The sequence below is a fragment of the Halalkalibacter sp. HAAS-P014 genome, from assembly GCF_056619965.1.
This window is the reverse complement of the sequence record NZ_JBWQTV010000003.1, coordinates 1-115,343: the sequence shown is the minus strand read 5'-3', so window position 1 is coordinate 115,343 and position 115,343 is coordinate 1. Positions and strand designations below refer to the sequence as shown.

Sequence of the window (115,343 nt, the reverse complement as noted above, 5' to 3'; positions counted from 1 at the left end):
CCCCCTACTCTTTCTGCAGGTCCAAACCATTCGAATGAAACATACTCTTCTGCAAAAGTAAGATTAACACCTATTGCTTGTTCAAGAAATTCAACAGGTAAATATATTTCCTCTTTTTCATCATCCTCCACAATTAAATAGATATCTTCTGAAGGAATATGTTCACCGTTACGTTGCAACACAGGTACTTCGTCGATTAAGTAAAAATGATCTTCATTAATTGATAAATCTAAAGTCCTATGAACCGGATCAAATTGATAACTTCCGTCGACTATATTTGTAAAATCCTCTAATAAAAACCTCGCTTCATTTTCTTTTATTTCAATAGGTAATGTTTCTATATTTTCAGCTACGTTCTGATTTTCTTTTTCAGCTGTAGCTTCTTCATTCTCGTTTCCTCCTGATTGTCCTTGGCAACCACTTAACAAAACTAAAATAGCGAAAGTAAAAATGACTTTCTCGATTCTATTCATACCGTTCAACCTTTCCACAGCTAAATTCGTCACATATCGACTATTTTACTCTTGTATGTTCTCGTTGACAAGCTTACAAAATCACAAAAAAAAGCAAAAAAGTCGCTTCAGTTAACTTTTCATTACGTTACTTAACACGTAATAAAAGACAGAAGCAACTTTTTGAACAAACTATTAATAATTAATATTTTTATTTCGTTTTTATTTCGTCAGGGTCAACAAATTCAAACCCTTTTCCCTTTAACCCAAGAACAATTTCCTTTAATGCTTTCGCAGTCCATTTCCGATCATGCATTAATAAGTTCGCTCCTTCAGTTAACAGAGGAGTATTAATCATGATATCTACTAAAGCATCAGCATCTTGGTATTCCTTCTCCCAATCATAACCATAAGTCCAATTCATGGTGACCATACCTTCTTCCTGAACAACTTTTTCTGAATTCTCTGTATTAACACCAAAAGGAGCTCGATAAAACCGTGGCCTGACTCCGATTATTTGTTCTACTAAATCATTCAATTCAATAATCTCCCTTTTTTGTTCTTCTGCAGTAAGTTCACTCATATTAGGGTGGGTCATGGTATGGTTTCCAATCGCAAAACCTAATTCATGAATCTCTCTTAATTTCTCCTGATCCTCTTCTGTTTGCAAGAAGTGGCCGTTCACAAAGAATATAGCATCTACATCAAGCTCAGCTAGTGTTCTCGCCATTTGAACACTATAATGCTCAGGAGCATCATCAATCGTCAACAATACGACACGTTCATTTGCATCAGCAATTGGCTCTACCTTCCATGTTCTGTCATTAATAATATACTTAGGTTCACTTTGATCCGTTTGTATTACTTGTTCATTCTTCTCTTCATTTTCTACTTCTTCTATATTTCTTTGATCCATATGTTGGCTCTTAGCATTTTCTTCAATTACCTCTTCATTATTAGATACACTATTGATATCTTTTTCTACTTCTTCATTTTGACACCCGACTAACAGAAAAACTGATACAAATAACATAATAATACACTTCATTTGTTTACTCCCTTTCTACAAAACTGGATTCATCTATATATGAAAAAAAGTATAACTAATTTGATTCTCTCTCATACTAAAGATAATTATGAGAAAAAATAAGGAGTTTATGTAGATATGAAAAGTTGGATTGGCAGAAGGGTCATAAAAACAGGTGTTGCTGTTTTTATCACTGCCTTTATATGTCACCTTGTAAACCTGCCACCTACATTTGCAGTTATAACTGCCATTGTCACAACTGAACCAACAGCTGCTGATTCACTAAAAAAAGGAATGATTCGGTTACCTGCAGCAGCTTTGGGAGCAATTTTTGCAATTACAGCTGATTTTCTCTTTGGGCAAAATGCGCTTACCTATGCAATTGTAGCAATGCTCACCATCATAGTTTGTTCTAAACTAAAATTTGATACAGGTACACTGGTGGCAACCTTAACCGCTGTGGCAATGATTCCTGGAACGACTGACCACGCTCTATTTGACTTTTCAATTAGAATTTCCGGTACTTCTATAGGAATTATCGTTTCAACTTTCGTAAATTTCCTTATATTACCACCTAAATTCGGGCCTATTCTCGTCAAAAAGGTAGATACTTTATATGAACAAACAGCTAGAAATTTCTCTTCTATTTTTGATTCTCTTTTTTTAGATGACTCATTAGATCGTACTCGTTACTATCGCCAATTGCAGGAGGAGTTAGCACAAGCATACCAATTAACAAAGTTCCAACACGATGAATGGCAATACCGTCGTTCTTGTGAGTTTGAACGTCGTTCCTTTGGTTACCTCCAAAAAAAATTAGATTACTTACATCTAATTCTTTTTCATTTAGGGAAGATCTCTCATTTACGTGTAAATCAGTCTATAACTGAAGAGGAAAAAGGAATTATATCTAACGCAATTCACTCATTTTGCGACATTTACAAAGATCATTACCATCAAATGACAACAGATCATTTTACAAATATTGAGAAACTAAAACAATTAAGGACTCAACAAACAAAACAAGATACTTTTATTACTCGTTTCAGTCATGAGCTTGTATCACTACACGAAATTACCTTAGAACTTACTCAAATAACAGCAGATGAACGAAGATTCTCGATGCAAGAAAGAAGTTACCCTACTTACATATTTAAGAAGCAAGTTATCTATGACTAATGAAAGCGATAACTCTCTAGCGTAGAAACAATTTATAAGAGCAAATTAGTAAAACCTTTGATCTTAAGATAGAAAATATGCTAGGGTAGAACTTGTGTTTATAGAAAGGTTGATGATTATGAAAAAAATAACACCCGTCTTTACAATATCCGTTGCGATTGCCGTTGCATTTATTATTTGGGGAATTATAGCTCCGTCTAATTTAGAAACAGTGACGTCAAGCATCCAAAGTTATATAACGAATGAACTAGGATGGTTCTATCTTCTGGCAGCAACAGGCTTTTTGATCTTTTCCATTTATTTAATTTTTAGTCCATATGGAAAAATTAAATTAGGGAAACCTGATGATAAGCCTGAATATAACTATTTAACTTGGTTTGCCTTTTTGTTTACTGCAGGTATGGGAATTGGCTTAGTGTTTTGGGGTGTCGCTGAACCATTGTACCATTTCTTCGATCCACCCACTGCTGAACCTGGTTCAAACCAAGCCGCCGGGGAAGCGATGCGTTACGCCATCTTTCATTGGGGATTACACCCATGGGCAATCTACTCTGTTGTCGCATTAGCACTTGCCTATTTTAAATTTAGAAAAGAATCACCCGCAGTAATGAGCGCCGTCTTAAAACCACTACTTGGTGAACGAACCGAGGGAGGGCTTGGTACTGCAATTAACGTTCTCGTTGTATTTGCAACGATTTTTGGTGTAGCAACTTCCTTAGGATTTGGTGCAGCCCAAATTGCAGCAGGACTAGCATATTTAATCCCTGGTTTAGCGAATATGAATACTGTTCTTCTTCAACTACTGGTGATTTTAGCCGTTACAGTTTTATTTATGCTATCAGCACAAACTGGACTCAATAAAGGAATTCGTTATTTAAGTAAAACAAATGTATATCTTGCGATTGCCCTGATGGTTTTTATTTTGTTATTTGGTCCAACTAGCTACATAATGGGCGTTTTTACTCAGGGAATCGGGAGTTATATTCAAAATTTAGTGGGCATGAGCTTCCGATTAGATGTGTACAACCCTGAGACTACTTGGGTAGAAGGCTGGACAATCTTTTACTGGGCTTGGTGGATTGCATGGGCTCCATTTGTCGGTACGTTTATAGCTCGCGTCTCAAAAGGCCGTACAATTCGCGAGTTTGTAACAGGGGTTCTTCTCGTACCATCGTTATTTGGAGCCTTATGGTTTGCTGTTTTCGGTGGAACAGGAATACAACTGCAACGTGATGGAACAGCAGATATAATGGATACAATGTCTACATCGGGAATGGAAGTTGCCTTATTTGCTGTTCTTGAACAATTCCCACTCGGGCTTCTCTTATCGATTATAGCAGTATTTTTAATTTCGTCATTTTTTGTAACGTCTGCTGATTCTGCGACTTTTGTCCTAGGTATGCAAACGACTAATGGTCTGATTAACCCTCCTAATTCTGTTAAATTTGTATGGGGCTTAATTATCTCCGCTACTGCTGCTGTACTATTGTCAACAGAAAAAGGATTAGGTGCTTTGCAAACAGCATCCATTATCGCCGCATTGCCATTTACAATTATTATGATCTTGATGATATTCTCTTTAATGAAAGCTTTAAAAGAAGAAAAGCCAACACTTGCATCAGAGAAAGAAAGAATACGCCATGAGCGTTATGAGTTGAAAAAAGAAATTGAGAAACTAAAAGAAGAAAAGGCTCAATTAAAAAAAGAGAAGTCAAATTTAAAAAAGAAACAATAAAGATAAAACAGAGTGACTTGTAAAAGTAATCATGTCAAAAATCTAATTATCTCTAATCACCACCCTCATTTAGAGCAAATTAGACTAAGCATATTCTTTACAGGTCATTCTTTTTTGATTACAAACATCCTAAATATTTCTATTTGATTACATTTCAAATTCAACTCTCCTAAATGAAACAATGCGTGATAAAATGAAGTAACTTTATGAGGATTAGTAAAAAACTGTAATTTATTAATGAGGATGTGACTAGGTTTGGATAAGTATATCGAAATGATGATAATTGGATCAATTTTTTTATTAAGCTCTTGTTTCTCAACAACATCTTCGATAGAAAATCCTTTGCAACAGCCTGCTGATGAAACCATCACGGTTCTTTTTTCTGATTCTTCTAATATGCAGGATGAAAAGACGTATTACGATGCTCTGCTTGAGCTGTATCAACATTATCCTGATGAAACGTCTTCCTTTATTATTATTGATGCCACTGACCGAGATCTCGTACGCTATTTTGAAATTGAGCAATTTCCTACAATGATCGTGTTGACAGGTAATGAAGAAGACTTAAGAATGGAAGGAACGATACCAAAAGAAGAAATATTATCGCATTTATTCGAAATTTTCCGTATTGAGAATAAAGCACAAACAGATGATAGCACTGTCTAACGTAACATGTTTGAATACATAAAAAAGTTGCCTCAATTAAAGATTGAGGCAACTTTATATATTTTATTTTACGATATGAATTGGTGTACCAAGTGCAACTTCCGCTGCTTCCATCGTAATTTCACCTAGTGAAGGATGTGCATGAATTGTTAATGCGATATCCTCTGCTGTCATTCCTGTTTCGATTGCAAGACCAAGTTCTGCAATCATATCAGAAGCGTTAGGACCAGCAATTTGAGCGCCAATAACAAGACCATCGTCTTTACGCGTAACCAATTTCATAAAACCGTCAGTCTCATTAAGAGATAGCGCACGTCCATTAGCTGCAAATGGGAATTTAGAAGCAACAACATCGAATCCTGCTTCCTTAGCTTCTGCTTCTGTATATCCTACACTCGCTAGTTCAGGATCAGAGAACACCACAGCAGGAATAGCAAGGTAATCAACCTCAGACTTCTCACCAGCAATTGCTTCTGCAGCAATTTTACCTTCATAAGAAGCTTTATGAGCAAGAGGAGGTCCTTCAACAATATCTCCGATTGCATAAATATTAGATACACTTGAACGGCATTGCTTGTCAATTTTCACAAGACCACGCTCAGTTAGCTCAACACCAATTTGCTCAAGACCGATCTCTTGAGTATTTGGCTTACGTCCAACCGTAACTAAGCAATAATCTGCTTCAAATACTTCTTCAGTCCCTTTAACCTCAGCAGTAACCTTAACGCCGTTTTCAGTTTGCTCAACGCCTTTAGCCATTGCTTGCATTTTGAATTCTACGCCATTTTTCTTAAGACGACGTTCAACAAGCTTAGCCATTTGCTTCTCAAAGCCACCAAGAATTTGCTTACTTCCTTCTAGCACCACTATTTCAGTACCCATATTTGAGTAAGCACCTGCTAATTCAATACCGATGTACCCGCCACCGATAACAACCATTTTTTTAGGAACTTCTTTAAGAGCAAGAGCTCCTGTTGAGTTGATTACACGATCTGTGTACTTAAATCCAGGAATTTCAATTGGAGTTGAACCAGTTGCGATTATACAATTTTTAAAATTGTATGTTTGTGCACTTTTCTCGTCCATTACGCGAACAGAGTTTTCAGAAGCAAAATATGCTTCACCACGAACAATCTCCACTTTATTTCCTTTTAAAAGTCCTTCAACTCCTCCAGTCAATTTGCTAACAACTGAAGCTTTCCATTCTTGAACTTTCTCAAAGTTAATCGATACTTGCTCAGCGATGATCCCCATGTCTTCAGAATGCTTTGCATTATGATAACGGTGACCAGCAGCAATTAGAGCTTTTGATGGAATACAACCAACGTTTAAACAAACGCCACCCATTTCCCCTTTTTCTACGATTGTTACTTTTTGTCCAAGTTGTGCCGCACGAATCGCTGCAACATATCCCCCAGGACCCGAACCAATGACAAGTGTGTCTACTTCATTTGCGAAATCTCCTACAACCATGCTTTACCCCTCCATTAATAATAATTGTGGATCATTTAAAAGACGTTTCACGTGGTTAAGTGCATTCTGAGCTGTCACGCCATCAATAAGGCGGTGGTCATAACTAATTGAAAGTGCAAGAACAGGAGCAGCTACAATCTCACCATTTTTCACAACTGGCTTCTCTTCAATACGACCGATACCTAGGATAGCAACTTCTGGATGATTAATAACTGGTGTAAACCACAAACCACGAGCAGAACCTACATTAGAAATTGTGGCAGAACCACCCTTCATTTCCGCACCACTAAGTTTACCATCACGTGCTTTAACTGCCAACTCATTAATCTCATCAGCAAGTGCGAAAATAGATTTACGATCAGCATCTTTAACAACAGGTACGAACAAACCATGCTCTGTATCAGCTGCAATACCGATATTGAAGTAGTTTTTATAAACTATTTCATCGTTTGCATCATCAATCGAAGCATTAAGTGCTGGGTATTTACGTAGTGCTGCTGTAAGAGCTTTGACAACATAAGGTAAATACGTAAGCTTTGTTCCCTGGTCAGCAGCAATCGCTTTATATTCTTTACGATGTGCAACTAGCGCAGAAACTTCTACCTCATCCATGTGAGTCACATGTGGAGCTGTATGCTTAGAATTAACCATTGCTTTTGCAATAGCTTTACGAACACCTTTAAATGGAACGCGATGCTCTAATTCTCCAACTGGAATAGAAACAGGCTCAGTTTTTTGTGATGCAGCCTTTGGTGCTTCTTGTGCTTCCGTAGGCGCTTCTGTAGTTGTTTCTACTTTCGCTCCACCACTTAAGAATGCATCAATATCTTCTTTAAGAACACGGCCGTTTTTGCCAGAACCACTTACTTGTTGAATTGCTACACCTTTTTCACGAGCATATTTACGAACAGACGGCATTGCAATGACACGCGAATCTTTATCTATATCATCATTAGCTGTATCAGCTGCTGGCTCAGAGGATTTAGCCACTTCCTCTTCTTTTGCAGAGTCAGCTTCAGGAGCACTCTCTTCTTCATCTTCTTGAGGATTTGCATCTCCAGCATCAATTGTTAATAGCACATCACCAACGATACTAACTGTCCCTTCTTCTACTTTAACTTCAAGGACTTTCCCATCGACAGGAGATGGAATCTCAACAACCGCTTTATCATTCTGAACTTCAAGAAGAATATCATCTTCCTTAATTTCATCACCTGGCTTAACGAACCATTTTACAATTTCACCTTCATGAATTCCTTCACCGATATCAGGCAATTTAAATTTATATGCCACTTTGAAGTGCCTCCTTTAATTCAATTAAGAACAATTTAAACGAAAAGGAAAGAATTTATCTTTCCTTTTCATGCTTGTCAAATTTCTTAGAAATTAATAACTTTCTTAGCCGTTTCAATAATACCTTTATAGTCAGGTAACCAAACGTCTTCTGCTTGAGCAAATGGATAAACTGTGTCAGGTGCAGCCACACGAAGTACTGGTGCCTCTAAGCTTAGAATAGCACGTTCAGTAATTTCAGCTACAACGTTAGCACCAATCCCTGCTTGTTTTTGAGCTTCTTGAACAACAATGGCACGATTTGTCTTCTCAACTGAAGCAATAATCGTATCAATATCAATTGGACTAATAGTCATTAAGTCAATAACCTCGACATCAATCCCCTCTTTTTCAAGCTCTTCTGCAGCTTTTAAAGAAGAGTGAACCATTGCTCCATATGTAACAATAGTTAAATCTTTTCCCGCGCGTTTAATATCTGCTTTACCAAGTGGAATTGTATATTCCTCTTCCGGTACTTCTGCACGGAAAGAGCGATAAAGCTTCATATGCTCAAGATAGACAACTGGATCATTATCTCGAATCGCAGAGATCAGTAGACCTTTTGCATCATAAGGTGTTGAAGGAATAACCACTTTCAACCCAGGAGTTTGCGCAACAAGCCCCTCTAAACTATCAGCGTGCATCTCAGGAGTCTTTACTCCACCACCGAAAGGTGAGCGAACCGTAATCGGTGAAGTTAGTTTACCACCAGTACGATAACGCATACGGTTCATTTGGCCAGCAAGTGAATCAAATACTTCAAAAAGGAATCCAAAAAATTGAATTTCCATTATAGGGCGAAAACCCGTAAGTCCTAGACCAATTGCCAGTCCACCAATTCCTGATTCTGCAAGTGGTGTATCAAAAACGCGTTCTTCGCCAAATTCTTTTTGTAAGCCTTCAGTCGCACGGAATACCCCACCGTTTTGACCAACGTCTTCACCAAACACAAGAACATCTTCGTTATTCTTAAGCTCATTACGCATTGCATCCGTAATTGCTTGAATCATTGTCATTTGTGCCATAGGTTACTTCGACTCCTTTGCTGTGTATTCTTCCATTTGTTCACGAAGATTTTTTGGTAAATCTTCAAACATAAAACTAATTAGATCCGTAACTTTTTGTTTTGGTGCTGCATCAGCTTGTTTCATTGCTGCCTTAATATCTTCTTTCGCTTGTTCTACAATTTCATTTTCTTTTTCTTCTGTCCAAAGGCCTTTTTTCTCTAGGAATTTACGGAAGCGCACTAATGGATCTTTTTTCGTCCACTCATCATCAAGGTCCGAAGAACGGTAACGTGTAGGATCATCACCAGCCATTGTATGTGGGCCATAACGGTATGTCATTGTTTCAATTAACGTTGGACCTTCACCAGATAACGCACGATCACGGGCACCTTTAGTAGCCACATAAACAGCAAGAATGTCCATTCCGTCTACTTGAATTCCTTCGATACCAGCTGCAACAGCCTTTTGTGCAATTGTTTTAGCTGCTGATTGCTTTTCAACAGGTACAGAAATTGCAAAACGGTTGTTCTGTACAATAAAAACAGCAGGAGCGTTATAAGCACCAGCAAAGTTCATTCCTTCATAGAAGTCACCTTGAGAAGCACCACCATCACCTGTATATGTGATTGCAATATTATTTTTATTTTTACGCTTAAGTCCTAGCGCGACTCCAGCAGTTTGAATGATTTGTGCACCGATAATAATTTGAGGGAATAAGATGTTTAATCCATCAGGGAATTGACTTCCAGCAAAATGTCCACGTGACCATAAGAAAGCTTGGTGTAATGGCAAACCGTGGAAAACGATTTGTGGGATATCACGATACCCAGGTAAGATCCAATCCTCTTTATCAAGCGCAAATTGACTTCCTAACATTGAAGCCTCTTGTCCAGCAACAGGAGCATAGAATCCAAGACGTCCTTGACGATTTAAAGAGATAGCACGTTGATCCCAAATACGTGTATAGACCATACGTCTCATCATTTCTTGTAACTCTTCATCACTTAAACTAGGCATAGCAGCTTCATTAACAACTTCGCCTTCTTCATTTAAAATCTGGAAAGTTTCAAATTGGTTCTCAACTTGTTCTAACGTTTTTGTACTCACTACCTTCACCTCTTCCTTCCGATTAAAAATACTAATATTTTTGTGATAAGTTAATGTAATTAGTAATTGACAAATCTCTCCTTTAGGATGCCCAAACTCTACTCATCCATAACCTTTTCAGGAAAGTTTGAAACAATTTTTCATGCATGCTATTTAAGGTCACGTATGTACATAAAGATGATTGATCTATTGAGCTTACTTAGATAACATCTGTATTAGTCAATTTACTTTAAAAGTGATACAACATAACTTACAAAATTCAGTCTACCTCACTTTAATTAATCTCGTCAATCCTTTTGTTTATCTTATTCCGATTAATTTTTTAAATTATATCCTTTTCCACTCTCACTCGCTTGTTATATATCAAACCATCTTAATATTAGTACAGATATTATTTTCATCGTTATAAAGGTAAAAAGAGTAACAACAGAAGTAGATTATCGAACTTCAAACAAAAAAAGCTTAATGTACTATTCATACTGTACATTAAGCTCTGCTTTTTGATAGAACTCTCTTTTTAATTCATTATAGCGATTTGTAAATTGATTAAACTTTTCTTTATTTTCTACAACCTCTTCATACATTTCATTTACTTTATCAATTTGAGATTGAAGATCCTCCATATTTAGATCTTCCTTCTGTAACATTGTAAATAATGTTTTATCCAATTCTAAAGATATGTGATAGCTTTCATATAGTTGTTGATACTGTTCATACCGGTCTTCCATTGCAGAAAAAAGTTCCTTGAGCAATGATTCAAATTCTTCTCCTTCAAACTTCTCAATTTGATTTTCTACTTTACTAAATTCTTGAAAGCTTTCCTCAATACTTTCTTTTTCTAGCTTTAGCATGGTTTCTCTTGATTCAATTGAAGTGATTGCTTCCTCCGATAACTGAACAATTCTTTCAAAATTATTCATTCCAAGGGCAATTATTTCTTCAAAAAGTTCATTTTCTTTAATTTCCGCATTTTGTAGAGGTTCTTGTTGTTCTTCAAATGGCTTTTCAAGTTCAACAGCCGATTCTAACTTATGATAAACCGATTCGGCAGTGTTATCTCCACACCCTGTTAATAGTGCAACCATAACTATTAAAGTAGGTGCCCATCTTTTCAAACTTAACATATGCTTTTTTCCCCCTAATCTCTTTTACATTTATAATTCAATCACATGATTGTTTGAAGCTATTATATGAGTGGCTATTTTGTAATATGAGCCTGTCCATTAAATAAATATAATTTGATTTTTAAAATTAGGCAAACATCCAACCAACATCCTTCCATTTGCATATTGTAGTTAGTGAATCGCAGCCAATGCGATGCAATTACAAAAGGAGGTATGCTAAATGTATGGATACGGATATGGTGCAGGTCACGGTGCAGGTTTTGGATGTACTGACCCTTGTGGATATGGATACGGCGCGCCAGTAGTAGCAGGTGCAAGCTACGCACCAGGAGCTGGAAGAGGGTTCGCGTTAATCGTCGTTCTGTTCATCCTGCTTATTATCGTTGGGGCTTCTAAATTTGGCCACTGTTAATGACTATGAAGGGGTAAGGCTAATGGGCCTACTCCTTCTTTTTCTGTTAAATCACTTGATATTTCATTTATTTCTTCATAAAGTTAACATAAGCAAAAAAGGAGTGATACATAATGTTAACAATGAAAGATGTTGTCAGAGAAGGTGACCCGGTTTTAAGAAAAATTGCTAAGGAAGTCGACCTTCCGGCAAGTGATGAGGATAAAGAAACATTAAAAAAAATGCTCGATTTTGTTATTAACAGCCAAGACCAAGAAATTGCTGAAAAATATCAACTTCGACCAGGTGTAGGAATTGCCGCTCCACAAATCGGCATTTCTAAGCGCATGTTTGCCGTCCATGTGACTGATGAACAAGAACAGTTGTATAGTATGGGGTTGTTTAATCCCCGTATTGTTAGTCATTCTGTTGAAGAAACGCATTTAGAAGGTGGTGAAGGTTGTTTATCTGTAGATCGGGATATTCCAGGTATTGTCCCTCGTTATTCTCGGATTACGGTTAAAGGAACCAATTTAGAAGGAGAAGAAGTCACTTTACGATTACGTGGCTTAGTTTCAATCGTCTTTCAGCATGAATTAGATCATTTAAATGGGATTATGTTTTATGATCGAATCGAAAACTTTAAAGACAAGTTTAAAAAAGAATTGCCGAACCTACATTCATAAATATTCATAAAGAAATGGTCCCCTATAGTTAAAAAATAGTGAGGACCATTTTTTATATCCATTTATTACCTTGAACAACAAACTCCAATCCAACACATACTAGGAATATCTAACCTCACCAATGGACAAAAGTTTACTTTTACTTATAAAGGAGTGAACAACTATGTTGCGTAGATGGAGAAAAAGAATCGTAAAAGGCTGCAAAAACCTCTTACCGAAAAGCCGTTTAATTGAAGTTTAGGGTTATTAAAATTCGTTAATACTGAGGTGCTATATAACCGGATAATACCTCCAGTAAATAAATAACATGAAATGAGGAGACATTTGCTTTATAATGAAAATATAACCAATGGTAAGGAGAGGTAGTAACATGTTATTTAAAGTATTTTATCAAAAGAATTTTCATCAAGTACCTGTTCGGGAATTTACAGAAACAATTTTCGTCGAGGGTGAAACTGAAGCTGATGTACGTAAAAAATTAGTTTCTCGCCAATACAACATTGAATTTGTAACACCGGTAACTGGCGCTTACCTAGAGTTCGAACAACAAAATCAAGATTTCAAAGTGGAGACAATATAACATATGAAACAAGTAAAAAATAATCAAACTGCAGTATTTGCCTTAGGTGGGTTAGGCGAAATCGGAAAAAATACGTATGCGGTTCAATTTCAAGATGAAATTATTTTAATTGACGCAGGAATTAAATTTCCCGAGGACGAGCTTTTAGGGATTGATTATGTCATTCCTGATTATACGTATTTAGTGAAAAATGAAGACAAAATTAAAGGACTTTTCATCACACACGGTCATGAAGACCACATTGGCGGGATTCCTTATCTCTTAAGAGCCGTGAACATTCCTATTTATGGTGGGAAATTAGCTTTAGGATTATTAAGAGGAAAATTGGAGGAACATGGATTAATTCGAAAAACGAAATTGCATGAAATCCATGAAGATCAAATTATTAAGTTTACGAAAACATCAGTATCTTTTTTCCGAACCACACACAGCATCCCAGACTCTTATGGAATTGTTGTGAAGACTCCACCTGGAAATGTTGTGCATACAGGTGATTTTAAATTTGACTTTACTCCAGTTGGAGAACCGGCCAATTTAACAAAAATGGCGAAAATCGGTGAAGAAGGAGTACTATGTTTACTATCTGATAGTACAAATAGTGAAATTCCAGAATTCACCATGTCTGAGCGCAAAGTAGGAGAAAGCATTAGCAATATCTTTAGAAAAGTTGATGGTAGAATTATTTTTGCAACTTTTGCATCCAATATTCATCGTCTTCAACAAGTAGTTGAAGCAGCAGTCCATCACGGACGAAAAGTCGCTGTTTTCGGTAGAAGTATGGAATCAGCGCTAACGATCGGTCAAGAATTAGGCTATATCACGGCACCTAAAAATACATTCATTGAACCATCTCAACTTAATAAATTACCAGATAACCAAGTAACGATACTTTGTACAGGGAGTCAAGGTGAGCCGATGGCAGCTCTTTCTCGTATCGCTAATGGTACACACCGTCAAATCCAAATTATACCTGGGGATACGGTTGTCTTTTCTTCTTCTCCAATCCCAGGTAACACTTTGAGTGTTAGCAAAACAATTAATCAATTGTATCGAGCTGGAGCAGATGTTATTCACGGCTCCCTAAGTGACATTCACACGTCCGGTCATGGTGGACAAGAAGAGCAAAAACTTATGCTTCGCCTGATGAAGCCACAATATTTTATGCCCATTCATGGTGAATATCGTATGTTAAAAATGCATATAAAACTTGCTGAAGATTGTGGTGTCTCTAAAGAGAATAGCTTTATAATGGACAATGGTGATGTACTCGCACTTCATCCTGAAGAAGCTGGTGTCGTAGGAAAAGTCCCTTCTGGCTCCGTTTATGTTGATGGAAATGGTATAGGCGATATCGGAAACATTGTATTACGTGATCGACGCATTCTTTCAGAAGAAGGATTAGTCGTTGTTGTTGTTAGTTTAGATATGAAAGAGTTTAAAGTGACAGCTGGTCCGGACCTCATTTCACGTGGATTTGTTTATATGAGAGAGTCTAGCGATTTAATCAATGAAGCTCAGAAGCTCCTTGCATCTCACCTAGGCGATGTTATGGAACGCAAAACTACCCAATGGTCTGAAATAAAAAATGAAATCACTGACTTACTTGGGCCATTTTTATACGAGCGTACGAAACGTAAGCCAATGATTTTACCTATTATTATGGAAGTATAGGCAAAAGAGGATGGAATCCATCCTCTTTTTTGTATCATTAAAAGGGATTATCCCATTTAGAATAATCCCGAAGCAATATGTGGACTCGTTATATCTTTTAAATAGAACCTTTTATACGAAGAGTTTTTTCTCTCAAGTCGAATAACGAACGTATTCATTAATGGTCTAGATTATGAGACAGCTCCTTAGTCTTTTGCTTTTGCTTTTTTCTCTTTCTCTAAGTCAATTGACAATAAATATTGAATTAACGCATCTTGATCTTCTTTCGAAAACCCACTCTCTTTATCAACCCAGTGTTCATGACCTTCACCAGTAGAATGAGCTCCTTGTAGAGATTTTGATGCCTTATTAGCGTTTATTACTTGTTCCCTTAAATCACGATCTATTAATGCCAACAAACTATAATAAGGATCTGGATCTATTCCCTTTTCGAGCGTTCCTGCTAAACCTAACTGAGTATTCTTCTTTGGTCCAACAGCTACACCCCCATCATGTAAATAAGGAGGAGAATACTTCAACCCTACCAGTCCTTTTACTTTATATCCTCCATCATTGCCTTGAGCCAATGTTAGTTCTACTTGATCCTTTTCAAGATGGTTAGTAGGAATTTTTATCTTTTCCACATTTTTCGGAATTGGAATCGGTGTATCTAACGGATAAAACCACGGTTCCTCTAAAATCTTGACAGTATCCTCAAAAGCTTTTGCTCTTGAAGGTTCTGCTTTTACGATTGCATTAGGGATAACACGGTTATTTGTACGCGCCTCTCCGGCATGACAATTTATACAGCCAGCTCGATCAAACACTTCTCGCCCAGAAGCTTCAACAGTCGTATATGTGCTGATGTCTGACGGTGGTTTAAGCGCATTTTGATAGGCTGACAGAGCATTCAATTGTTCTAATACATAATGTCCTTCAGTTCCAATCACGGTTCCATTCGGTGTAAATAATGAAATATTTGGATAGGTAGGTGGTTGAAACATATCATTGAAACCAAATACGGTTTTATTATCGTCAACACGAGCTAATAAGTCACTCGGCTTTTCTTCTAATTCATTGCTATAACGATAATCTCGATTAGTTGCATTTTGCAACATTAAACCGATATATCGCTCCTTATCAATTTCAAATAACTCCTCACTCTGATCTGCTTGCGCAAGAAGATCTGAGTTTTGAGCATGGACATTATTATTTAATGACGTTAACCCTTTAAAGGGACCGACAGCAGCAAATCCATTCCACCCATATGGATGATCTTCCAATGTAAATGAATCTGGTATTTGTGAGGGGTTATTTTCAAAATCAACCGTTGAATCAAAATTCCCTTTAGGCCATTTAAGCAAAGCCTGATCAACTGCTTTTTCTAATTTTTCAGGATCTGGTAATGCGACATACTTTTCTTTTCCTAGCTCTTTTTCTTTTGCCCACTCCTGTTTGCTAATAAAAGATTTTATCTGATCTGCATCTACATCGGTATTTGTAAAGTACGCTGCGGAATTTGATGCCAATGCAACCATAAGTCCCGCGTTAAAATTGGCATTCGGCGCTCCTTCAATCACTTTACCGGTTTCACGATCAACTGTTGCATGGCAAGCTGCACACGAGATCCCCGCTTTTAAACGTCCATCACTAAATTTTATTGGCATTCCTAATGGGGCAAAAGCTCCTTTTGGAACATCCAACCCGGTTTCGATTACGTCTCCCTTTTTAAATTCTCGTCCCCCTATTGTAGCATCTTCAGCTAATTCCACTTTCAAATTATCAGTTCCTTCTCCCCTTGCTTCAAGAACTGCTTTTCCTATATTAATAACTGATAGTGGCCCATCCAATATACCTAAAACATCCGTAATGAATTCTTCATTATTAAACGTTTCTTCATAAAAAATATCTCTGCCTTGTTGAACAAAATCTTCGTCAACCTTTACAGCACCATTATGTAAGGAGAGTATTTCTTTCCCTTCTTCGCTATTATTAAGATCATTTGCCTCTTCAATAGACATAGACACTCCCCATATATCATAACCATACACATCATTCATTTCATGTTCGATTGGATGGTTAAGCGATAACTCTGGGGATGGGTTTACAGCATAACTTGGTTCCAAATAATTTAAACCACTATAAACGAGTATAGCAAATGCGACAATTCCTATTCCAATAAAAAAACGCCGTCTCATTTTTCCACCCTCCTATATTTTCACTTAACCTTACTATGAGCAATCATTCGATTCATATTCAATAGGATATTCCGTAGGAGATAGGTTTGATTTTCTGACAAAAAATAAAAAAGAGCTGTCTAATCACAGCTCTCTTCCTAAATCTTTAATTAAAAAGCCTCCCCCACGTTTGTGGCCCGACAATTCCATCTACAAGGATCCCTTCTCTTCTTTGAAAATTCCTCACTGCTTGCTCGGTAAGAGGGCCGTATAATCCGTCTACAGTTACATTCAGCGCTCTTTGAACTTGCTTTACATCCTCGCCTCTTAAAAATGGCGTTTGCAACGAGAGCAGGCGGCTATAGCCAACATTATTTGTTGCTTCCACTCTATCTAACGCTCTCCAAGTCTGAGGGCCAACAATCCCATCTACTGTGATTCTTTCCCTGCTCTGAAAATCGCGAACTCTCGCTTCGGTCTCAGGGCCAAAAATACCATCAGTTGTGGCACCAACCTTTTGTTGAACTTCTTGAACATCAGCACCTCGCATCATTGGAGATATTAGACGTAACATTCTTCTCGATTCTGTTCTAAACAATTCTTCACGCTCATCTGGTTCATCTGTTGGTGATCCATGATCTGGTTGCTCAATGTCACGTTCAAAATCACGAAGGGCTACCCTTGTTTGTGGGCCGACGATTCCATCTACCGTAATAGAAGCAGCTCGCTGGAAGCGCATAACAGCATCAGCTGTTTGTGGACCGAAAATTCCGTCAATCGGTCCAGGATGAAACCCTAGTTCTTCTAGGCGCTCTTGAAGTGCTCGAATATCGTCGCCTTGGTCGCCACGAGAAAGAATATTGCGCTGCCTAACACCAGCAACATAAGTAGGTGATTGAGCTGGCCGTGCTGACAATTGGCCACCTTCTTCTTGTAACCAAGTTCGAAAGCTTTGCATATTAATTGATGGACATGGTTTCCAGGAGTAACCTGGAAATTCGATATGTCCCCATACATTATCAACGGGAATATTTAATTCATCCATTAGGTATCTTGTCAAATCTACTGCTGCTCTCCTTTGAACATCAGGCAAAGACTGATTTCTAAAATCACCAACCATACAAACACCTACAGCAAACCCATTACTGTTTCCAACATGATAACTTACTACTTCTAAGTCATGACAAAGGCTAATCGAACCGTCACGATCAACAACATAGTGATAGCCAATTCCCGGCCAGCCTAATTCATTAACATGATAACGTGCGAAAGCTTCAGCACTTCCTGAAGTTGTAGCACTGTGATGGATTGCTATGTTTCGAATTGCACTTCTTGCTCTTCTTCTGTAAGACCTTGAACGATTTGATGCAAGCGAGTTTCTCTTATCAATAATATTCATGGAATATCACCTCAGTATATATATATATACCTAGAGGTAATCATAGGTGAATGCAACTAAAAAATAAAAAAGGCTGACACAAAGTCAGCCTTTTACTCATTACTCTTTAATTCCTAGTACGCGATTAACACGCTTTGTCAGCATTTTCATACCGCCTCCACCTGCTTGGAAATGACGTAATTGCCCTTCTTCATCAAATACATAATAAGCAGGTACATATTCATTTTCAAATGCATCAGTAAGTTTATGTTGATTATCGACAAAAATTGGTTGAGTAATCCCATGCTCTTCTGCTACTTTTGTAATCTCTTCAAGATCAAGATCTTTTTCAGAACGAGGCATATGAACTGCAACAACATTCAATTTATCCTTGTATAAATCACGGAATTCATTCACATTCGGCATCGCTTCTTTACATAATCCACAACTAATTGACCAGAAATGAAAAAGAGTTGGTTTATCACCGACAAGCTCACTCTTCTTTACTTCTCCATTTAACCAAGTTGTAGCACCTTCCAATTCAGGCATTTGAGAGCGTAGTTTTAAAGCCATTTTACATCCTCCTTTAATACTTTAATAAGTTCGTTCGGAAGAAAAAAGGTCTAACATAGCTGCTAGACCTTTTCCTTCTGCTATTACACTTTAAGTGTTTCTTGACCAGGTTTCCAGTTAGCTGGGCAAAGACCACCAGTTTGAAGAGCTTGAAGTACACGAAGAGTTTCGTCTACATCACGTCCAATGTTGTTATGGTTAACAACAGAGTACATTAGCTCGCCTTCAGGACTAATGATGAACAATCCACGAAGAGCTACCCCTTCTTCTTCAATAAGAACACCATACTCACGAGAAACTGTATGATTAGTATCTGCAGCTAATGGGTACTTAAGTTCACCTAGACCATTCTCATCACGAGAAGTGTTGATCCATGCTTTATGAGTGTGAACTGTATCAGTTGATACTCCAATTACTTCTGCATCTAAGTCTTCGAACTCATCATAACGATCACTTAAAGACGTAATCTCAGTTGGACATACGAAAGTAAAGTCCATTGGATAGAAATAAAGAACCGTCCACTTGTCGTTCTTCATATTCTCTTCTAGGCTTACCTTTGCAAATTCTTTGTTAGGCATTACTGCGTCCATTTCGAAACGTGGTGCTTGCTTTGCTACCATACGCTTGTCTGTCATATGTACAACCTCCTAAAATAAATTAAATTAAAATTTGATTACAGTCGTCATTATAAAAGAAGATTTATTACTAGTCAATATTATTTAATAATAAATATAATTAGCAATTTAATTCTTTTATAGTAAGCACAAAATGTAGTATACCCTACTTATGAGCATATAACCGACTGTATTCATTTAAAATTATAGCAGTCATTACCAATTAATGCGAATATTTTCAACTACAAACTTTTATTTGAGCATCAAACATTAGTGTGCTAACATCAAATTTTATGACCATTCACTTGTTTAAATTTGCGCTTAAATGGGAATAGTTTTTTGGATGGAATTTAGTAGACAGGAGAGGTTAGATGGAACAAGCACTAAATCAACTTACAGAAGGAACTTTCTTAGTCGGGATGATCACAATCGCTGGTCAAGTCGTGCTAGCTATACTAGCTTTTTTGATCGCACGAACGATCGGCAAGAAAATTATTAAAGGTAGTTTTTTGAAAATGGAGTCGCAAAAAGGCATAACCACGGGGCGTGTTAAAACACTTGAGAAATTATCAATAAATGCTTTTTCTTATGTTCTGATATTTGTATTTATTACGATCATAATTAGTATTTTCGGACTTGACGCAACGGGGCTTATCGCTGGTGCTGGTATCGTCGGACTAGCTATTGGTTTTGGAGCTCAAGGACTTGTGAGTGATGTTGTGACCGGCTTTTTCATTTTATTAGAAAAACAAATTGATGTTGGTGATTACATTACTGCAGGGGGTATAGATGGGATTGTTGAAGAAGTAGGGTTGCGCAATGTTCAAATTAGAGGGTTTGATGGCACTTTACACTTTATACCTAATAGAGGGATTACCAATGTTAGTAACCATTCGCGAGGCAATATGAGGGCTCTTGTCGATATGAGTATTTCATACGATGATAATATTGATGAAGCAATGGCCGTTCTTCAAGCTGCATGTGACAAAATCGCTATCGAAGATGAGACAATTAAAGAAGGTCCAAATGTTGTTGGTGTACAAGGGCTCGGAGATTCAGATGTGGTCATTCGCGTCATAGCAAAAACAGAAAATATGGAGCAATGGGCTGTAGAACGTAAGTTGCGAAAAGCTTTAAAAGAAGCGCTCGATGCAAACAATATTGAAATTCCTTTTCCGCATCAGGTCTATATAGAAAAAAAGGAAAATAACAAGTAGTTTTACCCATTTTAACGCTAAGAGGGTGTCGCAAAAGGTAAAAATATACCTTTTGCGACACCCCCTTTTTCTATTACGATTGATACCCTACTTTTTGTTCTACTTGTTCACAGATTTCTTGAGCAGTCATACCGTGAGCATTAATGACCGACCCTTTAATCGCAGCATCTTGGACACCCATTACATTTTGGTCTTGCCCGGTGATAACACAGCAGTCGCACCCATTGGCATCTTGCTCTTGTTTCAATGGTACAACATCATATCCCTTAGATTGTAATTCCTGTTGTACATCAGTAAGTGATTGCTCGACTCCGATTCTTGGCATATTGAATACCTCCACTTAAAATATGTTTTAATGCATTGCCATTATTAAGCTTCCCAAAATATTGATAACTATGCATGGTAAGTTAACCTTTCAATAATCCCATCACACACTATCTCGCCCTATAGAACCCTCAAAAAAATGCTAGTTAAAAAACATCAAAAGAGCCACCTTTTTAGATGGCTCTCTTAAACTTTATACCTCATTTAAATAATCTATAATTGTTTGTACAGCAAATGGGATCGCTTCTTCCTTAGGTTCTAAGCGAGCATCATGTAATCCATACCCACTATCTACACCAAGCCAAAACATAAAACCAGGAATTTCTTCTAAGAAGTATCCGAAATCTTCACCTGTCATAGCCTCATCACATATAACAAGGTTAACCGATTCCTTTTTATCAAGAAACTCTATGAACTCATTTGTAACTTGTTCATCATTGTAAACTTGACAATAATTAGCACCATAATCAATTGTAATGGCACATTCAAATCCTATTTCTATTCCTTTAACGAGAGACTCAATACGTTCTTTAATTCGTTTCATCGTTTCTATTGAACGAGTTCTGATAGTCCCCTCAATTATAGCAGAATCAGCAATAATATTTTGTTTAGTTCCACCTCTAATAACCCCTATTGTAACAACTCCAGCATCTAATGGGTTAACATTACGGGCGACAATCGTTTGTAATTGCGTAACTAGCTGGCTAGCAGCAACCACCATATCATTAGCTGTATGAGGGTAGGCAGCATGCCCCCCTTTTCCTTTTAACGATATGAAAAGCTCAGATGTATTAGCAAATAACATACCTGTTTTAGTAGCAATTGTGCCAACCTGATGTTCAGGTGCAATATGCAGAGCAATCATTTTATCAGGCTTCCATTCAAGAAACTCCTCAGATTCAAGCATTTGCTTAGCACCACCAGGTCCTTCCTCAGCTGGCTGAAAAACAAATAATTGATTGCAAGGAGGTTGATTGAAAGCAAAATGCGTTAAGACACCTAAAGCAATGGTCATATGAACATCATGCCCACAGGCATGCATTGACCCTTCATGAATTGATCGAAAATCAGTATATGACGTTTGCTCATCTATCGGTAACCCATCTATGTCAGCTCGATATCCAATTGTTTTAGTCGAATTAACACCTTTTACATAAATTAAAATCCCCGTTTTCCACGTTTTCATTATCAGATTATCTTGAGGTAGTTGTTGAATATATTGCAGAAGATAACGTTGTGTTTTCACCTCTTGATAACCTAATTCAGGAATTTGATGCAAATCTCTTCTTATTTTTATTAATTCATCAGCTGATAACATCGGTATCCACCTTCACGACTGTTTGTAACTTCTCTTCAAATGAATTTATAAACTGTTCGACCTCTTCATCTGTTAACGTTAATGGAGGCAACAAACGTATAATTGTCTGTTGAGTAACGTCAACCATAATACCTTCATTTAACAACTGTCGCTGAATTTCTTTTACGGATGCAGGATCAAGGTTCATTACAATACCGAGCATCATCCCTTTCCCTCGTACATCTGTAATAACATTTTGGTGCTTTTCTTGTAATTCTTTAATAGACTGATGAAGTTTTATTGCGACGCGAGTTCCCTCGTCCAACTGTCCCTTTTTGATTAAAACATTAATCACGGCATTACCCAATGCAGCACTTAAAGGCGCAGGGCCAAATGTTGTTCCATGATCACCCGGTTTAAATAAATGAGAGTGGCGATCTGCAACAATAATTCCACCTAACGGAAGGCCACCACCTATTCCTTTTGCAAATAAAATTACATCTGGTTCGATATCAGCATGCTGATAAGCAAAAAATTTCCCTGTACGACCAACACCCGTTTGAATTTCATCCATGCAACAGAGAACCTCATATTCCTTGCAGAGCTCAGAAATGTCACGAAGATAATCATCGCGTAAAGTCACAATCCCACCTGATCCTAAGATAGGTTCGACTATGATGGCAGCTGGTTTGTTAAATCGAAAAACCTCTCTAAGTGCATTTATATTATGTGGTTCGACTTCATATACAGGTATGTCCGTAACCGGGAAGTCTTGATGTACCCCTTTTTGCCTTGTTAACTTCAATGCTCCTAGTGTCCTTCCATGGAAACTCTTTTTGAGAACCACAATTCCACGACGTTCTTCTGCTTGTTCTTTTGACCATTTATGAATTAATTTCAGTGCAGCTTCAGTAGCCTCCGCCCCTGAATTAGCAAAAAACACTTTCCCTTTAATAGAATTTTCCAGTAATTGTTCGGCTAAAGTTATTGCCGGTTTATTATAAAAGTAATTAGAAATATGTAGAAATTTAGAAGCTTGTTCATTGAGAGCTTTCAATATTTCAGGATGAGAATGCCCTAAAATATTTACAGCTAATCCCGTGAACAGATCTAAGTATTTTTTACCATTTTCATCAAATAAATAATTACCCTCTCCTCGTTCAATCACAATAGGGAGGCGTCCATATGTAGACATCATAACTTGCTTGTCGCGCTCAATCCAATTTGACACTAATAGTTCCCCTTTCACTCTAAGTATGGAAAGAGCTTTGCTGAAGGGAATTTTCCCCAACAACAAAGCTGCTTGTCCACTTATTTATCTATCTTCATTCAAACGACGTAGTTCTTGCTTAATTTCAGTTTTCCCTTTTGTTTTCTCATCAATTTCTTTAATAACACGAGCTGGTGTTCCAGCAACAACAGTATTTGGTGGAACATCTTCTGTTACGATTGCTCCGGCAGCGACAACAGCGCCCTTTCCAACTGTTACACCTTCAAGAATAACGCAATTTGCACCTACAACGACATCATCTTCAACGATTACTGGCTTAGCAGAAGGTGGTTCTATTACTCCAGCTAGCACAGAACCAGCACCAATGTGACAATTTTTTCCTACGGTAGCACGGCCACCTAAGATAGCATTCATATCAATCATCGTACCTTCACCAATTACTGAACCGATATTAATGCTAGCACCCATCATAATTACAGCATTATCACCAATTTCAACTTGATCGCGAATAATTGCTCCTGGCTCAATTCTAGCTTTAATATTCTTCATATCAAGAAGTGGAATTGCTGAGTTACGACGGTCATTTTCAACAACAACGTCTTCAATCTTCGCTTCATTCTCTTTCAAAATCGGTTCGATTACACTCCACTCACCGAAAAGAACCCCTACAGATCCTGTTATAAATGCTTTTGTATCAGCACCGAAATTGATACCTTCCAAATCACCTTTAATATGTACTTTTACAGGCGTTTTCTTTTCACTATTAGAGATAAATTGAATAATTTCATTTGCATCCATCATTTTCATAACTATTCCTCCTACTTTTTAAACAATCTCTTCATTATGATAATGATTTACATAAAAAAATGCAATCACTATGACGGTTTTCATTTAATAAAAATTCGATATCTAGCCTAATAAGACCAATAATAGTGTCACAGTTAGGATGCTAATCAATGTAGTTACTAAAGTAACACTCGATACCAACCTCGGCTTCGCTTCAAATTGTACTGCATACATGACGATCGTTGCAGCTGATGGCATTGCTGAGGAGATTATGAGTACCTTTGCCATTAGTGGATCCATTGGCATAAGTAGTGTTATCCCAAATCCAATTATAGGAGAGATCACTAGCCTCAAAATCGTTGCATAGGTTACCTTCCCCCATTCGAAGTTCCCCCACTCAATTCTCGCTAACTGCATTCCTAGTATAATCATTACAGTTGGAATTGCCGCTTCAGCAATAATATCAATCGTTAGCATAAGGTTGCTAGGTATCGACATATTAAAGACCTTCATTAATACTCCAATTAAAACAGCATAAGTAGCTGGCATTTTTAATACTTCTTTTAAAGCTACACTAATGCCTGCCTTTCCCCTTGCCGAATAGTAGACTCCAAAACTATTCATAATGATCGACTGTAAAACTAAAAACATAACCGAATAAGCAAATGCCTCTTCTCCATAAGCAAACAAAATAATCGGGGTACCATAATTTCCAGCATTCATAAAAGCTGTTGATAAAATTAGACCACTTTCCATTGATTGATCATATTTTTTCACCTTTACATAGATTTTATTAACGACAATTAAACTAAATAAAAGTAATATTGCAAAAACAACCATGTAAAACGATTGAATATTCAATTCTGAACTATAAAAAGTTCGAAAAACTAAACAAGGTGTCAAAATAAAGATCGCAACTGTAGAAATAGGTTTTATATCTATTCTTTTCCACTTTTGAACAATGAATCCAATGGAAAAAACTAATAAAACAGGCAAAACAACTTGAATGAAAATATTCATATGTATCCTCTCCAACAATTCAACAATTAACTATACCATTCAATTATTATAACCTGCCTATTGGTTAGTTGGATAGATGAAAACACATTGTGGTAGCAACTTCGCCATAGCCACAACCTTTTATTTCCCTGGCAAGAATCTAGTTTAATATACAATTCTATAAAAATATCGACAAGATCAACTCGTTTGTTATGTATCAAATTAAATAAAATAACACTGTAATATAACAGCCTCTGCACAAAAGTACAGAGGCTGTTATATATTTTCAACATTATCATAACTTCTAACCTTGCTTTTGAAACTGTGCTTCTTCCGTTGAACCTTTCAAGGCCGTTGTTGATGATGTACCACCCGATACAACTTGAGAAATCTCATCAAAGTAACCAGTTCCTACTTCTCGTTGATGACGAGTAGCTGTATACCCCTTTCCTTCACTCGCAAATTCAGCTTGTTGCAACTCTGAATAAGCACCCATACCACGCTTTTTATAACCATGAGCGAGCTCAAACATACTGTGATTAAGCGCGTGAAAACCTGCAAGAGTAACGAATTGAAACTTATATCCCATTTTCCCAAGTTCGATTTGGTACGTCTCGATTGTTTCCTTATCAAGATTTGCCTCCCAATTAAACGACGGTGAGCAATTATAAGCAAGCATTTTACCTGGAAATTCAGCGTGGATAGCATCTGCAAACTGCCTTGCTTCTTCAAGTGATGGTTTGGATGTTTCACACCAAATTAAGTCTGCATATGGTGCATATGCAAGCCCTCTCGCAATTGCTTGATCGATTCCAGCATTTGTACGATAGAATCCCTCAGGTGTTCGTTCTCCTGTAATAAATGGATGATCTACAGGATCAATATCACTTGTTATTAAATCTGCAGCATCAGCATCTGTGCGAGCAACAATTATTGTTGATACACCACTTACATCAGCTGCAAGTCTTGCCGCAGTGAGGTTCCGAATTGCAGTTTGCGTCGGTATTAGAACCTTACCACCGAGGTGTCCACATTTTTTCTCCGATGCAAGTTGATCTTCAAAGTGAACACCCGAAGCTCCTGATTCAATCATTCCTTTCATTAATTCAAAGACATTCAGTTGTCCTCCAAACCCCGCTTCGGCATCAGCAACAATTGGAGCAAAGTAATCGATCTCCCCTTCTCCTTCCATATGCTGAATTTGATCAGCCCGTTGCAAAGCTTGATTAATTCGCTTAACTACACTCGGAACACTATTTGCCGGGTACAAACTTTGATCAGGATACATCTGTCCTGCTAAGTTGGCATCAGCTGCCACTTGCCAACCACTTAAGTATATCGCTTTTAACCCAGCTTTAACTTGTTGTACAGCCTGATTTCCAGTTAGTGCTCCTAGAGCATTTACGTAATCCTCTTCTTTTAGAAGCTTCCAGAGCTTCTCAGCTCCTTTTTTTGCCAGAGTATGCTCAATTTGCACCGAACCTCTAAGTCGAATTACATCTTCAGCTGAATACGGTCTCTCAATTCCATTCCATCTCACATCTTCATCCCATTTTTTCATTAATTGGTTAACTTCCATTTTTCTAGCTTCTGTATTCATTGTTCATCTCTCCTCTAATTTATTTAAGTAATTTATAACCCGGTAAAGTTAAGAATTCTTCAAAATGATCTTGTTCTATTAGTCTTGTAAATAATAGAGCTGCTTCAGCAAATCTTCCTCCTGTATACCTCTCATTTCCAAGTTCTGAATGAATTTTTTGTAATTCTTCCTTTTGAAATTGATTTACAAGTTCAAACGTTATATCTCTCCCGTCTACAAGCTTCCCTTTTGGGTGTCTAATCCATTGCCACACTTGTGCACGTGAAATTTCTGCCGTAGCTGCATCTTCCATTAAATTACGGATTGGCGCAGCTCCGTTTCCATTTAGCCAAGATTCAATATATTGAACCCCTACACTTATATTCATTCGAAGACCATCCTCTGTAATTGACCCATTTGGTACATCGATTAAATCAGCAGCACTTACGTTTACATCTTCTCTTTTTTTAGCAATCTGATTAGGTGTCGGCATGTAATGATTAAATACTTCTTTAGCAACTGATACAAGTGCTGGGTGCGCTACCCATGTACCATCGTGTCCATCTTTCGCTTCTCTTTCTTTATCTGCTCGAACCTTTTCAAATGCTTCTGTATTAGCCTTTTCATCATTTTTTACAGGTATTTGTGCAGCCATTCCTCCAATAGCTGGAGCACCTCTGCGATGACATGTCTTAATTGTTAAGAGTGAATAAGCTCTCATAAAAGGAGATGTCATAGTAACTTGACTTCGATCTGGCAAAATGACGTCGGGACGATTTCGAAAACGTTTAAGATAACTGAATATATAATCCCACCTACCACAATTTAATCCTGCAGAGTGGTCGCGAAGTTCATAAAGAATTTCATCCATCTCAAATGAAGCAAGAATCGTTTCAATAAGAACAGTAGCTTTTATGGTCCCTCTTGGGATGCCTAATTCATCTTGAGCGTAAATAAAAACATCATTCCATAATCTCGCCTCAAGATGACCCTCTAATTTCGGTAGGTAAAAGTAAGGTCCAGTATTTCTTTTTAATAATTCAGCTGCATTGTGAAATACATAAAGTCCAAAGTCAACTAAACTTGCAGATACTGCCTCCCCATCCATTTCAATGTTCTTTTCCTCAAGGTGCCAACCACGTGGCCGAATTACCAAAGTAGCAATATTCTCATTTAACTCATATCTCTTTTTATTATTTGGATTCTCAAAGCTAATTGTTCTACGGATCGCATCTTTTACATTTACTTGACCTTGAATCGTGTTAGTCCAAGTAGGCGCATTGGCATCTTCAAAATCCGCCATAAAAACATGCGCTCCAGAATTTAGTGCATTTATAACCATTTTTCGATCCACAGGACCTGTAATTTCAACTCTTCTATCTTGTAAATCGTTAGGAAGTGGAGCAATTTGCCATTCACTCTCGCGAATAAATCTTGTTGACTCAAGGAAGTTTGGCATAGTGCCTTGATCGATTTCTCCTTGACGTTTTTGCCTCCGGTTTAATAATTCTAATCGTCTCCCTTCAAACGTTCTACATAACCCTTCTAAAAAAGCTAGAGCCTCATCAGTTAAGATCTCTTTAGTTGCTTCATTTTGTTCACCTACTACAAGCAATCCTTGTTTTGTTTGTTGACTCATCTTTTTCCCCCTTCCACAAACTGTATTAATACAGTTTGTAACTTATGAATTTATAATATAACAGTATCTATTCGAACGCAACCATTTTTTTCTTATTTTCTGAATTTTCTTTTTGATTAGCTTTTTATGTATCCAAAACAAGTGGTTTTATTATAGCTTCAATCAAAGAAAGAGAGCTCAGCTTTGCAGCTGAACTCTCTTTCGTTTACACTTCTTCTATTTGATTTATCTTATTTTCATTTTCCATATAAATACTTCGACTCGGAAAAGCGATAGATACGTTCTCCTCGTCCAAAATTTTCAGTATTTCAAAGTTAATCTCTTCCTTAATCCTAAACCATTCTAACCAGGCGATCGTATTTGTAAAGAAGTATACATAAATATCCAGGCTAGAGTTATTAAAATTATCAAAGCGAACGATAATTAACTCTTGATCAACATCATCATGCGATCTAAGTAGTGCTTCAATCCTTCTTACACATCTTTCTAGTTTTGCTTTTGGAGTAGAATATGTTACTCCAACCGAGAAAGTTATACGACGTTTCCCCATTTGAGACCAGTTAGTTATTGGTTCATTGGCTAATGTAGAATTGGGGATCGTCACAATTGAATCAGCAAAAGTTCGTATCTTCGTACTTCTAAAACTTATATCTTCAACTGTCCCTTCAACTGATGGTGTTTGAATCCAATCTCCCTTAGAAAATGGTTTCTCCGTTATTATAATAATTCCACCAAAGAAATTACCAATCGTATCTTGAGCAGCTAGTGCAAAAGCTAGTCCACCAAGTCCTAACCCAGCGATAAAACCACTAATTTCGTACCCCCATTCACTAGCAATCACAACTATGACAAGTGCAACCACAGCGAAACGAAGTATTTTTGATAAGAAAGGCACGAGCATACTATCTTCATCAAGTTCAACATTTCGTGCTAACTTAATAAGCGCCATCGAGTATTCAGAAGTATAGTTGTAAACTCCCCAGCCGATTAGCATAATAATAATCGACCGATAAAGATGCTCAACGAACTCAGTGGTTGTAAAGTTAAAGGGTAAGTACATTAATGCCAAATATGTACCCAAAACAATCCAAAATACTCGTAATGGTTTTTCGAATGAAAGCAGTATATTTGTGAACAATTCTGATGGTGTTTTTTTTAAAGTCGCTAAAATAAGTTTAAATATATATTTCGTGAAAATTTTCCTAAATAATAAAAACACTGAAAAAATAGCAACTGCAATTCCAATATCGTATAATTCTATTCTGCTTAAAGATTGAACAAATGCATCCCATCTCCAATTATCTATCTCCACCTGAAATTCCCCCACCTTTTAAATAGTACTACTGCGACTGCAAAATATAGTTCTATATTTAATAAGACTGTATCTATCTTTGAGAAACTAAAAACCCAATCTTTCCCAATTCTCGTGTTTCTCTTTAATACACCAAGTATTTTATCATAAGGTGTTACAACATGGTACAAAAAGCAATTTCAACAAAATTGTTAGATTTATGGGAATTCCATAACAATTTGATAGTATTGAAGCATAATGAATACACTATATGATATAATTTTAAAACTAAATGTGATGAAAGGAGTGATTTTGATGAGTTTGAAGTCATCAATTTATAAAATGTTAAGAATTTGGAATGATATTGATGCAATAAGGAAAGGTCGGATAGCAAAACGCATTGGGCGACGTGTAGCAGGTCGTGCTTCTGGAAAAGCGTTAAGGAAGTTATTTAAATAACACGTAAGATCAGGCTACGAAAAAAGTGTTATTGCTTTTAATTCGCAGCCTCTTATAACTACTATTTATTAGTGATGGTGCTTTTTCTTCCCATCCCATTTTGGGATAAAGCCATCTTGTTCTAATTTAAAATAATGTTTATCAAACATCATCTTAATTTTCTCACCTTTCTCCTCAGAAAAAACCCGATATTCTACATATTTATCAATAATTTCTTTCTTTTTCTCAATTGTTTCCTTATGAAGTTTAGACATCTCTTCTTTTTGTTCCTCAGTCAGCTCAATTTCTATTGTTTTTTCTTCGGCATCCCCTTGAGCGAAAGTAGCTTGTGGAAAAGCCGAAGCGCCAACTATTGAGGTAGCAACCATTACAGATAAAACCCACTTTTTTCTCATACTACATTACCTCCTAAATCTTACTCTCAACCTAGAATGTGTAAATAAAGAAAATGTATCCATACATTTTCGCAAAGGAGGAAGAAAATCAGCTTAATCCAAAAAAAGGGCGACTCACTAGCAAGTCACCCTTTTAGCTCTTATTTATCTTTAAATGTGTCTTTACGATAACCGCTTTGAGATAGGTCGATGTTTTGACCATCATAATTTTCTACCTGACCATCAATCGTTCCTTCTACATACGCATCACTTACTTGTTCATGTGTTGTAGCAAGTCCCTGTTCAACTTCTTTGGAACTTTTATAATCTGATGGCTGATAAGCATTTTCGGCAACATCTGCTGATGATTTGTAAGAATTTTTCTCTTTTGAATTAGCCATTAGAACCCCTCCTTTTCTCATTTTATTATCTGTTTCATTTTATAAAATATAATGAGAAATGTTGGGGCGAGAACAAACTATTTATTATGTATAATTGTAGCCCTGCTATTTATTTGATTTTGCTATCATCCATCTGATAAACAGTCTTTCTTTTTCATCCATTTTTCTTGTTAATTTTTTTTCAACAGAGCGTCGCAAATTCGGATATTTTACATCTCTATTCATAACGTATACAAACCCTCCTATACGATTTCTAGAGAGTATATACCCAAAAAAATATTAGGTAAAACATGTTTTTTTAAAAAGTTTATTTTAACTAAGATAATCTGCTGCTTATTTTCTCTACATCACTTTTTATTTGTTGAAAGCTGACAATGAATGATGTACCTTCTGAGCTCGTATTTATATCTATATTGGCCGAATGTCTCGATGCTATACTATAACAAATTGCAAGTCCTAAGCCGGTACCCTTTTCTTTCGTTGTAAAAAAAGGTGTACCAACGTTATCCAATATTTCTTTCTTGATTCCTGGTCCATTGTCTTTTATCTCTAACATTACAGTTTCTTCTTTCGTATATGTTTTTATCAATAATTTCCCACCTGAATTCATCGCTTCTAATCCATTCAGACCAATATTTAATATTAATTGCCTTATCTCTTTTTCATCTAAGTAAAGAAGTGGACAGTTATTTAAATCTAGCTCAACATCTTTGTTGCCTAGGAGTGCTTCTGCTCTTAGTAAAGGATGCAATGTATTAATAATGGTATTAAGGTCCTTTTGCCTTCTGTCATTTGCTTTATCTTTTGCTAACGTCAGAAACTCTGTAATGATTCCATTGGCTCGATTTAACTCATCTATCATTAAATTTATATACTCTTCAGGTTGTGGGGTTTTATACTGATTTTTCGCTAATTGTAGAAACCCGAGAACTGTTGTCATAGGATTACGGATTTCATGAGCAATTCCAGCTGCCATCTCACCAACCAAGTTTAACCTATCTAGGCGTGACACCTCTTTTTCCAACTGAACTCGTTCTGTTACATCTGTGATCGTACTTATAATACATGGTTCTCCATTAATGGTTGCAGTTTCAGTCGATAGCAACCCTTGGCGAACTTCTCCATTTTTTGTTTTATATGTAATTTCTTCATTATAAATAAGTTTACATAAATCTAAAGGTGTCCGACCATCCCAAAAAGTATTAAGTGAAGTTGGATAAATTTCCAGCTCATTCGACATTAATTCCGAGAGTTCATTAACTTGATAACCTGTAAAGTCAACCCAACTTTGGTTTACATCGACATAGCATTTCGTATTTAACGACCGAATTGCCATTAAGTTGGGACTAAATTGAAAAATTTTACGAAAGCGTTCGTTCGAAACTTGAAGTTCTTGATTTGCCTTCACTAATTCCTTTGTTTTTTCGTTAATAATAGATTCCAAATTTTTATAATTTTCTTGAAGCTCGGAAGATCGCTCTTCTAATTGTTTGTTTTGTAATTCAAATTCCTTTTGTTTGCGATATATTTGAACAAAAGCTTCAACTTTGCTCTTTAGTATCATGGGATTAAACGGTTTAAATATATAATCTATTGCACCTGTTAAATAACCCGTCGATACATGTTCATTCGCTTTACTTAATGCCGTAATGAAAATAATCGGAGTATACTTTGAACTTTGCCTTTGTTTGATAATTTCTGCTGTTTCAAAACCGTTTAATCCAGGCATTTGAACATCTAGTAAAATCACTGCAAAATCATGCTGTAGTACATGCTTTAACGCTTCTTCTCCTGATCGAGCCGATACTAAAAAATAATGGTCAGAGTCCAACACAGCCTCTAAAGCCATTAAATTTTCCGGCCGATCGTCTACCATTAATATTGAAACCTTATCGCGATTAGACATATTTATACCTCTCTAATTAAATCAATCTATTTTCCGATAAATCTTTTGTTCAGAATTAACTTCTTGAAACAATCTCGCAGAATTGTATGTACTGATCGACTCCTTCGAACCAAGCCCTAAATAACCTTTTGAACTTAAACTATCATTGAACAGATCATACACTCTATTGGTAAGTTGTTTATTAAAATAAATAAGAACATTTCTACAAACAATTACTTGAAATTCATTAAATGAGTGATCAGTGGCTAAATTATGTTGAGCAAATATAATATTTTCTTTTAAATAAGGCTTTAACATAACTTGATTATCTTGCACTACGTAGTATTCTGAGAACTCTTTATGTCCACCTGCCTGTTGATAATTCTTCGTATACAATCGCATATGTTCTAATGCAACCTTGCCTTCTTTAGCCCGTTCGATTATCGATTCATCCATATCTGTTGCATATAATTTTGTTTTCTCATAGAGCCCTTCTTCATAGAGTACAATCGCCATAGAATACACTTCTTCTCCTGACGAACAGCCTGCATGCCAAATTCGAATAAAAGGCAATTCCCGAAGAACAGGAACAACCTCTTTTCTAAATGCTTGAAAGAAACTGGGATCTCGAAACATTTCTGTTACATTAATTGAAAAATCTCGTAACAATTGCTTCATTAATTCTGGTTGATACAGAACTTTTGCTTGAAATTCAGAAATCGTCTTAGCATTTTCGATTTGCGCTCTATGCCATATCCTTCTTCTAATCGAAGAATAAGCATAATTACGGAAATCGTAGCCATATGTCTTGAATATCCCTTCAAGTAGTAGGGCAATTTCAATTCGTTCAATTTCCTCATTTTCCACCTTTTGGTTATGAAACTCTGCAGAATAATGTAACAATAGTCTTTCACCATCTCTCTTGCTACTTATGAAGCCAAACTTTCATTAATGACAGTAATTGCTCCATATTAACAGGTTTGCTTATATAATCAGAAGCCCCTGCCTGAATACATTTCTCCTTATCATTTTTCATCGCTTTTGCAGTCAATGCTATAATCGGTAAATCGATCCATGTTTCGTTTCTTCGTATTGCTTGCATTGCTTCGTAGCCATTCATTTCTGGCATCATTATATCCATTAATACGATATCGATTTCCCGATTATCTTCTAATTCTTGAAGCGCCTCTTTACCATTTTCTGCAAAAACTACGTTCATGTTTTGCGACTCTAACGCAGATGTTAGCGCAAATACATTCCTCATATCATCATCAACAATAAGGACAGTTTTGCTTTCTAATTGCTCTTCCCGTAAGCTCTGCTCTACACTTATCTCTTTTATAACATTAATCTGTTCCATTTCTTCTTCTTTTTGGCCTTGCTCGGTGGTACTAGCAACTTCTTGTATAACCGTTTGCGCGAAGTCATTACCTCCAGTGAAATCAGGTAAATGCAAAGTAAAGATACTTCCTTCACCTTCAATACTTTTCACTTCTATGTATCCACCCAATAATTCAGACAGATCTTTACTGATTGACAATCCTAATCCTGTGCCACCATACTTACGGGTAATCGTGCCATCTTCTTGATAAAATGCCTCAAAGATACTTTCCTGCTTTTCTTCTGAAATACCAATCCCTGTATCAGCAACAACAAAGACCACTTTTATCCCTTCAGCTTCATTACCTTTCGTAACTCGAAGCACCACCTGACCGTTATCAGTGAATTTAAAGGCATTGGATAACAAGTTCTTTAATATTTGCTTTAGACGTTGGTCATCAGTAAAGAATAGTTCTGGAGTTGAATCATCAACAATTATACGGAAGTCCAGTCCTTTCTGTGTAGAGATCGGTAAAAACTGTCTCTCAACAAAAGCTTTCACGTCACTAATTAATACTTCTTCAGGATAAACATCAATTTTACCAGACTCAATTTTAGATAAGTCTAATATATCATTGATAAGCTCAAGCAAATCTTTTCCAGAAGAATAAATTGTCGATGCATGATCTGTTTGTTTTTTTGTTAGGTTTCCTTCAGCATTTTCTGCTAACATTTGAGATAAGATCAACATGCTATTTAAAGGCGTTCTTAGTTCATGAGACATATTTGCGAGGAATTCTGACTTATACCGGGATCCTAACTTAATATTTCTATTTTTTTCTTCTAAATCCTTTTTTATCAATTCCAGCTCTTGTTTTTTCTCATCCGCTTCTTTAAATTGCTCATGCAACTGTTCATTAATTAAGCGTAATTCCTCTTGTTGTTGCTGAAGTTCTTCAGATTGAGACTGCAATTCCTCGGATTGGGTTTGTGATTCTGTTAAAAGCTCTTGTATTCTCATATGATCTAAAATTCTAATGATACTAGACCCTGAAGAACGACTAGTTTGCTCAAGCATTCTAACCTCTAGTTTTGTAAAAGGTTCAAATTTTGCTAGCTCTACTACACCTACCACACCACCTTCAAATTCAATCGGAAGAAGAATCAATGATGTTGGTGTAGATTCACCTATTCCAGATGAAGTCGTAACGTAGTCGTCCGGCAAAGAATTAACCATCATTAGCTTATTATCAGAGGCACATTGTCCAACTAGCCCTTGTCCGAAATGAACTACCTCCGTACCAAGTTCTATTTCTTTATTTGCATAAGTTGCAATTTGGGTCAACATGTTTCCTTGCGTATTAATGTAGAGAACTCCATGTGTTGCTTTTACAAATTGTGCTATATTGATCAAAAATGTCTTCCCAAATTCTTGTAATTCTTGTACCCCTTGGAATTTCATTGTTAGTTCGGCAAATCGAGAATCGATCCAATTTTCCTCTTTTAATTCCTCTGCAACTTGCTTTTCTTGCCTTGAGACTTTTTTTAGTGATTCAACCAAATTATTATATGCATTTGCTATATCACCAATTTCATCATGTTTTTTCACATCAATCCTTGGCATTTTTTCAATTGATAGCACTGGAGCTTCTGCCATCACGTCACGCACACTATAAATACTCTTTGTAATGCCCCTTACAATTGAATATGTGATGATCGTAATAATAAAGACTGAAGCTGCAATCAATACAATTAGAAAGTTGATTGCATTTGCATAAGATTCTTCTGATTGAATAAGTCGTTCCGTAACTAATTGTTCAACTTCTGCTGCAAACAAATCGACCTCTAAAATCATCTCCTCTAATAACTCTTGATTTTCATTTAGAAGAAAGTTCCTTGCTACTTCACGTTCCCCTTCTAGTACAAGCATAATAGTTCTTTGAATCATATCATTATATGTATTACTCAAATGTCGTATTGAAGAAATCGTTTCCCTCATATCATCGTTAACATTTGGCAGCTGTAATAAGGAATCAAATACTATCTCTTTTTGTTTTTGTGATTCATTAATTTGTGCTGTTTTTAAAGTTATTTGATCTTGTGTGTCCACAAGAACCAACTCACGAATTTCTTTAGCAATCCTATACGATTCATGCTTTAACGTTTCAGCAAGATTTATCCTTTCATGATCCTCTGTCACAATATCTCTCATCGATGTAATCTGTTGATTTAAAGAATAAAAGACAGTCAGGCTCAATATCAGAATTACTGCAATAATTGTTCCTATGCCAATAAAAAGTTTCGTTTTTATCTTCATATCTATACCTTTCTATTAAGTTTTCCAATAAAGAGTAGTTTACTATATAAATAAGAGCAGTTCTACAAATTACATCTAAGTTAGGGGAAGTTTTTTTATAATTTAGAAATAGATAAAAAGGACTGTCTAAAAAGGTGTGATTTTGACCTTTTGGAACAGTCCCAAAGCATTGAGTGAAGTCGCTACATTCTTTAAAAGAGGAGTGGTTTTCTCCTCTCAAGGTGCGTGGCTAACACAGCCATGACCATCGAATTACTGTCTTCTGAGAAAACCTCTACCATATATATTTTCAAGCATTTTTTCTCGCTGTTGTTACTTTATTGGCTGTTGCTTTTTTCTTTCTTGTTGTTGGTTTTTTCGTTTTTGTCTTATCAAGCGATGCTTGTAACGCGGACATCAGATCCGTAACATTGGAAGGGGCCACTGGTTCTTTTTCTGTAGCTGTAACCGTTTGTTCTCCTGCTTTCTTCGCTTCTATTAATTCCATAAGCGCTGTACGATATTCATCTGTATATTTTTCTGGATCAAATGTTGTAGTTAATTGATCCACTAACATTAATGCTGTATCGAGTTCCTTTTGTTCAACTAATTGCTCTGCTGGAACATTTGGGACATCTTGAACACTTCGAACCTCATCCGGGAAATGGATGGTTTCCATTAACAGTGTATCTTTATAAACACGAACAACTGCTAACTGCTCTTTAGAGCGAATAATAATTTTGGCAATTCCAATTTTCTCCGAATCAACTAAAGCCTTTCTTAATAGGGAATAAGCCTTTGCTCCTCCATTATCTGGGGCTATGAAATAACTTTTTTCAAAATAGATCGGATCAATTTCTTCCAACTTTACAAAGTCAATAATTTCCACTGCTTTGTCTTCGTTTTCTTTTTTCAACTTTTCTAATTCTTCTTCATCTAACACAACAAATTTATTTTTTGCGTATTCGTACGCTTTGACAATATCTTCACTTCTTACCTCTTTATCACAACCAGGACAGACTTTTTGATAGCTAATTGGTGTATGACATTCTTTGTGCAATTGTCTTAATTTAATATCTTTATTTTCTGTTGCTGTATGAAGTTTAATCGGAATATTTACAAGCCCGAAGCTTATACTCCCCTTCCATACTGTATGCATTAACAACCACCTACTTTTTATTTTAATGTGTTATTTTCTGCCCAGGAATATGTATCATCTTTATAATTTTGTTACAGGCTAGAAACAAAGATTGTGGAAAGTAGGGAAAACTGTGAAACCAATGCTTTTAACTCCTGCAACGGATCTGCCAACTAGTAAAGAATGGAGATACGAAGTGAAGTATGATGGATTTCGCTGTCTTCTACACTGGGAAAATGAAACTCCACAGCTATTGAGTCGCACAGGAAATAACCTCAATCTTCAATTTCCTGAAGTTATCCGTTTCTGCGAGCAGATCTATCCAACCATAAAAGAATTCTTGCCAATCATTCTTGATGGAGAACTTGTTTATTTAATAAATGACCTTAAAAGTGAGTTCTCAAAAGTCCAACTACGAGGTCGTATGAGAAAAACAGAAGCCATCTTGGAGCATTCTACATTATTCCCTTGTCACTATCTTGCATTTGACATACTTCTCTATAAGGGGAAGAGCCAAACTGAACAGCCCCAGGTTAGACGAAAGCAAACATTGCTTTCGTTATTTGAACAATCTGGCCTTCCTTTGAAAGTTCAGCACAACGCCTATAAACGATTACAATATATTGATGAAGTTCATGATGGACCGAAGCTCTGGGAGCAAGTCTTTTTACATAATGGGGAGGGAATTGTCGCAAAGAAATATTCAAGTTATTGGGAAAGTGGTAAACGTACTCCAAATTGGATAAAAGTTAAAAATTGGCGATACGTCACTGTTATTTTAACGAAGTTTGATAAAAATAATGGGTATTATCACGGAGCTATTTATCAAGGAGAAACTCTTTTCGAAATCGTAACTTTTAAACACGGCATAAAGGAAGTTGAGCACCAAATACTACTGTCATTTTTTCAACAGAATGGTACAGAACAATCTGCAAATGTCTGGGAACTACCTCCCTCTATTTGTGTAAATATCGCATGTATTGACTTTGACGGGAAGCATCTTAGAGAACCAATTTTTGATTCCTTCCAATTTAATACCGATCCAGAACAATGTACATGGAAACGCATGCAAAAACAACTGTATCCTATTCCTGGATCAATTGAGATTACGAATCCAAACAAACCAATCTGGCCTGACATTGAGATAAACAAGGATGATTACCTGCTTTATTTACAAAAGGCTGCTCCCTTTATTTTGCCTTTTTTACAGGATCGGCTTCTTACGGTTATACGCTATCCACACGGATCAACTGGTGAACACTTTTATCAAAAGCATTGCCCAGACTATGCGCCTAGTTTTGTCACGACAGAAAAGGTTGACGACATCGAGTTTATTATTTGTAATGAAATTGAGACTCTCTTATGGCTAGGGAACCAACTGGCACTTGAGTTTCACATTCCTTTTCAAACGAGAAAAACAAATGAACCAACAGAGATTGTTTTTGATCTTGACCCACCTTCTGTAAAAGAATTTTCACTGGCGATTACTGCAGCCCAAAAAATGAAAATTATTTTTGATCAGTTTGAGCTTACTTCCTTTGTCAAAACTTCTGGTGGAAAAGGGCTACAAGTTTACATTCCTTTGCCTAAAGACCGCTTTTCTTATTCAGAAACACGTATCTTCACACAGTTTGTCTGTAAATTTTTAGTGGAACAGGAGCCTGATTTGTTTACAATTGAACGACTTAAGAAAAATCGCAATAACAAGCTCTACCTTGACTATATTCAACACGACACCGGAAAGACAATAATTGCGCCCTATTCTCCACGCGGCAGTGAGAAAGGACTTATTGCAACTCCACTAGTTTGGGATGAAGTAAATGAATCTTTAACACCTAACCTTTTCACAATTCCAGCTGTGTTAAGCCGAATACAAAAGCATGGAAATCCATTTCAATCTTTTCGTGATTCAACAAATGAACAACCTTTCACAAAGATTCTAGAGCAATTAAAAGAATTAATGTAATAACTTGAATACGTTCCAACTACTATAGACTCATCTTCGCAAACATAAAGAAGTTGTCTCAAAAAGGTCAAAGTCACACCTTTTGGGACAACCACTTAAAAATAAAACACATAACAAATAAAACATTCCGCTTCTTTATTTAACCCATGTTACAATATCCGCTAACTCTTTTCTTGTTTTTGGACGAGGGTCTTCTTTACGGTATCCAAACGCCACCATAACAGAAACATCAAAGTGTCCATCTTCTAATAAACCTTCTTCTTTCAGAAAACCATGAACTTTGTCACGATCAAACCCTTCAATTGGGCATGAATCAATACCAATTTGAGCAGCTGCTGTCATCATATTTCCTAATGCAATATAGGTCTGTTTACTGGACCAATCAATAATCGTTCTTTCGTTATCTAGTATGCCAAACTTTTCCTGAAATTGCTGATAACGTGCAGGCAATTCTTTCACGATTTCCTCAGGAGCTTTTTTGACTGTTCTGAAATGATTTTGAATATACTCAGAATCATATCTTACATCTATACTTGTTCTCGTAAGAATGATGACAAAGTGACTTGCTGTTTGTAACTGCCCTTGCGCTCCCCATGCAATCTCTTTTAACTTTTCTCTAAAGTTAGTGTTTTGTACAACAACAAATTTCCACGGCTCAAGTCCGATTGAACTAGGCGACAATCGTCCCGTATCTAAAATAAAGTTAAAATCGTCATCGGATATAATTCTGTTAGGATCAAAAACTTTTGTTGCATGTCTAAAATTAAAAGCATCTAAAACTTGTTTTTTTATTTGTTCTTTTTCAATCATGTACCTCTCTCCTAAATCTTAATATAAGGCAGGAAATATTAACCTTTTCAAGAACCTTTGTGGAAATTCTATCACATTTCAAATGCAGCAAACAAATAATCAACTTTACCTTTGACTTTAGATGTTTAAAATTCCACACTTACCTAGCTCAACTAGTTAGACCAATGCATATTGTGTATTAACCCCCCTTGAAAGGTGGTGTAGTAATGGGTTACTACGGTCCATGGTACGGTGGGTATAGTGGTTACTGTTATCCTCCACCTCGTCGTGGCTTTGGCTTCGGCTTTGCACTAATTGTGGTGCTGGTCATTTTGCTAATTATCCTTGGTGCAAGTTGGTACAAGTAATTCATAACTAATTAAAGCGCCTTTCTTCGGCGCTTTAATTAGTCATATTTATGCTTGCTGTGATTTATCCCAAGCTATTTTAAACGCTAAGCAAGAACCACTTAAAAAGAATATTGATCCAATTAACATCAAACCATTTGTTATCAGATTTAAATCATGATCCATGAACCTCATCCCTTTCAATTGCATTCGAAGGTATAGTATGTATTAATTCGAAAAACTGACTCAATAACCTAAAACCTTTATTTGGTGATATGGGATTTGTTATACTGATTACTCATAGACACCAAAAAAGGATTGATCACATGTTAGACAAGCTTAGAGCACATTTCGGAGATATCTTTGTCTTAAATTATAATGAAATAACAGATGATACAAACTTCTACTGGTTTAAGACGCCTGATAATCATACCGTAGGTTTTCCGATTAATCAGGTAGACCATAAAGAACTCGCACTTTTGAATATTTTTTTACAGCCACTAGAAAAACAATATACTCCCCTTCCACGTACACCTGAAGAAAAATATTGGTATTCAATAATATTTGATAATATAGAAGTCTCACCAAATAACAGCAAACCTTTTCGTCTTGTTCATTTTTTCATTGGAAATCAACTGCAGGAACGTGATGCATTTCATGAAGCGATTAAAAGCTTATTCCCGGCCAAAACAGTTATTCTTTGGGAAAATGATACTTCTGGAGTGATCATTGATTTAAGTCCAACTGAAACAGATACCATCGAAAATATATACGAATCGATCGTTGATACTATTACAAGTGATTTTTATGTTGAATTTACTTTGTATGTGGGACTTAATAATATAACTCTAACTCATGCAAAAGCTCGTTATGAATGGGAGAAATCATGCTTTTCAAAAGTAAATCAACAAGTAACGAAAAGAGTCTATAGAGGAGGAGAAATTCTCCCATACCTGCTACTTCAAGAAACTCGTAACGAAACATTACTAGACATGTCCGAAGCTATATTAAAGAACGTGCGTAATGAAAAAGAGTTACTTCAATCAGTTAAAGTATATTTGGACTGTAATATGAACATTTCACTCGCTGCAAAGAAGCTGTACCTACACCGTAATACACTTCAATATCGTGTGGAGAAATTTATAGAAAAAACAGGTGTTGACATTAAACACTTTAATAATGCTGTGGCCGTATATCTCACTTTATTAATAGAAAGAATTACGAAATAATGCACGTTGCACAACAACAGTGCATTATTTTTTATGCATATTTACGATATACGAAAACGCTTTCAAAAGGTAGACTTTAAATATACTTTAGAAGTAAGGGGAGATTTTAAATGGGAGAAATTCGCTTAGAAAATGTTTTTAAGATTTATGATGGTAATGTTACCGCTGTTAATGATTTTAATTTAGATATTAAAGATAAAGAATTTGTTGTTTTCGTTGGACCTTCAGGCTGTGGGAAGTCTACAACTTTAAGGATGATTGCAGGTCTAGAAGATATTTCAAAAGGAGACCTTTATATCGGAGGCCGCCGTGTAAATGATGTTGCTCCAAAAGACCGTGATATTGCAATGGTGTTTCAAAACTATGCGTTATATCCTCATATGAATGTATATGACAATATGGCGTTTGGTCTAAAATTAAGGAAATTCAAGAAAGAAGAAATCGATAAAAGAGTTAAAGAAGCAGCTAAGATCCTTGGTTTAACCGAAATGCTAGACCGTAAACCAAAAGCAATGTCAGGTGGACAGCGTCAACGTGTTGCGTTAGGACGTGCAATTGTCCGAGATCCACAAGTATTCCTAATGGATGAGCCTCTATCTAACTTAGATGCGAAACTGCGTGTTCAAATGCGTGCTGAAATTACAAAGCTTCACAAACGCTTGCAAACCACTACGATTTACGTTACACATGACCAAACTGAAGCGATGACAATGGCGTCTCGAATCGTCATCATGAAAGATGGAATTATTCAACAGGTAGGAACACCGAAAGAAGTATACGACAATCCCGAAAATACTTTTGTGGGTGGTTTTATCGGATCACCAGCAATGAACTTCTTTAATGGGACACTCTCTTCAGACGGTTTCTTTAGAATGGGAGACATACAAGTGAAAGTTCCAGATGGAAAGTTGAAAGTATTAAAAGATCAAAACTATTCAGATCAAAAGCTCATCCTTGGTGTTCGCCCTGAAGATATTCATGATGAACTACTGTTCTTAGAAGCATCTCCTAACTCAAAAATTACAGCAACTGTTGATGTAGCTGAATTATTAGGAGCTGAATCGTTTCTTTATTCTAAGGTAGAAGGTCAAGACTTTGTCGCCCGTATTGATGCTCGTTCCGATGTGAAAATGGGACAAAAAGTTGATTTAGCTTTTGATATGAATAAAGTGCACTTTTTTGATCCTGAGACTGAATTAAGAATCCGTTAAACATAACGTACTCCCCTCGTTACCTTATCGAGGGGAATTTTACATATACACTAATAGAATCCCACACATCTTTATGCCTGTAGCATAGATCGTACTCAGTAAGCTTATTCTGATTCTACTTCTGTATGCAATGCATTGAAAAAGGCAAGAATGCTTTTATAACAACTGCCAAAATCCCCTAATGCACCTTGCTTAGAACAATACACGTCAATAGCTGATTTTATCGGTGTAATTTTAAAAACCGTAACAACCATAATTGATGATGTTCTTTTTTTTTCTAATACGACTTCTCCACGTTCCTCATCAATATTTGTTATTTTCCAGTTTGAAAATTTATTATTATTAATGACTTTTCTAATCGTTTCAATCATTGTGTCACGGCTCTTTTTATAATAACGAGTCTTTAACCCAACTAATTTAGGATTTTCACTCGTTTCCTCATAACTCTTCCATATCCCTACAATAGTTCGCGATATTGACAATTTTATTATTCCTCCTATGTTTTATTAAAAAGCGCTTTTTACATACTACTATTCTCATCATGTTACGTAAATATGAATGTCAATAACCTCATATCGATGTAAAGTCTTTCTTCAATGTATTTTACCATTAGTCAAAAAAAAGAGCATTTGAATTCCCATTCAAGATGCCCTTTTCCTTGTTAAATTCTAGTTAAAGCCTATAAAATTACTCAACTTCTATCACTGCATACTTCCCATCTTTTCTTTGATAGACAATATTGGTTTCTGAAGTTTCAGCTTCTGTAAAAACGAAAAACTGATGACCTAGCATGTTCATTTGTAAAATAGCTTCTTCAGTATCCATTGGTTTTAAATTGAAGCGCTTTGTTCGGACAATTTCAAATGCTTCTTCTTTGTCTTCAATAGCAACCTCTGGTTCTAGGAGTTGCACAGCATTTGAGCTAACTTTTCTCATAGCTTTTTCTTGACGTGGTTTGCGATTTACTTTTGTTTTATATTTACGAACTTGACGCTCTAACTTATCAACAATTAAATCAATGGCTGCGTACATATCTGAGTGTTGCTCTTCTGCACGCAGTATTAATGTTTTTAATGGTATGGTAATTTCCACCTTTGTATCTTTATCATATACTTTTAATTTAGCATGTACATCTGCTGACACACCTTCATCAAAATATTTATCAAGCTTATCTACTTTTTTCATAATATATTCTCTTAACGCTTCTGTTACTTCCACATTTTCACCACGAATATTAAATCTCATCTAAACCCCTCCTGAATCCGTTTTCAAAAAAATACTTTTCTTTCTATAGTTACATCATACTAAGGTATGCCTTTAAACGCTGTGACATTTATCACAACAAGTAAACCTACCTAAGCTCCTCCTGACTTCGAACACAAAAAAAACGATCACATCAATATGATTTAATCGTTTTCTTCAAATAAATAAATTTGAGCCTATAATCGCAAACGTTTTCATTAATAACAACTTCATAAAACGCAACTACTTAATAGACTATTACAGTTCGCTTTGAATCTCTTCACATTTACTACTGGTTTATTGAAACCTCTATACACGCATACAAAACTCATGAACTTTTCACTCTTTTAGCTTGTATTTCAATTCCAGAAGATTCTCTTATAATTAAATCGTCATTCATAACAAATTTATTCTCTTTTAGAGACTCTCTATTTATTAACTTTAATAATAATTCCATAGCTTTTTTGCCTATATCATATTTAGGCTGATTAACAGTTGTTAATGGAGGTTCACACACGGAGGACATTTTTATATTATCAAACCCAACAACTGCTAGATCTTTAGGGACTTCGACACGACAATCTTTTGCAGCTTTCAAAACTCCCATCGCCATTTCATCATTAAAAGCAAATACTGCTGTTGGTGGAAATTCTAACTTTAGCAACTTCATCATCTGCTTATATCCTGACTCAAAACTAAAATCGCCTTCTTGTATATAGGCGGTTTTCAACTCAAGATTATGACTGATCATTGCTTGTTTAAATCCTTGCAATCGATCTCTACTTAAAATAACATTTTCAGGACCTGTAATATGAGCAATTTTCGTGTGTCCTAATTCAATTAAATGCTCTACAGCCTTACGTGCACTACTAACATTATCAATTGAAACGGTTGGTATGTTTATACCATCCAAATACTCACATGCCAATACCATAGGGAATTGGTTTGCAAGATCTTCTAATTTTGTCTTATTAATTCTAGCCGTTAATAGAACCATCCCATCAACCTGCTTTTGCAATAGTAAGTTAATATAATCGCTCTCTCTTTCTGGATCATTTTCTGTGTCTCCTAAGATTACCTGATATCCACTTTTTAATGCCAGGTGCTCGATCCCACGAAGTACTTTCGAAAAGAATGCACTAGTTATATCTGGAACTACAACTAAGATGATTTTCGTTTCTTGCGTTCTAAATTGCCTCGCAACAATATGGGGCTTGTAATTAACTTTATCAATAATCTCCATCACTTTTTCTCTTGTTTCTTTGCTCACCATTTCGGGGTGACTTAGCACCCTTGATACAGTAGCAGGGGATACATTCGCTAATTTTGCAACATCACTCATTTTCATAATAACATTACCTCACAATCCATTCTCTGCCACAAAAGTAATTGTATATTTTTTTCTGTCATTTCAGATAAATTAGCTTTAACAATATTCTACCATCTTACGAAAACGTTTACAATTCAGCTTCGGTGGTATACTAGAATACTTCCAGCGAGAAATAGAGCAAAGAATTGTAAAGCCACTATTAAATTCCTTCTCTATTTATTTTTATTGCGAGACTTTGATATTTAGGCCATGAGCGAATATATCAACATTTACTTTCATTACACCTTATTGCACCGGAACCTCCTAAAAGGCAACAAATTGATATCCCATTCCTCTTACCGTCTTTATACAATTTGGAGCATTTACACGTTCTAATTTTTCTCTAACGTTTCGAACATGAACATCAATTGTACGATACGTTATCTCTTTTTCTGCATTTGGATAGAGCTCCTTAATCATTTGTTCTCTTGATAATATTTGATTGGGATGCTTCATAAGCATGTGCAATAGTTTACTCTCATTCTTTGTTAAAGTAAGTTTATTTCCTTTATAATTAATTTCTCCTTTAAATGGTTTCACTGTAATCCCACGATAACTAATTTTATTACAACGATTCTCTGTTCGCCTAAGAATCGTTTCAATTCGAACCACTAATTCATTTGGACTAAACGGTTTGGTCATATAGTCATCTGCTCCAATACGTAAACCGTTAATACGGTCTTTCTCATCAACTTTTGCAGATACCATCATGATTGGACTGTTACTTTTATTCTCCGTTCGAATCCATTTACATACTTCCTCTCCACTTACCTCAGGAAGCATTAAATCAATTATTGCAAAACATGGATCATATTGCTCATACATTTCAATAGCTTGCTTCCCATTCTCTGCTTCCCAAACCTCGTACCCTTCTCTTTCAAGATAGACCTTAATTATTTGTCTTATGTTATGGTCATCTTCAACGATTAAGATCGATTTTCCTTTACTATTCACTTGAACCTCCATTATTTAGTCAATGTTATCTAGCAAATTCTCCATCATCTCATATGACATCGGACCAATAACTTTATTTTGGACAATACCGTTCGTATCAATGATATAAGTAGTTGGTATAGAAAAAGCTTGATACAAACTTCCTATTTCACCATCAACATCTAAAACGATCGGGAACGTCAATTTAAATTCTTCATATACAAAAGGTTTAACTGCTTCTTTATTTCGTTCTTGAGTCGTTAAATTTACTGCTAGTATCGTCACTCCATTACCTTTATGCTCTTCATAATAATCTTGCATGTGTGGCATTTCAGCACGACATGGAGGACACCAACTAGCCCATAGATTTAAAATGACTTTTTCTCCCCTAAAGTCTGAAAGCCTTACTGGCTCCCCCTCTATTGTATATAATTCGAAGTCTGGTGCTAGATTCCCCTGGTCAATCCCTATTTCAATATCATCCAATTCGACATCACTAATTAACTCGGTTGCTTCATCCGTATAACCCTCGCTTAAATCAAACAAACCCCAGCTTATTAAACCAATTAAAATAACGATTACAATCCAATTTTTTGGTTTTTTCATATTTTCTCATCCTTTCTAGATTAAAAATTCTTCTTTGTCTTCGATTAATCTACAGTCTCTGCCCCACTTTTGTTCATTTGAAAAGCCACTATAAATAATGAAATTACGATAAAGACAATTTGCAGCATCGTAAAGCCTAAAAAGTAGGAAGAATGATAAGAAAAATATTGCAAGAAGATTTGAACAAGACTATAAGTTAAAATTAAGTTAGCTAACGTATTTATATTTCCTATCGCCTTATCTCTAAAAAAAGTCATGAAAAGTAATACTGATGCTAATAAAACCTGTCCGGTATAATAAAAAGGATTTTCACCTATGAAAAAAAGATAATAGATCCCTGTAAAGGCGAGCCAACCAGTTAAAGAAAGGTCACCATAATACCTTATTTTTGTATTATGCTTAGAAGAATGAAAATAGAGATAAATAGTGCCAATGATAACGCCTAAGATAATTCCCTTTTGTCCCCCATCAAAATAAAGTATACCAAGTGGATATGATAAAGCATGAGCTGGGTTAAACAACACATAACTCACTTTCCAAATTATAAACCCTAGAAAAACCGCGTTAAATAATGAATCCATTATTTGTTTTTTATATAAGTTTGTTTTATTTATCCGGATACTAATTGCTATGTATGCGCCTACTAACCCTAATCCGATAAAGATCCACGTTATCGGAAGTCGAATGGAGCCTACTTCTATTGCTTCACCCATAATTACCTCCTCTTTTCCTACCTATTAATTTATACATGATCAATATTAAGAAACGTTTAAGAAAGTGCTTAATTGTCTAATGAAAAATAAGAAGCATACTTTCGTAAAGATATGCTTCTTATTCTATTTATCATTTTATAGTAAACATGTTTATTAAGCTGCTCAAAATGAGATGACCATTCCTACAACGCTATAAATCACAAAAATAGCCCCTACCAGGAACCACAAATAAACAGCAGGTCATATAGGTGTTTTTTTCACCTTATTTCCTTCTGTCCTTTCTTTTATGAAGCCTCACTGACCTGTCCCTGTTGTACAAAGTTTATCTTTCTCTTCCATCGTTAACACTCCTTCTCCAGTTACTTACCCTAATAGGTATATTTTATACCCATTAGGGTATTAAAGCAACCAATTATCAAAACCAGAACTTAAAGAAAATAACCTTATAATTTGCAAAGTACACAGCCAATAAGAACTAGTACAAGGATTTCGTCTACTAATTTTTAAATTGCATACCAAAAAAAGAACCAACGATATTATTCGTTGCTTCCTTCCTCTTCAAGCAAATTCTCGATCATCCTCTTTGCTGAACCTCCCCAAGAGGCAATCTTTGCGGCATTGAACGTCGATTTTTCTTTATCGTTATAAATTGTATCAACATCGTGAATAATTCGATGTGAATATAGTAGTGCTGTATGATCATGAGTATCGGCTGCTAATCGTGTAACATGTACAAAGTTTTGAAGATCTCCCATCAAATCTCCTTCTACAAATTCACTTGCAGCCTCCATATTATCTGCGTGGGACTGAAGGGTACGTGTAATCTCTTCCCAATTCTCACTTGTAGGATCTTGATATTTAGTGTGATTGCCCCACCCTGTCATTTTGTTCAAAGCTTCATGTGTTTCGCTTATCATCTCGTGTACGGCGGCTTGATTCTCTATCTGTTCGGTTTCTTGTGCTTCAGATACTACATCAGGCTCTTCAATTGTAACTTCTAAAATGTCAGTCTCTTCTACTTCTTCATAAGTGACACCTTCTTCGTTTCCACTTTCATTGTCAATTACATATATAGAAGCGAATCCAATAACACCTGCGAGTAAAAATAATGCTATAGCTTTTCTCAAAGTACATACCGCCTTTTAATACTTAATTTAGTTTTAGTTCTTATTGAGCACACTCTTTTTACCAAACTAGTCTTTATTCTACTAAACCACTAAAATCATTGTCAAATTATGTAACCTTTATATAGCAGTTTATCGTTTATTGTCTAAGGTGAAGCTAAAATATTTTTAAATGAGAAAGCCACGCTAGACCTTTGTCTAACATGGCTTTTTTATTGCATTTTTTGTTTTTATGAGCCATCTGCTCATGAATATTTTATTCTCCTACCTTTTCTGCTTGTTGTCATCTATAAAAAGAGAGCTAACTATGATTTATACACCAAATCTAATCCAATTTTGGCTTCCATCTGATTTATCCACGTTATTGATTAGAAAAAATTTTTTTAATTTACTTTCTGAGGTGGTTCTTCTAGCCAACTATTATCAATCATAATGTTTACACCATCATTAGCGTAGCCAGTGACCTCTGTTGTCAAGCGAGCGTACGTTGTAACTATATCTGTTCGTAAACTAGCTGCAGCTGCGGTTGCGTAGTTTGAGGTACTCGATTGTATCAATAGCGCTGTATGGAACATGATTAGTTTATCGGAAAAAGGTGCTATTTCTGAGTTAAATACTTTAAGGTCTGATGGCATTGGTACAGAAATATCCTCGTCAGTTAAAATGGAGGAGAACAGTTTAACATGTTTGGTAGCTATATCTTTTCCTTTATTGCAATATTTACGTACTTCTTTAGACTTTGCAACTTGTGTAAGTCCAGTTAATAATACTTGTCCGACTAAATTGGTTTCAATATTGGCATAGACATGAGTAATTTCAATCACATTAACTGGTCTACGGTTTATAGTTAATAGACCACCTTTATAATTTTTTTGATCGATAAAATCAATTTCATTCGTTGTTGAAACATAAGGCGGTCTTACAAATAATCCTTTAGATAATAGAACATCACTTGTTTTGTTGTACAAATGTGTCGATGTTTGTATTGCTTTACTTAAAAGATCACGTACACTTGATTTTGTTGAAGTTGCAAGAGCCACACCGTAAACGGATATTCCTACCTTGGCCATATTTTTAATGTAGTATAAATAATAAGTATCTGAGTAAAGACGAGGGGCATTGGGGTTAACATCCTCATCTTTAAAACCAACCGGAATAGATTGTTTGTCCTCTCTAAGAATTTGTTCTGATCGGCTAAGGTTTTCTTCTGAGATCTGTAGTGCGTATTCTATAACTGATTTGATTTCTTCATCATCAACATTTTCTAAAAAATACTTAAAAACACAAACTGACATGCTATTGTTTTGAAAACTACTCCAAAGTACAGCAATTTCTGAAGACGTTAATCTGGTTGGATGCTCTTCTATCATCTTCTCTCTCCTTATAACATAATTACTGTTATGATTTGTTGTTTTTAATTATTTATTCCTGACCTTAAGAAAGTCTTAACGACGGCATATATTGTTGTAATTTTTGATGAACTTACTGCCATTATTAAATAGAATTAAGAGAAACTTACTAAAAAATCATAGACAAACACTTAAACCGTTGGGTAGCAATGCAACCCGTTCAACGGTGGCCCCATTTCCCGATAAATAGATGATGTATTGCACAAGCCTTTTTTTATAGTTGTGCGTTGGGTGGGAAGAACTCATTAGGAACTGCTTTTAGTTTACAAAATAATTTACCTACCTAAAAATGAAATTGTACTAGTCTAATTAAAAAGAAACCCCTCTTGAATTTCAAGGGGGTTTCTAGGTACTGTTATAATGACCCGTATTGGGCTCGAACCAATGACCTCCACCCTGTCAAGGTGGCGCTCTCCCAGCTGAGCTAACGGATCAAGTTATATGTGGTGCTTATTGCCATGACATAATTAATATACTTGATTGCTAGGAACTTGTCAACAAATTTTGGCGCGCCTAGTAGGACTCGAACCTACAACGCAAGAACCGGAATCTTGAATGATATCCCTTTCACCATAGGCGCGTATTCATAAGCGACATGTTTTAATATAACGTAAAAGAGGACAGTTGTCAATGCTACTGTCCTCTTTTTTTTATTTTGCTTCCGTTGGTGTTCCTTCTTCAAGCATTTTGTTGAAGCGCTCGCTAATATCCTCTTCTGTATAGCCAGCTTCACCTAAACGTCCAGCAAGGTTTTTCGCCCATAATTGCAGACGTTGTGCCATTTTTGCATACTTTTTTGATTCTGAGCCTTTTGTTTGATTCGCTCGGCCTTCTGCATTAGACATTACATTTTCAACGATGAAAAGACTTTTCCAAATTCCTTCTTCATCTAAACTTTCATTGACCTCGCCTAGCTCTGCAAGGACTTTCCTGTAAAAATCACTAAATTCTTTGAATGGAATTTCCTCATCCATATTTAAGTATACTTGAATTTGATCATATAAAGCTTGCATTTAATTGCACTCTCCTTCTTTAACTTCTAAATGATTATAACATATTTTATTTTAACTGTTTCAAACCAATCAAGAAGAGACTATCTCAGACTCTTCTGAGACAGTCTCTAAATCAACAACTATTATTCTTTACAATAGTCATCAAAGGCTTTTTCTAACTTTTGTACAACTTGAATTGGTTCATGTCCTTCAATCTCAAAACGCTCTACCATTGTTTTGATTTCACCATCTTTTAACAACGCAAATGAAGGAGAGGACGGAGCATATCCAGTAAAGAACTCTCGAGCTCGTGCCGTTGCCTCTTTGTCTTGTCCAGCAAAAACAGTAACAAAACGATCTGGTTTTGTTTCATAATTTTTCATGTATGCTGCTGCTGGACGCGCAATCCCACCTGCACAACCACAAACAGAATTCACCATCACAAGTGTTGTTCCTTCTTTTTTCAATATTTCATCAACTTCTTCAGGTGTTTGTAATTGCTCATAACCTGCTTCTACCATTTCTTGTCGAGCCGTATTAACAACATCATTCATAAAGAAATTAAATTGCATACCGTTAACCACCTTTCAATCTTCTCTTATGTTCTTATTGTAACCTGTTCCAATAAGAAAACCAATCTTTTTGCTTATTTTAGAATCTATTGGGAATTATATCAATAACTAAATCACGACATTTACGCTATATATGAGTATACTTTTGTATATTCAACTAATATCTGATGGAAACCTCATTAACACAAAAAGAAGGATGACAAATCGAGCCAGTCAAGTCTGCCCTTTTAGTCATCCCTCAATATTACCTGCATACGAATTAATTATTACTGAAGCGCCGTCTTCAATGCTTCAATATTTTTTCTCATTAGACTAAAATAATCTTCATCATTCTCGACATCTTCTGAAACTAACGCTTCTAGGTTATGAAGATAGAGAGCTTCTGCTCCAACCTCATCCTTGACAATTTCAGCTACTTTTACAGGTATGTTTTGTTCAAACATCACATACTCTAAGCCGTACTCATCTGCATATTCGATAATCTCTTGTAACTGGCGTTGTGAAGGCTCGTTTGTTGGTGAAATACCTGAAATACCAATTTGTCTTACGCCATAGCGCTCTTCCCAATAACCATATCCGGCATGCGAAACAAGAAATGTATCTTTTTCTGCATCATCAACCATTTCTTGAAACTCTGCATCTATTGCTTCTAGCTCAGCCTTTACTTCTTCAAAGTTAGCTGTGAACAATTCTTCTTGTTCCGGCATTAATTCAATAAGAGTATTTTTAATATTTTCAGCAAGTGTAATCGATAAAATCGGATCTAACCATACATGTGGATCTTCATCATGGCTGTGATCATGATCTTCCTCATGTGCATGCTCATCATGGCTGTGATCGTTGTCCTCATCGTGTGCATGCTCATCATGGCTGTGGTCGTGATCATCGTCTTCCTCATGCGCATGCTCATCATGGCCGTAATCGTGGTCATCGTCTTCCTCATGCGCATGCTCATCATGGCCGTGATCGTGGTCATCGTCCTCTTCGTGCGCATGCTCATCATGGCCGTGATCGTGGTCATCGTCCTCTTCGTGCGCATGCTCATCATGGCCGTGCTCATCATCATAACCAAGCAGCTCAATACCTTCTGACGCTTGAACGATGGCTACATCTTCGCCTTCAAGTGTTTCAATTAAGGCATCAACAAAACCTTCAAGCCCCGCACCATTATATATAAACGCATCCCCTTCAGCGACACTAATCATTTCACGGGCTGTCGGTTCAAAAGTGTGGGCATCTGCTCCCACTGGAACTAAATTCGTTACATTTACAAACTCACCTCCGATTTTAGTAGCAAAATCCTCAAGAGGGAAAATAGTTGTAAATAATTCCAATGATTCAACTTCCTCATTTAATTCTTCCGTCTCTGCTTCGTCATCAGTTTGTTCTGACGCTTGCTCGTTACCCCCTCCACATGCTGCTAAAAATGCAGAAAGAATAAGGATAAAAGCAAACAAACTCGATAATTTCTTCATAATAATCCCCTTTCGTAACAATTACGTTTTATCAACTGTTACAGATTGTATCGTAACTCTTACGATTTGTAAATGAAAATTTATCAAAAAGACTTATCTTCTACTCTGAAGATAAGTCTTTTTTAAGTTTGTGACTATGGATTATTAACAATGTTAAGTCGTTCTCTATAGACATCATTTAATTTCTTATAATGATCAAACAACTTTGGTAAAAGTATACGAAGTTGTTCTTCGTCTCGCTTTTCAATTGCAACATTAAAGGCCGTTGTTAATTCTTTATGTTCATCAAGCCATTCTTTCCCTATAGCCTCTCCGTTTTCAAGCTCACCTTTTTTCTTTGCTTCCTTTAGTTTCTTTTGTAACAAATCTCGTTCTGAGCGTATTTCTTTCCATTTCTCTATCTCACTTGGCGCGTATTTTTCAGCTAATAATTCATAGTAATAATCAAGATGAACCTTTAATTGCTTATTTATTTCTTGTTCATGTTGACAGCATTCCTGCTCAAGATCTTCATTTGGTACTTCTGCTTTAACAGGTGCCAATGATGTGAGAACAACGGAAGCTAGTAAAACAATTTGCGCAAGAATAAACAACTGGTGAAAACGTTTCATGAATTGGACACCCTTTCCTTTCTGTTAGTTATAGAATAACCAAGATGTACCCATTTCATGTAAAAACAATAAAAAGCTGTTAAGAAATATTTTCTAAACAGCTTAACAGACTTTTTTTAATAAATAGATGTATTTGTATCATTCATGTTTTCGAGCTTCTCTTTTACACTAGCTAAGAAACGTCCACAAACTAAACCATCTAATACTCTATGATCAAGCGATAAGCATAAGTTTACCATACTGCGAATCGCAATCATATCACCAGCATCACTTTCTATAACAACAGGACGTTTTACAATCGATTCAATTGATAGAATTGCGGCTTGGGGATGATTAATAATCGGTGCTGAGAGTACTGAGCCGAATGAACCGGTATTGTTTACTGTGAAGGTTCCACCTTGCATATCCTCGCTACTTATTTTCCCTTTGCGTACTTTATTCGCTAAGTCTTGAACCTCTTTCCCTAATCCTTTAATTGTTTTCTCATCCGCGTTTTTTAGTACTGGAACAAATAAAGCTTCCTCTGTTGCTACAGCTAGTGAAATATTGATATCTTTCCTTTGTACAATGTTATCTCCTGCCCACATTGAATTAAGCTGTGGGTATTCTTTTAGTGCTTCTACAGTTGCTTTAATAAAGAATGGAAGGAACGTTAGGTTAAAGCCTTCTTTTTCTTTAAAAGAATCTTTTATTTGATTTCGATACTTCACAAGATTGGTTACATCTACTTCAATGGTCATCCAAGCATGTGGCGCTTCATGTTTACTCTTAACCATATTTTGTGCGATTTTCTTACGCACACCAGAAACAGCAATTTCCTTATCTCCTTTGGCCATATCAATAGACACTTCTTTCAAAGGTGTTTCTTCAACCTTTGCAGAGGGTTGATCTTGAACCTTATTAGTTACAGCTGAATCTAGTTTAGTAATAGGGTTAAGCTTTTCTCCACTATCAATTAACCGTTGAAGGTCTTTACGTGTAATACGACCACCTTTACCTGATCCAACAACATGTTCAAGGTCTATATCGTGTTCTTGTGCCATACGAAGTACTGCTGGTGAATAACGACGTTTCTGTGATTGATCAGATTGGGGGTTAGGCGCTTGACTCGTAGAACTTTGCAGATTACTACCGGAAACAGCATTATTAGAAGTAGTAGTCTCCCCTTCTACGTCAATTGTACAGATAACCACTCCAACTTCGACCGTTTCATCCTCTTGAACACGAAGCTCTTTAATCGTCCCTGTGTACGAAGATGGGACCTCTGCATTTACTTTATCGGTCATGACTTCTGCGATTGGATCGTATTTATTAACAAATTGACCTGGTACTACAAGCCATTTGCTAATGGTACCTTCAGTAACACTTTCCCCTAACTGGGGCATCGTCATTTCTGTCGCCACTCGCTTCCCTCCTAGCGTTTTAAAATTCAGCTAACTCACGCATCGCTTTTTCGACCTTATCCGGATTAATCATAAAATACTTTTCCATCGTTGGAGCATATGGCATAGCGGGTACATCAGGTCCTGCTAATCGTTTTATAGGAGCATCCAAATCAAATAAGCAATGTTCAGCAATAATAGCAGCTACTTCACCCATAATGCTTCCTTCTTTATTATCTTCAGTAATAAGTAACACTTTTCCTGTTTTGCTTGCCGCTTCTATTATCGCTTCTTTATCTAATGGATAGACCGTGCGCAAGTCAACAATATGAACATGAACCCCCTCTTTTTCAAGGCGTTCAGCTGCTTGCAAGGCAAAATGAACCGCTAAACCATACGTAATGACAGTAATATCTTCACCTTCACGCTTCACATCAGCTTTGCCAATTGGCAGTGTATAATCATTTTCTGGAACTTCACCTTTAATTAAACGATAAGCACGTTTATGTTCAAAGAATAGGACTGGGTCTGGATCTCGTATAGCTGCTTTTAATAAGCCTTTCACATCATATGGTGTTGAAGGCATCACAATTTTCAATCCGGGTACATTGGCAAAAATCGCTTCTACTGATTGAGAGTGATAGAGTGCTCCATGAACGCCCCCACCATAAGGAGCTCGGATTGTTATTGGACAGCTCCAATCATTATTCGATCGATAGCGAATTTTTGCTGCTTCAGAAATAATTTGATTCACAGCTGGCAGGATGAAATCAGCAAATTGCATTTCAGCAACAGGCTTCATCCCATACATTGCTGCTCCAATTCCGACACCTGCAATTGCTGATTCAGCTAACGGTGTGTCAATTACTCGCTGCTCACCGAATTGTTCATAAAGTCCATTGGTTGCTCTAAATACTCCACCTCTAGCACCAACGTCCTCTCCAAGTACAAATACTTTCTCATCGCGTTCCATTTCTTCTCGTAATGCTAGTGTTACAGCCTCGATATAGGAAATAACAGCCATCTTATTCTCCCCCTTTCTACTCTTCTGCGTACGTGTACTTCATAACACTTTCTGGATCTGCATATGGAGCCTGTTCTGCATATTCAGTCGCATCATTAATAATAGCTTCTATTTCTTTCTCTATCTTGCTTTCTATCTCTTCTGTTAAAACACCAGTTGCTTTTAAATAATCAGTAAAAGTAAAGATTGCATCAAGCTTCTTCGCTTCTTCCACTTCTTCACGCGAACGATATGCACGATCGTCATCGTCACTTGAATGAGGAGTTAAGCGATAAGATAGCGTTTCAATAAGAGACGGGCCTTCTCCATTTCTCGCACGATCAGTTGCTTCTTTAACCGCTTCGTATACGGCTAAAGGATCATTACCATCAACCGTTACACCTGGCATCCCATAACCAATTGCTCGGTCTGATACCTTTTCACAAGCTAATTGCTTCTCAATCGGAACCGAAATGGCGTATCTGTTATTTTCACACATGAAAATAACTGGAAGCTTATGGACCCCTGCAAAGTTAGCTCCTTCATGAAAGTCTCCTTGATTCGATGACCCTTCGCCAAACGTTGTGAATGTAACAAAATCTTTGCCTTCCATTCTGCCACCCAACGCAATTCCAACAGCATGTGGCACTTGGGTCGTAACAGGCGAAGATCCAGTTACAATACGATTTTTCTTTTGACCAAAATGACCAGGCATTTGACGTCCACCTGAATTAGGATCTTCAGCTTTAGCGAATGCAGATAACATTAGTTCCCTTGCTGTCATACCAAATGTTAATACAACCCCCATGTCACGGTAATAAGGCAAAATATAATCCTTTTTATTATCTAGTGCAAATGCTGCCCCAACTTGCGCCGCCTCCTGTCCCTGACATGATACGACAAAAGGAATTTTTCCTGCACGATTTAAAAGCCACATACGTTCATCAATTCTCCGTGCAAGCAACATCGTTTTATACATCTCAACAACCGTTATGTCAGATAGACCCAATTTTGAGTGTCGATTTTCAGTCATCTTACTTCCTCCCTCATGAAAACTTTTTATAAATGAATGGCAAGACCATCAACAGCCAAAGCCGCTTCGCCTATAACTTCGGATAATGTTGGGTGTGGATGAATCATTTCAGCTACTTCAAAATGAGCAGCATCTAACACTTTTGCTAAAGCTGCTTCCGAAATAAGGTCTGTAACATGAGGGCCGATCATATGAACACCCAAAATATCGTCATTCTCCTCATTAACAACAACTTTCACAAACCCATCCGACTCCCCGAAAACTAAAGCCTTACCAATTGCTTTAAAAGGGAATGATCCAATCTTCACATCATAACCTTGAATGCTCGCTTCCTTCTCGGTCAATCCGACACTTGCTATTTCAGGATTACTATAGATGCATTTTGAAACCGTATCATAATTTAACGGTTCAGGATTTTTGCCTGCCATATGATCGACAGCCACGATCCCCTCATGGGAGGCAACATGAGCTAACTGCATTCCACCGATTACATCTCCTATAGCATACATATGTGACTCTTTCGTTTGATTAAATTCATTAACTGTAATCACACTGTCTTCAACTTGGATATCCGTATTTTCTAAGCCAATATCAGAAACATTGGCTCTTCGGCCAACCGAGAGTAATAATTGATCGGCATGATACGTTGTCTCCTGTCCATTTTGCAGAACACTAACCGTAACACCTTTTCCTTTTTCCAATGTCTCTGGTAACACTTCAGCATTAGTAACAATCTTAATCCCTTTAGATTTTAGAACTTTTGTTGCTTCCTTGGCAATATCAATATCTTCGGATGGAAGTATTTGTTCACTATATTCTACAACCGTAACATCTACCCCAAAGTCATTTAGCATCGATGCCCACTCAATTCCAATGACTCCTCCACCTATGATTATGATAGATGTCGGCAATACATCTAGGGAAAGAGCATGGTCTGAATTCAGTACGTATTTGCCATCGGCTATTAGCCCCGGTAGTTCACGTGGAGAAGACCCTGTCGCAATAAGAACATACTTTGGAATCAGCATTGTATTCTCTTCCCCATCGGAACGCTCTACAGAGATCGTCCCTGGTGTCGGCGAGAAAATTGACGGCCCAAGAATACGACCTATACCTTCATACACATCAACCTTCCCTTTATTTAACAAGTGCTTAACACCACGATGCAATTGGTCGACAATGGAATCTTTTCTTTTCTGAACTTTGCTAAAATCAAGGTTCACTTCTCCAGTGACAACGCCATATTCATCTGCCCTCTTAGCCGTGCTATACACCTCCGCACTCCGTAGTAAAGCCTTACTCGGAATGCACCCATTGTGTAAGCAAGTCCCTCCGACCTTTTCTTTTTCAACAACGGCAACTTTCATGCCGTGTTGTGCCGCGCGAATGGCAGCAACATAACCACCTGTCCCGGCTCCTAATATAACTAAATCGTATTCCTCAGCCATGCTTGTTCCCTCCCTAAAAGGTTGTATTACTTTTTATCTACGGGATAAAATATGTTGACCATTCTGTAAAAATTGGCGTCTTGATCTCCTCATACGTTCGATTCTCTCTTCTGCCATACGATCTGCAGCTTTAAATGTTGGAATCTGATCACGTTTGGCAATTTCAAATACTTTTTCTATATTTTGATAAATGCCCTCTACTTTCTTTAACGCACGCTCACTGTTATATCCACTTAACTCATCTGCTACATTTATTACTCCACCTGCATTAATAACATAGTCCGGTGCATAAACGATGCCCATTTCATGAATTAAACTTCCATGACGTTCTTCTTTCAGCTGATTATTTGCAGCCCCAGCAATAACTTTGGCTTTTAACTTTGGAATCGTTTGATCATTAATGATCGCTCCTAATGCACATGGTGCAAAAATGTCACAATCCACACCGTAAATGTCAGAAACATCAACTACTTTCGCATTAAAGTCCATAGCCGCACGTTGAACAGCCTCTTTATTTATGTCCGTAACAATTAAAGATGCACCTTCTTCATGTAGATGTTTACATAAGTGATAAGCAACATTCCCCACACCTTGAACTGCAACCGTTTTTCCAGCTAACTCATCTGAACCGAACGCTTCCTTAGCTGCGGCTTTCATACCTACATAAACCCCATACGCCGTAACTGGTGAAGGATTACCAGATGAACCGAATGCTGGTGAAATTCCTGTTACATAATCTGTTTCTTCATAAATAGTATCCATATCTTGAACAGTAGTACCGACATCTTCTGCTGTAATATAACGACCATTTAACCCTTGAATGTAACGTCCAAAAGCACGGAACATCTCTTCACTTTTATCTTTTCTTGGGTCACCAATAATAACGGTTTTTCCTCCTCCAAGATTAAGTCCCGCAGCGGCATTCTTATATGTCATCCCTTTAGCTAAACGTAATGCATCCTCAAAGGCATCAGCCTCTGTATCATACATCCACATTCTTGTTCCTCCTAGAGCAGGTCCAAGAGTTGTATCATGTATCGCAATGATTGCTTTTAAGCCAGATAATTTATCTTGACAAACTACGACTTGTTCATAATCGTAGGTTTCCATATATGAGAATAAATTCATGTTGTAGCCTCCTTGAATAAGTCATCTTTTTTCAGATGACTCTTTACCTACTTTTTGCAATTTCTATGCCACAAAGTTAAAGTAGGCATACCTCTTCTTAGTCTTCACAAAACGATTACATTCAAAAATAAAACGCGCAATTTTTTTCATGTTTGCGCAATTATTTGCATGCAAAATTACGCAATACCATACTTTTCAATTTTATAATATAAAGTCCGAATCGAGATTCCAAGGGCTTTCGCTGTCTGGGTTCTGTTCCCTTTGTTGTCTTTAAGAGTCTTAGTAATGATAGCTTTTTCATAATCATTCACTAGCTGTTGGAGATCACCTGTTTCTGTTTCCCCATTAATATTGCCATTAGGCATCAAAGCACTTGACGTTTCAATTGGGGGAGACAAAGGAGGTAAATGATGTCGTTCTATCCGTTGACTAGCAGGCTCCATATAAATCATTGTCCTCGCTAAAACATTCTCGAGCTCACGAACATTCCCCGGCCATTGATAACGGCATAAATAAGCTAACGCCTCTTCCGAAATCGATTGAATATATCGGCCATAATCGCTATTTAACTTAGATAATAAATGAATTACGAGCAATTCAAGGTCATCCGTTCTTTCTCTTAAAGGAGGAATCGAAATCGGAAATTTGTTTAGGCGATAATAAAGGTCTTCACGAAACCGTTTATCACTAATCGCCTTTTCCAAATTTGTATTTGTTGCTGCGATAATTCGAACATTGATGGAAGTTGGCTTTGTCCCTCCAACCTTGACAATCTCTTGCTCTTGTAACACTCGCAGTAATTTCGTTTGCATCGAACTCGAAAGTTCCCCTAATTCATCAAGAAAAATGCTGCCTTTATTTGCTTCTTCAAACAAACCACGTTTTCCTCCACGTTTTGCCCCAGAAAATGCCCCTTCTACATAACCAAATAGCTCACTTTCAAGTAAATTTTCCGATAAAGCTGCACAATTCACTCTAACAAAAGGATAATTCCTACGAGTACTTTCATTATGTATAGCATGAGCAAATAATTCTTTGCCTGTTCCTGACTCCCCCCTTAACAAGATTGTTGCTGGCGTTAAAGCAGCTAATTTCGCCTGCTCAATTGCCATTTTCATTTCTGTAGACATTCCAACAATCTCATTAAATGAATACTTCGCTTCTAATGTTTCTAGGCGCTTGTTTGCCTGCTCAAGCTGAGAATGTAAAAAATTCAATTCAGAAACGTCATGAATGACTCCAATACTGCCACGTTTTTTGCCATCAACAGTTATCGGAGCAACGTTGACAATAACATCTCTTTTATTCGGACCGACCTTCAAAGGAACTCCTCTTACAGCTTTACCTGTTTCTAGAACTTGAAGATGCATACTCTCTCCTTCAGATATATCAGCTGTAGCCGGATGCCCTATCACTTCTTCTGGTTGCAATCCCGTTAATCTAGTGTACGCTGGATTGATCATTAAACCAATTCCGTTCTCATCAACAACAGAAATAGCATCATTTGAAGATTGAATAATGGCTTCAAGTAACGTTTGTATATTTCTTAAACTAACTACTTGATCAGACATTGATTCGATATCCGTTACATCTTTAAAGACGGCTAACGCTCCGATGCAACGTCCCTTTTCAATCATCGGTACCCTAGTTGTGACAATACTTGTCCCGTTTTGCAATTGTTGTCTTCGATTTTCCTCAGCGCGTTGAGTTTTCAAAACGCGAGGTAAACCAGTAGAGTGCATAACCTCAGTTATAGAACGCCCAATTACTTTTGTAGCATCTAATCCTGATATACGTTCAGCAGCCTCATTAAAAATTAAAATAGTTTCATCTAAATTGATAGCAATCATACCATCATAGGTTGAATTTAATATCGTCTCTTGTATCGACATCTGTTCATTCAAACATTGAATCAGTTCATCTTTCTCATGCAATAAGGAATAGAAAAGACGCGCAAGTTGAGATGGAACTATCGTTGTTGTTGGTCGGATCGTTTTTCTTATTTCTATTAGTACATTGGGATCACCAGTAGATTCAAAAATAAAATCAACCTCTTCATTTTTTAACTCTTTCCAATCTGATCCAGTTCTTACATTATGTAATTCTGCCTCTTTCATACCCGGGGCTGTCTGCTCTAAATCATACACTGCTATAACTTGAATGTATTCCATATTCATGAGCATCTGAAACAAAGCTGTCCCACCTCGACCAGCACCAATGATAACTGCTCGTTTCATTAATTAGCCCCCTTTTATGACTTGGTCTTAACTTCTACTAACAATTATCCTCCTTTATCATTACGCAAATGACACAAAAATGCAACCTCTAACATGTACACAATGAAGATTTTTCGTTAAGATAGTATTACAGTATATATATGAAAGAGGATGCGCTTCATGGGACGCTTTATTGCTTTAATGATTCTAGTTATACCAGGAGTAATTGCAGGTTACGGGATTAAATTAATGAGAGACACCATTTTTCAAATAATTAATAGCCCTTTTCCAAATTTATCGTTGCAGTTTTTTATCGGACTTGTTTTATTCTTTGCTGGGTTAAGTTTTATCGGTGGCTTTATTTTTTATCGCGATCGAAAAAACGGAAAAATCGCTCCCAGATTTCAAAGAAAAAAGTAAAATTTAGGGTGACTCCTAATTAATGGAGTCACCCTCTTTGCTGTTTATTTATCACACCAAGTTCATCAATCATTGAAAGGATTGTCGAGTTTTCAATAATCTTAGAGAATGAATACTTCTCGGCTAACGCAATAAAAGCGAAAATGAAAAAAAGCGTAATCATTTGATTGAGAATTGATAAATGGTTAACGATTAATACTGCCAAAATTGCTCCAATCACCGTTGCCCCATTATCGCCCAACATAGCCCTTTGCGAACCTTCAATTACAAACCAAACAATAAAGACAAAAGCTATCATCGACATCAAAAGCAAGGAGGACGAACTACTTATGGTTATTAGTGTGACCATCAAACAAATGGCTACCTTCCATACTCTTAATGGCCTTGTATCAAATAAATTCATAAGATGAGGAAGTCCAGTTAATAACAGCAGCGCAACTACAGTTGCTAAAAATGACGACAATGGCTGCATCCACAAGAAAAATAATGCAGCCACAATTGTTCCTACTGCCTTTAGCAAACCAGTTGTTATAATGCCTTTATCAAGCGCATAAACCATATGTCCTTTTAACCCTTTTGGGTAAGGCTTACCGAAGACATCATCAATAATCCCAAGCACCCAAATAGAAAGTATGAATATCAAGGTACTCAAAGTGATTGATTCATTATTTTGTGGTGTAAGCAAATAGAAATACATATAAGCATAAACAATGATTACCCCTATACTATAAGGTATATACTTTCCTTTGTAATTCAGTACACCTAAGTTCAACTTATGAAATAGTAGTAAGCTCCCATAAGCCACAGCTAGCAAAGATAGAAAAAAGATCAAAGTCATGGCCTGACTCCTCTTAGTTGTTTTTCAATATCAGTCCATTGTTTGAAGCGATGTAGAAACCCTTTTAAATCCCGTCCCATTTCACGGTGTTTCATATTCGTTGGAATCTCAAGACATCGAGCCCCTGCTCTTAACAAATCAATGGTCATTTTGGTCTCTATCCCAAAACCATGATAAGTTTTATTCAGCAATACTGATAACCACTTTCGGTGGAACGCCCTTTGACCAGATAATGGCGCCTCTAATTTTATCCCCGTTTGGCGATAGACTATAGCTTGTGCCCTCCGTTTTACAAATCCCATTCCAGCTTTACTACCTGGCCTTATAATCGAGATGGTCATATCAGCCTTCCCCTGCTTAATTGGATCGATAAGAGAGAAAACTTCACTTGCTGATTCTTCAAGATCAGCATCTAAACAAACAATAACTTCCCCCGTCGCCTCACACCATCCACGTTTAATCGCGTAGCCTTTTCCTTGATTATCAGGGTATGAGATCACATTATCCGTATACTTTTTCGCTATTTCTTCTGTTTTATCCGTACTACCATCATTGACAATAATGATTTCAGAAGTTTTAGTTAGCTGATTAGAAATTGCTTTTATTGTTTTTTCAATGCTCGCTTCTTCATTGTAAGCAGCTATTATAAATGAAGTATCAATCATGGCGAAGCACCTCTTTCTTTTTCCATGGGGACACACGATCACCGATTACGTGTTGTAACGTTTCGAAGATTGATCGTTTCATTTTCTTCTTTCTTTCTCCTAAAGGAAACATTGATGGTGGACTAATCAGTGTATGAATTCCTTTTAAATCAGTAATTTTCTCACCTGCTTGAATACGGCACAACCAAGTAGATCCCATACCAGCTCTGCCTTTTTCAAGGAATTCTGTCATGCCCGTTCGACAACCTATCAGATACATTCGTTCTGCACCTGACCAATATGATGCTGTTATAGCTACATCTTCACTCGTTCCTACAAAACGAATTGTTTCGGCTTGTAACCCCATTTCTTTTAACCTTTCTTTCCCTGGTGAGTAACCATTCAAGTGTTCATGACAAATAAGTTTCGCTCCACAGTGTACAGCGTTTTTACTAATTGAATCCATATCCCCAATTATAAAATCAGGTATTATTTTCTGCTTAAGAAGTCCATCAGCAGCTCCATCAACCGCTACTACAACTTTATTTTTTTTCTTCAGGATATGACGTATAGCTTTAATATCCTTCTCATACTTCGTATTCCTTGCAACAATGAAAACATCTTTCTGATTCATAACTGATAGCGATGAAGGAATCGACGGGTCTTCTTTAAACCAATCACATTCTTTTTCTGCATATTTTAACGTATTTTGTACAAAATTTATAAATTGATTTGAATAGTTTTCCATTGCCAATCTGCCTTTTTGCTCAATAAGCTTTTCTGTATACGGATGCAGCTTTGCAACTAGGATAGGCTGTTCTTTTTCATTAATATAAAACTCGTTTGAGAAAATAATCGCCTCTTCTCCTTGAAACGTTCTATCCTTTTGAAACGTTTGTTCAATATCAAAAACCGGAATTCCAGCACGAAGGAGATTATGGACATGATGTTGCGCATATTGTCCAGTCATTGAAGTTTTGGCATTAATGACCGCTTTCACCTTGGCTTCAATAAGTCCATCCACTGCTACTCCATCCAAATCCTCGTGCCATAAAAATACAATACTCCGACTAGGTAGATAATGTAGCAATTTTTTAGTATGTTCATGTTCATAGATAGGTCCTTTTATAAGATTCATCATATGAAAACCCTCTTTGCACCGTTTGGTCATAATATGAGCAGTTTTCACGATTTTATTTATCAATCCCGAATAGAACTTTTATTTAATTATATCTAACAATTTCACTAGCAATTTTCTTTCTAAAAAAATTGAGGAATCAAACTAAAATTTTTCTACTTAATGTTGCAGCAATAAACACTACAATATCACCCTCTTTCACTGTTAAATTATGGTCCTAGCTATTTTTCACGGGTGACGATGCCTCCAATTTATACTCTTAGATAGAAAAAACATTTGTGCTTGAATATCAAACACAAATGTTTTTTAATCTCGATCTTTATTAAATTCATTTCATGAAACTTTATGCTCAATCCTTAACTTATCAGCAACCATGGCAATAAATTCAGAATTAGTAGGTTTTGCCTTTGAATGACTTACTGTATATCCAAATAAACTTGAGATCGAATCAATATTACCTCGACTCCATGCAACTTCAATAGCATGTCGGATTGCACGTTCAACCCTACTAGATGTCGTATTGAATTTCTTAGCGATATCGGGATATAAAACTTTAGTAATCGAACCCAATAACTCAATATCATTATAGACCATTGTAATAGCTTCTCGTAAATACATATAGCCTTTTATATGAGCTGGTACCCCGATTTCATGAATAATACTCGTTATGCTTGCATCTAAATTAAATGTTTGATTCTCTGCTGCTTTCGGACTAGAAATAAATGAGTTCATCGGTGCTTGTTGCACAAAAGATTTTGATTGTCCACTTACTTCACGAATATTAGAAATAAGTACTTCCATATCAAATGGTTTTAGGACATAGTACGCAGCTCCAAGGTCAACTGCCTTCTTCGTAACGTCCTCTTGCCCAAACGCTGTGAGCATGATTATGTTCGGCTTATTACTCATGTTTGTCTTATTAATTCTTTCCAATACCGCCAACCCATCTAAATGGGGCATTATGATATCCAAAATTAATACATCTGGTTTTTGATCCTCAATTAAACTTAAGCATTCTTGACCGTTATACGCAGTTCCTATAACTTCCATGTCATCCTGAGCTGTTATGTATTCATTGAGTAGATTGACTAACTCACGATTATCATCAGCAATACAAACTTTTATTTTTCGCACGGAAAAGCCTCCTCTGTCCTTTTATCTGCCATAACTTAGGTTTTCGACAATGATTTTTAAATTCCTTTATTTTTTCAAGATTTATTTAGGTTTTTTTACTATTGCTAACTCATTCTTCTTTTTACTACTTATTTCGACTTGATTTGCGCATTGACAAATCTCAAAGTTTGACTTTGTCGAATTTTCTTTAACAATTTTATCATACCACAAAAAAATACGGAAAAGAAGCCAAAACGAATTAACTCGCTTTGGCTCCCTGTTTATTTGTAAAATGATCAGTAACCCCTGCTTCTTCCAGCATCCAACTGATGTGGCATCCATAACCACTCGTTGGATCGTTAACAAAGACATGAGTTACTGCACCAATAATTTTCCCATCTTGGATAATAGGACTTCCACTCATCCCTTGTACGATTCCACCTGTGGCTTCAAGTAACTTAGGATCAGTTACTTTGATCACCATTCCTTTTGTAGCCGGTTGCTTTTGCGGAACCGAGCTTACAATTTCAATATCGTATTCTTCAACATCTTCACCTTCTACTACGGTCAAGATTTTCGCCGGCCCTTCTTTTACATGTGTTGAATGAGCAATCGGCATTTTTTTATCATGAATATCATTTTTTAAGTTTGCTTCTTTCAATGTCCCAAATATGCCAAAGGGACTATTTTTTTCAATATTACCTAATACATCTCGTTTGTTAGATAAACTTGCTAGTTTTTCTCCTGGGTCTCCATTACTACCTTTTTCAATTGATGTAACTGAGGATCGAATTATTTGACCATCGTGAACAACAATTGGTTTTTGGGTGTCCACATCAGAGATGACATGACCCAAAGCACCGTATTTTTTTGAATCAGGATCATAAAAAGTTAATGTTCCTACACCAGCTGCTGAATCGCGAATATAAAGCCCCATACGATAAGAATGCTCTCCCTTTGCTTTAATTGGCGTCAAATCTTTTTTTATCAGTTCATTATCACGTTTTACCTCAATTTTTAATTTGCGCCCTTCTTCACCAGCAGCCTGAACATACTCTCCAACTTGACTCATACGTTGAATTTCATGGTCATCAATTTTTGTTATCATGTCACCGACTTCAATTTCAGCTACTTCACCAGGTGATTTACTTCCATCTTCACTTTCAATTAAATGGTGACCTACAACAAGGACTCCTTCTGTGTTGAGTTTTACTCCAATTGATTGTCCACCAGGGATAACTTCCGTTTTTGGAAGAACATTAACATCAATACTTTTAACAGGAAATCCCGCAACTTCAACTGTAGCTTTATCACTTGCTTCTTTTTCGCTTGTTCCACTCATTTGAAAAGTAAGTGCTGATGGCGCAGCAGTTGCTGTAACAGCTTTAAGTGATTGAGTTGCATCCACAAGTGGTGCTAATTCCCCTTCAAAGACAGTCATTGATGTGGGAACTTTAACCCATTCACGTACACCATCAGAAAAACCTAAACTTACTATAAAAAGCAAAACAAGAATACCTATTGTTTTTCTTACTGCATCGCCTCTCACTCACTTCACTCTCCTAGCTCCTTGCCCACACACCTCCGTTACTGGCTGTAATATTAATGTTGCCTTCGAGTGCAACATTTATAACTAGAAGAAAAAGAAAAAAGCTATCCTTTTTTGGCTAGCTTTTCAAGCTGGTTGTTTATGCGATTTGGCAAGTTCTAACAGCTCTTTCGCATGTTCTCTTGTTAATTCTGTAACTTCTACACCTGAGATCATTCGAGCAATCTCATTTATTTTCTCTTTTGTTGATAATTGCTTTACCGTCGTTTTAACTCGGTCATTTTCTTCATGCTTTTGAATGTAGAGGTGGAAATCTGCCATTGCAGCGACTTGAGGTAAATGAGTAATACATAAAACTTGAGATCCAATTGAAATAGTATGAATCTTCTCAGCGATTGCCTGTGCCACCCGACCACTCACTCCAGTATCAACTTCATCGAAGATTACGGATGTAATCCCTTGTTGATTAGAAAATATCGATTTTAAAGCAAGCATTATACGCGATATTTCACCTCCTGAAGCTATTTTTGATAGTGGTTTCAATGGCTCTCCAGGATTTGTAGATAGGAAAAACTCCACTGCATCAACCCCTTCTGAACTAAATGGAATCGTCTTTCCGTTTATCACTGGGGAATGTTTTGTAGGAGCTTTTTCTTGAACCCTAACATCAAAGATCGTTTTCTCCATATACAATGAACGTAACTGCTCATGTATAGCTTCTGTTAGCTCTTTAGCTGCTTGTTTTCGAATGTTTGTAAGTGCCTTTGCTTCTATTACCAAATCCTGCCATAAACCATCTAATTGCTCCTGAAGCTTTATGATTCGATCATCTTTATTTAGAATAGAGTCTAACTCCTCTTCTATTCTTGATGCATAAATCAAAATATCATCAACGTTTTCTCCATATTTTCTTTTTAATTGTTGAATTTCATGGAGTCGTCCTTCAATAAACTGTAACCGATTTGGGTCAAATTCAATTTGCTCAATCCGATCTCTAATTGTATATGTTGATTCTTCTAATAAATAGTAACTACTACTAACAGTTTCAAATAGCTCTTTAAGCTCATCATCTATAGACATAGCTTCTTCTAAATGTGAAACTGCATTTGATAAGTAGTCAAGTCCTTTTCCCTCACCATACAGACTCAAATAGCTATCTTGTAACAATGAATACAACTTCTCACTATGTGCTAATTTGTGTCGCTCATTCATTAACTGATCATCTTCACTCGGTTGAAGATCCGCTTTTTCAATCTCTTCTAATTGATACTGAAAAAGATCTACTTTTTGAGCCATTTCTTGCTCATTTTTGCTGAGCGATATCACTTGCTTTTGGAGATTTAGAGCGCGTTGATATAACGCTTGATATTCTTTTTGAGTTTTGGTTAGTTCATTAAAAGCATATCCATCTAACATCGTTATATGTTCTTCTGGCTGCATCAAAGTTTGGTGTTCATGCTGACCATGAATATCAACTAACGCTTGTCCGATTTCACGTAAAATCGCTAACGTTACCAATTTACCATTGATTCTGCAAATACTTTTCCCTTGAGAGGTAATGTTTCTTTGTAAAATTAGCATTGCATCCTGTGAATCAATACCAAATTCCAAGGCTTTCTGTATAACAGGATGGTTTTCGTCAACTATGAACAACCCTTCTATTTCTGCACGCTTTTCTCCATGCCTAACAAATTCTGCAGAGCCTCGTCCACCAAGCAAGAGACCAATTGCATCAATTAGGATCGATTTACCTGCTCCAGTTTCTCCAGTTAAAACTGTTAATCCTTTTTCAAACTGAACAGTTAGTTCATCGATAATCGCAAAATGTCTAATTGATAACTCAATTAACATATCATGTCACACCCTTACAGCATCTCTAAAAATCGTTGCGCGATATTTGGTCCTTCTTCTTTCTTCTTACAAATAATGAGGATTGTATCATCTCCACATATCGTTCCCATAACTTCGCCCCAATCCAAATTATCAATTAGAGCTCCTATCGAATTAGCATTTCCCGGCAATGTCTTCATAACAATCAAATTATCAGCAAGATCAATACTAACAAAACTATCCATTAAAGCACGTTTAAGCTTTTGGAGAGGATTAAAGCGCTGATCTGCAGGGAGACTATACTTATAACGACCATCTATCATAGGGACCTTTACTAAGTGCAATTCCTTTATATCTCTTGAAACCGTCGCTTGTGTTACGTTATAGCCAGCTAAGCGTAATTCTTCCACCAATTCATCTTGTGTTTCTATTTCATTGTTTGCGATGATTTCCCTTATTTTTATATGTCTTTGTCCTTTATTCATTTTTTCCCACCTATTTCTATAACTTACATATCTTCATTATCTACGTATTGAGCTACTAATACAACATTTATGGTCGAAATTTGCTGAGAAATAGAATAAAAATTCATCTTTTATGATGAAAATGCATAAATGAATTTCTTGATAAACAAAAAAACTCAGTCAATGAGCGACTGAATTTTTTTCAAAACTTATTCCTTTGAAGCCATTTTGAACGAAAGATGAGCTTCATCGACAACCTTCAAAATATTAATGTTCTCATTAATTAGGCTTTTTTCTGAATTTGATTTTAATTGAAGATGCATTAGAAATTCAATATTACCTTCTCCACCAGTTATTGGCGAAAAACTTAAACCAGATACAAGGAAGCCTTCAGAAACAGCAAACTCCGTAATTTTCTTTAAAACTTCTTCATGTACGTGCTTCTCACGAACAATTCCTTTTTTACCTACCTGTTCGCGACCTGCTTCAAATTGCGGCTTAACTAAAGCTATTACATCACTATTAGGAACAAGAATTGTTTTAAGCACAGGTAAAATTAATTTTAATGAAATAAAGGAAACATCAATTGTAGCAAATTGAGGCAAACCTTCCTTTAAATCATCTGGCTTCACATAACGAAAATTTGTCCGTTCCATCACAGTGACGCGCTCATCCTGTCTTAGCTTCCATGCTAATTGATTATAACCAACATCTAATGCATAAACACTTTTTGCACCATTCTGTAAGGAACAATCGGTAAATCCTCCTGTTGAAGCACCAATGTCTATAACTACTTTATCCTTTAAACTAAGCTCAAAAAGAGAAATTGCTTTTTCAAGCTTTAGACCACCACGACTAACATACGGAGAAAGTTTTCCTTTTAACTCAAGAGGAGTGTCTCGATCAATTTTTACTCCTGGTTTATCCAATCGCTCTGTACCTGAATAAACAAGACCTGCCATAATTGATCGCTTCGCTTTCTCTCTTGTCTCAATCAATCCTCTTTCCACTAGTAAAACATCTAAGCGTTCTTTCTTACTCAATATCCGTTACGCCCTTTGCCTTTTTTTTGGCAGCATTGTAATGAGTTGGTCTGAGACATTAGCTGAAGTTAGTCCAATCTCCTCAAGTAACTCTGATACGCTTCCATGCTCAATAAATTTATCAGGAATTCCCATACGCTTTACTTCCATTTTGTGATAGTCGTGGTCATGGAAAAACTCTAATACAGCACTACCAAAGCCACCTTGAAGAGCAGCTTCTTCTAATGTTAAGACTGGCATTTCCACCTTAGCTAACTCATGTAACAGCTCTTCGTCTAATGGCTTGGCAGAATTTGCATTCACCAATTTCACATCAAAGCCTAATTTTGATAGTCGATCTACCACTTCTTCAGCTACAGGGATCATCGTTCCAAATGTTAAAATACAGGCATCCACACCTTCTTTTAACGTTTCCCATTTACCAATTGGTAGCTGCTTTAACTCTTGGTCCATCTTAACACCATAACCATTTCCTCGAGGATAACGGACAGCAATTGGACCATCCTCATAACTGGTAGCCGTATAGAGCATATGCTGCAATTCATTTTCATCTTTTGGCATCAGAATTTTCATATTAGGTAAATGTCTAAGGTATGCAATATCAAAAACCCCTTGATGCGTTTCTCCATCTGCACCAACAAGACCTGCTCGATCAATTGCAAAGACAACGTTTAAATTCTGTCTGCATATATCATGAACGACTTGATCATATCCACGTTGTAAAAAGGTTGAATAAACTGCGAATACAGGTTTCATGCCCTGTGTAGCAAGTCCTCCAGCCATTGTCGTTGCATGCTGTTCTGCAATTCCTACATCAAACATCCTCTCAGGAAACTCATTAGCAAACACATCTAACTTCGTTCCACCGGGCATTGCTGCAGTAAGGGCAACAAGTCGCTTATCTTCTCGCGCAATCTTCTTTAGCGTTTCAGCAAATACACCACTATAGCTAGGTGGTCCTGGTTTTTTTACTACTTCACCAGATTCAATTTTATATGGACCCAAACCATGCCATGTTCCTTTTGCATCGTTTTCGGCTGGCTCATACCCTTTTCCTTTTTTCGTCAACACATGAACAAGTACTGGCCCTTTTGTTTTTTTAGCATATTTTAAATTTTCTTCTAAGTCATCGAGGTCATGTCCATCTACAGGCCCTAAATAAGTAAAGCCCAGCTCTTCAAAGAAAATACCTGACACTAATAAATACTTCAGGCTATCTTTAACTCGCTCCGCAGTCGATGCTAGTTTCCCACCAAATGCCGGTATCTTCTTAATCAGTTGTTCAAGCTCTTCCTTCGCTTTGTGATACTTACCAGCAGTTCTCAAGCGACCGAGTACGTTATGCAGCGCACCAACATTTGGTGCAATTGACATTTCATTATCATTTAAAATGACAATCAAATCGGTTTGTTCATGACCTATATGATTCAATGCCTCAAGCGCCATTCCACCTGTTAAAGCGCCATCACCAATGATCGCCACGACATTTTCATCTGTTCCTTTTAGGTCTCTAGCAGTAGCCATTCCCATGGCAGCAGAAAGAGATGTAGAACTGTGTCCAGTCTCCCAAACATCGTGCTCACTTTCATTGCGTTTCGGGAAGCCACATAAGCCTTTATATTGACGAAGCTTATCAAATTGATCTGCACGACCTGTTAAAATTTTGTGAACATATGCTTGATGACCAACGTCCCAAATGAATTTATCTTTCGGGCTTTCAAAGAGATGATGTAAAAGAAGTGTTAGCTCAACAACACCTAAATTAGGTCCGAGGTGTCCCCCTGTTACCGACAATTTCTCAATTAAAAAATGTCTAATATCTTCTGCGAGATCTTCAAGTTGTTTTCTAGAATAATTTTTAAGATCGCTTGGGTCTTTAAATTCCTCTAGTTTCATAAAGGAACCCTCACTTTCGAGTCAGTTTGTCTTTTTTCTTTGTTTTACCATTTGACATTACTTTTATATTCAGCTTAACCTCTAAAAAATATAATAATCTACCCACTTGATAGATAATTGGAGTCGAGTAGTGAATGGCAAGTGTTTTTCCGACTGCTTTTCCACCAACCGTTAAAGCGGCTACAACACTTGTAAAAAGAATCGAAATGGCAAATTGTTGTATTGATGTCTCACCATAACCTAATTGAATAGATAATTGTAACACAACATACGCCGAGGCAGTCCCACTAATAATACCAGAAATATCGCCAATTACATCATTACAGAAATTTGCGAATTTATCTGCATTCCTTGTAATTAACACAGCGTGCTTTGCTCCATGTAAGCGCTCCGATGCCATCGCATGAAACGGTTTTTCATCTGCTGCAGTTGCGGCTACACCTATTGTATCAAAGAACACACCTAAAAACACAATAATAAAGACAATCACCATTCCGATTGCCCATGTAACTCCACTTAAGATAAACGTGGAGATAACTGAAAAAATAGCCGCTAACACTAGTGTGATAACGGCGATTCCCAAACTCCAATGTATTGACTTCTGAAGAGGTTTCATAATTTTATATCTATCACCTTTGATATTAATCTATGTAGATTTTGGAGTGGTCATTTAAAGAGTTAACTCTGTAGCTTAGGTCCAGTAGGATTTCCCAATCCAGGTCCCCTTCGTCGCCGTAAGGGTGGTTTCCCTTTATACTGAATTTGACGTTGTCACCAAGCGTCAGACTGGATTACCACTTAGTCTACACTGCAATCCTCTTTAAATGTCATATGAACAGTCTAGGAGATTTCCTCAACAGTTCCTTGCCATTCTTTTATCCTCTTTTGCAGAGTAGATTTCATATGGGTAAAAGTCAAAACCTGTTGGCCGACAGGTTTTAACCTCATTTCCATAATCCCCTCTAACTCCACTCAAGGCAGGCTACGCTGCAGACAAACTCCCTAGCTTGCCTTTGCAGGTTCATACCCTTTGTCCTGGTATCATACTCCTGTATGGACCGAACAAAAGGCCTCCACAGTAGGAGGGTCAACGCCCACATGCCTTTGCGGATCGCCCTACTACCTTTTCTCCCAGCTCTGACCCAAGGCTGGGCGCCTCAAGCCAAAACAAGGAGCTTCATCGATGTGCCCTTTGGCGGATTTTTAGCCCCGCCTTCAAGAATGGAGAACCGACTAGAATACTGCACCACTCACATGATAAGCAATTATAGCATGAGCTAATTCTAAGCTCAATGGAAAAGCCTTGAATTAATGGTCACGCTCTGCCACATAGTTCGTCAGTGTTAAAAGCAATTGATGATTCATGTTTACTTTATATAAATATTCCTTTGCCTTAATCATATGCTCATTAAGTTTTGCCTTCGCACCATTTAAACCAAGTAGGCTAGGATATGTGCTTTTATTATTTCCATCATCACTGCCTATTGGTTTACCAATTGTCTCAGTATCTCCTTCAACATCTAAAATGTCATCTTTTATTTGGAACATAAGACCAAGTTCCTTTGCAAACAATCGTAAATGTCTGATATCATCATCTGTTGCTCCTGCAATAATAGCACCTGCAACAATCGATACTGTAAGGAGTTCCCCTGTTTTATGGTGATGAATGTAAGCTAGCTCTTCCAAGGAAAGTGATCTATTTTCTCCTTCCATATCAGCTACTTGCCCACCTACCATCCCTTTAGGCCCTGCTGACTTTGCTAACTCTTGAATTAGCTGTAATCTATGCTGAGGAGATAAATCGTCCATTTGAGCAACAATCTCAAAACTGTATGTAAGTAGAGCATCCCCCGCTAAAATAGCTAGCGCTTCTCCGAAAACTTTATGGTTTGTTGGCTTCCCCCGTCTTACATCATCATCATCCATTGCTGGTAAGTCATCATGTATAAGTGAATATGTATGAATCATCTCAATTGCACAAGCCATATCTAACCCTTTTTCGATTGGCTTATCAAAACTTTTTAACGTTGCAAGTAGCAAGGCCGGTCTAATGCGCTTTCCCCCAGCAGCTAACGAATAAGCCATCGCCTCTACCAAGTTACTAGGAGAAGTTAAACGTTCTAAGTGTATAGGAAATCGGTCTTCTATCCGCTCATTTATTTCCTTTAAAAAAGAAGTTAGTTCTAAACCCACTATTTACTCATCCTCCTGAAAATTCAACAATTCCAACTCTCCATCTTCATGGAGGATTTGGTCCATCTGCTTTTCAACTTTTTCAAGTTTTTCATGGCATTGCTTTGACAATGCCATTCCTTCTTGAAACATCGAGATCGCTTTTTCTAATGGTACATCCCCTTGCTCAAGACGTTCAACCACTTGTTCTAACTCTTTCATTGCTTCTTCAAAGCTACGTTCATTTTTTTCGGTCATTCTTATTTCCCTCCTCTTATAAGGAATCAGTTTCTTCAACGCGACAAGCTACTGTCCCATCTTTCAAACGAATATTCACCTTGCTACCGGTAGTAACTTGTTGGGTAGATTTTACTAATATTTTCTTTTCTTGGTCATAAACTAAACTATAACCACGATCCATTAAACGTAAAGGGCTAAGAAGATTTAGTTCACCAATGGCTTTTTCAAAAGAAAACCGTTTATTTTTTATTTCTTCTTGCATTACTTTCATTAATGACTGCTGCAATTGATTCGTTTGATCTTTCACTTGTTTGATTTTCACTTGTGGGTGCAAACTAGTTAACCTTGTATCTAAATGCCTTATTTGATTAGCTGGCTCCACTAAAGTTGCTTTATTGGCTCGCTTTAATCGTTCTAATAATCCATCAAGTTGTTGCTCTTTTTGACGAATAAGTTGCTCTGGATAACGAAAAGCATATGAGCGCTTTAATCGTTCCAACTTGGTTATTTCTGAATTTATTCTATCTTTCATGTTTTTTTCTAGTCTTTTTTTCATAATCGCTAAAGACTTTAGAACTTCTTTCTGGTCAGGCACAGCTAATTCAGCTGCACCAGTAGGAGTAGGCGCTCGTAAATCGGCAACAAAATCACTTATCGTAAAATCTGTTTCATGGCCAACAGCCGAAATAATTGGCACTTTCGCGTTAGAGATTGCTCTTACAACTCCTTCATCATTAAATGCCCATAATTCCTCAATAGATCCCCCTCCACGACCTACGATTACACAATCAAAGCAGTTTGCAAGATCTGCTTGTTCAATAGCGCGCATAATTGATCCAGGTGCTTGATCTCCTTGTACAAGAACAGGCAGAAGTGTAATTTGCGTAATAGGATAGCGACGTTTTAACGTCGTAACGATATCACGTATGGCTGCACCTGTAGGAGAAGTAATCACAGCAATACGCCCAGGAAATAGAGGGATTGACTTTTTTCGTTCAGCTGCAAATAACCCTTCCCTTTCAAGTTGTGCCTTTAGCTTTTCATACGCTAAATACAAACTACCTACTCCATCGGGCTGCATTTCCTTTGCATAAAATTGATATTGACCATACGGTTCGTATACATTTACTTCTCCACGTACCAAAACCTTCATTCCATTTTCAGGTTTAAATGCTAAGTACCGGTTATGTCCTGCAAACATGACTGCCTGCATTCTTGACTTATCATCTTTGATAGTAAAGTACATATGGCCACGACTATGCATTTTGACGTTTGAAAGCTCTCCTCTTAACCAAACACTTTGGAGCATTACATCTTCTTCCATTAGTGATTTTATATAACGAGTCACTTCAGATATCGTTAATACATTCTTAGTCGTCATTTTGTACTCCTACAATCGTTTTCTTGCTGATAAAACGGTATTTTCAAGTAACATTGTAATGGTCATAGGTCCTACGCCTCCAGGAACTGGAGTGATGTAAGAAGCTTTTTCTTTTACGCTCTCAAAATCAACATCTCCACAAAGCTTTCCATCGACTCGATTAATTCCTACATCAACCACAACTGAACCTTCTTTTACATCATCAGCAGCAATGAATTTCGGTTTCCCAATAGCGACAATTAAAATATCTGCAAGGTTTGTCATTTCACGTAAATTTTTTGTGCGAGAATGTGTATATGTAACTGTTGCATGTTCATTTAACAATAACTGTCCAACCGGCTTTCCAACAATATTACTACGTCCTACAACGACAACATGTTTACCAACTAGATCTATTTCAGCTTCTTTTAGCATTTCTACAACCCCAAAAGGAGTACATGGTAAAAAGGTATCTTCCCCTGTCATCATCTTTCCGATGTTTATTGGATGAAACCCATCTACATCTTTATTCGGCGAAATCCTCTCAATAACAGCCTGTTCAGAAATATGTTCTGGGATAGGCAATTGCACTAAAATCCCATCAATTGACTCATCTTTATTTAGTTGATCAATCTCTGCTAATAATTCTTCCTCAGAAATTGTAGTAGGTTTTTCAATTAATACTGAATGAATTCCTGCTTGCTCACAAGCTTTTTGTTTTGCCCTTACATATGTTTGCGAAGCTGGATCTTCTCCTACTAAGATCACAGCCAATCCTGGTACTATATTTTGCGTGGCCAACTGCTCTACGTCTCTTTTTAACTGTTCTCTCTTTTTAGCTGCTAGTTCTTTTCCATTTAATAAAAATGCTGTCATAACAATTCCACTCCCTTAATTCAAACTAATCTTGCAACTTCTCAATCGCTTTTTGCAATACACCATTTACAAACTTCCCTGATTCTTCCCCACCAAACGCCTTAGCCAGTTCAATTCCTTCATTAAAGGTTACTTTAACAGGAATGTCATCAATGTATTTCATTTCATAAAGTGTCATACGTACAATCGCTCTATCAACTAGACCCATTCGTTCAATTGTCCATCCTTGAAGACTTGATGAGATAATAGGATCAATTTCACTTTTATGTTCAACCGTCCCACGTATAAGGTCAAGCATAAATGGACTTGGTGTTTCTTCTTCATCCACCACGCTATTGATAGCAACATCTATGTCGCTCTCTGTTAAGTCTATTTGATAGAGTGCTTGTGCAGCTCTCAGTCTTGCTACTCTTCGATTCATTAGTCAAACTCCCTTGTACGTTTAATATGTTGATAATAGCATAACACGTAGAGTGAAAACAGAACAATTTACATTGAATTATTTGAAAATTATTGATTTCTGATGTTTTTTAATCCATACTTTCGCGCTATACCTCTATCTCTTCAGCCATTACTATTATAGCCCAAAAAAACTTGATTCAAAAAGCAAAAAACAACCATAAACGGTTGCTCATTTAGAATGTAAAAGGAAAAAATAGAACCCAATTACTATCTATTCGCCTCTTCCCATAAAAAAAGTTGTCTCTTAAGATTTAGCTCTCTACATAGCACAGTATTCTGTGTCTTATAGGCCAGAACTTGATCTTGAGACAACCTTAGAATTTTACTTTTTAAGCTTCCTCTTGTTCAGGTGATTCTGCTGTTTCAAATTGAACACCAACTATATGAACATTAATTGCTTGAAGTTCGATCGCTGTCATCGTCCGTAAGGCTTGTTGGACATTTGATTGGATAAGGTTTGCCACTTCCGGAACAGCTACTCCGTACGAAATAACCACAGATACATCCACGGTTATACCATCTTCACCTAATTCAACTTTTACACCTTTTCCGTGATTTTTTCTACCTAACCTCTCTGCAACCCCAGTAGCAAAGTTTCCTCGCATTGTCGCTACTCCATCAACCTCAGATGCAGCAATCCCTGCAATAACTTCAATTACTTCAGGTGAGATCTCGACCTTCCCGAGTTCTGAATTTTTTTCTTCTAATTCGAGAATATGGTTCTCATTCATTCTATTTCCCTCCTAAATTATATACTTTTACTATTATCATTTAGAGTTTCATTGACATAACATCATACTTTTCGAGGAACTTTGTATTAAAATCACCCGAAACAAAGGTTTCATGGTTCAAAAGACGAAGGTGAAATGGAATGGTAGTCTCAACACCTTCAACTTCAAATTCTTCTAGAGCCCTCTTCATCTTCGCGATTGCTTCTTCTCTAGTAGCTCCATGAGTGATAACTTTTGCTACCATCGAATCATAAAATGGAGATATCACATATCCCGGATAAACAGCCGAATCCACTCTCACACCTAGCCCACCTGGTGCTAAATAGTTTGTGATCTTGCCAGGGGAAGGCATGAAATTCTTAGCTGGATTCTCAGCGTTGATTCTACATTCAATCGACCAACCTTGAAAGGTCACATCCTCTTGCGTAAGCGAAAGCGCCTTACCACTTGCTACGCGAATTTGTTCTTTAATTAAATCCACTCCGGTAACCATTTCTGTAACAGGATGTTCAACTTGAATCCGAGTATTCATTTCCATAAAATAGAAATCCCCGTTATTATGATCATAGATAAACTCTACCGTTCCAGCTCCTGAATACTCTACAGCTTTTGCTGCATTAACAGCCGCTTCACCCATAGCTTGTCTAGTCTCAGGAGAAATTGCTGGAGAAGGAGTCTCTTCCAGTAACTTCTGTAAACGACGTTGAATGCTGCAATCCCTTTCCCCTAAATGAATGACATTCCCATGATTATCAGCAAGCACTTGGATTTCTACATGCCTAAAGTCTTCAATGAACTTTTCGAGATAGACTCCTGGGTTTCCGAAGGCTGTTGCAGCCTCTTGCTGAGTGATGTTCATTCCTTTTTTAAGTTCTTCGGGATTTCTAGCAACACGAATTCCTTTTCCTCCACCCCCAGCAGTTGCTTTGATAATAACTGGGTATTCTATCTCTTCTGCTACTGCAAGACCATCTTCTACTGTGTCAACGATCCCCTTAGACCCTGGTACAATTGGGACCCCTGCTTTTTCCATCGTCTTTCTGGCTACATCTTTTGTTCCCATTTGATTAATAGCAGTAGGACTCGGTCCAATAAAGGTGATATTACAAGCTGTACAGATTTCGGCGAAATCTGCATTCTCAGCTAGAAACCCATAACCTGGATGAATTGCATCTACTTCTGTTAAAGTAGCTGCACTCATAATATTTGTTACATTTAAATAGCTTTTATTAGAAGGTGTTGGACCAATACAAACAGCTTCATCTGCCAAACGTACGTGTAAAGAGTCTTTGTCTGCTTCTGAATAAACAGCTACTGTTTCAATCTCTAACTCTCGACAAGCACGAATAATTCGCACTGCAATTTCCCCACGATTTGCAATTAAGACCTTTTTTATCATCGTATCTCTCCTATATTAAGCAAGTTCGACAACAAATAAAGGTTGTCCGTATTCTACTAACTCACCGTTTTCAGCAAGGACTTCTATAATCTTCCCTTTAACTTCTGCCTCAATCTCATTCATCAATTTCATCGCCTCCACAATACAAACGACAGAATCTTCGTTCACTTGATCCCCTTGTTTTACATATGGGTCAGAATCAGGTGACGGTGCTGCATAAAACGTCCCTACCATCGGCGATGTAATTGTATGTACATTTTCTTTTACAACTTTTTGTTCATTTGACGCTTCTGGAACTTGTGTGACAGCTGAAGCTTCCTCCTTTTGTAATGGTGGAGCAGCAGGTGACGGTGCTGGTATATTTCTTGAAACCTCTACAACCTTTTCTTGGACAGCTGCTTTTTCTTTTTTTAGAACTAGTTTTGTCCCATCTTGCTCAAACTTTAATTCATCGACATTTGATTGATCAAGTGCTTTAATTAATTCTTTTAACTCTTGAACTTTTAACATACGAATGCACTCCTCTATACTTCCCGTTATGATACTAAAAAGGGATCTCTCAAAATATTTAAACGTATTATACCATGTTTATCTACTATTACTAATTTTCTACAAGGTTTACTAAAACCCTTCTATGTAATTTCTTGCCTAGCATCACAATGAATGGGCTGCCTCAACACATGCTTTCGAAACACGTCCAACGTGATCATAAATAAAATTAGATACCAGATCCTGCGTCTTTAAGGGGTATACAACCTTATGAGACAAAGACCACCAATCTATTACTCTTCTGCAGCGTTTGTTTCACTTTCTGCAACTTCGTTTTTTACTAACGCATCTTTTTTATATTGGCGAAACACTGGGAATTCTGATAAATTATCTGGAATTTTCCCATTTTCTAAAAGGATAATTTTTACGATGTCTTTATTTCTTGCCATATGATATTTATCACCGTACTCATTTTCCTGTGTATATCGTTTAAGGTTTTTATAATCTTCTTCTTGAATTGAAATAGCGTATGTATCTTCTTCGCCTTCTTCAGGGATTTGTTCAAATCCAATCTCAAACTCAACGATTTGGATATTATCATTTTTGATATTCCGTGTTTGTTCTAGCACGGCTTTCGCGCCTTCTGTTAAATCATTCCATTCCATAGCAATCGCTCCTTTTTGGTTACTTTGCGTATTATATCATACAAGAATATAGTGATGCATCTCGAGTTTTTTAGTGAATTATGAGAATAGTTCAGTTTATAACCTAGAGCAAGCTACCATAACTTTGAATCGTCAATCTAGCTTGTAAAACAACAAAAGAGAAAGCCACCATTATAGAGGCCATTGATTAAGGTACCATTTCCCCTTTTTCATTGTCCTTCCAAAATGATGGCTTTACATCTATTTAATTCGATGATTGGTGAGCAACTGTAATATTATTTTGACCTAATTGATCATAAGTCATGCTTAAGATTTCATTTGCTTGTTCTGGCGACAACTCATCTGTTTGAACAATGACACGAACTTGATCTTCTTCTGCCATCACTAGAGCATCTTCAAAACCTTTTGCAATAATAAGTGTCTCTAATTGCGATTCTTTCTGTGCTAATCGTTGTAACTCGATGCTTTTATCATGTGCTTGTGATTTTAATTCAGCCGGCGCATCAGCTGAAGCGACGATTTGTGTATATTCTTCAGCCATGCGATCTCGAGATGCTTGTAGTTCCATACGAATCGATGCAAAAGCCTCATTCGTCGAAATACTTGAAATCACACCTGACTCCGTTTCTTCAGCCTCAGCCTCCTCAATCTCTTCAGCGATATTCACAACTACTTCATTAGCATCGCCCTCAATAATTTCTTCTAAGTCCATATCCATATTTGCATCCATATCAGATTCTTCTTGAACTTCATCAAATGCTACTTCTTCACCTGGTACAGGCCCCGGAGATTGTACATAATACACAGAAAGAACGATAATTAAACTTAACATTGTTAATAACCAAACCGTTTGTTTTTTTAATACCATTATAAATCCTCCTTTGTTTTCTTCGGCATTACCGAAACTCTATGACTTGGTACATCAAGTGAACGACTTACTGCTTCGACAACCCAACTTTTCACTTGGGCATTTTCAACTCCTTTAGCAACTACTAGGACCCCCCGAATATTCGGTTTCTCTTTTTGAATTAGGATGGGTTCTTCTTTATCACCATTTCGGATGATAACAAGCTGTTCGTCACGAGTGATATCTTCAACTTGCCTCGTGCCTCCTTCACGGTCTGTTTCATCCGTGTTTTGCTGCTTTTCATTCGTATTTCTTTCATACACATTACGCTCTGTATCAGCTAGATTAATCATCACCGACACATCGGAAATGCCGACTATTTGTTCAAGCACTTCTTTCAACTGGTTTTCATAGCGCATTTCATAGTCTCTCATCGAATTAGGTTCAGCTGATGATGATTCTCTCCCAAAAGCTGGTTCAGCTTCTTCCTCTTCTTCACTAAAGACGGGTAAGGATTGTTCTTCATCTTCTGTTGGATTTGTCAGAAGGTTGCCCGTAATCATGAGCGCTACACCTAAACATCCTAGAAGCAAAATATAATGGAGAGGCAATCGTTTCTTTCCATTCCCCGGCTTCTTAAATAGGGCTTGTAGCCATTGTTGATCCTTCTGTTCATCGTGATTCATTGCGCTTGTTTCCCCCCTTCCCAAGCTAGTAAGATCTTCTCTTCAGTGATCTGCCAATTTTCTGAGAGAAATTGCTGAACAGATTTTAGATCATAACTCGTATCATCTGTTTCCTTGTCAATCGTTTCAGATGTGTCAATCCGAACAACTTCAATAGGCGAAACATCTTCTGAACTTGGTTGTTCAGTATCAGCTAGAGTACTTAGTGATTGAACGGAAACATGGATCGCATTTATATGCTCTTCAATTTGCGTGACATCCATTGCTTCATCAATATCACTATCAAGTTCAATTTCGACTTGCTTAATTTGAAGCGAGTGTTGATCTTTCAGTGTCTCTGCAACTTGTCTTTCTAATTGGACAGCCACCTGTTCTAAGGTATATGCACGTACTCCCAAATCTATTTCTCTTTTTTGTAAATTTATTGTTTCATTTATTGTCTCTTCTGTCCGCTCTGCCTCACGCGAAAGAGAAAAGAGCCATTCATCAACATCTTCAGTAAAAATAGACAATATCGGTTGCAGCATCACAACTAGCAAGAGCAAACCTACAACCATTTTGACGTACCTTTGCATATTCGAATTTGGCAGCATCAATTCTAATATTGTTGCAAGTAAAATAAGTAGAATAATATTCGTTAGCCATTCCGTCAAAAAGCCCAAGGTACTCTCTCCTTTCTAGCGAATTATGCTATGTGAAGCTTGTACTTCCTAGCGAATCATCAAAGATAAGTTACCTGCTGCCACCATAATCGTGATTGCTAAAAAAAACATAAGACAGACAACTGCCATAGCAGCAAAAACAAAGATTACCGCTTTTCCAATGATGGATAGACACTCAGTAATGGGGCCTCCCCCTAACGGTTGAAGAATAGCAGCAGATAAATTGAAGATCAGTGCTAGTGATAATACTTTAATCGCCGGAAAGGCACAGAGCATCAGTAATATTCCTAAACCAGCAATACCAATTGTGTTTTTTAATAGAAGGGATGCACTTAAAACAGTATCAGCTGCATCTGTGAACATTCGCCCTATAACTGGAACAAAGTTCCCTGCAATAAATTTGGCTGTCCTAACTGTAATCCCGTCGGATACAGCAGTTGCTGCACCTTGTACTGAAATAACTCCTAAGAAAATTGTTAGAAAAACGCCTAATGCTCCGATCGCAATATTTCTAAGAAAAGTAGCTAGTTTCGTAACTTTATAATGATCTGTGAGTGTACTGACAATACTCAGAATTGTTGATAAGAACAAGAGGGGCAGTACAATATGTTGAATCAACAAGCCACTTGTATTCACTAGAAAGATGATTAAAGGATGAAACAAAGCTGCAGAAGTGATATTCCCAATAGCAGCCATCATAGCTAATAATAAAGGGAGCATTGCGATCATGAAATGTACCATACTGTTAATTGCATCTTGAGCATAAGATATCGCTACATGAAAACTATTAAGAGCAATCAGCATTAGTACCATGTAAGTAATAGCATATGCTACTTTGCTTACTGTCTGTTGCTCAAAAGCATTTTGAAGAGACTGTAGCACCATACAGAAAACCGTTAATAAGATGAGTGAACCAAGTAATTTCCCATTTACTAACAACTCGTGTAGTAAGAACTTAACAAAACCAATCGCCCACTCTTTAATTGAAAATTGTTTGTCTCCTCGCACAAACTCCATAAATGACCCTTTTTGACTTTCTGGAAGAAAGCCACCATATTCTGTTGAAATTTCTTCCCAAAAAGTTCGGATTTCATCGAGCTGTAGTTGTTCTATTTGCTTTTCTACAAACCCTTGTTCATCAGGTAGTTCCGGTTCAGTTTCAGCTGAGCTGAGTGGCGCAAACAGTAATATGACGATAACGATGATTATTCCTTGAACGATGAACCGTTTATTCACGCTTGTCCCCCCAATCTACCTCCCCTCTCTACGTTGGTAAAAGAGAGAGAACCATTTCAATTACTGCTGTTAAGATTGGTATTGCCATCACTAAAATGAGTATTTTTCCAGCAAGTTCGATTTTAGAAGCTATTGCAGCTTGTCCTGCATCTTTGGCAATTTGCGCACCAAACTCTGCTATGTACGCTATTCCAATTATTTTTAAGATCGTCTGTAAATACATCATATTCATATTTGCTTGATCTGCTATCTCTTCAAGCATCTTTATAATTTCAACAATTTCATCTATAAGAAAAAGAAATATTAGAACACCAACAAAAACTGTTAGCATAAATGCAAATAACGGTTTTTGTTCTTTTACGACTAGGGCTAGGAAGGTTGCGATAAGTCCTAACCCGACAATTTGGATAATATCAATCGCAACTCACTCCTTTACCCCTGAAACAGGAATACCCCTTTAATTTTCTGGAACAAGTCATCTACAATTGTTGCTACCATATATAGCACAACAACAAATCCAATAAGGGTAACCCAATGGGCCCAATCTTCTTTACCCATTTGCTTTAGGACCGTGTGAATCATTGCAACAACAATTCCAATTCCTGCTATTTGAAAAATGGTGTTAACATCATACACCACAACTCTCCTCCTCCTGTCCGTCACAACATCAGAATGACTATTAATAGCCCAAATAGAAACCCTAAGCTTTTGATCATTCGTTCATATCGATGTTGGCGATCTTTTGCCTCTTGCTCTTCACGCTCTAGATGAGCTAGCGTTAACTTAATTTGCTTTTGTTGTTGATCACGATCATGTTGACCGAGCGTTGCGCCAAACTGCATCATCACTTCCCTCTCGCTATCTAACATTGAGGTTTGTGCCCATGTTTCATTTATGCTTTTCTCCCATGCTTCAAATGCTGTTTCTTGCTGATTTAAAAGTCGTTTGGAAAAACACTCAAAAAAGCTCGATAAAGGCTTTGGCATTTGTTTCGCCACATGCTCACTTGCTTCAGCTAGCGGTGTTAGTCCATACATAATCTCAGCTTCAAGTGACTGAATAGCTACCTTTAGCTGGCGGAGTTGTTTAGGTCTTTCACTAAGTCGCTTTGCACATTCAAAGCCGATCCATGTTGCAGTGATAATAATTATGACAGCACCAAACATCTTCACTTCACTGCCACCACATCTTTTCGCTCTTGATTTCGAACTCTTCTCACAACACCCGCTCTCGTTGTTCTTGTCAGTTCAACACTCCGTTCAAAGACACCTAGTTCGATTAATGTTTTCAAAGCAGGTCTACGTTCGATATCTTCAACTGAAAAACCGTGGGCTGTTGTCATTACTTTTACACCAGCATGGAGAGCCTCTTGAATCGCCATAACATCTTCTTCTCTTCCAATTTCATCGACAATAATGACATCAGGACTCATCGAGCGAATGAGCATCATCATTCCCTCTGCCTTTGGGCATCCATCTAAAACATCGACTCTTGGACCTAATTCTAATTGAGGAACCCCCTTCATGCTTGCTGCAATTTCTGAACGTTCATCAACGATCCCCACTTTTAGAGGGGCGATATTACGACTTGGCATACCTTGACTAATTAATCGTGCTACATCACGCAACATCGTTGTTTTTCCAGTTTGAGGTGGTCCGATAAAGATCGTATTTAACCACCTTTGATCATACAATTTTGATACGAGGGCCTCAGCCACACCAATAGACTGTCTAGCAATCCTAATATTAAATGAGCTTATATCTCTTAAAGTTTTTACTTGTCCGTGATCGAGGACCACCTTACCAGCTAAGCCAACTCTGTGCCCACCTTTAACAGTAATAAACCCACGCCGCAATTCTTCTTCAAAGGCATAAATTGAATACTGGCTTAGTTGATTCATTAAATATTTAGCATCCTCTGCTCTTACAAGATAATGCCGTTGTTGTAATGTTGGGTAATATGGCCGGCCTCCGGCAATGACTTCAAGAGGCCGGCCAACTCGAAGGCGAATTTCTTCAACTTTTTGTATGATTTCAGCTTCTAATTGGTTAATTATTTCTCGTATATTTTCTGGTAAGATTGATGCTATATCTCGTAACATGTCACCTTCATCCCTTTCTTATTTTCTAATTCCAATAAGAATTAATAGAACCCCTGCTCCAATAAAAACAAATTTTGATACCGACAACCTATCTGACATTCCTATTAACCCTAACGCGACAGAGGTGATAAAAATGGTGGGACCAATAATGGCGAGCATTGCATTTAATGCGACAGCTTTTTCAATACTATTAAATTTAAGAATCAACCCCGCTACTGTTAGTTCGATCAGCCCTGATAATACCCTTAGGCCAACCATTATTAGTAGTGTCATTTCGATTGTATAAAACCAAGTTTTCATTCTTCCACCTCAACAATATTCGCTTTGTACAACCTTATGAATGAAGGAGTCTATTCAGAACAAAAAAAGGCTACAGAAAATGGTAGTGCACCTTTTTCTGCAGCCTTTAAGCAATGAAAGAAACCTTTATATTGATATCGAGCCTACTAATTGTCTCTAACAGCTTATTTATATTGTTTTGGTACTATAACTAACTTTTAAATTAAGTATTAATCCACAGACTTTCTATATCCCAAATAAAAAATAATGAAAGTGAACAGCGTTAGGAAAATAAACCCAGCAAATATATTACTATAAATGAGCGCATCACCTACAGCGATTGAAAATGGATTTACCTTCCACTCCACACCACTTTTAATATTATGATCAAGGATCTTCCCAATAATAGCCGCTCCAAACGCTCCTGATATAAAGTTGATAAGGTTATAGATCCCCATCCCTACTCCCGCTTTCTCAGTTGGTAAACTTAAAGTAACTAAGCTCACTGTAGAAACTTGTAAAATTGGAAACGCACCATAAAATAATATAATCGCTAGAGCAAAAATCCACACTGTAGCACCACTTAATGTTGATAGAGCAAAAAAAGCAACATTCATCACGATAAAAGCTATATACAAAACTGTTTTGGTTCTAAAGCGTCCTACCAATAAACCAGCTAATCTACCAATAAAAACAGCGAAAATTGCTGCAGGAAATAGGACAAGTCCAATTCCTTGTGTTCCTAATCCATTACTATCATTTAATAGAATCGGCAACATAAACATAACACCATTCATCGTTACCATTCCTAAAAAAACTACTAGAATCATTGTCCGAAAAGGAATATTTACGAATAAACTAAGGGGGATAAAAGGATCTGTTGCTTTAACAAGTCTCCAAATAAATAAACTAATAAAAAGAAGAAACAATAGAAAAGAAGCCCAATATAATGTTGTTATGAACGTGATAATCATCGAAACACTTCCTGCCATTAACACAGCACCTAGTATATCGACTTTGCCGTCCTTCTTCTTTTCATCAGGTAACAACCTTCTAAAAAATGGTATGGTCAAACATACAAACATGGAAATCAAAAATAAATATTTCCAATGAAATGCACCTGCAACGAAACCACCAATAACCGGACCTACGCCGGCTGCAAAGGCCATCGTTGAGGAAACAATACCTAGAACTTTCCCTTTCTCATTAGGGAAGTAGCGTGATGGCACCAAAAAAACAAGTGCAGGAATCGCGGCTGCACCACACGCTTGAATCATTCTTGAACCTACCACCATAACAAAATTTATTGAAAAGAAACCGAGTAATGACCCTGCAGCAAATAAACTAACTCCAATTGTTAAAAGAGTTTTAAAAGAATAAATATCTGCTAACTTCCCGTATATCAGGGCAGAGATGGCATAAAAAATAACATATCCTGTAACCACCCAACTTACTTGAGAGGGCATTAAGGAAAAATATGCTGCAATTTCTGGAACAGCAACCATAAACATTGTTGCATTCATTACTGAAAACAAGAGGGCGATACAAAGTAAGATTATCAATTTTTTCTTATCCGATTGATCCAACATCTTTTTTACTTTGTTTTCTTCCACTAAAGTTGTCATATTTCAGTCTCCTATCTTTTGTTGCATCCATTCACATAAATATTTCGCTTGTCGAAATATTACAGGGCAAGTATCCCTAAATATCTTATTATCAATAATTATAATTTTACAAGATTATTCAATTTTGCGCTATAGGTCGCAAGTTACTTTAGTTACAAATCAAAATCAATAAAACAAAAAAGCCCGCTCAGTAAATGAGCAGACTAGAGCTATTATGCACGGGAAACATAGGCACTACTACGCGTATCAATAACTAACACATCACCTTGATTAATAAAGAATGGCACTTGTACCGTCAAACCAGTTTCTAATGTTGCTGGCTTCGTACCACCCGAAGCTGTATCTCCTTTAATTCCAGGTTCTGTTTCAGTCACCTCAAGTTCAACGGTATTTGGTACTTCAACACCAATCGTTTCACCTTGATACGTCATGATTTGAACAACCATATTTTCTTTTAAAAATTGTAGTTCATGTTCAATTTGAGCTGTCGGCAACTCAATTTGTTCGTATGTCTCATTGTCCATAAACGCATGCATGTCTCCACTAGCATAAAGATAAGCCATTCGACGGTTTTCAATATGTGCCTTAGAAACCTTCTCTCCTGCACGGAATGTCTTTTCTTGAATCGACCCAGTACGAAGATTACGCAATTTAGAACGTACAAAAGCGGCTCCTTTTCCTGGCTTTACATGTTGAAATTCTATGACTTGCCAAATTCCGTTGTCCACTTCAATCGTTAGACCTGTTTTAAAATCGTTTACAGAAATCATCATTAATTCCTCCATATCTTATCCATGCTTCGACGATCAGTCACAATCTTTACTATACCACAGCTTGGTAAAAGTTTCTTTACTAATTTACTATATAAAAACTATGCAAATACTGCAATAATCCAAATCGTATCGACAGAAATTATTCACCTACTATTAATAATTCTTTTGGAGAATGCGTGAAAGAACGATTTCCCTCTTTCGTAATTAGTACATCATCTTCAATTCTGGTTCCACCTACGCCAGCGATGTAAATACCCGGTTCAACTGTAACAATCATCCCTGGCTCAAGAACTGTTTGTGATTTCATTGATAGAGCTGGACCTTCATGCACTTCCATACCAAGGCCATGACCAGTCGAATGCCCAAAATATTCACCGTAGCCTTTTTCACTAATATAATCCCTTGTTAAAGCATCTGCTTCTTTCCCTGTTATGCCAGCTTTAATTCCATTCATACCTCTTAACTGAGCCTCTAATACTGTGTGATAAATCTTCTTCAGTTCATCACTTACATTCCCAACTGCAACGGTTCTTGTAATATCTGAACAGTACCCTTTATAATAGGCGCCAAAATCTAAGGTGACTAATTCACCTTTTTCGATTACTTTCTCACTCGCTACTCCATGAGGAAGCGCTGATCTGTAGCCGGACGCAACGATGATATCAAAAGATGAGCTAACAGCACCTTGTTTTCTCATAAAGAACTCTAACTCATTTGAAACTTCTAATTCTGTTAGCCCTGGACGTATAAAATTTATAATATGATCAAACGCAGCATCTGCAATATTTGCAGCATCTTGAATAATGTTAATTTCCTGTTCATCTTTAATTAATCTTATATTTTCAATTAAGCCTGCCACCGGAATTAATGTAACATTCTTTAAATGGTTAGAGTAGATTTCATGTCCTTCATATGTAAGATGTGCTTTTTCAAACCCAATATTTTCCAACCCTAACTTTTCTACTTGTTTTCCTACCTCTTCGAAAATCGGACCTGTATGCTGAATTATTTCATACTCTTTTGCTTGTTCTTTCGCTTGTTCAATATAACGAAAGTCTGTTATGAATAGCGCTTTTTCTAATGTGACAAGCGCCACTCCAGCCGTTCCAGTAAATTGTGTCATATACTGTCTGTTGTAGTTACTTGTCACTAACAACGCTTCTAATTGATGCTCTTTTAACTTATTTCGTAATGCTTCAATACGATTCATCTGCTTCCCTCTTTCTACCTATATTTTCCGGTTTGTTTTTACTAATTTATTGTAGCACAAACCCTAAGCGAACAAAGCAGTTTTTGATACTGAAGCCTATTCACTCTTATACTGTTCTGCATATTCATAAGATATAGAATAACCAATAAATGCACCATATAGGACATACAGGCAGATCGATGTAATGATCGAATTAAAATCAAGGTTTGCAACCGATTTTAGACCTGGGAAAAATGGGTTTAACACATAGAAAACAAGTAACCATAAAACTAATCCAAATCCTACACCCGCCCACAAATTATTAATTTTTTGTAATAGAACTTTATATAAAAAAGCTATACCAATAGAGATAACAGAGATCACAGCAACCCCTACAAGCTGACCAATGTACGTATCCTTCCAATCTGCTATAACAAACGGCATTAAGGCTAAAGCAGGACCTACTCTAATAAAATTAAAATAAAAAGCAAAGTAGCCAACAAGTGACCATATAAGCCCCCCAAATAAACCTATTAACGTTACTTTTGTTGGAAAAGACATTTGCTCTTCCTGTTTGTTCCTTTCAATTTGTTGTTTTTCCACAATGTCCACCTCCACTTTTAGTATGTCCAGAATAAAGCTTAAAAGTCATGAAATTTAAGTTGTCCAAATAGAATGAAACCACCCAATCTAGGGTATACTATAAAAAAATGTTTTTTCGAGTAATGCTTACCATAGAGGATTTTACCAAATTGGTGTAGAATTAAACTATAAATGTTCTAAACTATTCGCACTCCGGAGAAATTATTTTATAAAGAGGTATTTGAAATAGCTAAATTGTTATTAGTTATAAAAACAATAAAATTAGTATTGCACGTGATACCTATATTACTCCTTTAATCGCCAACAACAGGCGATAAGCATAAAGTACTACAGTACGAACGAGACTTACCTTACCTGTTGGAGTCCCCTAATATTAAGTTTACAAACAACAGAGATTGTTAAGCCTTTGATCATCAATAATACTATTGGAGGTGTAGACACATGCGGTCAGTAATGAAATACATCATCCCAGCTGTTCTGTTCTTTGCTGTTATTGGGCTTGGTTACGAACTTATCTTTAATCCAGTCGGTTTTTTCACTAGAATCTTAATGATGATAGGGTTTATCGCTGTTATTTTTCTTATTTATCGTTGGTTTATGTCTCGGAGGTACGGCACACCTTTATTCCCTTCTCAATCTGGTCCGAACAGAGCACAACTCCGGAAAGCCAAACGAACAAGTGCCCAACGGCAAACTTCACCTGCTCCTAAGGCTGTATTTAAACCAAAGCAAACAAATGTCGTAAAAGCTAAGAAGCAGATAGTTCGTTCGAAACCTCGACGAGATGGGCATAATTTAACCGTCATTGAAGGCAAGAAAAATAAAAAGAAGAAACGAGCTTTCTTTTAATTGCTCGTTTCTTCTTTTTTTTTATAAGTATTATTATTATCTAATACTGTCGTTGTTAATAATATCGTTTCTGAAATGTTGAATGACCTATATAAATTTTAAACACTTATGTTGATTAAATTAGTAACTCCATCTTTTTAAAAAGTGGTTCGTTTCTTCCTTTCCTAGTACAATTAATTTCTCTTTTTGTTCCTCTGATAATTCAAAGTCTGTTGCTTTCACACTAAGAACTGGAATAAACACTATATTTCGCGCATGGTCTTCGTCTATATACTTGATATCATGTGCGGATGTCATTGTTTCAAATAAGGCACGATACATCGTGATGGCATTATTAATTTTTTTAGGAGGCATTTCACTTAATTCTGGTTTTAATTGGAACCCAATCGCTGGACGTTTCCACCTTTTTGGATTCCCATCCATAAATAACCACATTGGGAAATTGCTTAATAACCCACCATCAACAACATATGATGCTCTGCCACCACTAGCTCTGTCATAGATTTTTACTGGTTCAAAAAAGTATGGAATGCTACAGCTCATTCGGATTGCCCTCGCGATAGGAAATTTTTCTGGAATTACTCCATACTTCTGTAAATCATCGGGTAAAACAAGTAACTTCCCTTTTGTTAAATCCGATGCAATGATCTTCAATGACCCTTTAGGAATGTCCCCAAAGGTTTTAACCCCTTTTTTCTCCAGCGCTGCATTTATCCATTTCTCCAGTTCATTTCCCTTATACAATCCGAGTCTAAAATACAGATGTATCCACTTAGTAATAGCAAAAGGAAGAATAGACATTCGTTCATCTTTAAATTTCTCAAGTTTTAAATTATCAAGCAACTCAAATATCTCTTCACTCGTATACCCTACTTTTATAAGTGCACCAATAATAGAGCCTGCACTTGTTCCAGCAATACGATCAAATTCATAACCTTTCTCCTCCATCACTTGGAGAGCACCAATAAAGGAGAATGCTTTTACACCGCCTCCTGCAAACACACCATCAACTTTCATGAATATCGCCTCCCACTTCATCCTTATGAACATAAGAAAGTAGGACAACCTAAAAAAATAAAAAACACCCACGTTTTTTTGTGGATGTCTTATTGTTCAACTTCTTCATTTCGTTTTTGGACTTCCCTTAGCTCTTCTACTCGATCCTCTTTTTCTTGAAAATACTGAACCAAATCTCCGATTCGATCAATCGCGTCCCAGCTAAGATGATGTTCAATTCCTTCTACATCTTGGTAAATATGTGTGTCGTCGACCCCAATTAATCGCATAAAATCTTCTAAAAGTTCATGGCGATAAACCAATCGTTTACCAATTTTCTTTCCTTTTGCAGTTAGAACTAACCCACGATACCGTTCATATATTAAGTAGTCACTCTTATCTAGCTTTTGGACCATCTTTGTTACCGATGAAGGATGGACTTCTAATGCCTCAGCGATATCGGAGACTCGAGCATAACCTTTCTCCTCAATCAACATATATATTCGTTCTAAATAATCTTCCATACTAGGTGTTGGCATAGTGTCCCCTCCATATTATTTAAGCCACAAATACTGGCTATTTTAGGTACATAATACAAAAAAATTGTATCATATCCCTATTCTGTTACTCCCAAACTGTTACAATTTAGACGTAATAGTTTTATTTTACAACAGAATATAGGTTTAGGACAATGAGGTTATCCAACTTTATGTGAAGTATTCCATTTTTGCTTCTGGAAAAAACCGATCTATATAGGATTGTATCGTTTCTTTTAGTTCAGTTGCTTGCTCATCTTTATAAACATATTTCCCTCTACCATATTTCCCCCATTTATATTTTCTTTCTTCCTCGTTCATTTCAAGCTTAGATTTAGGGTACCTTTTTTGAATAATATTCTTTGCTGTTTTTGTGAAACGATGTTGTATAAGTTCAAATGTAAGCTCTTTCTTAGCGTAAGAGGGTAACGTTGATTCCAAACGTTCAAATAATTCATAATAACCCTCTTTCCAGTTTTCATGCCAAATAATCGGAGCTACAATAAACCCTAAGGGATAATCAGCCTTAGCTACTTTCCCAGCTGCTTCTATTCGTTCTAGAAACGATGACGTTCCCGGTTCAAAGTGTTTAATAACATAATCTGAATTAACGCTAAAGCGAAACCTAGTATTGCCATTATGTTCTGCATCTAGTAAATGATCTACGTGATGATATTTCGTTACAAAACGTAATCTTCCTAAATCTGTTTTTCCAATATGTTCAATTGTCTTTTTTAATGAGTGTGTTAAGTGGTCTATCCCTACAATATCGGATGTACACGCTGCTTCAAAACGAGTAATTTCAGGTTCTCTTTCCGCGATATAGTTATCTGCAGCTTCAAATATTTCTTCCAAGTTTACATATGTTCGTATATATGGTTTATTTCCTAAAGTTGTTTGTAAATAGCAATAATGACAATGCCCCATACAACCTGTCGCTAATGGAATCGCATATTCAGCTGATGGTTTTGAAGTATCAAACTTTAGTGTTTTTCGCACGCCAATCACAAGTGTTGATTTTGCATTTCGGTATTGCTGTAATTCATTGTCTCCTGGAATATTTCTCACTTGATTATGTGATGTAGTCTCTCTTATTTCTACACCTTTTTGTTCAAATTTCTCCTTTAATTCTCGGCCTAACGGGTACTCAAGTGCACCTGGTTCAATATAGACAAGCTGTGGTTCAAATGGCTTCACCTTTTATACACCTCTTTCTTATAGACATTACAGGGTCGCTTTACTATAATGTGCACATCTTTATTATTCAGCCTAGAAGTTATTAGAAACAAACATAAAGAAGAGGACTAAGTTTATCCGACTCAGTCCTCTAATTGTACTTTTATATATTAGTTTTTATTAAAGTCCACATTTCAACTGTGCTCCACAGCTTGTACATGTATTACATCCACCAAGATCCTCAACTTGACCTTCACGACAAACTGGACATGTATTCCCTACCTCTGACCCTATAGTAACATTAGTCGATCTCACTTCAGAAATCGTATCAATTAATACTACTTTCTTTTTAGATTCTGATTGTTCTGTTTCATCATTGAAACGATTCTCTTCTGCCTTTAATGATAGAACTTGTGTATCACGACTTCCATCTACATAAACCGTTCCACCTTTTGCACCACCACGATAGAGGCGCTCATAAACAGCTTGAACTTGTTCTACAGTATAACCACGAGGAGCATTTACAGTCTTGGAAAGAGAACTGTCCACCCAACGTTGAATAATGCATTGAACATTTGCATGCGCTTCGGGAGATAATTCCATTGTCGAGACAAACCATTCAGGAAGCTGTTCAGGGTCTGCATCAGGGTTTGATCGTAAATACTCTTCCACAATTTCTGCTTTAACCTCAATAAACTTACCAAGACGACCACTTCTGAAATATGAGAATGAGAAATATGGCTCAAGACCAGTTGAAACCCCAACCATCGTACCTGTACTTCCAGTCGGAGCAACGGTTAGTAAGTGTGAATTACGTATTCCATGTTTTAAAATACCTTGTCTAATATCTTCTGGCATTTCCTTCATGTATCCTGTATTGATAAAAGCATTGCGAAGCTCTTTTGTTTCTTTTTCTGTTGAGCCCACTAAAAATGGGAAACTTCCTTTTTCTTTAGCAAGTTCCATGCTTGTACGATATGCCGTTGTAGCAATTACCTCAAAAACCTCATCTACAAGCTTATCTCCATCACTTGATCCATAAACTGCTTCACAATAAATTAGCAGATCATGAAGCCCCATAACGCCTAGTCCAACTCTTCTTTCACCTTTAGCTTGCTTTGTATTCTCCTCTAAGAAGTAAGGCGTTGCATCAATTACATTGTCTTGCATGCGTACACCGACTTCAACAGTCTTTTTCAACTTAGCAAAATCGACTTCCTTTGTCTCTTTATTAGCCATTTCTGCTAAATTTATCGCTGCAAGGTTACAAACTGAATAAGGAGCAAGTGGTTGCTCTCCACATGGATTTGTTGCAACTACTTTTTGCCCATATGCTTTTGCATTTGTTTTTTCATTTGCATTATCAATAAAGAAAATACCTGGTTCAGCACTATACGTTGCACATATATTAATAAGGTTCCAAAGTTCCTTCGCTTTAATGATCCGGTACGTTCTCACTCCATAGCCTAATGCGCTCCACTCACGGACATCACCGATTTCATGCCATTTTTCATTATAAGCAGCCATTTCTTCTTCGCTATAATTCTCAACATCAGGAAAACGTAATGCGTATTCTTCATCATTTTCAACAGCTTCCATAAACTCCTTTGTTAAACAAACAGAAATATTAGCTCCAGTTAGAAATTCTGAATTGTTAACAGAGTATGTTCCACCGACTTGTAACTTTTCTTCTGCATCTTGGATGACTTTAGGATCAAACCCTCCTAGGCCTGGAATGGTTTTATAGTTTATAATCCCTTGATACATCGATTCTTCAACTTCTGTTAAAGGTGTGAATGAGAGTTTGCCTTTAACGAGCTTTTGAATTTGTTCATCGTCTGTATTTTCAAGTAAAAAGCGCAAAATACGTGGGTTTTGCATCTTTGAAATAATGAATTCTAAAACATCTGGATGCCAATCTGATAGCATAATCATTTGGGCTCCACGTCTTGAACCACCTTGCTCCACAAGATGTGTTAACTTTGCAATATCATCTAGCCAAGAAACGGATCCTGAAGATTTACCATTTACTCCACGAGCGAGTGTATTACGAGGCCTTAATGTTGAACCATTCGTCCCAACCCCTCCACCACGGCTCATAATTTCCATTACCTGCTTACGGTGTTCAGAAATCCCTTCACGTGAATCCTGAACATATGGCATTACATAACAGTTGAAGTATGTTACATCTGTTTCAGCACCTGCACCATACAACACTCGTCCCGCTGGAATAAAGTTCATTGCAACGAGTTGCTCATAAAATTGCTTAAACGCTTCTTGTCTTTTCTCCTCTGTTGGTTCTACTGAAGCTAGTCCAGTTGCGTTTCGTTTTGCAATCTGCTCATAAAACAACTCAAGAGGCTTTTCAATCGTATCAAGCGAACGAGAAACAATGCCACTTTCCGCCTCATCCCCCTCAAGTACTCCCCTAAACTCTTCATCAACAAGTACCTTTGCAACGTTTGTTTCATGATCTAGTTCGATCACAAAGCCGTAACCGCGAGCCGGAAACTTCGGATCATCCTTTACTGTTAAGACAACAAAGTCACCTTCTTTTAATGTCTTCTTTTCCGTATCTTTAAATGTATAGCGGTCTAACATTACTAGTCGTGATACACCTTTTTGTGTAATCTTCATATCACTCGTTATAGGATGTACTTGAGAAAATTGCTTAATATCCTCATTTAACCTTTCAACGTTTAGGCGCATTACTCTTGACATTGTCATCGCCATTCGCTTCTCCTCCTCTTATTCGGAAACTCTATTAAACACTCGCTAATCTAGTTTGTTTATAAATCGTTATTTAGTTCTTTTACGATTATTCTTGGCTAAGCTTACCACAAGACTATTATTAGATTCAATATATTGTGCTCAGTTTTATTTTAAATACACCATATATTGTGCCAGATTATATTTTTACTCTTTTTGTCAACTTTGTAATAAATCATAAATTGAAGCATTTACGAGTTTAAGAGATTTTTATCCGTTTTATTTCGACAAAATGAATAAATTTGTCTCTTGCTAAATTTTCATTTCGTTCAACTTCTTATCACATCACTGATTGCCGATTCAATCAATTTAGTTGACAAATTTTTTACTAGATGAATGATAATATTGTGATATCCTAGAAACACAAAAAAATAAACAATCTTCTATAAGTTAGACAAACTGGAGGAATCATAATGGAATATATAGTCCAAAATGAAAAATTAATCCCTAGAAAAGACGCAACAGTCCACTTTGATGATCGTGGTTATTACTTTGGCGACGGAATTTATGAAGTAGTAAAACTTTATGAAAGTCGTCCATTTGCCATGGAACAACATCTAGATCGCTTTGTTGAAAGCGCGAAAAAACTTGACCTACCTCTCCCCTTTTCGAATGAGAAAATAACTGAATTAATATATACATTAGTTGAGAAGAACTCCATTCAAAATGGGACCGTCTATTTTCAGGTCACACGTGGTATCGAGCCAAGAAATCACTTGTATTCACGAGATGCAACTCCTGTATTTACAGCTTTTACACAACAGTCTCAAAGTATTGAAGCCATTCAAAAAAATGGCATAAATGTATGGCTTACAGATGATATTCGCTGGCTTCGTTGCGATATTAAGACAATTAATCTACTAGGAAATGTCATTGCTAAACGTAAGGCGGCAGATAATGATTGTCTAGAAGCGATCCTTCATCGGGATGGAACGATAACTGAAGGCTCTTCATCAAATTTATTTTTAATCAAAGATAAAGTACTTTATACCCATCCTGCTACAAACTTAATTTTGAACGGAATTACGAGACAACTCATTATTAACTTAGCCCAAAAACATAATTATGCCGTTGTAGAAGAACCTTTTCCAGTCGAGGTGCTCGAACATGCAGACGAAGCATTTATTACAAGTACATCGTTAGAGATTACACCTATTGCAACCGTAAGTGGACAATTATCAACGTCATTCCCTGTAGGCCCAGTAACTCAAGACCTTCAAACTAAATTTAAAGAACTATTACCTAATAAATAATAAATAGTTCCATAGTTTTACCCTTAAAGTCAAAGAGACTTGTCTGTATATATCGACAAGTCTCTTTTTAATTATTTTCTATAATTCCATTCGTCGTTCTCATAGCGATCTCTTGCAATCTGCATGACCACTTTATTTTCCTTTTCAGACAGGGTATATGGTTCCAATTCTATATTCAAGCCTTTTTCAAACCCTCTTTTAAATGCAGCTTTCGCCTCTTCCTTTGATAATGGCTCGTTACGAAGAGCATTGATTGCTACAGCTTTATTCTTAAAATTCTTCTGCATACGTTCACGTAGTCTATCACTAGAATAGTTAAATAAATCAAATAACTTATCTTCATCAATATCCAAAATAATTGATCCGTGCTGCAAAATGACACCTTTCTGCCTAGTTTGCGCACTACCAGCTACTTTACGTCCTTCTACAACAAGCTCATACCATGACGGCGCATCGAAACAAACGGCAGATCTAGGATTTTTGAGTGCGCTTTTTTCTTCCTCAGTACGGGGAATGGAAAAATAAGCGTCCAATCCTACATCTTTAAAACCCTCTAAAATCCCTTCAGATATAACTCTATAAGCTTCTGTAACCGTTTTAGGCATTTCTGGATGTTGTTCGGAAACAATTACACTATATGTTAATTCATTATCATGTAACACGCCTCGACCACCTGTAGGCCTGCGAACAAACCCTAAGCCGTATTCGTGTACTTTATCCATATTGATCTCTTTTTCTACTTTTTGAAAATATCCGATTGACAAAGTTGCAGGATTCCAACCATAAAAGCGAATTGTAGGAGGGATCAATCCTTTGCTATGCCAATCCAGTAACGCTTCATCTAAAGCCATATTATAAGCAGGAGAACAATCTCCTGAATCTATGTAACGCCAAGTCTCCTTCATCTTACATCGCTTCTTTCCATCTATTATCATTTGTTATTTTAACAGAGGTTTCCTTGTTGAGCCAAGCAATTTGCCTAATTAGAATGATTGCGTAATTACCCCGTCACCATTATAATATATCTTGATGGAAGTATGTAAAGGAGTGTAAACAACAATCAATGGTATACTTATGGCTTATCCTACTTGGATTTTTAGCGTACACAGTGTTTAAGCGCTTTTACAATCCAAAATATTTAAAAACATTAACACAAGACGATTTTATTAAAGGTTATCGCAAGGCCCAACTAATTGATGTTCGTGAACCACGCGAGTTTGAAGGTGGGCATATTCTTGGAGCCAGAAACATTCCAATGTCACAACTTCGCCAACGCATTAACGAAGTTCGTAATGACCAACCCGTTTATCTTTATTGTCAGTCAGGCGCTCGTAGTAGACAAGCTGCTCAGGTTATAAAGAAAAAGCGTGGAGTCGAGGATATTTCACACTTAAAGGGTGGATTTAAGAAGTGGACAGGTAAAATAAAAAAGAAAAACTAATGAGCAGTTTTGCTCATTAGTCATTTAGGAGGCTGTCTAAAAAGGTTGGGTAACCTTTTTTAGACGTCTCCTTTTTCATATTTTAATATTGGCTTTCTTGCGGCAGTCGTTTCATCAAGTCTTGAAATAACCGTCGTATGAGGAGCTTCTTGAACAACCTCTGGGTTGTCTTCAACTTCACGGGCAATTTGTATCATCGCTTCAATAAATTCATCCAATGTCTCTTTTGATTCAGTTTCAGTTGGTTCAATCATCATACATTCCTCAACATTTAACGGAAAGTAAATCGTCGGGGGATGATAACCAAAATCCAATAAGCGTTTCGCAATATCTAACGTTCTTACTCCAAGTTTCTTTTGACGACGTCCTGAAATAACAAATTCATGCTTGCAATGTTGAGTGTATGGAAGGTCAAAATAAGGCTCGAGTCGTCTCATCATATAATTTGCATTTAAAACAGCATATTCAGAAACTTTACGTAAGCCCTCTGCGCCCATTGTCCGGATATAGGTATACGCACGAACATTAATACCATAGTTACCGTAATAAGGTTTCACGCGCCCGATCGAATGTGGACGATTGTAATCAAAATCATAGAGGCCATCTGGACGTTTAATGATCAACGGCTTTGGTAAATACGGAATTAATTCTTTCTTAACTCCTACAGGTCCAGATCCAGGACCACCTCCACCATGAGGACCAGTAAATGTTTTGTGCAAATTTAGATGAACCACATCAAACCCCATATCTCCTGGTCTTGTAATTCCTAAGATTGCATTTGAGTTAGCTCCATCATAATAGAGCTTTCCACCTGCACTATGAATAATTTCAGCCATCTCATCGATATATGTCTCAAACAAACCAAGTGTATTTGGATTTGTCAACATTAGAGCTGCGGTATCATTCCCAACAACTTCACGCAAATGATTTAAATCAACTAAACCTTGCTCATTCGTCTTTACAGTAATAGATTCAAAGCCAGCTACCGTTGCTGATGCTGGGTTTGTTCCATGCGCTGAATCAGGTACAATTACTTTTGTACGCTGGAAATCTCCATTTGCTTCATGATAAGCTCGTATCATCATCAATCCGGTCCACTCACCATGAGCCCCTGCTGCAGGCTGCAAGGTTACCTCATCCATACCTGTGATTTCTGCAAGTGACGTTTGAAGTTCATACAGTAATTCAAGTGCACCTTGCACTTGCTCCACAGGCTGATAAGGATGAATATTAGCTAGTCCTTCAATACGTGCTACATTTTCGTTTATTTTAGGGTTATATTTCATCGTGCACGATCCAAGAGGATAAAATCCAGAATCTACGCCGTGATTACGCTTCGATAACGCAGTATAGTGGCGCATGATCTCAAGTTCCGAAACTTCAGGCAATTCAGGCTCGACTTCTCGTATAAAATCTGTAGGAATCAAATCTTCAATTGCTTGTTCCTCGATGTCTAATGTTGGTAAACTATGACCCACTCGCCCTTTCTTACTACGTTCAAAAATTAGTGGTTGGTCTTTTGTCATCATAGTACGGCCCCCAATTCCTTAGCAAAATTCTCAATTTCTGCTTTTGTGCGAACTTCAGTAACAGCTAGTAACATATAACCTTCTAAGTTTTGATCATCACGACCTAGATCATATCCACCAATAAATCCTTTTTGGAGAAGGATTTCATTTACATCTGAAACAGGCCTTTTTACATTTACGACAAACTCATTAAAAGTTGGCTGTTCAGAGACGAGATCCACCCCTTGCTCTTTTAACTTCTTTTTCATATATGCTGCTTTTTGAACATTTTGAAAGGCCATTTCTCTTATTCCTTTTTTGCCAATTGCACTCATCGCGACCGAAGCAGCTAGCGCGTTTAACGCTTGATTTGAACAAATATTAGAAGTGGCCTTTTCTCGTCTAATATGTTGTTCACGAGCTTGAAGTGTTAAAACAAACCCTCTTTGTCCATGTTCATCTGTCGTTTGCCCAACTAGTCGCCCCGGCACCTTGCGCATTAATTTCTTAGTTGTTGCAAAATACCCACAATGTGGCCCCCCAAATTGAGTTGCAATTCCAAACGGTTGAGCATCCCCAACGACAATGTCAGCTCCGAACTCTCCCGGTGGCTTAAGAAGTCCTAAAGCTAGTGGATTACTTGAAACAACAAACATCGATTTATCTCTATGCGCAATGGCTTCTATCTCAGATAACGGTTCTAAGTTGCCATAAAAATTTGGATGTTGGATAACGACACATGCAGTATCATCTCCATACACTTCTTGTAACTGTTCTAAATCAGTTACACCATCATTCGTATCAATTTCAATTACATTCAGCCTTTGACCGATCGCATTTGTTTGCAGAACTTCTCGAGCTTCAGGATGTACAGCTTTTGAAACAAGAATCGTTTTCTTTTTTGTTTGTCCTGCACTAAGCATTGCTGCTTCAGCGAGAGCCGTCGGTCCATCATACATAGAAGAGTTAGCTAAATCCATTCCTGTAAGATTGCAAATCATTGTTTGAAATTCAAATATGGCTTGAAGTTCTCCTTGCGAGATTTCCGGTTGATAAGGAGTATACGCCGTATAAAATTCAGAACGAGATATTACATGATCAACTATTGATGGAATATAGTGTTCATATACACCTGCCCCTAAAAAGGACGGCTTTTGTTTTAGTGATACATTTTTGCTTGCTAACTCTTGAAAATAAGCAACAAGTTCTTGTTCTCTCAATGCATCTTTAATATTTAATTTTTCGCTAAATCTAATTTCCTTTGGAATATCGGAAAATAATTCTTCAATCGATTCAACACCGATTGTATTAAGCATTTCCTTTTGATCTTCCTCTGTCATCGGTAAATAACGGTGATTCATATATACTCCTCCTCTACGCCTTCTTATAAAATGGGGTTGGAACAACTTTTGCCTTTAAAAGCTTCTTCCTAACTTTTACTTCTACTTCACTTCCTAAAGCTGTGAAGTCTATGTCGAGTATAGCAAGTCCAACATTTTTCTTTAATGTTGGCGATTGCGTTCCTGAAGTAACGAAGCCAATTTGTTTACCATCAGAGAAAACCTCATACCCTGAGCGTGGGATTCCTTTATCTATCATTTCTAACCCAACTAACTTTCTAGATAAACCCGTTTCCTTCTGTTGTTTCAAAGCTTCTTTCCCAACAAAGTCCGCTTCCTTGTTCACTTTCACTGCAAATCCAATCCCAGCTTCAAGTGGAGAGATCTCTTTCGTAAGTTCTTGTCCATACAAAGGTAATCTCGCTTCAAAACGAAGGGTGTCGCGAGCACCAAGGCCACATGGGACAAGGCCATCATTTTTTCCTGCTTCAAGTAATATCTTCCATAGTTTTGGTGCTTCATCAGCCTGGCAATAAAGCTCAAATCCATCTTCACCCGTATAACCAGTTCTTGATACAAGGGCTTTGACCCCACCAATATCGACCTGATCTGCAAAGTGGAAAAAACGAATAGACGATAAATCAAATGATGTTTTCTTTTGAACTATACTTTCTGCCAAAGGCCCTTGGATTGCAAGTAACGCAAAATGATTCGATACATTTTCAACCTCTACACCTTCTGTCATATGTTTCAACAGCCATAGAACGTCTTTGTCAATATTCGAAGCATTTATGACCAGTAGATACTCATCAATAGCTTTTCGATATATGAGTAAGTCATCAACCGTACCACCATCCTCATAGCACATTGCTGTATATTGTGCCTGATTATCTCCAATTTTGGATAAATCATTTGTCATCATTTTTTGAAGATAAGCTAAAGCTTTTGGGCCTTTCACTTCTACTTCTCCCATATGTGAGACGTCAAATAACCCCACTTTTGTACGAACAGCTTCATGTTCTTCTTTTATACTAGAAAATTGAACAGGCAAATCCCATCCACCAAAGTCAATTGTTTTCACCCCATTTTCTTTATAAAAATCATATAACGGTGTGCGCTTTAATTCTGACATACTATAACCCCTCCTCGAACCTATTCTTATTAATACCTTCTAAATCTATTGAGATTGCATTAATACTACTAGATTAATCTTCAAAAAAAAGGACAGAGTTATACACGGGAAATGTGTATAACTCTGTCCTTCAACCAGAAAGTTTCCTATATTCAAAAAATATAGTGTCTTCGTAGGTGGCTCATATAAGCACTCTCCAGAGCTGCGTCAAATAAGAGTCTTTTTGCCTGAGAGATTCGCAGTTGATAACACATTATCAAGCGCTTGCTCCTTCGGCGTTGCATTCTATCTTGCAATCTCTCCCCTTATCCTCATTCGCACATATAAAATTCATTCGTTATGTATTGATACTCATGAATTTATGTAAGTTGGTACATACTACATGTATAACTTTCTTCCAAACAGGTAAATTAGGTAATTCGGATTTCTACTGATATCGTATCAAGATAGGGTCCCTTTGGCAACTATTTATTTCTTAAATCTTTTTATTTTATATTTTTTTCATGTTTTCATTCGGATATAGACTAAAGTTCGCTCGAAAGGAATGAGTTACATTGAATATTGATATACATTTTGATCAAAAGTGGAATGACACTTTCAAGGAGAGGCTAGAACAAGACGGACCGTGGTCGAACTGGGAACTATTTAAATTAGCGTATGAAGCTGAGCAACACCAAATTATTCCTGAGTTTCATGGTTTACAAGCTCCTAAGCACCTTCCACAACTAAAACCGTTCCCACATCAGATTGAAGTAGCTAATACGGTTATTGAACAAATGAATGGGAAGGCAATACTGGCAGACGAAGTGGGACTCGGAAAAACGATTGAGGCAGGACTAATTTTGAAAGAATATATGATTCGTGGACTAGTGAAAAAAGTCTTAATTCTCGTACCTGCGTCTCTTGTTTCACAGTGGGCAATTGAACTTAACACAAAGTTCCATATTCCCGCTGTTGCCCAGCGTAAATCGTATGTTTGGGAGCAATGCGACGTAGTAGTCGCATCTATTGATACAGCAAAAAGGCCTCCCCATCGTGAAATTGTACTAGATCAGCCTTATGATTTAGTTATTATTGACGAAGCGCATAAATTAAAAAATCCTAAAACGAAAAATTACGAATTTATCAAACATCTAAAGAAGAAATTTTGCCTATTGCTTACAGCAACACCGGTACAAAATAAACTAGAGGAAATTTTTAATTTGGTTTCATTGTTAAAACCTGGTCATCTCGGTGATATCACCTCTTTTGAAAAGGAGTATAGATCAAATAAACGATCCCCCAAAAATGAGGAGAAATTAAAAGAGTTGGTAAACAAGGTTATGGTTCGAAATCGTCGTGAGGAAACTGGGATCGAATGGACGAAACGAATTGTTAAAAATGTTCCAATTGACTTTAGTGAATCAGAACGTGCTTTTTATAATGAGATCGAAAAGTTAAAAGACGATTCCAATCATTTCGGCTTGCTCACTTTAAAAAGAGAGCTTTGCAGTAGTCGAGAAGCTGCTTTTATGACTTTGAAAAACATGATTGAACGAGCTCATGCTGATGGCCGTGCACTTCCACAGGCAGAAAAATTAATAAACAAAATCGGTGAAGTTGATGGACACGCAAAAGCAGAGAAAGCATTGGAGATTATTCAAAAGATAAACGACAAAGTTATTATCTTCACAGAATACCGAGCAACTCAGCTTTATTTACAATGGTTTCTTAAACAGAACGGAATATCTTCCGTCCCATTTAGAGGTGGTTTTAAAAGAGGAAAGAAAGATTGGATGCGTCAACTCTTTCAAAACCACGCCCAAGTCTTAATTGCTACAGAAGCCGGTGGTGAGGGGATTAATTTGCAGTTCTGCAGTCATATCATTAACTATGACCTACCTTGGAATCCTATGCGTATTGAGCAGCGAATTGGTCGTATTCATCGTCTTGGCCAACAAGAAGATGTTCACATCTACAATTTTGCTGTAAACGACACTGTAGAACAACACATTCTTAAATTACTATATGAGAAGATCCACCTCTTTGAAGCCGTTATTGGTGAACTAGATGATATATTAACAAAAATTGAACTTCCTTCTGTAGAAGAGCATGTACAGGATATCCTCTTGCAATCTGACTCTGAAGGAGAAATGAGAATAAAGTTTGATCATCTTGCAGCCATTATGAATGAGGCTGCAGAAGAAGCAGCTAAATCTAATGAGGAGGATCAAGTCGATGCAACAGCCTCAAGTTCATGACTTTTTAGAGAGATATTTTGTAGCGAATGATAGTCCGATTATTGAAAACCACCCTAGTTATTTAAAAGTACAACTATCTATCGAATTAGATAAGCTATTAATGAACAGACCTTTTTATTGGCATTACCTTGAAAAAACAGGTGGTGAGCCAAATCCAATGCAGGTTACATTTATCACCGATCAAAACAATGCACCTGATGACATGCGTGGCGAACAAATTCATTTCGGGGCACCAAGGCTGCGCCAGTTATTCTCTTCAACTCGCGAACTAGGAGGGTTCATTAGACTTTATGAGAATATTCATGCGTCGGGGCGAAAATCGATCCCCTTACAGCCATGGCTTTGCTTAAACATTAAGGTTTCCTTTCAATGTGACCGAAAAAAAGATGTCCTATTATCTTTAGGGCTCAATCTTATTCATGGACAAATTGTTCAACAGTTTTATGATAAGCTTTTGGAAAAAGAATTATCTCCTAATATTCCTGATTACTGCTTTAAACTCTCACCGCTAATTACGGTTCATAGTGGATTGATAAGATTGCAAAAGATGGTACAAACATACGCTGAAAATGAAGATAAATCATGGGCCGAAGAAGCAATTGAAAGATGGAATGCTGACTTAACTCTTCTCGAAAAGTTTTATGAAGATTACGAGGAAAAACCCGAAAGTTATCAAGTGGAAAAACAAGCACTTAAAGAACAATACGAACCGAACATACATGTATCTATCATTAACGGTGGAATGTTCTACTTAGAGCAACAAGTTTTTCAACCATAGGCACCAAAAAGGCAACTACAATATAGTAGTTGCCTTTTTTCATCAGTACTTCATTAAGTTGTAGGTGCTCCCCCACCTGTTGTAATGATTGAGATAATTGTAGCAATTGCAAACCAACCAAATACAACAAATGAGATTCCAGCAAAGCCTACTGCGAAAAAGTTTTTTCTGCGAACTTCACGCACAATTGCGGCCGCACACAAAAGCGCCGTTACTAACATGATAATAGAAAAGACCATTTTATCTTCCCTCCTTATGTAAAACTATGAACACAGCTTAACTAGTCCTATTATAAAGCCAATTGTGGACGTTGTCAGCCTAAAATTTGACGAAGTTAGAAAATATCCTCAATCTTTATGTTGGACATTTTGCATTTATTTTACTCTTTTTTTCTCGGTTTGTCGAGTTGCTTCTTGTATTGTATGATAGAAATAACCTTATAAGAATTGGAGGAAAATATATGAAATGGACACAAATTCCACTTGGGCCACTTCAGACAAACGCCTATGTCATTCAAAATGATCTAAAAGAAGCTATTATCATTGATCCTGGTGGTGATGGACAAGCATTTGTTCAATGGATTAAGTCTCAAGGGCTAAAACCACTCGCTATTTTATTAACCCATGCTCATTTTGATCATATCGGAGCAGTTGACGATGTACGTAATGAGTTCACTTGCCCCGTTTATTTACATAAGGAAGAGCAAGACTGGTTAATAGACCCAAATAAAAATGGTTCAGCACGTTTTATGGGGGAACAAGCCATTACAGTAAAGCCTGCTGATCATATTATTGAAAAAGAAGAGAATTTAACAATTGGATCGTTTACTTTTGCAATATATGAAACACCGGGTCATTCTCCTGGAAGTGTTTCCTACTATTTAAAAGATCATGAGATTGTTTTTTCGGGTGATGCTTTATTTGCACAGAGTATTGGAAGAACAGACTTACCTGGAGGAGATCACCAGTTATTGTTAAATAGTATCCATAAGAAGCTATTAGAATTACCAGAGACAACCGTCGTAGCTTGCGGACACGGACCAACTACAACTATTGACGCAGAAATGAACGGAAATCCTTTTCTAACAGGATTTTAATATGTAAGGGGCTGCTTTCTAAAGAGACAGCCTCTTTTCCATGTTAAAAGGGCCTTTAACAACGTAAAGGCCCAACGGGGAGTAAATCGTATTGATGTAAGAACCTTGAGGGGAGGGGGACTCCCAGTCAAAGACTCACCAATCTATTTCTATTGTATAAAATAGTTTACCACTATGTCAATAGTATTAACATTTAAAAGGAAAAAGAGAGAAACCGTGCCCAGTAAGGAGACGGTTTCTCTCTTTTACACATATGTAGTATGTGATTAATGCCCAAAACTTGGTACTAGTAAAAATGTTGAGTAATACGTGAAGCCTACGAAGAAAATCGTCAAATAGGCACCAAAAATGTACATGTATACACGTTCAGATAAATTCAGGTAGCTTAGTGCTAATAAAGCACCAGTTTGTGCAAAGAACAACAATGCTACATTATACATATTACCAACAAAGAATAGAACTGCAAAAATCCCAGTCCAAAAAGCTAAAACACGATACATACGATCCATTTGGGGTTCCCTCCTTCATTAACAAATTGCCTTGTTGCTGGCACTATTTGTTTAGGATATCAAATGATTAATACAAATTCATTATATACGACTACATCCTCACTGTAAATGCCTTCATGAATGTCAAAATTATAGCATTGTGAAAAGTTTATAACTTTATGATTGAATAGGAACATGCTTTTGCTCCAGGATCAGTCAGCTTTATATTCTCTTTAAGCATATGTTCTCCAAGAATGTATGCAAAAACACCTTTAAATAATTCATGATGCATTGAACAAAGTGAATTCGAATGCTCTGACATTAATTCCTTAAAAGTACAGTTATAAATGCTAAACTCAATTTGCTCTTTTTCAACTGAGTATTCGATATCAGGATTCAATCCCTGATTAATCGCAATTTGTTCAACCAGCTTTACTTTTTCTTCCATTGTGGATTTCATTAAATCAAATTTAAATTGTTTTACATATAACTCTGCACTTTCTCGACCATATTTATATCCAATTTTTTTTAATGCTTCTACACCCACATCGCCACTTTCCACTAACGCTTCTAATGACATCTTAGCTAGTCGCTGATAATCTCTATATGGAAATTGTAATTGAATTACTTCATCAGATAATTTATAAAACCTACTTGGTCGTCCACCTTTTCCTGTTTTTAATGTTTCGGAAACAATCATTTGTACATCTTCTAGTTTCGTCAGGTGAAGACGAGCAACATTTGGATGTATACTAAATTGATCTGCAATCTGTTGTACTGTCACGTTGTCACGTTGTTTCGAAATAAATTGGTATATAGAAAAACGCGTAGGATCAGATAATACATTTGTTATTTTTAGCGTATTTTGCTCCATAATTATTCACTCCCAAAAATTAACCGTACTTATCTTATTATATTATAGATATGGTAGTAAATAAATGTATTATTATTATATTTCACCATTTAATAACATAAAGAAAGGCGAAATGAGGAAATTTACTCCTCTTCGCCTTACTTATTTCGCTTCTTTCTCACCTTATGCTTTTTTAAGAACAGTGAAAGCCCTAAAGGGATAATACCAAAAGCATGAGAGATAAAAGGTTGTCGGTGCGCTTTTCGCTCTAACCTTTTTGTACGACGTTCTTCTTTGGGTTGGTCCATTCTCATAACAGCTTGCTGTGTTAAAAATTTAACATAATCATTTAATGACATTATTCATTCAACTCCTAGCCGTAGCCTAGGAGCTAGTCTACCCACTTTATGACACTTTTATAATAGACTTTATCTCATCAACAACTTGTTCAATTGTTTTACCAGTTGTATTCAAAATGATATCTGCTTGTTCATAATCCTCAAGCCTAGACTCATACAAGCTTTCAATTTTCTCTCGTTTCTGTTCGTGAATAAGAGGTCTAGTATCATCCCCTTCTAACCTTCTTAATAACTCCTCAAGATCCGACTTTAAATAAATAATAAGCCCTTGTGATTTCATCAATTTCCGATTATAAGGGTTGACAACAATTCCTCCACCTGTAGTAATAATTAGCTCTTCTCCTCTTATTTCTTTAAGAGCTTTAGTTTCTTGCTCCCGAAAATAGGACTCTCCTTTTGTTTGAAATAGCTCTGCTATCGTTTGCTTCTCCTTACTTTCAATCCAAGTATCTGTATCAATTATTTTATAGCCAAGCTCCTTTGCTAAAGCGTTTCCTATCGTTGTTTTTCCAGAACCCATAAACCCAGTGATATAATATTGACTTGACACGACTTAAACCTCCCAATAATTCTCAATTGTTTCTTTGTCCCAATCATAAATAAACTTAGCTCGCCTTTCATGTCCTGAAGCTAACTTTACATGTAAGGCAATCGTACTAATTCCGTTATTAAAGTCTTCTACTTTCAGTGTAACGGTCCCCGGTTCATATGAAAAGACAAGTTTTGCATTTACTTCTGGATTCAACTGGTTTTCTTGGATTTGCTCTATCCCGATAATCATAAGAGATTCAACTTGCATTAATCGCTCTTGCTGAAATATGAAGTGTTTTTCTTTTGTATAAATAGAGACTTGGTGAAAAAGCACTTGAATAATTAGGAGACAAATCAATAATGTAAAAGGATAAATAAAACCTTTCTCATTGTTCAGGTTCAATCTCCCCCTTTTCTCGAAACTAAGTAAGGCACACAAAGATTCATTTTTATTAAGAATTTCATTCAATCACCTAATGATTTACTGTTAGGGAGTAAAATAGAACGTTCAGCCCTATACCCGTTTAATAACTCTACTTCACACTTGATGACGATCGGTGCTGTTAAACGACAGGAAAACATTCGAACTTGCTCAAGTAAAGGAACATGTCCTTCCTTATTTCTCGTTCTCCTAATTTGTTGAGATGCTGTTAACCCTATTTCAATTGTGTCGTTATCAAACATAGTAAGCACTAATACTCCATCCTTTATTTCTGCTTGAGTAGCTTCTCTTGAGTCATTTGTTAATTGGTTAAAAAACACTATAACTTGTTGAGATGATATCGATTCTACTTGATATCCAGTCGACCTTGTTTTCAAAAGTGTTGGGATAATTGAAAGAATGATTAAAAGGATGGAAAGTGTAATCAGCATCTCAACTAAAGTAAATCCTTTTTCATTTTGAGGTGAGGATACATTGTTCATATGCCCTCCCATTTTTCCCTGTCCAACTAGCACAATATTTCAGCAAGTTTTCATCAACTTCAATAATATTTATCTCAATATCTTCATCTGCATTAACATCAACAACTAAACCGACCTTCGATTGATGAACGATCTCTTCTAACAAGAATAGTACGTTTTCTTCTTGGCGTATTGATACTCTTTCTTGGTTAATGCTAATAATAAGTGGTAAAACAGAAGCGCTAAATAACACTAACAACATTAATGCACTCAGCACTTCGATTAAAGTGAACCCAGAATTACATCTTTCTATAAGATACCATTCCTTTCCCTAAATAAATTGTAAATTGATAGCGATAGGAGCCTATCCGTAATTGAAACGTACCAGAATGACTTGGATTCCCGTTAGGCAAAAAAGATATATTCGAGGGAGTTAAAGTCTGGTGTTGGATGCTCATATCTTCATATTGATAAGGAGTCACTAGATAATTGTCAAAAACATTAAACCTTATCCTTATTTCGTTTTCATCATTGTCCATGTATAAGTAAACACGCTTTCCTGTTGACATGGCAACTTGCTGCGCTAGTAGGACTTGTTCTTTTACTTGCTTTGCTACTATGTCAGCTTCTCTTTCAGTTAAATTATTTAGGTTAGTGGATATTGTTATGGATGGAATTAGAAGAATAATGGAGAGAATCGATAATGTAAGAAGCAATTCAATGAGCGTATATCCTGATTCAGTTGAGTTCATTTTTAAGGCGCTTTTACTTTCACTTCTTTCTGGTCATAAATAAGCTCTGTGTTATCAGGACATTTAATCGAATCAACGTAGTCAGTTTTAAGTACCTCAAGATCAGTTAATGTTTGTCCTGTTTCTAATTCATAAGCATGCACTTGCGCTTGAACTAACTTAATTGTAGCCTCGCAACCTTTTTCAGCAGCAACATCATTATTACGGGACAAGTTCGGAACTGCAATTAGCAGTAGGACGGTGATGATCATGAGAACAATAAGCATTTCAACAAGTGTAAACCCTTTTTCATTTTTCACTTTGATCACCTCTGAGGAATTTTAGGTTGTAGAGTATATCGGGGACAAATTTAAAATCTTAATAGCTTAGAATCCTCCTTTCATTTTATTATTTGATATAATTAGACAAAGAAATACAAATCCCTTCTTAAATATTAAATTTTTTTGGAAAGGTTCCTACGTTATGAAATCTTTGCTTTTATTTTTCATTCATTTATATCAACGTATTATTTCACCATTAAAACCTCCGACTTGTCGTTTCTATCCAACATGCTCTCATTACGGGTTAGAGGCCATTAGACGTTTTGGAGCTTTAAAAGGAGGTTGGTTAACACTTAAAAGAATATGTAAGTGTCACCCATTTCATCCAGGAGGAATTGATCCCGTTCCTGAAAAAAAGAAATAAAAAAACCATACTTAATTAAGTATGGTTTTTTACCTATAAATGCGGGTGAAGGGAGTCGAACCCCCACGTCATAAGACACTAGATCCTAAGTCTAGCGCGTCTGCCAATTCCGCCACACCCGCACAGTTAGAGTAAGTGGTGAGCCATGAAGGACTCGAACCTTCGACCCTCTGATTAAAAGTCAGATGCTCTACCAACTGAGCTAATGGCTCTTGCTGTTATTTCAATGAAGTATTTCATGATGGCTACGGACGATGTCTCGCTCCGTGGTCCTACCTGTTCTTTCCTCTTCTCGTAATGCTCTGTTGCTTGCTGTGTCAGAACAACTCGTAGAAGTTCAAGTAGCTTTGCTCGTAACTGAGCTAATGGCTCTTGCTGTTATTTCAATGAAGTATTTCATGATGGCTACGGACGATGTCTCGCTCCGTGGTCCTACCTTAAATTTCATTAAAGACTATCTATACTTCAAAATGGTGACCCGTACGGGATTCGAACCCGTGTTACCGCCGTGAAAGGGCGGTGTCTTAACCGCTTGACCAACGGGCCAATCAATATTACAACTTGTTCATGGCGGAGAAGGAGGGATTTGAACCCTCGCGCCGCGTAAACGACCTACACCCTTAGCAGGGGCGCCCCTTCAGCCACTTGGGTACTTCTCCATGGCTCCACAGGTAGGACTCGAACCTACGACCGATCGGTTAACAGCCGATTGCTCTACCACTGAGCTACTGTGGAATAATATGGGCCTGAGTGGACTCGAACCACCGACCTCACGCTTATCAGGCGTGCGCTCTAACCAGCTGAGCTACAGGCCCACAGTAATGTATAAAAGCGGGTGATGAGAATCGAACTCACGACATCAGCTTGGAAGGCTGAGGTTTTACCACTAAACTACACCCGCATATTGTCTGTAAAAATAGGTGGCGCGCCCTGAGAGATTCGAACTCCCGACCTTTTGATTCGTAGTCAAACACTCTATCCAGCTGAGCTAAGGGCGCTTATAAAAAGCGGAAGACGAGATTCGAACTCGCGACCCCCACCTTGGCAAGGTGGTGTTCTACCACTGAACTACTTCCGCATGAATGGCTGGGCTAGCAGGATTCGAACCTACGCATGACGGAATCAAAATCCGTTGCCTTACCGCTTGGCGATAGCCCAACATTATAATGGGGCGGCTGATGGGAATTGAACCCACGAATGCCGGAATCACAATCCGGTGCGTTAACCACTTCGCCACAACCGCCATAATCAAGGAACTGGTGGAGGGGGACGGATTCGAACCGCCGAACCCGGAGGGAGCGGATTTACAGTCCGCCGCGTTTAGCCACTTCGCTACCCCTCCACAAGGGAATAAACCAACATTCCTTTTAAGGTTGGCGGTCCGGACGGGACTCGAACCCGCGACCTCCTGCGTGACAGGCAGGCATTCTAACCAACTGAACTACCGGACCATTTGGTATTGCGGGGGACGGATTTGAACCGCCGACCTTCGGGTTATGAGCCCGACGAGCTACCAGACTGCTCCACCCCGCGTCGTTATATAGTATTAAGATGATGCTGTTTCGAAGGTGTTATCCCTTCTTCTTCCAGCTTTATGTTGTTGTTTTAATTAATATATGGCGGAGGAAGAGGGATTCGAACCCCCGCGCGGTTTAACCCGCCTGTCGGTTTTCAAGACCGATCCCTTCAGCCAGACTTGGGTATTCCTCCAATAAAATTAACTACTAAAATGGTGGAGCCTAGCGGGATCGAACCGCTGACCTCCTGCGTGCAAGGCAGGCGCTCTCCCAGCTGAGCTAAGGCCCCATTAATAGTGGGACTAAAACTAGTCCCATAAACAGCCTGGCAACGTCCTACTCTCACAGGGGGAAACCCCCAACTACCATCGGCGCAAAAGAGCTTAACGACCGTGTTCGGCATGGGAACGGGTGTGACCTCTTTGCTATCGCCACCAGACTATTTTGTTAAGAGAAAATGGTTCTCTCAAAACTAGATAATGCTCTATAGAAACATGTCAAGAATATATTGGATAAGTCCTCGACCGATTAGTATCTGTCAGCTCCACGTGTCGCCACGCTTCCACACCAGACCTATCAACCTCATCATCTCTAAGGGGTCTTACTGGATTAACTCCATGGGAAATC

General features: G+C 37.1%; 114 protein-coding genes, 18 tRNA genes, 2 rRNA genes, 1 pseudogene and 1 riboswitch (1 of these 136 running past the window's edge). Of the genes and pseudogenes, 21 read left to right on the top strand and 114 right to left on the bottom strand.

Going from position 1 to position 115,343, the window contains the following annotated elements:
- Both AC1FXZ_RS03145 and AC1FXZ_RS03140 read right to left on the bottom strand, forming a co-directional pair.
- Positions 1-473, bottom strand: the beginning of a protein-coding gene (locus AC1FXZ_RS03145) for a M23 family metallopeptidase (protein ID WP_480050895.1). The gene continues 619 nt to the left of window position 1, outside the view; only the first 473 of its 1,092 coding nucleotides appear in the window; it begins with the start codon at positions 471-473; its stop codon lies beyond the left edge, outside the window.
- Positions 474-663: 190 nt separating this feature from the next.
- Positions 664-1,500, bottom strand: coding sequence for a polysaccharide deacetylase family protein (locus AC1FXZ_RS03140; RefSeq protein ID WP_480050893.1), 837 nt, complete (start codon positions 1,498-1,500; stop codon positions 664-666).
- A gap of 117 nt (positions 1,501-1,617) precedes the next feature.
- Between AC1FXZ_RS03140 and AC1FXZ_RS03135 the strand changes: the two genes are divergently transcribed.
- The 3 genes from AC1FXZ_RS03135 to AC1FXZ_RS03125 all read left to right on the top strand — a co-directional run bounded on the left by AC1FXZ_RS03135 (position 1,618) and on the right by AC1FXZ_RS03125 (position 5,059).
- Positions 1,618-2,658, top strand: a complete 1,041-nt coding sequence (locus AC1FXZ_RS03135) for an FUSC family protein (protein WP_480050891.1) — start codon at positions 1,618-1,620, stop codon at positions 2,656-2,658.
- A 118-nt stretch (positions 2,659-2,776) separates the two neighbouring features.
- Positions 2,777-4,393: a glycine betaine uptake BCCT transporter gene (locus AC1FXZ_RS03130; protein ID WP_480050889.1), complete on the top strand. Its 1,617-nt coding sequence runs from the start codon at positions 2,777-2,779 to the stop codon at positions 4,391-4,393.
- A 255-nt stretch (positions 4,394-4,648) separates the two neighbouring features.
- Positions 4,649-5,059 (top strand): hypothetical protein, encoded by a 411-nt coding sequence (locus AC1FXZ_RS03125; protein WP_480050887.1) that lies wholly within the window; start codon positions 4,649-4,651, stop codon positions 5,057-5,059.
- A gap of 63 nt (positions 5,060-5,122) precedes the next feature.
- Here the strand turns inward: AC1FXZ_RS03125 and lpdA (AC1FXZ_RS03120) are convergent, their stop codons facing one another.
- From lpdA (AC1FXZ_RS03120) to AC1FXZ_RS03100, 5 genes are all read right to left on the bottom strand, one after another.
- The gene (lpdA, locus tag AC1FXZ_RS03120; protein WP_480050885.1) at positions 5,123-6,532 is read right to left on the bottom strand and encodes a dihydrolipoyl dehydrogenase; all 1,410 of its coding nucleotides are present in this window, start codon (positions 6,530-6,532) and stop codon (positions 5,123-5,125) included.
- A 3-nt stretch (positions 6,533-6,535) separates the two neighbouring features.
- The gene (locus AC1FXZ_RS03115) at positions 6,536-7,825 is read right to left on the bottom strand and encodes a dihydrolipoamide acetyltransferase family protein (RefSeq protein ID WP_480050883.1); all 1,290 of its coding nucleotides are present in this window, start codon (positions 7,823-7,825) and stop codon (positions 6,536-6,538) included.
- Between the two features lie 86 nt (positions 7,826-7,911).
- A complete protein-coding gene (locus AC1FXZ_RS03110; RefSeq protein WP_480050881.1) occupies positions 7,912-8,889 on the bottom strand; it encodes an alpha-ketoacid dehydrogenase subunit beta in 978 nt (325 codons plus the stop codon).
- Between the two features lie 3 nt (positions 8,890-8,892).
- On the bottom strand, positions 8,893-9,978 hold the full coding sequence (gene pdhA, locus AC1FXZ_RS03105) for a pyruvate dehydrogenase (acetyl-transferring) E1 component subunit alpha (protein ID WP_480050879.1): 1,086 nt from the start codon (positions 9,976-9,978) through the stop codon (positions 8,893-8,895).
- A 470-nt stretch (positions 9,979-10,448) separates the two neighbouring features.
- Entirely contained in the window at positions 10,449-11,102 is a 654-nt protein-coding gene (locus tag AC1FXZ_RS03100; protein ID WP_480050877.1) for a YkyA family protein, read from the bottom strand.
- Positions 11,103-11,436: 334 nt separating this feature from the next.
- Here AC1FXZ_RS03100 and AC1FXZ_RS03095 point away from each other — a divergent pair.
- The 4 genes and pseudogenes from AC1FXZ_RS03095 to rnjA form a co-directional block, all read left to right on the top strand.
- Positions 11,437-11,514, top strand: a pseudogene (locus AC1FXZ_RS03095) (YjcZ family sporulation protein); the annotation flags it as partial.
- Positions 11,515-11,627: 113 nt separating this feature from the next.
- Positions 11,628-12,179: a peptide deformylase gene (gene def / locus AC1FXZ_RS03090; protein WP_480050875.1), complete on the top strand. Its 552-nt coding sequence runs from the start codon at positions 11,628-11,630 to the stop codon at positions 12,177-12,179.
- Positions 12,180-12,549: 370 nt separating this feature from the next.
- Positions 12,550-12,759, top strand: coding sequence for a DNA-dependent RNA polymerase subunit epsilon (locus tag AC1FXZ_RS03085; protein WP_480050873.1), 210 nt, complete (start codon positions 12,550-12,552; stop codon positions 12,757-12,759).
- A gap of 3 nt (positions 12,760-12,762) precedes the next feature.
- Complete coding sequence (gene rnjA / locus AC1FXZ_RS03080) at positions 12,763-14,430, top strand: ribonuclease J1 (RefSeq protein ID WP_480050871.1); 1,668 nt, start codon at positions 12,763-12,765, stop codon at positions 14,428-14,430.
- A gap of 185 nt (positions 14,431-14,615) precedes the next feature.
- Here the strand turns inward: rnjA and AC1FXZ_RS03075 are convergent, their stop codons facing one another.
- The 4 genes from AC1FXZ_RS03075 to AC1FXZ_RS03060 form a co-directional block, all read right to left on the bottom strand.
- On the bottom strand, positions 14,616-16,607 hold the full coding sequence (locus tag AC1FXZ_RS03075) for an electron transport protein (RefSeq protein ID WP_480050870.1): 1,992 nt from the start codon (positions 16,605-16,607) through the stop codon (positions 14,616-14,618).
- Between the two features lie 145 nt (positions 16,608-16,752).
- A complete protein-coding gene (locus tag AC1FXZ_RS03070; protein WP_480050869.1) occupies positions 16,753-17,985 on the bottom strand; it encodes a peptidoglycan recognition protein family protein in 1,233 nt (410 codons plus the stop codon).
- Between the two features lie 99 nt (positions 17,986-18,084).
- A complete protein-coding gene (locus AC1FXZ_RS03065; RefSeq protein ID WP_480050867.1) occupies positions 18,085-18,537 on the bottom strand; it encodes a TlpA disulfide reductase family protein in 453 nt (150 codons plus the stop codon).
- A gap of 83 nt (positions 18,538-18,620) precedes the next feature.
- Positions 18,621-19,172 (bottom strand): peroxiredoxin, encoded by a 552-nt coding sequence (locus AC1FXZ_RS03060; RefSeq protein ID WP_480050865.1) that lies wholly within the window; start codon positions 19,170-19,172, stop codon positions 18,621-18,623.
- Positions 19,173-19,522: 350 nt separating this feature from the next.
- Between AC1FXZ_RS03060 and AC1FXZ_RS03055 the strand changes: the two genes are divergently transcribed.
- Entirely contained in the window at positions 19,523-20,368 is an 846-nt protein-coding gene (locus AC1FXZ_RS03055) for a mechanosensitive ion channel family protein (RefSeq protein ID WP_480050863.1), read from the top strand.
- A gap of 73 nt (positions 20,369-20,441) precedes the next feature.
- Here the strand turns inward: AC1FXZ_RS03055 and AC1FXZ_RS03050 are convergent, their stop codons facing one another.
- The 8 genes from AC1FXZ_RS03050 to AC1FXZ_RS03015 all read right to left on the bottom strand — a co-directional run bounded on the left by AC1FXZ_RS03050 (position 20,442) and on the right by AC1FXZ_RS03015 (position 29,535).
- Positions 20,442-20,693: a YkuS family protein gene (locus tag AC1FXZ_RS03050; RefSeq protein WP_480050861.1), complete on the bottom strand. Its 252-nt coding sequence runs from the start codon at positions 20,691-20,693 to the stop codon at positions 20,442-20,444.
- A gap of 192 nt (positions 20,694-20,885) precedes the next feature.
- Complete coding sequence (locus tag AC1FXZ_RS03045) at positions 20,886-22,010, bottom strand: N-acetyldiaminopimelate deacetylase (RefSeq protein WP_480050859.1); 1,125 nt, start codon at positions 22,008-22,010, stop codon at positions 20,886-20,888.
- Positions 21,997-23,220 carry an aspartate aminotransferase family protein gene (locus AC1FXZ_RS03040; protein ID WP_480050857.1) on the bottom strand — a complete coding sequence of 408 codons (1,224 nt, stop codon included), beginning with the start codon at positions 23,218-23,220 and terminating at the stop codon, positions 21,997-21,999. The genes AC1FXZ_RS03045 and AC1FXZ_RS03040 overlap by 14 nt, the downstream gene beginning before the upstream one ends.
- A gap of 84 nt (positions 23,221-23,304) precedes the next feature.
- A complete protein-coding gene (gene dapD / locus AC1FXZ_RS03035; protein WP_480050855.1) occupies positions 23,305-24,027 on the bottom strand; it encodes a 2,3,4,5-tetrahydropyridine-2,6-dicarboxylate N-acetyltransferase in 723 nt (240 codons plus the stop codon).
- A 102-nt stretch (positions 24,028-24,129) separates the two neighbouring features.
- Complete coding sequence (locus AC1FXZ_RS03030) at positions 24,130-25,026, bottom strand: AEC family transporter (RefSeq protein WP_480050853.1); 897 nt, start codon at positions 25,024-25,026, stop codon at positions 24,130-24,132.
- Positions 25,027-25,309: 283 nt separating this feature from the next.
- Complete coding sequence (aceA, locus tag AC1FXZ_RS03025) at positions 25,310-26,605, bottom strand: isocitrate lyase (RefSeq protein ID WP_480050851.1); 1,296 nt, start codon at positions 26,603-26,605, stop codon at positions 25,310-25,312.
- Between the two features lie 19 nt (positions 26,606-26,624).
- The gene (gene aceB, locus AC1FXZ_RS03020) at positions 26,625-28,223 is read right to left on the bottom strand and encodes a malate synthase A (protein ID WP_480050849.1); all 1,599 of its coding nucleotides are present in this window, start codon (positions 28,221-28,223) and stop codon (positions 26,625-26,627) included.
- A 205-nt stretch (positions 28,224-28,428) separates the two neighbouring features.
- On the bottom strand, positions 28,429-29,535 hold the full coding sequence (locus AC1FXZ_RS03015) for a mechanosensitive ion channel family protein (protein ID WP_480050847.1): 1,107 nt from the start codon (positions 29,533-29,535) through the stop codon (positions 28,429-28,431).
- Between the two features lie 294 nt (positions 29,536-29,829).
- Here AC1FXZ_RS03015 and AC1FXZ_RS03010 point away from each other — a divergent pair, with 294 nt between their 5' ends.
- The gene (locus AC1FXZ_RS03010) at positions 29,830-29,973 is read left to right on the top strand and encodes a hypothetical protein (protein ID WP_480050845.1); all 144 of its coding nucleotides are present in this window, start codon (positions 29,830-29,832) and stop codon (positions 29,971-29,973) included.
- A 68-nt stretch (positions 29,974-30,041) separates the two neighbouring features.
- Here AC1FXZ_RS03010 and AC1FXZ_RS03005 read toward each other — a convergent pair whose 3' ends face one another.
- The 6 genes from AC1FXZ_RS03005 to ku form a co-directional block, all read right to left on the bottom strand.
- The gene (locus AC1FXZ_RS03005) at positions 30,042-30,368 is read right to left on the bottom strand and encodes a DUF2680 domain-containing protein (RefSeq protein WP_480050843.1); all 327 of its coding nucleotides are present in this window, start codon (positions 30,366-30,368) and stop codon (positions 30,042-30,044) included.
- Between the two features lie 140 nt (positions 30,369-30,508).
- Entirely contained in the window at positions 30,509-30,748 is a 240-nt protein-coding gene (locus tag AC1FXZ_RS03000) for a DUF4025 domain-containing protein (RefSeq protein WP_480050841.1), read from the bottom strand.
- A 316-nt stretch (positions 30,749-31,064) separates the two neighbouring features.
- On the bottom strand, positions 31,065-32,654 hold the full coding sequence (locus AC1FXZ_RS02995; protein WP_480050839.1) for a response regulator: 1,590 nt from the start codon (positions 32,652-32,654) through the stop codon (positions 31,065-31,067).
- Positions 32,655-32,675: 21 nt separating this feature from the next.
- Positions 32,676-33,536, bottom strand: coding sequence for a CheR family methyltransferase (locus AC1FXZ_RS02990; RefSeq protein ID WP_480050837.1), 861 nt, complete (start codon positions 33,534-33,536; stop codon positions 32,676-32,678).
- A gap of 22 nt (positions 33,537-33,558) precedes the next feature.
- On the bottom strand, positions 33,559-36,270 hold the full coding sequence (locus AC1FXZ_RS02985) for a response regulator (protein WP_480050835.1): 2,712 nt from the start codon (positions 36,268-36,270) through the stop codon (positions 33,559-33,561).
- Positions 36,271-36,559: 289 nt separating this feature from the next.
- Entirely contained in the window at positions 36,560-37,408 is an 849-nt protein-coding gene (gene ku, locus AC1FXZ_RS02980) for a non-homologous end joining protein Ku (RefSeq protein WP_480050833.1), read from the bottom strand.
- A gap of 121 nt (positions 37,409-37,529) precedes the next feature.
- Here ku and AC1FXZ_RS02975 point away from each other — a divergent pair, with 121 nt between their 5' ends.
- Positions 37,530-39,353, top strand: a complete 1,824-nt coding sequence (locus AC1FXZ_RS02975; RefSeq protein ID WP_480051102.1) for a DNA ligase D — start codon at positions 37,530-37,532, stop codon at positions 39,351-39,353.
- 135 nt (positions 39,354-39,488) lie between these two features.
- On the opposite strand, the gene AC1FXZ_RS02970 is transcribed toward AC1FXZ_RS02975, so the two are convergent.
- Positions 39,489-40,163 carry an NAD(P)H-dependent oxidoreductase gene (locus AC1FXZ_RS02970; protein WP_480050831.1) on the bottom strand — a complete coding sequence of 225 codons (675 nt, stop codon included), beginning with the start codon at positions 40,161-40,163 and terminating at the stop codon, positions 39,489-39,491.
- 206 nt (positions 40,164-40,369) lie between these two features.
- Between AC1FXZ_RS02970 and AC1FXZ_RS02965 the strand changes: the two genes are divergently transcribed.
- From AC1FXZ_RS02965 to AC1FXZ_RS02955, 3 genes are all read left to right on the top strand, one after another.
- Positions 40,370-40,510, top strand: coding sequence for a YjcZ family sporulation protein (locus tag AC1FXZ_RS02965; RefSeq protein WP_480050829.1), 141 nt, complete (start codon positions 40,370-40,372; stop codon positions 40,508-40,510).
- A gap of 305 nt (positions 40,511-40,815) precedes the next feature.
- Positions 40,816-41,718 carry a PucR family transcriptional regulator gene (locus tag AC1FXZ_RS02960; RefSeq protein WP_480050827.1) on the top strand — a complete coding sequence of 301 codons (903 nt, stop codon included), beginning with the start codon at positions 40,816-40,818 and terminating at the stop codon, positions 41,716-41,718.
- Positions 41,719-41,828: 110 nt separating this feature from the next.
- Positions 41,829-42,929, top strand: coding sequence for an ABC transporter ATP-binding protein (locus AC1FXZ_RS02955; protein ID WP_480050825.1), 1,101 nt, complete (start codon positions 41,829-41,831; stop codon positions 42,927-42,929).
- A 104-nt stretch (positions 42,930-43,033) separates the two neighbouring features.
- Here AC1FXZ_RS02955 and AC1FXZ_RS02950 read toward each other — a convergent pair whose 3' ends face one another.
- From AC1FXZ_RS02950 to AC1FXZ_RS02855, 20 genes are all read right to left on the bottom strand, one after another.
- The gene (locus AC1FXZ_RS02950; protein ID WP_480050823.1) at positions 43,034-43,411 is read right to left on the bottom strand and encodes a DUF1499 domain-containing protein; all 378 of its coding nucleotides are present in this window, start codon (positions 43,409-43,411) and stop codon (positions 43,034-43,036) included.
- 205 nt (positions 43,412-43,616) lie between these two features.
- Positions 43,617-44,174, bottom strand: coding sequence for a ribosome hibernation-promoting factor, HPF/YfiA family (gene hpf / locus AC1FXZ_RS02945; protein ID WP_480050821.1), 558 nt, complete (start codon positions 44,172-44,174; stop codon positions 43,617-43,619).
- 325 nt (positions 44,175-44,499) lie between these two features.
- Positions 44,500-45,522 carry a LacI family DNA-binding transcriptional regulator gene (locus AC1FXZ_RS02940; RefSeq protein ID WP_480051100.1) on the bottom strand — a complete coding sequence of 341 codons (1,023 nt, stop codon included), beginning with the start codon at positions 45,520-45,522 and terminating at the stop codon, positions 44,500-44,502.
- Between the two features lie 282 nt (positions 45,523-45,804).
- The gene (locus AC1FXZ_RS02935; RefSeq protein ID WP_480050819.1) at positions 45,805-46,494 is read right to left on the bottom strand and encodes a response regulator transcription factor; all 690 of its coding nucleotides are present in this window, start codon (positions 46,492-46,494) and stop codon (positions 45,805-45,807) included.
- 15 nt (positions 46,495-46,509) lie between these two features.
- Positions 46,510-47,079 carry a peroxiredoxin family protein gene (locus AC1FXZ_RS02930; protein WP_480050817.1) on the bottom strand — a complete coding sequence of 190 codons (570 nt, stop codon included), beginning with the start codon at positions 47,077-47,079 and terminating at the stop codon, positions 46,510-46,512.
- 44 nt (positions 47,080-47,123) lie between these two features.
- Entirely contained in the window at positions 47,124-47,792 is a 669-nt protein-coding gene (locus tag AC1FXZ_RS02925; RefSeq protein ID WP_480050815.1) for a hypothetical protein, read from the bottom strand.
- A gap of 536 nt (positions 47,793-48,328) precedes the next feature.
- Entirely contained in the window at positions 48,329-48,919 is a 591-nt protein-coding gene (locus AC1FXZ_RS02920) for a hypothetical protein (RefSeq protein WP_480050813.1), read from the bottom strand.
- Between the two features lie 380 nt (positions 48,920-49,299).
- Positions 49,300-50,286 (bottom strand): DUF3231 family protein, encoded by a 987-nt coding sequence (locus tag AC1FXZ_RS02915; protein ID WP_480050811.1) that lies wholly within the window; start codon positions 50,284-50,286, stop codon positions 49,300-49,302.
- A 400-nt stretch (positions 50,287-50,686) separates the two neighbouring features.
- Positions 50,687-50,759 (bottom strand) — tRNA-Val (locus AC1FXZ_RS02910).
- Positions 50,760-50,830: 71 nt separating this feature from the next.
- Positions 50,831-50,905 (bottom strand) — tRNA-Arg (locus AC1FXZ_RS02905).
- A gap of 70 nt (positions 50,906-50,975) precedes the next feature.
- Positions 50,976-51,338 carry a hypothetical protein gene (locus AC1FXZ_RS02900; protein WP_480050809.1) on the bottom strand — a complete coding sequence of 121 codons (363 nt, stop codon included), beginning with the start codon at positions 51,336-51,338 and terminating at the stop codon, positions 50,976-50,978.
- Between the two features lie 122 nt (positions 51,339-51,460).
- On the bottom strand, positions 51,461-51,889 hold the full coding sequence (locus tag AC1FXZ_RS02895; RefSeq protein WP_480050807.1) for a BrxA/BrxB family bacilliredoxin: 429 nt from the start codon (positions 51,887-51,889) through the stop codon (positions 51,461-51,463).
- Between the two features lie 266 nt (positions 51,890-52,155).
- Positions 52,156-53,364, bottom strand: coding sequence for a metal ABC transporter solute-binding protein, Zn/Mn family (locus AC1FXZ_RS02890; RefSeq protein WP_480050805.1), 1,209 nt, complete (start codon positions 53,362-53,364; stop codon positions 52,156-52,158).
- Positions 53,365-53,498: 134 nt separating this feature from the next.
- On the bottom strand, positions 53,499-53,975 hold the full coding sequence (locus AC1FXZ_RS02885; RefSeq protein WP_480050803.1) for a hypothetical protein: 477 nt from the start codon (positions 53,973-53,975) through the stop codon (positions 53,499-53,501).
- A gap of 116 nt (positions 53,976-54,091) precedes the next feature.
- A complete protein-coding gene (locus tag AC1FXZ_RS02880; protein WP_480051098.1) occupies positions 54,092-55,366 on the bottom strand; it encodes a dihydrolipoamide acetyltransferase family protein in 1,275 nt (424 codons plus the stop codon).
- Positions 55,367-55,397: 31 nt separating this feature from the next.
- Complete coding sequence (locus AC1FXZ_RS02875) at positions 55,398-56,381, bottom strand: alpha-ketoacid dehydrogenase subunit beta (protein WP_480050802.1); 984 nt, start codon at positions 56,379-56,381, stop codon at positions 55,398-55,400.
- Positions 56,382-56,397: 16 nt separating this feature from the next.
- On the bottom strand, positions 56,398-57,393 hold the full coding sequence (locus AC1FXZ_RS02870; protein WP_480050800.1) for a thiamine pyrophosphate-dependent dehydrogenase E1 component subunit alpha: 996 nt from the start codon (positions 57,391-57,393) through the stop codon (positions 56,398-56,400).
- Positions 57,394-57,419: 26 nt separating this feature from the next.
- Positions 57,420-58,841: a dihydrolipoyl dehydrogenase gene (gene lpdA / locus AC1FXZ_RS02865; RefSeq protein ID WP_480050798.1), complete on the bottom strand. Its 1,422-nt coding sequence runs from the start codon at positions 58,839-58,841 to the stop codon at positions 57,420-57,422.
- A 33-nt stretch (positions 58,842-58,874) separates the two neighbouring features.
- A complete protein-coding gene (gene bcd / locus AC1FXZ_RS02860; RefSeq protein ID WP_480050796.1) occupies positions 58,875-59,969 on the bottom strand; it encodes a branched-chain amino acid dehydrogenase in 1,095 nt (364 codons plus the stop codon).
- A 176-nt stretch (positions 59,970-60,145) separates the two neighbouring features.
- Positions 60,146-62,206, bottom strand: a complete 2,061-nt coding sequence (locus tag AC1FXZ_RS02855) for a sigma-54 interaction domain-containing protein (protein WP_480050794.1) — start codon at positions 62,204-62,206, stop codon at positions 60,146-60,148.
- 159 nt (positions 62,207-62,365) lie between these two features.
- Between AC1FXZ_RS02855 and AC1FXZ_RS02850 the strand changes: the two genes are divergently transcribed.
- Positions 62,366-62,605 carry a DUF2627 domain-containing protein gene (locus AC1FXZ_RS02850; RefSeq protein WP_480050792.1) on the top strand — a complete coding sequence of 80 codons (240 nt, stop codon included), beginning with the start codon at positions 62,366-62,368 and terminating at the stop codon, positions 62,603-62,605.
- Positions 62,606-62,633: 28 nt separating this feature from the next.
- On the opposite strand, the gene AC1FXZ_RS02845 is transcribed toward AC1FXZ_RS02850, so the two are convergent.
- The 32 genes from AC1FXZ_RS02845 to AC1FXZ_RS02690 all read right to left on the bottom strand — a co-directional run bounded on the left by AC1FXZ_RS02845 (position 62,634) and on the right by AC1FXZ_RS02690 (position 91,515).
- Positions 62,634-63,443, bottom strand: a complete 810-nt coding sequence (locus AC1FXZ_RS02845; protein ID WP_480050790.1) for a hypothetical protein — start codon at positions 63,441-63,443, stop codon at positions 62,634-62,636.
- Entirely contained in the window at positions 63,440-64,108 is a 669-nt protein-coding gene (locus AC1FXZ_RS02840; protein ID WP_480050788.1) for a glycosyltransferase family 2 protein, read from the bottom strand. Before AC1FXZ_RS02840 ends, AC1FXZ_RS02845 begins: the two co-directional genes overlap by 4 nt.
- Complete coding sequence (gene steA, locus AC1FXZ_RS02835) at positions 64,101-65,228, bottom strand: putative cytokinetic ring protein SteA (RefSeq protein ID WP_480050786.1); 1,128 nt, start codon at positions 65,226-65,228, stop codon at positions 64,101-64,103. The genes AC1FXZ_RS02840 and steA overlap by 8 nt, the downstream gene beginning before the upstream one ends.
- Positions 65,229-65,558: 330 nt before the next feature.
- Positions 65,559-66,359: a sporulation transcription factor Spo0A gene (gene spo0A / locus AC1FXZ_RS02830; RefSeq protein ID WP_480050784.1), complete on the bottom strand. Its 801-nt coding sequence runs from the start codon at positions 66,357-66,359 to the stop codon at positions 65,559-65,561.
- 238 nt (positions 66,360-66,597) lie between these two features.
- Entirely contained in the window at positions 66,598-67,887 is a 1,290-nt protein-coding gene (gene spoIVB / locus AC1FXZ_RS02825; RefSeq protein WP_480050783.1) for a SpoIVB peptidase, read from the bottom strand.
- Positions 67,888-68,013: 126 nt separating this feature from the next.
- Positions 68,014-69,738 carry a DNA repair protein RecN gene (recN, locus tag AC1FXZ_RS02820; RefSeq protein WP_480050781.1) on the bottom strand — a complete coding sequence of 575 codons (1,725 nt, stop codon included), beginning with the start codon at positions 69,736-69,738 and terminating at the stop codon, positions 68,014-68,016.
- A 14-nt stretch (positions 69,739-69,752) separates the two neighbouring features.
- On the bottom strand, positions 69,753-70,202 hold the full coding sequence (gene ahrC, locus AC1FXZ_RS02815) for a transcriptional regulator AhrC/ArgR (RefSeq protein WP_480050779.1): 450 nt from the start codon (positions 70,200-70,202) through the stop codon (positions 69,753-69,755).
- Between the two features lie 188 nt (positions 70,203-70,390).
- Positions 70,391-71,227: a TlyA family RNA methyltransferase gene (locus tag AC1FXZ_RS02810; RefSeq protein ID WP_480051096.1), complete on the bottom strand. Its 837-nt coding sequence runs from the start codon at positions 71,225-71,227 to the stop codon at positions 70,391-70,393.
- 3 nt (positions 71,228-71,230) lie between these two features.
- Complete coding sequence (dxs, locus tag AC1FXZ_RS02805) at positions 71,231-73,120, bottom strand: 1-deoxy-D-xylulose-5-phosphate synthase (RefSeq protein WP_480050777.1); 1,890 nt, start codon at positions 73,118-73,120, stop codon at positions 71,231-71,233.
- A 10-nt stretch (positions 73,121-73,130) separates the two neighbouring features.
- The gene (locus AC1FXZ_RS02800) at positions 73,131-73,736 is read right to left on the bottom strand and encodes a hypothetical protein (protein WP_480050775.1); all 606 of its coding nucleotides are present in this window, start codon (positions 73,734-73,736) and stop codon (positions 73,131-73,133) included.
- A 692-nt stretch (positions 73,737-74,428) separates the two neighbouring features.
- Positions 74,429-75,313 (bottom strand): polyprenyl synthetase family protein, encoded by an 885-nt coding sequence (locus tag AC1FXZ_RS02795; RefSeq protein WP_480050773.1) that lies wholly within the window; start codon positions 75,311-75,313, stop codon positions 74,429-74,431.
- Positions 75,314-75,316: 3 nt separating this feature from the next.
- Positions 75,317-75,550: an exodeoxyribonuclease VII small subunit gene (locus AC1FXZ_RS02790; protein ID WP_480050771.1), complete on the bottom strand. Its 234-nt coding sequence runs from the start codon at positions 75,548-75,550 to the stop codon at positions 75,317-75,319.
- 16 nt (positions 75,551-75,566) lie between these two features.
- On the bottom strand, positions 75,567-76,913 hold the full coding sequence (gene xseA, locus AC1FXZ_RS02785; RefSeq protein ID WP_480050769.1) for an exodeoxyribonuclease VII large subunit: 1,347 nt from the start codon (positions 76,911-76,913) through the stop codon (positions 75,567-75,569).
- Positions 76,914-76,922: 9 nt separating this feature from the next.
- Complete coding sequence (folD, locus tag AC1FXZ_RS02780) at positions 76,923-77,768, bottom strand: bifunctional methylenetetrahydrofolate dehydrogenase/methenyltetrahydrofolate cyclohydrolase FolD (protein WP_480050767.1); 846 nt, start codon at positions 77,766-77,768, stop codon at positions 76,923-76,925.
- Positions 77,769-77,793: 25 nt separating this feature from the next.
- On the bottom strand, positions 77,794-78,189 hold the full coding sequence (gene nusB, locus AC1FXZ_RS02775) for a transcription antitermination factor NusB (RefSeq protein WP_480050765.1): 396 nt from the start codon (positions 78,187-78,189) through the stop codon (positions 77,794-77,796).
- A 370-nt stretch (positions 78,190-78,559) separates the two neighbouring features.
- Entirely contained in the window at positions 78,560-78,961 is a 402-nt protein-coding gene (locus AC1FXZ_RS02770; protein ID WP_480050762.1) for an Asp23/Gls24 family envelope stress response protein, read from the bottom strand.
- Between the two features lie 40 nt (positions 78,962-79,001).
- Entirely contained in the window at positions 79,002-80,360 is a 1,359-nt protein-coding gene (gene accC / locus AC1FXZ_RS02765) for an acetyl-CoA carboxylase biotin carboxylase subunit (protein ID WP_480050760.1), read from the bottom strand.
- Positions 80,361-80,375: 15 nt separating this feature from the next.
- Positions 80,376-80,870 carry an acetyl-CoA carboxylase biotin carboxyl carrier protein gene (gene accB, locus AC1FXZ_RS02760; RefSeq protein ID WP_480050758.1) on the bottom strand — a complete coding sequence of 165 codons (495 nt, stop codon included), beginning with the start codon at positions 80,868-80,870 and terminating at the stop codon, positions 80,376-80,378.
- A 272-nt stretch (positions 80,871-81,142) separates the two neighbouring features.
- On the bottom strand, positions 81,143-81,514 hold the full coding sequence (locus AC1FXZ_RS02755) for a hypothetical protein (protein WP_480050756.1): 372 nt from the start codon (positions 81,512-81,514) through the stop codon (positions 81,143-81,145).
- A gap of 244 nt (positions 81,515-81,758) precedes the next feature.
- Positions 81,759-82,382 carry a SpoIIIAH-like family protein gene (locus AC1FXZ_RS02750; protein WP_480050754.1) on the bottom strand — a complete coding sequence of 208 codons (624 nt, stop codon included), beginning with the start codon at positions 82,380-82,382 and terminating at the stop codon, positions 81,759-81,761.
- A complete protein-coding gene (spoIIIAG, locus tag AC1FXZ_RS02745; RefSeq protein WP_480050752.1) occupies positions 82,382-83,047 on the bottom strand; it encodes a stage III sporulation protein AG in 666 nt (221 codons plus the stop codon). The genes AC1FXZ_RS02750 and spoIIIAG overlap by 1 nt, the downstream gene beginning before the upstream one ends.
- The gene (gene spoIIIAF, locus AC1FXZ_RS02740) at positions 83,044-83,709 is read right to left on the bottom strand and encodes a stage III sporulation protein AF (protein ID WP_480050750.1); all 666 of its coding nucleotides are present in this window, start codon (positions 83,707-83,709) and stop codon (positions 83,044-83,046) included. Before spoIIIAF ends, spoIIIAG begins: the two co-directional genes overlap by 4 nt.
- Positions 83,710-83,757: 48 nt before the next feature.
- Positions 83,758-84,945: a stage III sporulation protein AE gene (spoIIIAE, locus tag AC1FXZ_RS02735; RefSeq protein WP_480050748.1), complete on the bottom strand. Its 1,188-nt coding sequence runs from the start codon at positions 84,943-84,945 to the stop codon at positions 83,758-83,760.
- Positions 84,946-84,973: 28 nt separating this feature from the next.
- A complete protein-coding gene (gene spoIIIAD / locus AC1FXZ_RS02730; protein ID WP_480051094.1) occupies positions 84,974-85,363 on the bottom strand; it encodes a stage III sporulation protein AD in 390 nt (129 codons plus the stop codon).
- A 14-nt stretch (positions 85,364-85,377) separates the two neighbouring features.
- Positions 85,378-85,584, bottom strand: a complete 207-nt coding sequence (gene spoIIIAC / locus AC1FXZ_RS02725) for a stage III sporulation protein AC (RefSeq protein WP_034630453.1) — start codon at positions 85,582-85,584, stop codon at positions 85,378-85,380.
- 20 nt (positions 85,585-85,604) lie between these two features.
- Positions 85,605-86,111 carry a stage III sporulation protein SpoIIIAB gene (gene spoIIIAB / locus AC1FXZ_RS02720; RefSeq protein WP_480051092.1) on the bottom strand — a complete coding sequence of 169 codons (507 nt, stop codon included), beginning with the start codon at positions 86,109-86,111 and terminating at the stop codon, positions 85,605-85,607.
- Between the two features lie 2 nt (positions 86,112-86,113).
- Positions 86,114-87,046 (bottom strand): stage III sporulation protein AA, encoded by a 933-nt coding sequence (gene spoIIIAA, locus AC1FXZ_RS02715; protein WP_480050746.1) that lies wholly within the window; start codon positions 87,044-87,046, stop codon positions 86,114-86,116.
- An 18-nt stretch (positions 87,047-87,064) separates the two neighbouring features.
- Positions 87,065-87,346, bottom strand: coding sequence for a YqhV family protein (locus AC1FXZ_RS02710; protein ID WP_480050744.1), 282 nt, complete (start codon positions 87,344-87,346; stop codon positions 87,065-87,067).
- A 209-nt stretch (positions 87,347-87,555) separates the two neighbouring features.
- Positions 87,556-88,950, bottom strand: a complete 1,395-nt coding sequence (locus AC1FXZ_RS02705) for an MFS transporter (RefSeq protein ID WP_480050742.1) — start codon at positions 88,948-88,950, stop codon at positions 87,556-87,558.
- A gap of 212 nt (positions 88,951-89,162) precedes the next feature.
- Complete coding sequence (efp, locus tag AC1FXZ_RS02700; RefSeq protein WP_480051090.1) at positions 89,163-89,720, bottom strand: elongation factor P; 558 nt, start codon at positions 89,718-89,720, stop codon at positions 89,163-89,165.
- A 142-nt stretch (positions 89,721-89,862) separates the two neighbouring features.
- The gene (locus tag AC1FXZ_RS02695) at positions 89,863-90,933 is read right to left on the bottom strand and encodes a M24 family metallopeptidase (RefSeq protein WP_480050740.1); all 1,071 of its coding nucleotides are present in this window, start codon (positions 90,931-90,933) and stop codon (positions 89,863-89,865) included.
- Positions 90,934-91,029: 96 nt separating this feature from the next.
- Positions 91,030-91,515, bottom strand: a complete 486-nt coding sequence (locus AC1FXZ_RS02690) for a YqhR family membrane protein (RefSeq protein ID WP_480050738.1) — start codon at positions 91,513-91,515, stop codon at positions 91,030-91,032.
- Between the two features lie 441 nt (positions 91,516-91,956).
- Here AC1FXZ_RS02690 and AC1FXZ_RS02685 point away from each other — a divergent pair, with 441 nt between their 5' ends.
- Positions 91,957-92,364: an SA1362 family protein gene (locus AC1FXZ_RS02685; RefSeq protein WP_480050736.1), complete on the top strand. Its 408-nt coding sequence runs from the start codon at positions 91,957-91,959 to the stop codon at positions 92,362-92,364.
- Positions 92,365-92,484: 120 nt separating this feature from the next.
- On the opposite strand, the gene AC1FXZ_RS02680 is transcribed toward AC1FXZ_RS02685, so the two are convergent.
- The 4 genes from AC1FXZ_RS02680 to AC1FXZ_RS02665 form a co-directional block, all read right to left on the bottom strand.
- Positions 92,485-93,381 carry a patatin-like phospholipase family protein gene (locus AC1FXZ_RS02680; RefSeq protein ID WP_480050734.1) on the bottom strand — a complete coding sequence of 299 codons (897 nt, stop codon included), beginning with the start codon at positions 93,379-93,381 and terminating at the stop codon, positions 92,485-92,487.
- An 89-nt stretch (positions 93,382-93,470) separates the two neighbouring features.
- Positions 93,471-93,899: a transcriptional regulator MntR gene (gene mntR, locus AC1FXZ_RS02675; protein ID WP_480050732.1), complete on the bottom strand. Its 429-nt coding sequence runs from the start codon at positions 93,897-93,899 to the stop codon at positions 93,471-93,473.
- 168 nt (positions 93,900-94,067) lie between these two features.
- Complete coding sequence (splB, locus tag AC1FXZ_RS02670; RefSeq protein ID WP_480050730.1) at positions 94,068-95,093, bottom strand: spore photoproduct lyase; 1,026 nt, start codon at positions 95,091-95,093, stop codon at positions 94,068-94,070.
- 159 nt (positions 95,094-95,252) lie between these two features.
- Positions 95,253-97,805: a vitamin B12-dependent ribonucleotide reductase gene (locus AC1FXZ_RS02665; protein ID WP_480050728.1), complete on the bottom strand. Its 2,553-nt coding sequence runs from the start codon at positions 97,803-97,805 to the stop codon at positions 95,253-95,255.
- Between the two features lie 449 nt (positions 97,806-98,254).
- On the opposite strand from AC1FXZ_RS02665, the gene dat reads away from it, so the two are divergent.
- Positions 98,255-99,094 (top strand): D-amino-acid transaminase, encoded by an 840-nt coding sequence (dat, locus tag AC1FXZ_RS02660; RefSeq protein WP_480050726.1) that lies wholly within the window; start codon positions 98,255-98,257, stop codon positions 99,092-99,094.
- 71 nt (positions 99,095-99,165) lie between these two features.
- On the opposite strand, the gene AC1FXZ_RS02655 is transcribed toward dat, so the two are convergent.
- Entirely contained in the window at positions 99,166-99,999 is an 834-nt protein-coding gene (locus AC1FXZ_RS02655; protein ID WP_480050724.1) for a lipoate--protein ligase family protein, read from the bottom strand.
- Positions 100,000-100,157: 158 nt separating this feature from the next.
- On the opposite strand from AC1FXZ_RS02655, the gene AC1FXZ_RS02650 reads away from it, so the two are divergent.
- Entirely contained in the window at positions 100,158-100,535 is a 378-nt protein-coding gene (locus AC1FXZ_RS02650; protein WP_480050722.1) for a rhodanese-like domain-containing protein, read from the top strand.
- A 59-nt stretch (positions 100,536-100,594) separates the two neighbouring features.
- Here AC1FXZ_RS02650 and gcvPB read toward each other — a convergent pair whose 3' ends face one another.
- Genes gcvPB through gcvT form a run of 3 tightly spaced genes read right to left on the bottom strand, consistent with a single transcriptional unit; the run spans position 100,595 to position 104,515 of the window.
- Entirely contained in the window at positions 100,595-102,064 is a 1,470-nt protein-coding gene (gene gcvPB, locus AC1FXZ_RS02645; protein WP_480050720.1) for an aminomethyl-transferring glycine dehydrogenase subunit GcvPB, read from the bottom strand.
- Positions 102,061-103,404, bottom strand: a complete 1,344-nt coding sequence (gene gcvPA, locus AC1FXZ_RS02640) for an aminomethyl-transferring glycine dehydrogenase subunit GcvPA (protein ID WP_480050718.1) — start codon at positions 103,402-103,404, stop codon at positions 102,061-102,063. The genes gcvPB and gcvPA overlap by 4 nt, the downstream gene beginning before the upstream one ends.
- 13 nt (positions 103,405-103,417) lie before the next feature.
- Complete coding sequence (gene gcvT, locus AC1FXZ_RS02635) at positions 103,418-104,515, bottom strand: glycine cleavage system aminomethyltransferase GcvT (protein WP_480050716.1); 1,098 nt, start codon at positions 104,513-104,515, stop codon at positions 103,418-103,420.
- A 205-nt stretch (positions 104,516-104,720) separates the two neighbouring features.
- Positions 104,721-104,830, bottom strand: a riboswitch (glycine riboswitch).
- A gap of 239 nt (positions 104,831-105,069) precedes the next feature.
- On the opposite strand from gcvT, the gene AC1FXZ_RS02630 reads away from it, so the two are divergent.
- Both AC1FXZ_RS02630 and AC1FXZ_RS02625 read left to right on the top strand, forming a co-directional pair.
- A complete protein-coding gene (locus tag AC1FXZ_RS02630) occupies positions 105,070-106,755 on the top strand; it encodes a DEAD/DEAH box helicase (protein ID WP_480050714.1) in 1,686 nt (561 codons plus the stop codon).
- Complete coding sequence (locus tag AC1FXZ_RS02625; protein WP_480050712.1) at positions 106,733-107,533, top strand: YqhG family protein; 801 nt, start codon at positions 106,733-106,735, stop codon at positions 107,531-107,533. The genes AC1FXZ_RS02630 and AC1FXZ_RS02625 overlap by 23 nt, the downstream gene beginning before the upstream one ends.
- A gap of 53 nt (positions 107,534-107,586) precedes the next feature.
- On the opposite strand, the gene AC1FXZ_RS02620 is transcribed toward AC1FXZ_RS02625, so the two are convergent.
- On the bottom strand, positions 107,587-107,772 hold the full coding sequence (locus tag AC1FXZ_RS02620) for a DUF2759 family protein (RefSeq protein ID WP_480050710.1): 186 nt from the start codon (positions 107,770-107,772) through the stop codon (positions 107,587-107,589).
- A 221-nt stretch (positions 107,773-107,993) separates the two neighbouring features.
- On the opposite strand from AC1FXZ_RS02620, the gene AC1FXZ_RS02615 reads away from it, so the two are divergent.
- Positions 107,994-108,629, top strand: a complete 636-nt coding sequence (locus AC1FXZ_RS02615; protein WP_480050708.1) for an MBL fold metallo-hydrolase — start codon at positions 107,994-107,996, stop codon at positions 108,627-108,629.
- Between the two features lie 266 nt (positions 108,630-108,895).
- Here the strand turns inward: AC1FXZ_RS02615 and AC1FXZ_RS02610 are convergent, their stop codons facing one another.
- From AC1FXZ_RS02610 to comGC, 9 genes are all read right to left on the bottom strand, one after another.
- Positions 108,896-109,138: a DUF2626 domain-containing protein gene (locus tag AC1FXZ_RS02610; protein ID WP_480050706.1), complete on the bottom strand. Its 243-nt coding sequence runs from the start codon at positions 109,136-109,138 to the stop codon at positions 108,896-108,898.
- 148 nt (positions 109,139-109,286) lie between these two features.
- On the bottom strand, positions 109,287-109,991 hold the full coding sequence (locus AC1FXZ_RS02605) for a helix-turn-helix transcriptional regulator (RefSeq protein ID WP_480050704.1): 705 nt from the start codon (positions 109,989-109,991) through the stop codon (positions 109,287-109,289).
- A 137-nt stretch (positions 109,992-110,128) separates the two neighbouring features.
- On the bottom strand, positions 110,129-110,329 hold the full coding sequence (locus AC1FXZ_RS02600) for a YqzE family protein (RefSeq protein WP_480050702.1): 201 nt from the start codon (positions 110,327-110,329) through the stop codon (positions 110,129-110,131).
- Positions 110,330-110,375: 46 nt separating this feature from the next.
- Positions 110,376-110,879, bottom strand: coding sequence for a shikimate kinase (locus tag AC1FXZ_RS02595; protein WP_480050701.1), 504 nt, complete (start codon positions 110,877-110,879; stop codon positions 110,376-110,378).
- Positions 110,880-110,882: 3 nt separating this feature from the next.
- Entirely contained in the window at positions 110,883-111,263 is a 381-nt protein-coding gene (gene comGG / locus AC1FXZ_RS02590; RefSeq protein WP_480050699.1) for a competence type IV pilus minor pilin ComGG, read from the bottom strand.
- A 62-nt stretch (positions 111,264-111,325) separates the two neighbouring features.
- Positions 111,326-111,784: a competence type IV pilus minor pilin ComGF gene (gene comGF, locus AC1FXZ_RS02585; protein ID WP_480050697.1), complete on the bottom strand. Its 459-nt coding sequence runs from the start codon at positions 111,782-111,784 to the stop codon at positions 111,326-111,328.
- Positions 111,756-112,076 carry a prepilin-type N-terminal cleavage/methylation domain-containing protein gene (locus AC1FXZ_RS02580; protein WP_480051088.1) on the bottom strand — a complete coding sequence of 107 codons (321 nt, stop codon included), beginning with the start codon at positions 112,074-112,076 and terminating at the stop codon, positions 111,756-111,758. Before AC1FXZ_RS02580 ends, comGF begins: the two co-directional genes overlap by 29 nt.
- Complete coding sequence (comGD, locus tag AC1FXZ_RS02575; protein ID WP_480050695.1) at positions 112,063-112,515, bottom strand: competence type IV pilus minor pilin ComGD; 453 nt, start codon at positions 112,513-112,515, stop codon at positions 112,063-112,065. The genes AC1FXZ_RS02580 and comGD overlap by 14 nt, the downstream gene beginning before the upstream one ends.
- Before the next feature lie 2 nt (positions 112,516-112,517).
- On the bottom strand, positions 112,518-112,814 hold the full coding sequence (gene comGC, locus AC1FXZ_RS02570; protein ID WP_480050693.1) for a competence type IV pilus major pilin ComGC: 297 nt from the start codon (positions 112,812-112,814) through the stop codon (positions 112,518-112,520).
- A gap of 163 nt (positions 112,815-112,977) precedes the next feature.
- Between comGC and yidD the strand changes: the two genes are divergently transcribed.
- The gene (gene yidD, locus AC1FXZ_RS02565; protein ID WP_480050691.1) at positions 112,978-113,199 is read left to right on the top strand and encodes a membrane protein insertion efficiency factor YidD; all 222 of its coding nucleotides are present in this window, start codon (positions 112,978-112,980) and stop codon (positions 113,197-113,199) included.
- Positions 113,200-113,239: 40 nt separating this feature from the next.
- Here the strand turns inward: yidD and AC1FXZ_RS02560 are convergent.
- From AC1FXZ_RS02560 to AC1FXZ_RS02475, 18 genes are all read right to left on the bottom strand, one after another.
- Positions 113,240-113,321 (bottom strand) — tRNA-Leu (locus AC1FXZ_RS02560).
- Positions 113,322-113,335: 14 nt separating this feature from the next.
- A tRNA-Lys gene (locus tag AC1FXZ_RS02555) sits at positions 113,336-113,411 on the bottom strand.
- A 259-nt stretch (positions 113,412-113,670) separates the two neighbouring features.
- A tRNA-Glu gene (locus AC1FXZ_RS02550) sits at positions 113,671-113,745 on the bottom strand.
- Between the two features lie 22 nt (positions 113,746-113,767).
- Positions 113,768-113,858 (bottom strand) — tRNA-Ser (locus AC1FXZ_RS02545).
- A 1-nt stretch (position 113,859) separates the two neighbouring features.
- Positions 113,860-113,934, bottom strand: a tRNA-Asn gene (locus AC1FXZ_RS02540).
- Positions 113,935-113,940: 6 nt separating this feature from the next.
- A tRNA-Ile gene (locus AC1FXZ_RS02535) sits at positions 113,941-114,014 on the bottom strand.
- A gap of 15 nt (positions 114,015-114,029) precedes the next feature.
- Positions 114,030-114,100 (bottom strand) — tRNA-Gly (locus AC1FXZ_RS02530).
- A 20-nt stretch (positions 114,101-114,120) separates the two neighbouring features.
- Positions 114,121-114,197 (bottom strand) — tRNA-Arg (locus AC1FXZ_RS02525).
- An 8-nt stretch (positions 114,198-114,205) separates the two neighbouring features.
- Positions 114,206-114,277, bottom strand: a tRNA-Gly gene (locus AC1FXZ_RS02520).
- A 5-nt stretch (positions 114,278-114,282) separates the two neighbouring features.
- Positions 114,283-114,357 (bottom strand) — tRNA-Gln (locus tag AC1FXZ_RS02515).
- 9 nt (positions 114,358-114,366) lie between these two features.
- A tRNA-His gene (locus AC1FXZ_RS02510) sits at positions 114,367-114,442 on the bottom strand.
- A 14-nt stretch (positions 114,443-114,456) separates the two neighbouring features.
- Positions 114,457-114,541 (bottom strand) — tRNA-Tyr (locus tag AC1FXZ_RS02505).
- Positions 114,542-114,573: 32 nt separating this feature from the next.
- A tRNA-Asp gene (locus AC1FXZ_RS02500) sits at positions 114,574-114,650 on the bottom strand.
- A gap of 8 nt (positions 114,651-114,658) precedes the next feature.
- A tRNA-Met gene (locus tag AC1FXZ_RS02495) sits at positions 114,659-114,732 on the bottom strand.
- 84 nt (positions 114,733-114,816) lie between these two features.
- Positions 114,817-114,909: transfer RNA gene (locus AC1FXZ_RS02490), tRNA-Ser, on the bottom strand.
- 20 nt (positions 114,910-114,929) lie between these two features.
- Positions 114,930-115,005 (bottom strand) — tRNA-Ala (locus AC1FXZ_RS02485).
- A 34-nt stretch (positions 115,006-115,039) separates the two neighbouring features.
- A 5S ribosomal RNA gene (gene rrf, locus AC1FXZ_RS02480) occupies positions 115,040-115,155 on the bottom strand.
- 69 nt (positions 115,156-115,224) lie between these two features.
- A 23S ribosomal RNA gene (locus AC1FXZ_RS02475) occupies positions 115,225-115,343 on the bottom strand; the annotation flags it as partial.

Excerpts from the sequence above, each read along its gene's own strand:
- AC1FXZ_RS02705 (WP_480050742.1), bottom strand. The coding sequence starts at position 88,950 with ATGACAACTTTAGTGGAAGAAAACAAAGTAAAAAAGATGTTGGATCAA.
- accB (WP_480050758.1), bottom strand. The coding sequence starts at position 80,870 with ATGTTAAAAGTTCAAGAGTTAAAAGAATTAATTAAAGCACTTGATCAA.
- lpdA (WP_480050885.1), bottom strand. The coding sequence starts at position 6,532 with ATGGTTGTAGGAGATTTCGCAAATGAAGTAGACACACTTGTCATTGGT.
- nusB (WP_480050765.1), bottom strand. The coding sequence starts at position 78,189 with ATGAATCGAAGAGTAGCAAGACTGAGAGCTGCACAAGCACTCTATCAA.
- AC1FXZ_RS03005 (WP_480050843.1), bottom strand. The coding sequence starts at position 30,368 with ATGAGAAAAAAGTGGGTTTTATCTGTAATGGTTGCTACCTCAATAGTT.
- steA (WP_480050786.1), bottom strand. The coding sequence starts at position 65,228 with ATGATGAATCTTATAAAAGGACCTATCTATGAACATGAACATACTAAA.
- AC1FXZ_RS03000 (WP_480050841.1), bottom strand. The coding sequence starts at position 30,748 with ATGGCTAATTCAAAAGAGAAAAATTCTTACAAATCATCAGCAGATGTT.
- AC1FXZ_RS03140 (WP_480050893.1), bottom strand. The coding sequence starts at position 1,500 with ATGAAGTGTATTATTATGTTATTTGTATCAGTTTTTCTGTTAGTCGGG.
- AC1FXZ_RS02975 (WP_480051102.1), top strand. The coding sequence starts at position 37,530 with ATGCTTTTAACTCCTGCAACGGATCTGCCAACTAGTAAAGAATGGAGA.
- comGD (WP_480050695.1), bottom strand. The coding sequence starts at position 112,515 with ATGAACTCAACTGAATCAGGATATACGCTCATTGAATTGCTTCTTACA.
- AC1FXZ_RS03050 (WP_480050861.1), bottom strand. The coding sequence starts at position 20,693 with ATGCCAAGAATCGGAGTCGAGCAATCACTTACTGATGTACAACAGGAA.
- AC1FXZ_RS02680 (WP_480050734.1), bottom strand. The coding sequence starts at position 93,381 with ATGAAAGTTGATGGTGTGTTTGCAGGAGGCGGTGTAAAAGCATTCTCC.
- AC1FXZ_RS02890 (WP_480050805.1), bottom strand. The coding sequence starts at position 53,364 with ATGAAGAAATTATCGAGTTTGTTTGCTTTTATCCTTATTCTTTCTGCA.
- efp (WP_480051090.1), bottom strand. The coding sequence starts at position 89,720 with ATGATTTCTGTAAACGATTTTAAAACAGGTCTAACGATTGAAGTGGAC.
- gcvT (WP_480050716.1), bottom strand. The coding sequence starts at position 104,515 with ATGTCAGAATTAAAGCGCACACCGTTATATGATTTTTATAAAGAAAAT.
- spoIIIAB (WP_480051092.1), bottom strand. The coding sequence starts at position 86,111 with ATGTTTGGTGCTGTCATAATTATTATCACTGCAACATGGATCGGCTTT.
- AC1FXZ_RS02845 (WP_480050790.1), bottom strand. The coding sequence starts at position 63,443 with ATGACTTTGATCTTTTTTCTATCTTTGCTAGCTGTGGCTTATGGGAGC.
- AC1FXZ_RS02755 (WP_480050756.1), bottom strand. The coding sequence starts at position 81,514 with ATGGAATGGAATGATTTAACAGAAGGCGCGAAAGCCGTGCTAGAACAA.
- AC1FXZ_RS02800 (WP_480050775.1), bottom strand. The coding sequence starts at position 73,736 with ATGAAACCTCTTCAGAAGTCAATACATTGGAGTTTGGGAATCGCCGTT.
- xseA (WP_480050769.1), bottom strand. The coding sequence starts at position 76,913 with ATGACGACTAAGAATGTATTAACGATATCTGAAGTGACTCGTTATATA.
- AC1FXZ_RS02710 (WP_480050744.1), bottom strand. The coding sequence starts at position 87,346 with ATGAAAACTTGGTTTTATACAATCGAAATGACACTACTAATAATGGTT.
- AC1FXZ_RS03030 (WP_480050853.1), bottom strand. The coding sequence starts at position 25,026 with ATGAATATTTTCATTCAAGTTGTTTTGCCTGTTTTATTAGTTTTTTCC.
- AC1FXZ_RS02875 (WP_480050802.1), bottom strand. The coding sequence starts at position 56,381 with ATGGCTGTTATTTCCTATATCGAGGCTGTAACACTAGCATTACGAGAA.
- hpf (WP_480050821.1), bottom strand. The coding sequence starts at position 44,174 with ATGAGATTTAATATTCGTGGTGAAAATGTGGAAGTAACAGAAGCGTTA.
- dat (WP_480050726.1), top strand. The coding sequence starts at position 98,255 with ATGGAATATATAGTCCAAAATGAAAAATTAATCCCTAGAAAAGACGCA.
- AC1FXZ_RS02620 (WP_480050710.1), bottom strand. The coding sequence starts at position 107,772 with ATGGTCTTTTCTATTATCATGTTAGTAACGGCGCTTTTGTGTGCGGCC.
- AC1FXZ_RS03075 (WP_480050870.1), bottom strand. The coding sequence starts at position 16,607 with ATGAGACGGCGTTTTTTTATTGGAATAGGAATTGTCGCATTTGCTATA.
- AC1FXZ_RS02960 (WP_480050827.1), top strand. The coding sequence starts at position 40,816 with ATGTTAGACAAGCTTAGAGCACATTTCGGAGATATCTTTGTCTTAAAT.
- AC1FXZ_RS02880 (WP_480051098.1), bottom strand. The coding sequence starts at position 55,366 with ATGACGATGCCCCAGTTAGGGGAAAGTGTTACTGAAGGTACCATTAGC.
- AC1FXZ_RS03055 (WP_480050863.1), top strand. The coding sequence starts at position 19,523 with ATGGAACAAGCACTAAATCAACTTACAGAAGGAACTTTCTTAGTCGGG.
- AC1FXZ_RS03070 (WP_480050869.1), bottom strand. The coding sequence starts at position 17,985 with ATGAATATTATTGATAAGAGAAACTCGCTTGCATCAAATCGTTCAAGG.
- spoIIIAA (WP_480050746.1), bottom strand. The coding sequence starts at position 87,046 with ATGTTACGAGATATAGCATCAATCTTACCAGAAAATATACGAGAAATA.
- AC1FXZ_RS03130 (WP_480050889.1), top strand. The coding sequence starts at position 2,777 with ATGAAAAAAATAACACCCGTCTTTACAATATCCGTTGCGATTGCCGTT.
- AC1FXZ_RS02895 (WP_480050807.1), bottom strand. The coding sequence starts at position 51,889 with ATGCAATTTAATTTCTTTATGAATGATGTTGTTAATACGGCTCGACAA.
- AC1FXZ_RS03110 (WP_480050881.1), bottom strand. The coding sequence starts at position 8,889 with ATGGCACAAATGACAATGATTCAAGCAATTACGGATGCAATGCGTAAT.
- AC1FXZ_RS02850 (WP_480050792.1), top strand. The coding sequence starts at position 62,366 with ATGGGACGCTTTATTGCTTTAATGATTCTAGTTATACCAGGAGTAATT.
- AC1FXZ_RS02750 (WP_480050754.1), bottom strand. The coding sequence starts at position 82,382 with ATGGTATTAAAAAAACAAACGGTTTGGTTATTAACAATGTTAAGTTTA.
- AC1FXZ_RS02855 (WP_480050794.1), bottom strand. The coding sequence starts at position 62,206 with ATGAAACGAGCAGTTATCATTGGTGCTGGTCGAGGTGGGACAGCTTTG.
- AC1FXZ_RS02915 (WP_480050811.1), bottom strand. The coding sequence starts at position 50,286 with ATGATAGAAGAGCATCCAACCAGATTAACGTCTTCAGAAATTGCTGTA.
- AC1FXZ_RS02965 (WP_480050829.1), top strand. The coding sequence starts at position 40,370 with ATGGGTTACTACGGTCCATGGTACGGTGGGTATAGTGGTTACTGTTAT.
- AC1FXZ_RS02615 (WP_480050708.1), top strand. The coding sequence starts at position 107,994 with ATGAAATGGACACAAATTCCACTTGGGCCACTTCAGACAAACGCCTAT.
- spoIIIAG (WP_480050752.1), bottom strand. The coding sequence starts at position 83,047 with ATGAATCACGATGAACAGAAGGATCAACAATGGCTACAAGCCCTATTT.
- AC1FXZ_RS02930 (WP_480050817.1), bottom strand. The coding sequence starts at position 47,079 with ATGAAAAAACCAAAAAATTGGATTGTAATCGTTATTTTAATTGGTTTA.
- AC1FXZ_RS02610 (WP_480050706.1), bottom strand. The coding sequence starts at position 109,138 with ATGGATCGTATGTATCGTGTTTTAGCTTTTTGGACTGGGATTTTTGCA.
- ku (WP_480050833.1), bottom strand. The coding sequence starts at position 37,408 with ATGCATACAGTATGGAAGGGGAGTATAAGCTTCGGGCTTGTAAATATT.
- def (WP_480050875.1), top strand. The coding sequence starts at position 11,628 with ATGTTAACAATGAAAGATGTTGTCAGAGAAGGTGACCCGGTTTTAAGA.
- AC1FXZ_RS02885 (WP_480050803.1), bottom strand. The coding sequence starts at position 53,975 with ATGAAACGTTTTCACCAGTTGTTTATTCTTGCGCAAATTGTTTTACTA.
- aceA (WP_480050851.1), bottom strand. The coding sequence starts at position 26,605 with ATGAATACAGAAGCTAGAAAAATGGAAGTTAACCAATTAATGAAAAAA.
- dapD (WP_480050855.1), bottom strand. The coding sequence starts at position 24,027 with ATGAAAATGATGGATGCAAATGAAATTATTCAATTTATCTCTAATAGT.
- AC1FXZ_RS02955 (WP_480050825.1), top strand. The coding sequence starts at position 41,829 with ATGGGAGAAATTCGCTTAGAAAATGTTTTTAAGATTTATGATGGTAAT.
- bcd (WP_480050796.1), bottom strand. The coding sequence starts at position 59,969 with ATGAATTTATTCTCATATATGGAAACCTACGATTATGAACAAGTCGTA.
- lpdA (WP_480050798.1), bottom strand. The coding sequence starts at position 58,841 with ATGGCTGAGGAATACGATTTAGTTATATTAGGAGCCGGGACAGGTGGT.
- AC1FXZ_RS03010 (WP_480050845.1), top strand. The coding sequence starts at position 29,830 with ATGAGTTTGAAGTCATCAATTTATAAAATGTTAAGAATTTGGAATGAT.
- AC1FXZ_RS02665 (WP_480050728.1), bottom strand. The coding sequence starts at position 97,805 with ATGGCGATGACAATGTCAAGAGTAATGCGCCTAAACGTTGAAAGGTTA.
- AC1FXZ_RS02900 (WP_480050809.1), bottom strand. The coding sequence starts at position 51,338 with ATGCAAGCTTTATATGATCAAATTCAAGTATACTTAAATATGGATGAG.
- AC1FXZ_RS03135 (WP_480050891.1), top strand. The coding sequence starts at position 1,618 with ATGAAAAGTTGGATTGGCAGAAGGGTCATAAAAACAGGTGTTGCTGTT.
- AC1FXZ_RS02695 (WP_480050740.1), bottom strand. The coding sequence starts at position 90,933 with ATGAATCGTATTGAAGCATTACGAAATAAGTTAAAAGAGCATCAATTA.
- AC1FXZ_RS03060 (WP_480050865.1), bottom strand. The coding sequence starts at position 19,172 with ATGACAGACAAGCGTATGGTAGCAAAGCAAGCACCACGTTTCGAAATG.
- AC1FXZ_RS02625 (WP_480050712.1), top strand. The coding sequence starts at position 106,733 with ATGCAACAGCCTCAAGTTCATGACTTTTTAGAGAGATATTTTGTAGCG.
- yidD (WP_480050691.1), top strand. The coding sequence starts at position 112,978 with ATGAAATCTTTGCTTTTATTTTTCATTCATTTATATCAACGTATTATT.
- AC1FXZ_RS02995 (WP_480050839.1), bottom strand. The coding sequence starts at position 32,654 with ATGTCTAATCGCGATAAGGTTTCAATATTAATGGTAGACGATCGGCCG.
- AC1FXZ_RS02870 (WP_480050800.1), bottom strand. The coding sequence starts at position 57,393 with ATGACTGAAAATCGACACTCAAAATTGGGTCTATCTGACATAACGGTT.
- aceB (WP_480050849.1), bottom strand. The coding sequence starts at position 28,223 with ATGAGTCAACAAACAAAACAAGGATTGCTTGTAGTAGGTGAACAAAAT.
- gcvPA (WP_480050718.1), bottom strand. The coding sequence starts at position 103,404 with ATGAATCACCGTTATTTACCGATGACAGAGGAAGATCAAAAGGAAATG.
- recN (WP_480050781.1), bottom strand. The coding sequence starts at position 69,738 with ATGTTAATTGAGTTATCAATTAGACATTTTGCGATTATCGATGAACTA.
- AC1FXZ_RS02600 (WP_480050702.1), bottom strand. The coding sequence starts at position 110,329 with ATGTCATTAAATGATTATGTTAAATTTTTAACACAGCAAGCTGTTATG.
- AC1FXZ_RS02605 (WP_480050704.1), bottom strand. The coding sequence starts at position 109,991 with ATGGAGCAAAATACGCTAAAAATAACAAATGTATTATCTGATCCTACG.
- gcvPB (WP_480050720.1), bottom strand. The coding sequence starts at position 102,064 with ATGATGACAAAAGACCAACCACTAATTTTTGAACGTAGTAAGAAAGGG.
- AC1FXZ_RS02970 (WP_480050831.1), bottom strand. The coding sequence starts at position 40,163 with ATGATTGAAAAAGAACAAATAAAAAAACAAGTTTTAGATGCTTTTAAT.
- AC1FXZ_RS02985 (WP_480050835.1), bottom strand. The coding sequence starts at position 36,270 with ATGAAGATAAAAACGAAACTTTTTATTGGCATAGGAACAATTATTGCA.
- AC1FXZ_RS02770 (WP_480050762.1), bottom strand. The coding sequence starts at position 78,961 with ATGAATGAGAACCATATTCTCGAATTAGAAGAAAAAAATTCAGAACTC.
- comGF (WP_480050697.1), bottom strand. The coding sequence starts at position 111,784 with ATGAACAATGTATCCTCACCTCAAAATGAAAAAGGATTTACTTTAGTT.
- AC1FXZ_RS03085 (WP_480050873.1), top strand. The coding sequence starts at position 12,550 with ATGTTATTTAAAGTATTTTATCAAAAGAATTTTCATCAAGTACCTGTT.
- AC1FXZ_RS02685 (WP_480050736.1), top strand. The coding sequence starts at position 91,957 with ATGCGGTCAGTAATGAAATACATCATCCCAGCTGTTCTGTTCTTTGCT.
- rnjA (WP_480050871.1), top strand. The coding sequence starts at position 12,763 with ATGAAACAAGTAAAAAATAATCAAACTGCAGTATTTGCCTTAGGTGGG.
- folD (WP_480050767.1), bottom strand. The coding sequence starts at position 77,768 with ATGACAGCATTTTTATTAAATGGAAAAGAACTAGCAGCTAAAAAGAGA.
- mntR (WP_480050732.1), bottom strand. The coding sequence starts at position 93,899 with ATGCCAACACCTAGTATGGAAGATTATTTAGAACGAATATATATGTTG.
- AC1FXZ_RS02655 (WP_480050724.1), bottom strand. The coding sequence starts at position 99,999 with ATGAAGGAGACTTGGCGTTACATAGATTCAGGAGATTGTTCTCCTGCT.
- AC1FXZ_RS02790 (WP_480050771.1), bottom strand. The coding sequence starts at position 75,550 with ATGACCGAAAAAAATGAACGTAGCTTTGAAGAAGCAATGAAAGAGTTA.
- AC1FXZ_RS02650 (WP_480050722.1), top strand. The coding sequence starts at position 100,158 with ATGGTATACTTATGGCTTATCCTACTTGGATTTTTAGCGTACACAGTG.
- ahrC (WP_480050779.1), bottom strand. The coding sequence starts at position 70,202 with ATGAATAAAGGACAAAGACATATAAAAATAAGGGAAATCATCGCAAAC.
- dxs (WP_480050777.1), bottom strand. The coding sequence starts at position 73,120 with ATGAAACTAGAGGAATTTAAAGACCCAAGCGATCTTAAAAATTATTCT.
- AC1FXZ_RS03065 (WP_480050867.1), bottom strand. The coding sequence starts at position 18,537 with ATGGCTTTAAAACTACGCTCTCAAATGCCTGAATTGGAAGGTGCTACA.
- AC1FXZ_RS03045 (WP_480050859.1), bottom strand. The coding sequence starts at position 22,010 with ATGTTATCAGCTGATGAATTAATAAAAATAAGAAGAGATTTGCATCAA.
- accC (WP_480050760.1), bottom strand. The coding sequence starts at position 80,360 with ATGATAAAAAAGGTCTTAATTGCAAATCGTGGGGAAATTGCAGTGCGA.
- AC1FXZ_RS03100 (WP_480050877.1), bottom strand. The coding sequence starts at position 11,102 with ATGTTAAGTTTGAAAAGATGGGCACCTACTTTAATAGTTATGGTTGCA.
- AC1FXZ_RS02925 (WP_480050815.1), bottom strand. The coding sequence starts at position 47,792 with ATGGGTGAAGCAATAGAAGTAGGCTCCATTCGACTTCCGATAACGTGG.
- AC1FXZ_RS02840 (WP_480050788.1), bottom strand. The coding sequence starts at position 64,108 with ATGATTGATACTTCATTTATAATAGCTGCTTACAATGAAGAAGCGAGC.